This window comes from Larkinella ripae (assembly GCF_054780775.1).
Genome location: NZ_BAAGVR010000027.1, coordinates 1 through 107,459 on the forward strand (window position 1 = coordinate 1; position 107,459 = coordinate 107,459).

Sequence of the window (107,459 nt, forward strand, 5' to 3'; positions counted from 1 at the left end):
GCCATGCAATACGACACAACCATTTTGGAAAATCTGTCCAACTAATAAGGGGCTAAGACACTCGGTTTCTCCGTAGAAGTCGTTCCATCTATTCGCGCTGAGAATGGGACTAATCGAGTCGCTAATGTGCTGTTTCATCCGGGTGTATTAGTCAATCTAGGACATGATTTTACGCTGGCAAGCCGATTAGCCTTTGAGACATCAGGCCGATACGGATTTACGCCAGTGCTTAATAAAATTGTCCGCAAAGGTCCTACCAACAGCTATTTTGTTGCCGTACCACTTCCCGTTCGTTTTGGTAACGATCATGCTGTCTCCTTCACCGTAGGTTTGCAATTTGGGATCGTTTTTTGAGGTATATTGCCGAATTCCCTTTACACGATGACTAATTTGTAAGTTGTAATTTCAGGTGACATACATAGGGTCCATAAAACGAGTGATTGTTTTACTTTCAAAATAGAGATTTATTAGTACACTGCTGGTCAGGAGCTTATTATTTACTTCAAAAACTCGTTCCAGAAATCAACGTTCGGAAACTGGGCTATTTGACGAGTTTTTAAACTTACTCATTCCAAACATCACGGTGAACGGATCACTGGTATAATACTGTTTCCACCGCCTGCACTCTCACCTTGTCCGACATCTTCTCAATCTCCCGCTCGACTGAATCCGGAACATTGGCCAGCAGATCATACCCCGTCATCCGCTCAATCTCATCGACACTGACCCGGTAACGGCTCCAGGGTTGTCCACCGGCCACGTTGGTGTTGGGCATCCACACAGCAATCACCCGGGTCTGGGCATCGATCCGGTTTACATCGTTACTGCCAACCGGTAGCACCACAATCACTTTCCAGAGTGCCGCTGGCACGGTCAGCTTGCCCTCGGCCAACGTAATTACTTTGCCGTTATCACCGGTTCCGCCTTTGCCATAGGTCCCGGCAATGATATAGGTTTCGTTGCCTTCACTGATTAGCTTACGGGTGTAGGCTTCCAGTTGGTTCCAGCTTTTCCGGTTGAGCCGGGGAGCCTGGGGGATGATGTTGGTCAGGATGAACGTGGACTGATTTTCTTCGGCGGTGCTGTCGCGGTCGTCCGACGGGCATAGATGACCCCGATCAAAGCCAGTATTCAGGTAATCATTATGCCTGACCTGATACCAGCCTGAAGGCAGCGATTGATCCGGTATAAAGCTGCCAGCGTACCGTTTAGCCGATCCTTTCCAAGCTGCCGATAAATGCCAACTGGCCCAGTTTGCAGTTCCCGTGCTGCGGTTGTAGCTCAGGGCGTAAGCGGGCCGCTCGATGAGGTAGTTGTTCTCGCTGGTATTGGCGTTGCTGGGATTCCCCAGCGCCATGTTGACATCACGGGTGGGCAGATTGGAAGTTGGTTCCGGCGAAGTGGATTTTTCGCAGGCAGAGAAGCAGAGCAATAGCAAAAGATAGCTGATAAAACGATTCATCAAGGCGGATTGACAATGGTTGCCCAAATTACGCTTTAATCAATTGAAAAGAATTCTGTCCTGTTACATTTAAACCAAAGCCCGTCTTACAGGCTGGGCGTGTATTTGAAGTGAACAGCTTAGTTATCCTTGTCGGCTGGATCACTAGTAGACATTAAAAAATTAATTTGTCGAGGCGCTCTTTATTTGTCTGATAAATGGTAGGTTTGATCAATGATGTAATTTCAAAATGATCATTCTTCTCACTTAATTTTTATCCTCGCACAACGTATGAGCTATTTTTATCATTTTCGGAATAAAGCGTACATCCCTCGATTTTTTGTTAAGTGCTGTCTGCTTATAGTGGGTGTTTTGGGAAGTAATCAACTGCACGCCCAGTATGCTTATGTCACCAATGCGGCCTCCTATGACATCAGTGTCGTTAACCTGGCTACCAACGAAGTGCGTGCAACGATTGCCACCGGGTCTTCGCCAATGGATATTGTAGTAGATCCCAAAAGCAACCGGATGTACGTATCAAATGCAAGCACTAATACGATTAGTGTTTACAATCTGACTACGTATCAAATCTTAGCCATTATTCCGACTTTTGAGCGGCCCCTAGCCTTGCTGCTGAGCCCGGACGGAAGCCGCTTATACGTGGGCAATTCGCAATCTCGAAACGTGCTGGTTTTTAATACCGCAAATAACCTTCCAATCGCTATAATAAAGGTTGGCAGAGGTGGGGAACAATTTGTTACCAGTGTGATTGGTATGCTCTTCAGTCCAGATCGAAAGCGAATCTACTGCGCAATTAATGATCGACATCAAGTGGAAGTTATTAATCTGGAAACCAATCAGGTTGAAAAAGTCATTGAGGTTGGCGCCAATCCCATTTATATGGCATGGCATCCGGATGGGAGCCGATTATACGTCTCCCATGCCAGTAACAGCTATCCGAATGTTTCGGTCATCAACACCCACACCCAATTAATGGAATCAACTATCCCAATCGGTTCGCAGAATGAGGGCATTGCGGTTAGCCCCGATGGTAAACGTTTGTATGTGGGCAAATTTCCTTCCGGCGAAATTCTTGTGTTCAATACGGCCACTCAAAAGATGGAGGCATCGATCCTCACGCAACCAGGCGCCAGCCAGATAGCCCTCAATGCTGATGGCAGTTTATTATATGTTACCAATTTTACCGCTGTCTCGGTAATCAATACGGCTACGAACACGGTGAAAACCAAGATTCCAGTCGGTGCTGGAGCCGTTGGTTTGAAGCTTCTCGAAGGGACTACTCCGCCATCCACGTCTTTTGAAGGGTATCTGGATAAAGTGGAATGTGGCACTATTCGCGGCTGGGTCTGGGACAGCAAACAACCGAACACGCCTTTGACGGTTGAATTTACAGCCGACGGAAATCCGATCGGAACTGCTTTGGCCAACATCTACCGGCAGGACCTGAAAGATGCCGGTAAGGGCAATGGCGAACACGTCTATAGCTTTACTACTCCGGATGGGCTGAAAGACGGGAAACCGCATTCGATCAGTGCCAAAGTCCAGGGCAGTGCTTATACGCTCAAATGGGTGCCTAAAGCGCTTACCTGCGCACCCCAAAATAGACTGGCTGCTGAAAATCCAAAACCGGCTGCGGATTGGAGTGCTGTATTGCTGGGCAACCCCGTAGAAACGGGTACAGTCGAAGTAGAGATTAAGGGAGCCCAGGGGCAGTCGGTCAAACTCCTATTGGTGGATCCCAAGGGGCTTGTAATTGGTCAATCTCAGGTAAAGATTGCTGAAAGTAGTGAGCGGCACCGTCTATTGCTGGAGTCAAAGCCTTCAGGCGTGTTGTTACTTCAGGTAAGTACTCCTACGTATTCGAGAACGTTAAAGGTTGTAAGTGAAAAATGAGCTAGTAGGGTCGGTTCATAAACCTCCAATTAGTACAGCCAAGTCTTACGATCCTGGCTGTACTAATTCTCTTATTTGCTTACTGCGGAATGTACTTGAGCTTCCACCAATAACTTTCGGGCGAAATATTTTTTAAGATGACTTCGCCTACAAAGGCCCTTGTCTGATCCAACTTGTGTTCGTAATAGTATCCGTCTTTGTCGAGTACTGCGTATTTGAACGTAGTATGTCTAGGTAAGCGCACTACTAGGACCATCGACGCAGGGTAAGGTTTCCCATCGTTCAGTTGACCATCACCATAACTGCTGATTACTCCTTTGAAAATACCGTTGCAATAGATTTTCACCGGGAGCGCCAACTTACGGCCAAATTCTATTTCCATCCTTCGATTGTAGTTAAGGTAAACAACATGGGTGGCGGAATCTGGATATGATGCAGGCCAGGGAAGCATCCTGTATAAAGGCACGTTCGGCATTGGGATGCCGCTATTTGTCCAGGGATTGGTAGAATTGATGCCTGTAGGGGAAGAACTTGAACCCGCTGATACGGCACCGGTCCGGGCGGATGAGTGGGCTTGTGGAGCAACAGCCTGATCCTCCTTCTGGCAGGCGGCCAAAGAGCCCAGTATCAGAAAGGCAAAAAACAATTGTTTCATTCGGTAGGATGTTGTTTAAGGTGATACATGCCACAAAGATGGGTGGCAACCCGGCAGCCAAACCGGCAGCGGCAGCCTGGTAGGATAAAAAGACGGGTTCAGCTGATCAAGCGGGGCAATACTAGGCTGAATGAGCCAGCGGCAACTGAAACCTGATCGAATAACCACCGGGGCAAATGCTCACAAAACCAAACACCGCAGATGTAGTGCTGTTAGATCCCTATGTGAATGATTGAGGAGTTGGATAAAATAGCACATACGTGTACATAGCCAGGCGGGAAACGGTCTGGCTATTTTTTAGGGCAACTTATTGCCCCCGTCACCCGGCTCATGGGCCGGACTGCTAACCTGCAGCCGCTGCATACTTTCATCAACCAGCTCACTGTACAGATGCAGGTAGTTGCGCTCGAGCGTTCTCAGGTGCTGCAGGCCCAGAATCTTCTGCACCGCTTCGGTCCGGTAGCCTCGCAAGAGAAAAAGCGCCCCGGCGGTTTTGCGGCAAATCTTCGTGGAGAGCCGAAACGGCAAACCCAGCCTTTTTTCAATCACTCCCAGGTTGCGGTTGACCCGCTGGATGGTCACCGCGGGCCACTGGGAAGCCTCTTTGAGCAACACCTGGGCTTCGGCCAGCAACGGAATGTGGCACACCCCCATTCGGGCTGGGCCCGGTGGACGGCCTTAAACTTCAGCCGCTTGATGACCAGTTTGGCTCCGTGGGCCGTAGTGGTGATATAGTCCGAGGGCTGGCGGGCCACCCGCACGGCATCCTTGAAATCCAGACCCGTGTAGCAACTCAGTAGCGCCCACTTGCGAACCACATCCAGCGGTCCGGGAAGTACGATCTGCACCAGCTGCCGCAGCTGCGCGGGCGACAGGCAGGAGACGATCCGGGCGGGCTGGGCCGTGATGTGCCACTCGCTGAGCCGGTTGCTTTCCAGCAATTCCTGTTCCACCGCGTACTGCAGAACCGCTTTCAAATGGCCAATGTAGCGGGCGGCCGTATCGATCGACAGCGGGCGGGCCCGCAGCCAGTAGTAGTAGGTTTTGGCCCAGCCGATCGACACCCCACTTATAGCCGTTTGTTGCCGGTTCCCCTCCGTCAGGTAGGCGCTCAGCAGGTGGTAGCCCCGGTTCCATTTGTAGAGCGTCTGGTCGGCGGGCCGATCGGCAGCCCCCAGCTGGTGCAGCCGCGTGAGCTGCTCCTGGTAAAGCGGCAGCAGCCCGGCCGGCGGCAGGGGGCCCGATTGCCAGTGCTGGCGGACCTGTTCGGCCGTGGGCCGCTACCCGGCCCGTTTGAGCGTCAGCAGGATCGCCCAGTGATCAGCCCGAATCTCCGAAAGGTAGGTATTGACCAGCCGGGCTTCGCGGGTGGGGCCTTGGGCCTGCTGGCGCCCCGCATCCCACCGGCTGCGCAGTACATAGACGCCCGAGCCGTAAGCCGGTGCGGGCTGGCCATCGACCACCAGTTGGCAGAGCAACTCATCAAACGCCAGTGGGGAGTCGCTCGGAAAGGCGAACGTTAGTTTCAGACTCACCCGCTGGTTCAGTGGGGTGGGAAACTGGCGGGAAGGTGGGGGCATGACCAAAGAGCAGTAGGTGGTTCACAAAGATACCTTTTGCCCCGTAACACCCTGACTCTCAAGTCCGCTTTTTCATGGATGCCTTAACCATCTACCCCGCCCTGCCGCTGACTCAGCGGGTAGCCCTGTGGCTGACGTTTGATTTCGACCCCGCGGACCCCGGACCGCTGGCCCAGCTGCAGTGTCAGCTCCGGGTCGCCGATGGCCCGCTGGAAACCTACGGCTCGGGCGTGTTTACCCTGCGCAGTCTGTGGAACGGTTCCCGGCAGTGTGCCCGGGGCACTTCGGCCGAAGCCCGGGCCGTCAATCAGCTGCTATCGGACATTCGGGCGGGCCACCTGGTGGTGCTGCAGGCGCTGGTGCGGGCCGGGCTGCCGCTGAGCTCGGCCCAAGTGCGGCATTTCTGGACGACGGGGGAGCCGGTAGCGCCCCGGCTGCTGCACGTATTTGAGTCCTACCTGACGGCCCTGGAAGCCCTGCCCGTTCCGGACCGCAAGGCGAAAAGCACCCTGCAGAGCTGGCACCTGAGCCTGCGTTACGTGACGAGCTTTCTAAAGGCCCAGGACCACGCCGAGCTGATGCTGCCCTCGGTGGGCATCGGCTGGGCCAGGGCCTACTACCAGTGGCTGCGGCAGCGGTCTTTGACGGCCAACTTTGCCACCAGCCTGGTGGGGCAGGTGCGCGAAGTGCTGCAGTTTGCCGTGGAAAACGAGCTGCTGGCCACCAATCCCTTGAGCGCCCTGAAACTGGGCTGGAAGAACGGCAAGCCCATTTACTGCCTGTCGCCGGCGCAATTGCAGCAGCTGGAAACGATGGATCTGCCACGCAAGTTGAACATCGCCCGCCAGTGGGCGCTTTTCTGCTGCTACACGGGGTTAGACTACGCCGACGCGGTGGCCCTGCTGGCCGATCCGGACCCGCATATTCACCGGGGAGCCTACGGAGTAAAGATTGTCTGGCAGCGGCTGAAGGTGCAGCAGGTTTACGAGGCCTATCCCCAGTGGGCCATATGTCACATCCCGCTGCTGGCCGAAGCCCAGCGCCTGCTGGCTGTACTGCGCACGGTGCGCAAACCGGCCCTGGGGCGCATGAACATCAACCTGCGGCTGGTGGGGGATCAGCTGGCGCTGCCCTACCGGTTCACGACCAAAGTGTGTCGTAAGACCGCCGGGGCGCTGTTCATCCAGCGGGGTTATCGCATGGAAGTGGTTCAGAAGATTCTGGGCATCAAACACTTCAGTACCCTGGAGCGGCACTACCTGACGACCTGGAGTGAGGTGGTCGACAACGACATGGCGCGGCTGGAGCACTGGGAGAAGGAAATAAACAAACCATCCTGATCGGGCTTACTGAACCAGCTCATCTTTCAGGAAGTGATAAATCCGCTCGGCGAGATCAAACAAGGAAAGGGTTTGAATCTCGTATTGGGAATAATAGCCCGCCACAATCAAATTGTGGCAGTGGCAATGATGTTCTTCCCGCCCGGAGAACGCATCGCCCTGATCCCAGTTCAGATCGAAGGAAACCAGGCCGGTATGCGGATTGAAAAAAAGGGTGTAGTGGGTTGTATCGGTAACCGGGAGAAAAGTGCCCGCCTGGCTTAGGGTCCGTCCGAAGGCCTTGGGCACCGTTTGGGCGATGGCAATGGCTTCTAATTGCCGGGCGAGTATCGTAAGGTCCATGGGTTAAGTATAACGGTCATCGCTCATTTCTGTTATTGAGAGACTAGAAGGAGTGAAAAGTCACCCCGAGCTTAGGAATTATTCATAAAATTTTTTCTCTAATACGAGCAGCCAGTGGTTGTTACCGGTAAAATTATTCAGAACACCGGCGTGGTTATTGTTTAAGCAGATGCATCCTGATCTTTTTATTAATGATGCACTCCTGCTGCAACTGGCCGGTGGAGATAAGGAGAATGAAAAGTACAAACAGATTCGAGCAGTTGTGGAGAAGGGCGGCTAATTCTTGGAAACGACCTATTTTGCCGCCCTGCCTCCCGGTCGTGGTTTCACTATTATTAACAACGAGTACATGCAGGAAAAGGACGCACTGTTATTCTGTCAGCAGATCACTGGATTCCGATCGGTCGCTCAGCTGTTATCCGATAAGCAGGTTGGATCAAGTGTTTGGGGATTTGCGGATTGCAATTCCGGAAGGTGCTCCGAGTAGGCAGCTTCTCTGCTATATTTCATGCATCAACGGATTCGACGATTTGAACACTTGTTGTCTGCGTTCCATACCTATGCGTTGGACCACCGCAAATAGAATCTGAACGTTTACAAAGGCAGAGCCGGTAATCGTATGTATACAGTTGTTCCTTGATCAGAGATGGATTGAATACTAAGCACCCCCCGATGGAGGGAAACAATTTTTTCCGCCAGCGTAAGCCCTAAGCCAAAACCTTGAATAGCTCCCACATTTCCAGCGCGCATCAGTGGCAAAAAGACATCCGACAACTGGGCTTCCGGAATACCAATTCCCCGATCAATCACCTCGATACTTATTAAGGAGGATTGATAGGTCACCTGGACCTGTACCGGTTGATATTCCGAGTACTTACACGCATTATCGATAATATTAATCAAGGCCGTTCTCAAAAGGCTGTTGTTGCCTACGATGCGAAGAAAAGGGCTGCTCTCCGTAAAAGTATCCGTTAACTGCAACTCGATCCGTTGATGGGGATATTTTTCGTGGAAATAGCTAACGGTGTCCAAAACTGTATCGACCAGATTAATATCCTCCAGCAAACGTGAAGGGTTAAGCCCTTCCACCTCCGTTAACCGCAACAACGAGTTCGCCAATTCAATTGCACCGTCTAAACGATATAATGCTTTCCCAATACTTTCTTTTGTGGCGGGCAAATCTTGGTCATAGGCAAAGCTGGTTTCCAGCATGCCTTTGACGACGGTCAATGGCGTCCGGATTTCATGGGAAGCATAGCCGATAAAATGGTCATGGCTCAGTGCCAGCTGTTGTAAACGGCTAAGTAATTCATTGAATGATCGGGCCAGATAGCTTGCTTCGTCCTGCTTTAACGGATGCTGTAAGCGGAACGAGAAGTCGTTGACGGTGGCCGCATTAATTTGACTGATGAGCTGATCGAAAGGGTGCATCGCCCGACGGGCGAATAAAAAACCAGCGATGACAATCACCACCAGAGACAGGGTATTTCCCCCCACCAGAATAGCCAACAAACTCCGGCTGGTTTGTCGTCCCGTCAGGTCATAGGCGGTGACCACTGCTACATAAACCTGATTTTCGTATGTAAAAGACAACGCTACACCTTCCTTCGCAGCCGGCCATTCCGGGTTTTGGTAGGTGAAATGTACTTCGTCAAGACGTGCTTCCTGAAGCAAAGCAGGCGTTGGCTGGTAATCATCCGGACCCGTCGAGGAATAAATCCTTTTATTAGTAGCGTCAAAAAGGGTTTCGTGCTGTTCCGGTAGAGTGAGGTAGGTGGCCTGCTGAAACTCGTTTCGATTCAAAAAATACGTTTGGGCTGCTAGCGCCCGGCGCTGCAAGCGGGTTTGCATCAATGAACGCCGGTAGGATTCATAGGCTTGGTAAATAAAGACCGAAAACAACACCAGGATGGTCGCTACCAGCAATCCGAACCCAATGGTGATCTTTTGTTTGATGCTCATGGCTCAGCCCCCAGCATATACCCGACGCCAAAAACCGTATGAACCAGTTTGGGCTCGACGGTATCAATTTTCCGGCGCAGGTAATTGATGTACACATCGACAACATTGGTATTGGTATTGAAATGCACGTCCCACACATTTTCCTGAATATTCACCCGGCTAACGACCCGTCCCTGATTGGTCAGCAAATATTCCAGCAGCGCGTATTCCCGCGCCGTCAGACTGATGCGCTGACCCGCCCGCCAGACCTGGTGAGACTGGGTATCCAGTTCCAGATCAAGAAGTTGCAGCCGCTGGGGCAACAGAGGCCGGGAAGAATGCCGGCGGGCTAGGGCCTTCAGCCGAAACATGAGTTCTTTGAAGGCAAAAGGCTTAGTCAGGTAATCATCGGCCCCGGACTCAAACCCCAGTACTTTATTGTCCAGACTTCCCAACGCCGTCAACAGGATAACCGGAATAGCGGGCCAGTTTTGCTTGATATACCGGCAAAGATCGAAACCGTTGAAGCCCGGTATGTTTACATCCAGAACGATCACATCAAACCGGTGTTCGTTGACCATGCTCCGACCAATGATTCCGTCGAAGGCCAGCGAAACGGAAATCCCTTCGGATTGTAATCCCTTCTGAATGAACTGGCTTAGTTCCACATCATCTTCTACGAGTAAGACATTCATAGCGGTATCAACCCTTTTTCAGGATAAAAGTAGCAACAAAGCAACCAATTCGTTGGGGCAAACTTGGCATTCTCATCAAATTCTAATAAGTCGTTAATCAGCCTTTAATGGGTGGGGTGGTTATTTTGAATAGGCTAAGATGGATGGCATGAGACCGAATGCTACGTTGACAATTTACCTGGCGGAAGACGATGATGAGGATGCGGAGTTGTTTCGAATGGCCCTCGGCGAAAGCCATCCAACCATTCAAGCGGTACGGTTCAAGAACGGACTGGAGGTCGTCAACAGCCTGCTTAAAAATGCTCACCCCGAGCCCGTTGTGGTTTTTCTGGACCTGGTGATGCCGGTATTAAATGGACAAGACACCTTGAGTCAGATCAGACAACTACCGGATTGGAAAGATCGCCCGGTTTTCATTCTCACGGGTTCGGAAGCACCCGCCGATGTCGATCTGGCCTATCACAGCGGGTGTAATGCGTTTCTTACTAAACCGGTTTCGGTACAGGAGTTGACTCGCTTGATTGGACCCGTGATTACGTATTGGTTAAAAATTCTAAATGAATGATGGTCGTGATGCAACGTTACCTGCTTGCCTTTGCTTTTTTTATGCTCAATGCCACGGGTGCAATGGCCCAGGCATTGACGATGGAAGGAGCCATTGAAGCCACAATGACTCAATACCCGACGCTGGCGGCTCAACGCTCAGCGCTGGACGCCATCCGGGCCAATGCCCGCGTGGTGCGGGATAACCGGTTGCCCAACGTCCGCTTGCACGATCAGATTAACGTGGGAACGGCCAACGGCTTGTCCGGCTCCTATTTTTCCCTGGGGCTGATCGTTCCCACTTCGGGTGGACGACGGCCCGAAAACCGGATGGATCTGGCCTCGGGTAACATCGCCCTGGCTTCGCTGGACTGGGAGTTCTACAACTTTGGACGCTTTAAGGCGGAGGACCAGCTCGCCCGAACGGACATTGCCGTTAGTGAGTCCGCCTTGGAACGCGAACAACTCGGACTGCGGCAGCTGGTGATCACCACCTATCTGGATTTGCTCTGGCTCAATCAATCCCTGAAAATCGAGCAACGGAACCTGGCCCGGGTCGATACCGTGCGCCGGATCATTGTCAACCTGGTGCGGAACGGGGTTAAACCCGGTCTGGATTCCTCCCTGGCCTCCGTCCAATTCTCGAAGGCCAAAGTAGCCTACTGGCAAGTTCTCGAAACTTATAAACAGGCCGCAGTTCAGCTGGCCACCCTGACCGGCCGCCCGGTTGACCGCATCCAGATCGATACCACCTTCCGATTGGAACCCCTGCTGACCAACGCCCCGGAATCGGACGCAATGGTGCCGCATCCGCTCCTGAAATTCCGGGAACGGTTTGCGCTCCGGCAGTCGGCAGAAATTGAGGTTCTGCGGAAAACCGCCTTGCCGCGCCTGTCCCTGCTGACGGCGACCTGGGCCCGGGGAACCAGCCTGGATATTGAAAACAACTTCGGTCCCCTTGGATCAGGTTTTCTTTATAACCGGACGAATGTGCTGGTGGGCCTAGCCGCCACGGTTAACCTAATGGACTTCCGCCGGGCATCGCACCGCATTCAGCTCCAGCAATTCCGCGTTCAGGAAGCCAACAACCAACTCGCCGTCGAGCGGTTGCAACTCCAGAATGCCCGAAACGCGGCCGATTCCGTCCTGGCGGTTTTGCGGCTGGAACTGGGTGAATTGCCCGCATCACTGCGATCAGCCACCGATGCCTACAACCAACGGGTATCCCGCTACAACAACGGACTGGAAAATATTCTGGGCCTGACCGATGCGTTGCAACTGCTAACATCGGTAGAAAAAGACTTGGTCATTACCCAAGGCCGGGCTGCCAAGGTTCAACTGCAGAAGGCTTACGCAACCAATCATTTTGAACCCTTTTTTGCGCTCTTCCGGCGTCCATAACTGCCTTAACTCCTTGCTATGTCACTTCTTTCAACTTCATTAAAGCGTCCGCTTTCCGCCCTGGTTCTCATTGGTGGCCTGGTGGTCTTTTCCATTCTGTCGGCTTCCCGCATTCCGATCGATATCTTTCCGAGGCTGAATTCACCGGTTATTTACGTCATCGAGCCTTACGGCGGGATGTCTCCCGCCCAAATGGAAGGTTTTTTTGCCACCCGGATGCAGGATCAGTTTCTCTACATTTCCGGCGTTAAGGAAATCCAGAGCCGGAGTGTTCAGGGATTGACCATTGTCAAACTGGCTTTTTATGAAGGGGCCGATATGGCCCAGGCCGCGGCCGAAGTGGCCATTCAGGTCAACCGGGCCATGAAGTTTTTTCCGCCCGGGGCCTTGCCCCCCCAAGTGGTTCGGTACGATGCTTCTTCGGTTCCCATCGGGGATCTGGTGTTCAGCAGCAAAACGCGGGCGCTGAAGGAGATTCACGAGCTGGCGGTCACCCGCATCCGGCCTCTGTTTTCAACCGTACCGGGACTGACGGCTCCTCCGCCGATTGGCACCAACTCCCGAACGGTAGTCATCAACCTGAACCCCGATAAAATCCGCAGCCTGAACGTATCGCCCGATGAAGTGGTGGAAGCGCTGGCGGCCAACAATGTCATGACGCCCTCGGGCAATATTCGGGTTGATAACCGGACTTACATTACCACGCTCAATTCGCTGGAAGAAAAGGTGGAAGATTTCAATCAGATTTCCATCAATACCAAGGGCCACCGCACCATTTTGCTGCGCGATCTGGCGACGGTTTCCGATGGCTCGGATGTCACGGCCGGTTACGCGCTGGTGAACGGAAGCCGGTCTTCTTACATTCCCGTGGTTAAAACTGCCGATGCCTCAACCTGGGATGTGGTAACCCGCCTAAAAGCCAAATTGCCCGAAATGCGGAGCTTGCTGCCCGAGGATATCGAAGTGTCGTACGAATTCGACCAGTCGATTTTTGTGATCAATGCGGTGGAAAGCCTGATTTTTGAGGGTAGTCTTGGGGCGATTCTTACCGGCCTGATGGTGCTGCTGTTTCTGGGCGACTGGCGGAGTTCACTGATCGTGATTATTACCATTCCGGTTTCGGTCATTTCGGCGGTTCTTTTGCTGAGTTTAGCGGGTCAGACCATTAATATCATGACCCTGTCGGGGCTGTCGCTGGCGATCGGTATTCTGGTCGATCAGGCCACAGTGACCATTGAAAACATTCACCAGCACCTGGAGCTGGGAAAACCCAAAAAACAAGCGGTTTTTGAAGCCTGCCGCGAAGTCGCCCTGCCGCTGTTGCTGATTCTGCTGTGTATCCTGGCCGTTTTTGCTCCGTCTTTTCTGATGACGGGAGTTCCCAAAGCCATGTTCCTGCCGCTCTCGCTTTCCATCGGTTTTGCCATGACTATTTCCTATTTTCTGGCGCAAAGCATGGTGCCGATCCTGGCCAACTGGCTGATGAAAAGCCACGTCCATTCCGCCCACCAGCCGGTCGACAAAAAACCGACTTTTTTTGGCCGGATCCGCAGCGGTTTTATCCGTCAAACCCGGGGGTTGATGGGTCACAATAAATGGATTGTCAGTAGTTATTTTCTGGTCATTCTGGTGCTGGCGGGTGTCGGATTTGTCTTTATCGGCAAAGACATGCTTCCCCAAATCAACTCCGGTCAGATGGTCATCCGGATGAAAACCCCGGATGGGACCCGGCTGGAGCGCACCGAGGAGCGCGTCGGCGAATTGCTGCAACTGGTCGATGAGGTCTCGAATGACAATCTGGCGGTTTCGTCGGCGTATGTCGGCGTGGTTCCCACTAATTATGCCACGACCAATCTCTATGTCAGTACCAGCGGTCCGAATGATGCTATCATCAAAGTGGCAATGAATAAAGACTATCACACCAATATGCAGGACCTCAAAGAGCGCCTGCGTGTGGCCGTTCAGGCGCAAATGCCCGGTATCACCCTTTCTTTTGAACCGGCCGATCTGACCGAGAAACTTATGAGCCAGGGCGCTTATACGCCCATCGAAGTGCAGGTTGCCGGGCGGGACATGAAGCAGATCGAGGGCTATGCGGGAAAGGTGGTAGCGGGTCTGACCGAAGTGCCCTATCTGCGGGATGTGCGGATCATTCAACCCTTGAAATTCCCGGTTATCAACATCAACCTGGACCGGCAGAAGCTATCGCGGATGGGGCTTACCTTGCAACAGGTAGCCCGCTCCATTACAGCTTCCACCTCGTCGAGTCGGTTCACCGAAAAAAACCAGTGGCTCGACCAAAAATCCGCTTATACCTACCAGGTGCAGGTGCAGATTCCCGAGCATGCCATGCGGAATTTACCACAATTACAGGAAATTCCCCTTGTGGCCGGACAGGTTCGCCCCGTGCTTTCTGATGTGGCCACGTTTTCGCTGGATACCCTGCCGGGTGAGTACGCCCGAACCGGCCCCCGGCGCTTTGTAACGGTATCGGCAAATGTCCATCACAAAGATCTGGGCACGGCCACGCAAGCCGTTGAAAACGTGCTAACCAACCTGGGGGAAACGCCCAAAGGACTGGTGACGCAAATCAAGGGAATGTCATCGCTGCTGATCGAAACCCTGGATAGTTTGCAGACCGGACTGGGCATTGCGGTTTTAGTAATCTTCCTGTTGCTGGCTGCGAATTACCAATCGTTCAAATTATCGTTTGTCGTTTTGTCCACGATTCCGGCGGTGATCGTTGGCGCCATTGGGTTGCTGTTGTTGACCGGAAGTACACTCAATTTGCAGTCCTACATGGGCATCATCATGTCAGTGGGCATTTCCGTCGCTAACGCCATTTTGATTGTCACCAACGCCGAACAACTCCGGTGGGCTTACCGGGATGCCCGCCAGGCCGCCGTCGACAGCGTTGGATTACGGCTGCGTCCGGTGTTGATGACGAGTTTTGCCATGATTGCCGGGATGGTGCCAATGGCACTCGGAACGGGTGATGCCGGAGAGCAGGTGGCTCCCCTGGGCCGGGCGGTTATTGGTGGCTTGATTGCTTCTACCCTGGCTGCGTTGTACATCGTGCCCCAGGTCTATGCCTGGGTGCAGGGCAAAACCCATTTTCAGGATCCCTCGCTGCTGCCTGCGGAAGAACCCATCGCCGAGATTAGGGTAACGGAAGAAATCATCGTTAATCACCAGTTCACGAATTAAAAAGTATGAAACCATTCTTATATGGCTGTTTGACAGCTTTATTATTATCGAGTGCCTTAACTGGCTGCTCATCGCCCGAAGCGGACGATACCGCCAAAAACAAAGACACTAAAAAACAATTCGCCAAACCGGTGTACCGGATTGGTAAAGCCACGGAACAGAAAGTAGGCCAGGTGGTACAATTACCCGGCGAGTTTAAAGCGTTCCAGGAGGTGAATATTTATCCCAAAGCAGATGGCTTTGTCGAGCAGGTGCTGGTAGACCGGGGTTCGGAGGTGCGAAAAGGGCAGGTGTTGATGGTTTTGGAAGCCCCGGAAATGGAGGAGCGGTTGGTGGTCGCCCGTTCTACTACGTTGAAAGCCAATGCGATGCTAACGGCGAGTAAAGAGCATTACCGGCGGTTGAAAGCCAGTAGCAAAGTTCCGGGTTCAGTGTCGGCGCTGGATCTGGAAACCGCTCAGGCCCGGATGATGGCCGATAGTGCCGCGATGCTGGGGGAACAGGCTAACTTCCGGGCGTTGAGCAAAATTAAATCCTACCTCACGGTCCGGGCTCCTTTTGACGGGGTGATTACCGAACGCAATGTGCATCCGGGAGCGCTGGTGGGTGCCGGCGTGAAAATGGAGCGTCCGATGATGGTTTTACAACAGCAGAACCGCCTTCGTCTGGTGGTGGATATTCCGGAGAATTACAGCATGAGCCTTAAACAAGGTGATACCGTTTTGTTTACCGTCGGGGCAATGCCCGGACGGGAATTTACCGGAAAAATTAGCCGTCGATCCAGCAATATGAACGAGCAGTTTCGCAGCGAGACCGTTGAAATCGATGTGTCCAATCCAGCCCGCAAGTTCAAACCGGGCATGTTTGCTGAAATCAGTCTGTCGGCGGAGGGAACACCCGGTGCGGTGGCTGTTCCCGCTTCGGCGGTGGTAGCCTCCACCGAACGGCAGTATGTCATCCGGGTTCAGGATGGCCGGGCGCAGTACGTCGATGTCCGGAAAGGCCAGCAGGCGGGCGAGATGACCGAGGTGTTTGGAAACTTGCGGGCGAATGATCCGATTGTAATCAACGCCCGGGAAGATTTAAAAGAGGGGGCGCAGATCCAATAAACAAACAATTTCACAGGGCTTGCCAAGTATCACTGGCTCCTGGTTGTCCAATAGGCCATACAAAACTTATCTGATTGGTAAAAAAGTAACAGCGCCATCTACTACTTTTTATCAAATTCAAAATAACCATGACAACGGAAAAAGACGAAAGAGGTGAATTGATTCGGGTGTGTGGTGATTTGGTTAATTTTGTGTGGAACGATGAGAGCCAACAATGGAATATCCGTAGCGGAGCAGACTTACTTGCTCTGGTTTCCCTACCAGGTTACCATTTAAAGATCGATAAGGCGAAAGTCAACCAGGCGCAGGAGCAGGAGATCAGGTCTCTGACGGGATTCATCAGTAACCATGTACCGACTTGACCATAACTTATTCCACAATTAGGGATAAAATTAGCACGATTCTTCATACTATTAAGAAGACCAGTCCATTAGTCTTAAATATGGCTTAGGATTAAAATTAGCCGTGTAACACCAAAGGCAAAGTTTTACTTGAAAGTGGAGACGCTTTTTTCTTCCGTGAGTTAATACGTCATGAAACTACCAACTGATCAGTTAACGCTTACCGAACAACTGGCTGCAGACCGCACTCGGCTGGCCAATGAGCGGACTTTTCTCGCGTACGGACGAACCGCCTTGGGTCTTATCGTGAGTGGAACCGGCTTTAGTGAATACCTCGACTCGCCGTACTTACGAGTAATATTCCTGTTATTTATCCCTGCCGGAATTGGTGTATTATTTTTAGGAATGATTCGTTTTTGGCGCCGTAAGAAAATGCTTAACCGATTCCGATTGTCAAATATATAACCTTGCTATTTCTCTAATGTAGTTCATCTTCAACTACCAGTTGAGGTCCGAACAGAAGGTACTATGTTCACAGGAGGTCAACTGCAAACGGTCTGATCACCTGGCTCGGCCGTTTTTCAAATCGACGATTTTACGGCTTCTTAATTTCGTCGCCTTGAAACGGCATCGTTTTTGTTGCCTTCGGTTGCAGTTAATCTTGTTCAGTGATGGAATATTGCATTGTCTACCTGAGTTCTTCCAAAGGCTTACTCTCCAGCGAGGAGTTAAATCAGATCCTGCAGCTAAGCCGCCAAAACAACAGCGTTGGGCAGATTACCGGCATTTTACTATACTTCAATGGGAATATTATCCAAGTGCTGGAAGGGCCGAAGGAAAAAGTAAAAGCATTGTATGAAAAAATCTGTCAGGATCCTCGGCATGGATCTGTAACGCCCTTATTCAGCAAAGCTATCGCCAAACGCAACTTTGGCGATTGGTCGATGGGTTACAAGGCCTTGTCGGCCAAGGAGTTAGAAAATCTAAATCTTCTGAGGACAGAAAAAGCTAGGTTAAAAGGCGAGGATAGTAGAGTTCTGGGGCTCATTCGGCTCTTTTGTGAGACGAATGCTCACAACTAAGCGTTGCGGAGGGTTCTAAATGATACAGTGTCCCTGGTTAAAAGGGAAAGCCATCGAACAGGTAAAGCAGGTCTTTTATGCAGGAGGAGCCCCGGATATCTAGTTTAATTTATGGAGGGGTGATGACGAAATCTTTTTTTAACAGGCAATGAATTGTTTACTCCACTATTTATACGATCTGGGGACCTGCGTATTTCCGTTTGTATTCGTTGAGAAGAGACCCTAATTTTTAATCATTACCGGCGTCGGAACCGTCAGAGTTGCGAATAGCGCCTTAGCTTAGTCCTGGCTTTTTCAAGCTAGGCAATCTTGATATCTGATCTTATTCTTCGTGACATTAGCAGTTGGTCCTGATAAGTAGAAGTGTAAACCAACGTGTAAACCAAAGCAAAATAAACATTCACAGATCAGTATAAGTGATTGAATATCAGTGTAACCCCGGAGAGGCTTGAACTCTCGACCCACTGATTAAGAGTCAGTTGCTCTACCAACTGAGCTACGGAGTCTGGTGCTGAGATAACAAAAGCCGCCTTCCAGATTGTTCCGGTTTTTGGCGAAAATTCCTGGTATGAGGGCATTTCGCGTTCCGACACGCAAACAATCCATCCTATTTGCCGGTTCTTTCCTTACCAACAATCCACTATTCCGTGTTCGGAAGCGATTGATATAACCGTACATCCTCCTAACTTACTCGGTATGAAACGCTGGACTATTCTGTTTCTCTTCGTCTCATTGACAGCCCTGGCCCAAACCGATGGCCAGTTCAAAAAAGGAAATACCGTTTACATTGAATCGACGACCAAAAATGAAAGCAGTCAGGAAACCGTCAACGCTTTTGCCGAGAATCTGAAGGAACAAGGTTACTGGCAGGTGGCTTCGGACAAACAGGCGGCCGATTTTGTCATTAAATTATCCGTAGAAGCCAGCAAAGGAATAACGGCCACATCCTGGGGCGGCACCTCCGTGGCGTGTAGCGCCCAGGTTTGCGACAAAAGCGGATCGGTGCTTTGGGAATCCGACACGTACAAAGCCAGCCCCAACGGCACCAACGGTTTTAACGCCAAAAAAGCAGCCGCCCGAAAACTGGCGAAGGCAATTGAGAAGAAGTACCAGAGTTAACATCCAGCCGTTTTTTTGCCAGGTCATTAGCCCGGATTTCCACCGTTCTGATTGGTTTCCAGCACGGTCTGAATTGCCGGCAGTTCGGATTCGAGCACCTGAACATACTGCTCAACGGCCGATGCAATTTCACACATGGGCTTTTTATCAGCAATCAGTGTTTCCGTTGCAGAAATGAGTCGGGCGGCCTCGTTGAGCCCAAATGTCTGAATAACGGCTTTCTGGGTATGAACCAGGCGCTTGATGGCCGTTACGTCTCCTTCTTCCAGGAATTGCCGCAACTGCTGGATTTCGCCGGGTGTCTGGTGGAGAAACAACGTCATCATTTCGCCCGCAAAATCCATATCGCTGCCTACCGCATCAAGCAGGGGCTCAATTGTAAAGCTAGGTTTCGGTGGTGTATACAACTTCTGAGACTGGGGTTTGGGTGGCGCAGCCGATAAATACTTACGCATGATTCGCTGTAATTCTTCAATCTGAAAGGGTTTCGGGATGAAATCATTCATTCCAGACTGTAAACATTGCTCCCGTTCGTTGGCCAGCGCATGAGCGGTCATGGCAATGATCGGTACGGTACTCTTCAACGTCGTCCGGATGTGGCTGGTTGTCGTGTACCCGTCCATCACCGGCATCTGAATGTCCATCAAAATCAGATCCACATCCTCCTGTTGCAGGAGATCCAGCGCCTTCTGACCATTTTCGGCCACCTTGGCCGTGTACCCCAGCCGACCCAGCACCTGAAGTGCCAGCCGCTGGTTCATCACGTTGTCTTCAACCACCAGAATTCTCACCTCGCGCGCATCCGGCCCGCTGATGTCAACGGTCAGGTTCACTTCGTGATCGCCCTGCTGAGGAGCCACTTTATATGGAATCTCCAGCGTAAACACCGAACCCTCTCCCACCGTGCTTTGCACCGAAATCCAGCCGTGCTGCATTTCGGTAAGCGACTTGACAATGTTCAGCCCTAAACCGGTTCCGCCATAATACCGGGTCGTAAAATCGCTGGCCTGCCGGAACCGTTCAAAAATATGGGGCAATACGGTTTTTTCCATGCCAATCCCCGTATCCTCAACCGTAAACCGGACCCGCACCACCTCGTCCGCGTCTTCTAGTTTCTCGATGGAAACCTTCACTCCACCCTGACGGGTAAATTTAATGGCGTTGCTGAGCAGATTCAGTAAGATTTGGGTAAGCCGCGTCGGATCGCCCAGCACCACCGCCGGCAAATCAGAATCGACGGTGACCCGCAGATACAGATTCTTATCGGCCGCCGACGAGTCGAGCATCGTCCGGATGGAGTCCACCAGCGAACTGATGCTGAACGGAATGGTCTCCAGCGGCAACATGCCCGCTTCAATTTTTGAGATGTCGAGAATATCGTTGACAATCGTCAGCAGATTTTTACCCGCCGTCCGCACGTAATCCACAAATTCTTTCTGCTCGGCGCTCAGGGCGGTCGATTCCAGCAGGTTCGAAAAGCCCAGGATGGCATTGAGGGGCGTCCGGATTTCGTGGCTCATGTTCGCCAGAAACTGCTTTTCGGTATGGCGGGCGTCGTCCGCAATCTGTTTGGCCTGCGCGAGTTCGTGCTCAAGCCGTTTGCGCTCGGTGATGTCGTAATGAATGCCCATCGAACCCACCACCTTCCCGCTTTCATCCATAATTGGTGCTCCGCTCACCAGCACCCAGATTCGCTGCCCGTCTTTGCGGATCAACTGCATTTCGTAGGAACTCGCCCCGCCCTCCGCCCGAAACGCTTCCTGCGACCGGAGCTTCTCCGTAAATTCCTGCGGCACCAGCAAGGCGTCGGCCTTATGCCCGATGAGTTCCTGTTCGGTATACCCCACCATCTGGCAAAACCGGTCGTATGCCTGCCTGATGATCTGGTTCCGGTCCACTTCCAGCAAACCCAGTTCCATGCGGTTCATGATGCCCCGGTATTTTTCCTCGCTGCGCCGAATCTGCTCGTTGGACCGGTATTTTTCCGTAATGTCGGTATACTGCCACAAATGACCCCGGTAATGCCCTTCCAGAAAAATGGGAATGTAATTCCGTTTCAGAATCCGCCCGTCCACGAGCGAAAACACTTCATTGACTACGGTTTTTTTATTCTGGATGGCCTCGTCCATTTGCAGAACGAATAATTCCGGATCGGTGAATAACTGCCAGGCGGGATTGGCCCATTGCAGGTAACTTTTGCCGCACAGCGCTTCCGGGGCCATCGGAAGCCCAAACAGGTCGCAATACAACTGATTGACCAAGATCACCTTCCGGTTTTCGTCCTCCACCAACACCCCGGTTTGCAGATTGGTGATGAGGGAGGCCAGGCGCGCCTGCGTGCTCCGGAAAATATCTTCACTGAGGACGCGCTCCGTAACGTCGCGGGCCACGGCCACCAGCTCCGGCCTGGAGCCGTCGCCCTCAATCATGCGAACCGTCTGGCCAATCCAAACCGTTCTGCCGTCCTTGGCTTTTACCGGAAATTCCTTGTAGGTGCTGGCCTGGCCGGTCCGGATCATAGTCTGGTAAAACTCAGCCACCTCAGCCCGGCATTCCGGCACCACCAGATTGATGAAACTTAACCCAATTATTTCTTCTTCGAAATACCCCAGGCGCTGCTGAACCACCGGGTTTACAAACGTAAAAAAACCGTCGAGGGAGGTTTTAAAAATAATATCCTGGACCGACTCAACGACGTGCCGGTAATGTTTCTCGCTTTTCCGGAGTTCCTTGCCGGCGGTTTTGGTCAGTTGGGAGAGATTTTCCTGAAGAAGCCCCAATTGCGCCTGAGCCTGCTCAAGCTCCTGGTTTTTTGCTTCTAAAACAGCCTCAGCCTGCTGACGGGCCTCTTGCTCCAGGGCGAGTCGGCGTTCGAGGTCTTCTATTGGGGACATATATGTTCTGACAAGAATTAACTGAACCGTTCCTTTTTCGCTTTCTGGCCCCAATGGTCATCTGCCGATGCCACTCTGATCCATCTCCCAGCCCCTGAAGCAGTTCAGTTAATTAGTTATGATCGGTTACGTTGAGTTTCGAATCTTTGTCGTTTTCAGACTAACAAAACATTCACTTATTTCAAGCAACAATTATGCCGCTAAAAAACAAAAACCGGCTTAATAACCGGTTTTTTTACTTAGGTAGTGTAGGGGTCGTCAGTTCAGACTAACCAGGCGCGTTGCCTGTACCACCGGCGTTTTTGTTTCTACTTTTACGGTTTTGATTTCGGTATTGGAGCCGTCCGAAATTTCGACTTTATAAAAACCGTCTTCCAGTTGATGCAAATCGAACCGCAGGCTGGCCGACTCACTGCCTTTGCCTAACTTCTTGGTGAACAGGGTCATTCCTTCGCTGTTAATCAGTCGAATATTTACATTCCGGTCTTTGTCCTTGTTGACATTAACCCCCACTTTCATGCTGTTGATCATCGGATAGACCGCCGACTGAAACGACGACCGGGCTTTGTCTTTTTCGGTGTTGTCACCAGCAAAAGCGGACGATGCGGTAAAAGTCAAGGCAATCAGGGCGGAAGCGATTAGCGTTTTCATACGATTTGTTGTTTTAAGGATAGTTAATGAGTTGTTTCCTGTTCGATTCGGGCTTGTGAGCCGCTTTGTTGATTCAAAGATAGGAAAACAATAAGGTACCTTGCTATACATAGTACTTTGGCGGTCGAAATACCGGCTGAGTGGTAAATCGACCGGATGAATTTCTAAAACCGCCGGAACTCGAACTCCGGCCCAAACCGCCGGGCAATGCGCGTTCCCGCATTTGAACGATATTGGTGCGGGATGTAGGTGAAACCATCAGAAATCCGGAAATTTGCAGACTCATTATGCTTTTATACCGGGAAAATGGCCAGACGCACGATTGAAATCATGGACACGACCCTCCGCGACGGTGAACAAACCTCGGGAGTGTCGTTTTCATCTGCCGAAAAATTGACGATTGCGCAGTTGTTGTTACAGGAAGTACGGGTCGACCGGCTGGAAGTCGCTTCGGCCCGCGTCTCCGAAGGTGAGTTTCGGGCGGTCAAGAAAATCACCGAATGGGCCGAAGCCAACAGTTTTCTCGACCGGATTGAAGTGCTGGCTTTTGTCGACGGCGATACGTCGGTGAACTGGATGCTGGAAGCCGGGGCGCGGGTCATGAATCTGCTGACCAAAGGCTCGCTGAATCACCTCGTCCACCAGCTTCGGAAAACGCCCGCAGAACATTTCTCGGATATTGAAAAAGTGATCACGCTGGCCCGCACCTGCGGCATTCAGTGCAACGTGTACCTGGAAGACTGGAGCAACGGCATGATTCACTCGCCCGATTACGTTTTTCAGGCGCTTGATTTTCTGACGCAGCAGCCCATTCAGCGGATTCTGCTGCCCGACACACTGGGTGTGCTGATGCCCCGCCAGTCGTATGATTTTATTGATCAGACCATCCGGCGTTACCCAAACACCCATTTCGACTTTCACGCCCACAACGATTACGACCTGAGCATCGCCAATGTGCTGGAAGCCATTCGGGCCGGTGCGCACGGGGTCCACCTGACCGTCAATGGCATGGGCGAACGGGCCGGAAATGCGCCCCTTGCGTCGGCCATTGCGGTTTTTAACGACTTCATGCCCGATATTCAGACGAGTGTCGATGAGCAGGCGCTGTATGCGGTCAGCAAACTGGTCGAAACGTTTTCCGGTTTTCGGATTCCGGCCAACAAACCGGTGGTGGGCGAAAACGTTTTTACCCAAACCGCGGGTATTCACGCCGATGGCGATAACAAAAAGAATCTCTATTTCAACGACCTGATGCCCGAACGCTTCGGTCGGCAACGAAAATACGCCCTGGGCAAAACCTCCGGAAAAGCCAATATCGAGAAGAACTTAAAGGAACTGGGGCTCCAGCTTTCGTCGGATGATCTGAAAAAAGTTACGCAGCGCATCATCGAACTCGGTGATCTCAAGGAAGTGGTCACGCCCGACGACCTCCCCTACATCATCTCCGACGTGTTGGACAGCAACCTGTTCGAAGAAAACGTTGTCATTCAGAATTACGTCCTGACCCACTCGCGCGGGTTGCGCCCCTCGGCGACGCTGCAAATCAGGATTGGCGGGGAAGTTTTTGAAGAAAGCGCCCAGGGCGATGGTCAGTACGATGCGTTTATGAATGCCCTGCGGAAAATTTACGACCGCAAAAAAATTATCCTGCCCGTTCTGACGGACTACGCAGTGCGGATTCCGCCCGGTGGAAAAACCGACGCCCTATGCGAAACCATCATTACCTGGGTGATCGATGGCCGCGAAATTAAAACGCGGGGTCTGGATTCCGATCAGGCGGTTTCGGCCATCAAGGCGACCCAGAAATTGCTCAATCTGATGAGTAACGGCAAAGCGACGAGTCGGTAAAAACGGCAGGTTCCCCGCGTTTATCCGATTTTTTTGCGGTTTACCGCAATTATTTTCCAACCATCTGACCCGATCAGCAGTTAGGTTCTCAGCAATCAACCCATTCATATCCATATGATAACGAAGGAAAGCAAGACAGCGCTGATCACGGGGGCGTCCAGCGGAATTGGACAGGAACTGGCAAAACTGTTTGCCAAAGATGGCTATAATCTGGTGCTTGTTGCCCGGAGCACCGACAAACTGAACGATCTTGGCGGCCGGTTTTGGGACGAATTCGGCGTCGAAACCGTGGTCATTACGAAGGACCTCTCGGAAGAGGATGCCGCCCTGGATGTGTATAACCAGGTGAAGGAGAAAGATATTTCGGTTGATGTGTTGGTAAACGATGCCGGCGTGGGCCTCCACGGGCTCTTTGCCACCGAAACCGACTGGGTAAAGGAGAAATCCCTCATCCACCTGAACGTCCTGACCACCACGCAGATGACCAAGCTCTTTTTGAAAGATATGGTCGAGCGGAACGAAGGTAAAATTCTAAATCTGGCGTCGCTAGTTTCCATCACGCCCATGCCGCTGATGGCGGTTTATGCCGCAACGAAAGCGTACGTCTACAACTTTACGCAGTCGCTGGTGAATGAATTGAAAGACACCAACGTCACCATCACGGCATTGCTGCCCAACGCGACCGATACCGACTTTTTCAACAAAGCCGGAGCTTCGAATACGAAAGTCACCGAAAAACTTGACGATCCGGCGGTTGTTGCCAAAGATGCCTACAACGCCCTGCTGAAAGGAGCGCCAAAAGTCATACCGGGCGGTTTTGGGAATAAAGCACAGGAAATTATGGCCTATGTGGCTCCGCAGGAAGCCGTAGCCGGCATGATGCGCAAATCGATGGAGCCCAAAGAACAGCACCAGACGGACGAAAACAGCAACAAAGCGGCCTGGGCGTGGGGCATTGGCCTGGCCGCCGTTGTCATTGCCGGGGCCGCGCTGGCCCTGACGTATACCAACAGCAGCGATTTTACCAAAGCCCGGTATCGGTACAAGGCCGGTAAGCTGAAATCCGGCGCCGACGATGCGTACGATGATGTTAAGGATTCGCTGATCAGTGGTTTAAACATCATCAAAGACGCCGTTGCGACCGCCAAAGAAGTGGTTGCCAAAGCGAAGGAAACGTTTGCCGAGGCCATTGCATAGTGGTTTTGCCGTTCAACAAAAAACCGCCCGGCTTCTAAAAGCCGGGCGGTTTCCATTTTAAATCAATTCATCAATCCAGTTCCGGCACCACTTTGTCGAGGTTGTAGAAGATGATGTCTTCCTTGCCGTCTTCGGTTTCGTTCAGCATCATGCCGACAATAGCATTTTTCTGCACCCGGCCCGACAGGATTTCCTTCGAAAGGGCGTTCAGAATCCGGCGTTGCATTACCCGTTTCAGCGGACGAGCCCCGAATTGCGGATCAAAGCCTTCCTCGGCCAGCTTGTCGAGCACTTCCTGATCAGCTTCGATCGTAATGCCCTGCTCCGACAGACGATCCTGAATGTGCTTGAATTGCAGGCTGACAATCTTGCGGATTTCGCGCTTCGTCAACGGCTGAAACATCACCAGTTCATCGATCCGGTTCAGAAACTCGGGGCGCAGCGTTTGCTTTAGCAATTCAAATACCTCGCTTTTCGTGTCGTCAATCACCTGATCCCGGTTCCAGTCTTCCAGTTGAGCAAACCGCTCCCGGATGATGTGGCTGCCGATGTTCGAGGTCATAATAATGATCGTATTCTTGAAATTAGCCACCCGGCCCTTGCTGTCGGTCAGACGCCCATCGTCGAGCACCTGCAACAGGATGTTGAATACGTCGGGGTGCGCTTTTTCAATCTCATCCAGCAAAATCACGCTGTACGGTTTCCGGCGCACGGCTTCGGTCAGTTGCCCCCCCTCGTCGTAGCCGACATATCCCGGAGGAGCGCCAATCAGGCGGCTAACCGCATGGCGTTCCTGAAACTCCGACATGTCGATCCGCACAAGCGAGTTTTCGTCGTTGAACAGGTAATCGGCCAGGGCTTTCGCCAACTCGGTTTTTCCGACCCCCGTAGTACCCAGAAAAATGAACGAACCAATCGGGCGTTTGGGGTCCTGCATTCCGGCCCGGCTCCGGCGCACGGCATCGGCCACCACCTGAATGGCTTCTTCCTGACCCGCCACGCGCTTTGCCAGTTCGTCTTCCAGGTGGAGCAGCTTTTCGCGCTCCGATTCCATCATCCGGCTCACCGGAATGCCCGTCCACTTGGCAACCACTTCGGCAATATCATCCGATGTTACTTCTTCCTGCAACAACGTTTGGCCTTCGCCTTCTTTCTTCACCAGCTCATCCAGACGGCTTTGCATTTCGGGCAAACGACCGTAGCGAATCTCGGCCACTTTTCCGTAGTCACCGGAACGTTCGGCCTGCTCGGCTTCCGACTTCAGCTGGTCGAGTTGTTCCTTCAGCGTCCGGACTTCGTTCACCGATTCCTTCTCGACCTCCCAGCGCGCTTTCAGGCTGTTGCGATCTTCGTTCAGGTCGGCAATCTGTTTGTTCAGAACGCTTTCTTTATCCCGGTCGGACTCCCGGCGAATGGCTTCCCGCTCAATCTCCAGTTGCATGATCCGCCGGTTCAGCTCATCGAGCTCTTCGGGCACCGAGTCAATTTCGAGCCGCATTTTGGCAGCCGCTTCGTCCATCAGGTCAATGGCTTTATCGGGCAAAAACCGGTCGGAAATGTACCGATTGGAAAGCTCAACGGCCGCAATGACGGCGTCGTCTTTAATCCGAACCCCGTGGTGCAATTCGTACTTCTCCTTGATCCCGCGCAAAATCGAAATGGCATCTTTCACGTCGGGTTCGTCTACCATCACGGATTGAAACCGGCGCTCCAGGGCTTTATCTTTTTCGATGTACTTCTGGTATTCTTTCAGCGTGGTAGCACCAATGGCGTGCAATTCGCCCCGCGCCAGAGCCGGTTTTAAGAGGTTGGCGGCATCCATTGCTCCTTCGCCCCCGCCCGCTCCCGCGCCAATGAGCGTGTGGATTTCGTCGATGAACAGGACAATCTCACCTTCCGAATCGGTCACTTCCTTGATCACCGCTTTCAGGCGCTCTTCAAATTCACCCTTGTATTTGGCGCCAGCCACCAGCAATCCCATGTCGAGCGAAACGATGATCTTCGACTTCAGGTTTTCGGGCACATCGCCCTGCACAATCCGCTGGGCCAGCCCTTCCACAATGGCGGTTTTCCCGACGCCCGGTTCACCCAAGAGCATCGGGTTGTTTTTGGTCCGGCGGCTCAGGATTTGCAACACCCGCCGGATTTCCTCGTCCCGGCCAATGACAGGGTCGATTTTGCCCCGTTCAGCCAGTTCGTTCAGGTTCTTGCTATACCGTTCCAGTGAGCGGTATTTGGCTTCCGCATTTTGATCTTTCACAGGATTATTTTTTCCGCGTAATTCTTTAATCGCTTCTTTTAAGACTTTTTCGGTAAACCCGACGTCTTTCAGCAAGCTGGCGATGGCGTCTTTTCCGGAGGCCAGTCCGAGCAGAATGAGCTCGATGCTAACGTATTCATCACCAAACTCTTTCAAAAAACCGCTGCCCCGCTGCAAAGCCGCATTCAGGTCGTTGCCCAAATAGATATTTGAAGCTCCCTGCGCGCCGACTGACACTTTCGGGTAACCGTTGACAATGGCATCCAGGGCCAGGGTCAATCGACTGGCGTTGACCCCGGTTTTTTTTGACAGAAAACCCATCGTGTTGGGGTCTTCGTCCAGGATGGCTTTCAGCACATGCCCGGTTTCCACCGATTGCTGCTGGTTGCCCTGCGCAATCTGGGCCGCCTGCTGAATAACCTCCTGGGCCTTAATGGTGTATGCGTTTAAGTTCATGGTAGTGGGTTAAACGATACCGGTTCATTCCGGTCTTCCGTTCTGTTTGACAAGTACCCTAGTAACAAACAACAGACCAACTGAATTTTTCGGCCAAAATGACTGAAATTCTACGTTTAGCATAGAATTTCAGTCATTTTGGCATTTACTTTTTTCACGAATGTCAATTTTAAACACCAGAAGTTCGATTTCAATTCACTAGGAAACACTATGAAATAACCGTCATTATTTACATTTTTACACAGGAGAAGCCCCACTAGTTGAAGCGGTATGGTCAAAGCTATAATACTTGTTTGCGGAGCGGTTTTGCTGCTGATCGGCTGTAGTGGCGATCCGGATAAGCCGGACCCTCAGGATCAGACCTGCCGGGTGAGCGAAGTTCCTGATCTGTATTTCGATACGGGTTCAGTAACCGTAGCGTATGACGATAGTAATCGAATTTCGGCCATTAGGCAGTTTTCGTTCAGCGTGTTTTCTTTTACCTACGACGCCAGTGGACGCATCAGCAAGTTTCTAGTGGGGACTTCGCAACTGGAAAATCTCGGCACTGAAGAACATACCGTCACCTACGACGCCAGCGGGCGGATTACCACCATCAAAGCGACTGAGAACGGTAAAGTAACAACGGCCACGCTGACTTACGATGCCCAAAACAGGGTAACAAACGTGGGTGTAGGCGGGCAAACCGTATTACGCAACTATTCCAAACGCATGGAATATGATGCCGCCGGAAATGTAACCAAGGTCTTTTTATCGGAAGGCAAAGAGCCCGAAAAATTACAGGCGGAGTACAAATACGACACCAAAAAGTCGCCGTTTGCCGGACAGGCTGCTTTTCAGATTATTCCGTTGATTTCCATGCTGGTCGATAAAAGTCATTATCTGAGCGTCAATAATCCGGTTCAGTACAAAGACTTCGGCTACGGCTATACGGCAACGTACCAATACCAGAATGACCTGCCAACCGAAATGTCGCTACTATTGCAGCAAACCGGCAGCACCGCAATCGTCAATCGAAAAAAGGTGTACAGGTATACCTGCCAGTAAGCCAAAATGAAAAGAGCCGCAGGAGATCTCCTACGGCTCTTTTTTCCTATTAAAATGCTGTCAGAGAGACGTGTACGAATACGGCTCTACTTCCCGGTCGAAGTTCTCATCCTCCCAGCCAAAATCTTCCGGTGCATCTTCCGGGTGAATTTCAATTACTGGCCGCTTCAACGGCCTGAACGTTTCGCGGGGCACCCACCTGGCGGCAATGCCCGCCGTCAGCAGGGAGAAAACCGCTGCTGACAAGGCAATGGCGTTGTTTTTTCCGTACTGCTTCGTGGCAATACCGGCAAAACCGGCCACAAAGGGCAGTAAATAATACGGATCATTGAGCCGCCGGGCCACCGCGTAGGCCACCCCGGTCGTTGCGCCCAACACCCCAATAAAAACCGGCGTATCGCGTTGGGGCTGCGGTTTCCAGACATTCAGGTTCAGCAGCAAATTTGGGGTACCCACCACCGAAGCCGTCGTCAGCCAGCCGGCATAAAGGCCAAACGGAATCCGCAGGTATTTTTCCGTCCCTTGAACGTTGGTCTCGCCAATTTCCAGTTGCTGATGCACTAGTAGCGCGACCGGCAGACTCGCCTTCGTTACCAGGTCGGATCCAATTATGCTTTCCCGTCGCGGATCGGAAAAAAACCGCCCAAAAACCGCATTCAGGACATAACTCAATGCCAGCCAGGGCATAGCTTTCTGATACCGCGGATTGTGCTCCTGCGAAGGGAGAGCCTGATGAATTGCGTAGGCCGTTGTTCCGGCGTAAATAGTTGACCAGACCAGCCCAAACGTCCAGCCGGAAGGAATAAGGGCATTTTCGTCGAAAACAACCCGGTATTCGGGCAGCACCTTATCCTTCTCAATCTCATCATCGTCCTGCTTTCGTTTTCCCGCCGGTTTTGCACTCCGCGTGGATGTAGCCGTTGTCGTGTAGATGATGCTGCCGACCACCAGAACCGCCGTTCCGATGCGCCAAAACAAGGAGTTCTTCATAACCATCTGAAGATTTCGTGAAAAAAGGAAAGCCGCCCGGTGAGCGGCCCTTAAATTTACGAATGAATTTAATTCAGGGATAACGAATCGAGCAGCGATTTTCCGCCGGATCGGGCTCTGCGCCCAATCTGGTCCGCACCTTTGTGCCAGTTGCGATCCATGCCGCCAAGCGCCCACAGTAACGTCGTGGCAGCCACCACTCCGACGGCAATGGCCGTCACAATCAGGGTCGTGTCCCGATTTTCCGACTCGTGTTGCGGTTTTGACTGATCCGGGCGCTCCATTTGTTTCCGCATCGAACCGGTAATTAACTCATCCGGCAAGACGTGTGATAAGGCCACCTGGGCTTTATTCATGAAACCGGAAACCACTTTCTCTTTGCCCTGCATCAGAGCTTCGTACCCATCGCGGGCTACTTTCGCCGGGTCGGTTTCCTGGGCGCTCTGGTGCGCCCGTGTTCCTTCGGCCCCGGCTTTGGTAAAGAAGTCGGTATTGGTGGCGCCGGGCAACAAAGCCGTTACCGACACATTGGTGCCTTTCAATTCGTTTTGCAAAGCTTCGGTAAACGACAGAATAAAGGATTTAGTCGCGCCGTAAACCGCCATCATCGGATTAGGCATAATGGAAGCGACCGACGCCAGCATCAGAATTTTGCCCTCGTTCTGCTGCACCATGTCTTTCAGGTACAGCTTTGTCAGATGAACCAGCGCCGTGGCATTGATCTGAATAATGCTTAATTCTTTCTGGAGATCGCTTTCGTTGGCAAACATGCCGTATTCGCCCATGCCAGCGTTGTTGACCAGCACATCAATTTGGATGCCTTTCCGGCGGGTCTCATCATAGATGGCCTCCGGCGTTTTGGGGTCAACCAGATCCATGGCAATGGGGGTAGCCGTAATGCCAAATTGCTGTTCGTATTCTTCGGCAATTTGCTTCAGGCTGTCGCTGCTGCGGGCGACCAACACCAGATTATACCCGTCTTTGGCAAATAAATTGGCCAGTTCACGACCGATACCGCTCGTGGCACCCGTGACCAGGGCGGTTTTTCCCGTTTGTGATTCCATACTGTACTAGTTGATTAGTCAGTGAATAAACATTCATGGTTTGCTAACAACCAGAAACGGCAGATGTTGGAAAAACTTTGGCTGTGGGAAGAGAAGGGAAGCGAGGAGGATGGAAAAAGCCTGTCAGGCGTTTTAAAGAAAAAAGATTTTAGAATAATGTAAAATGCAAAATGTTGGATATTGAATGTAAAAGTGGTGGCTATCATTCACTTTTATATTCAGTATTCAACATTTTGCCTTTATAATTCTCTTTTCCTCTTATTTAATTACCACCTTCACGTCGATCTGCTTCAAGCGAGGTTTGCCAATTGCCGTTGAATCACCGGCTTTGACGCCGGTACCAAGGCCGATGGCGTCGACACGAACGTAGTTGATTCCGGAGCGGATCAATTGATTTTTGATGGCCAGCACCCGGTTAATCGACAGCGCCTTATTTCCCATCGGCGGAACGGCATCATTCGCGTAGCCCACCAGCCGGATTTGAGTAACCGGGTTGTTTTTCAATAAGGTAGCCAGTTCCTCAACCGTTGCCGAACCCGCCGGTTTGAGCTGATCGGTACCGGGAGCGAAATCCAGCGTGGGCATTCTAAAACTCCGGCCGGCCGGGAGTTGCGCGTTGGTCAGGTAGGCAGCCAGGGCAGTCGTCGACGAAACTCCGGTTGGGGTTGCTGCCGAGTCGGTCCGGGTGGAGGCTGCTGAACGGAGTTTGGCGCTATCCGGCGTGACAATCGCCGTTGAATCAACAAACTCGGTTGACAGGGCTTCTTCCTCGTTGGCCGACGAATAGGATTGCGTATTATTCCAGATGTAATAACCGGCTCCGGCCAGGGCCAGCAAAACCAGCACTCCGACGCCCCATTTCACCAGCGAGCCATTGCCCTCATCTTCCGGCTCGGGAATAAACCGCTGGCGTTCCTGCACGGGCGACCGTTCCGAAAAACTGGTACGTTTGGCGGGCGTCACACCCACCGCCAGCAGTTGCTGAATATTCAGGCCCTCGGCGATCCGGTCGAGCAGCCGTTCCGGTGTCAATTCCACCAGATGGTCGCGCTGATCGGCCAGCAAGGCGGCCAGATTGTCCGCATCCAGTTTTTTTTCAACCACCAGTTTATTCAGGGTACCCAGAACCAGCGGGGTCACCAGGCCCAGCAGGGTAATCGCGGCTGAATTTTTAATGTTGGCATACCCGGAAATCGCCAGACCAATCGAACTTTTCATGGCCGGCAGCAAGTGGCTGATGCTGTTACTGCCCACCTCGGCCAGCCGGTTGGTTTGCTCCGGATCACGCAGGAGTTCGGGAAACGAGGCCACCAGATTGCCATCAAATTTCCCTTTCTGAATCGCATTGTATAATTGATTAACGCCAATTTCGGTGGTTGTCCGCTTCATCAGACCAGCCACCACCGTATGAATAAGTCCCTCCAGAGCCGTCCGGGTTTTCTCCGGGCTTTCATCAACGTAATAAGCCGCACGGGTTACAACCGCATCGGTCAAATTTTCTTTCAGTTCGACTAATAAATTCATAAACACACTATTGCATGGGGGCTAATACATCACCACAACGACCACATCCGCAAGCTGACGAATACAATATGAGTGATAAAGTTAGACAAAAAAAAGAAGTAAGAAGCCACAACTGGCAATCGGGGGTAAATTTTAGACAAAAAAAAGAAGCGAGAGGATAGAATTAGAGAAAAGAGTTGAGAAATAGGAGAAAAGAAATAGGGAATGGTTAAAAACCGCATTGCTTTTCTCCTTTTTCCGGCAGAAGCGCTCAGGCTCCCTGAAATTGACGCAAAAACCGCACGTCGTTTTCCGTGTAAAGCCGCAGGTCGTTGACGCCGTACCGCAGTTGCGTGATGCGCTCTACGCCCATGCCAAACGCGTAACCGGTAAATTCTTCCGGATCGACACCGCAGTTGATCAGCACGTTCGGATCGACCATGCCCGAACCGGCAATTTCGACCCAGCCGCTGTATTTGCAGATGTTGCAGCCTTTTCCGTGGCAGATCTGGCAGGAGATATCAATTTCGGCGCTGGGTTCGGTGAACGGGAAATAGGACGGCCGAAAACGAATCTTCACGTCTTTGGCGAACATCTCCTTCACAAAATGATACAGCGTGTCTTTCAGGTCTTTAAAACCAACGTTTCTGTCTACGTACAGCCCCTCAACCTGGTGGAACATGCAGTGCGCGCGCGCCGAAATGGCTTCGTTGCGGTAAACTCGTCCGGGCATAATCGCCCGAATGGGCCGGAAAACCGCGTTGTATTTCTGGTGTTCCATCAACCGGATCTGCACGTTCGAGGTATGGGTCCGCAACAGAAGGTCGGCCGGGGCACCTTCGCTTTTCTTCTCGACGAAAAACGTGTCCTGCATGTCGCGGGCCGGGTGGTTGTCCGGAAAATTCAACGCGCCGAAATTGTACCAGTCCGACTCGATTTCGGGTCCATCGGCCACGCTAAAACCAATCCGGCCAAAAATATCGATGATCTGCTGCCGCACGATAGTGAGCGGATGCTGGGTGCCATACAGGCTGGGAACCACGGGCAGGCTCAGATCGGCCGGGGCTTCCACGACCTCCTGCTGACTGTTTTCCAGCGATGTACTGGATTCTTTAAACCGCTGCTGGGCCAGGTTTTTCAGGATGTTCAACTCCTGCCCCACCGCCCGGCGGTCCTCCTGCGGGACCTGCTTTAATTGTTCAAACAGGTCCGTAATGATTCCTTTCCGCCCGATATACCGGAGACGGAATTGTTCCAACTGATCTTTCGATTGAATTTCGCACTGTTCAATCTCCTGATAGATTTCTTTGACTTTATCCAGCATACAACTAATTCATTCCAGGTTGCGCAAAGATAACCAATTTCTGCCCTACGATAAACATCGTTTCCGCTCGATCATTTTTAGCCCCGGTACGGTTGTTGGGCACGGTATTGTCGACAGGGAACTGGGGAAGACTCCTGAAAAGTACGCACAATCAGAGGTAACCTGCTCACATTCACCACATATCCATTCTTATACACTCTTACTCGATCTATTATGGAATCACTCCTGAAGGAAAATCTTTTCGACCAAGTGTCCACAAAATTCCCCAAAAGTGTGGAAAAAAAGTCCACTTCCTCAATTGCCCAGAAACTGCTTATTCCTTTCTACGACCGGAAACGGACCATCTCTCTGGAAGAAATTGTTCGGTTAGAAGGATCGGGAAATTACACGAATTTTTTCCTGAAAGATGGTACCCGCATGCTGGTGTCCCGCACCTTAAAAGAATACGAAGAGCTCCTGGAGGGAGAGGCCTTTGTCCGCGTCCACAAATCCTGCATTGTGAATCTTTGCTACGTCCGCCGGTTTTACGTGAAGAAAGAAGGCGAACTGGAATTGAATGACGGCCAGCAAGTAAAAATCTCGCGTCGCCGGGCTCAGAATTTTGTGGACCGGATCCGCAATTTCCTGCCGGCTACCGTTCGTTAATTGTAACCACGTACTGTCCGTAAGTAACGCGAAGTTTACGTAAATCACTTATACGTAGAAATACGTAATCGGTCAAGGAGATATACGGAAAGTAACTTAGTATTTTGCATCGCAAAGGCTTGATTTTTAGACGTTTAACTCATCCGTTAGACCACTAAAAGTCAAGCCTTCTTTCTTAGCGAACGGTGAATTAGTGTAGTTTTGTCATGTCAGTAACAACAGCAAAAAGAAACTAAAACGCTAAAGCACACATCGCTATGGAAACGTTGGCCTACCCTTCCTCTTCGACATTACAACCGTTGTTCCCCCGGATGCATCAACGGAATGCGAATCGAATTGCACTGCCTTACCTGAACCGCAACATTATGATCTCGGTCGATGACGTGGTTAGCCTGCATGGAGAAGGTAACTACACGTTTATCACGACGCGCGATAAAAAACGGTACCTGGTTTCCAAAACACTGAAAGCATTCGAACATATGCTGGATCAGTCGATGTTCCTGCGCATTCACAAATCGACGATTATCAACCTGGCCTACGTTCAGTTCAATGTGTTTGCCACCGAGCGGATTGTTCGCCTGACCGACGGCCAGGAAGTAACCATTTCGCGTCGCCGGATGAAAGAAATCAGCCTGCGCCTGAATCACTTCATGCAATCGCTCTTTAACTGAGCGATCACAAAAAGCTTACTTATACGGTTTATTTTGGGTTAGTTGAGCAGAACAGCCGTTGTCGGCTCCCGTAGGGACGTGACAACGGCATGTTTTTTTTGTAACCAATCGGACTAAAACCGCCTAAAACGGAAGTCGGTTGTCAATTAACAGCGCAAATTCGAAGAGCAGAAAGCCCCCGATCTGCTTAACCGTGCAAGCGGCACCGTTCAAGAATGTCCTTAAAAAAGCCTTCCGGTTTTTCGCAATGTAATTTTGCGAAAACCGGAAGGCGAAGTGAATTTGTATTTTTGGACGATTAGAACAGCTTCAAAGCCAGCGTCACCTGCCAGGATTTGAGCCGCTGGCTGAAACGCTCCGAATCCGAGTCCGTTCCCAGATCCACCGCAGCTACATTGGACAAACCGCCTTCCCGCCGAACGTCGATGCCCAGACGACCCAGATCAAGACCGACCCCGATCTGATAACCGTACGTGGCTTTGGCCAGCGCGTTATTCAAACTTCCGGATGTATAGTCCTGTAAGGCATTGCGCAACCGCTGATCATCGCTGATGCGAAAGGACACGATGGGACCGGCCACGACCCGAATCGGCCCCCCTTTCAAACCCAGCAAAATGGGCACATCAAAGTTGGTGGTTTTGATGGAAACGGTTTCGGACGTGGGTTGCCCGTCGATATCCCGAACAATTTCAAACGATCCGCCTTTCGACGAAACCAGCAGCTCGGGCTGAATGTAAATGTTTTTGCCAAATCGCGTATAAACCCCGTAGGCCCAGCCCGTCCGGCTGTCGAAACTTTCCTTTATGTTGTCACGGATGGTTCGGCCGCTCACGTTTACCTGGGGTGTCCCATTGGCATTTAAACGGGTTTTAACGAAATCTCCCATGGTAAACTTCGACAGGTTTACACCGCCCTTAACCCCGATACTGAACTGGGCGAACGAAAGAGCAGGGAGTAACATCACCAGACCTAAAAACAGGATTTTTTTCATTTGTAGCGAAGTTTGAATGAATAACGAGTACGATGGCAAATGTGCTATGCAAAACCGGTTTTTTTTAGTATATTGTTACTTTACGATCGCATCGCGTTCTTTGCAAAAGCGCGTTTCCGGAAGGACACCTGACGAACGGTTTACCCCTATTTTGTCACAGCACCCTGCTTAGAAGCGCGATAGTAACCAAAGGTTTAATGGCAAAAACAAAAACAACTTTTTTCTGTCAGAATTGCGGCAATCAGGCTCCGAAATGGCTCGGGCGCTGCCCGGCATGTGGTGAGTGGAACACGTTTGTGGAAGAGGTTGTGGCGAAGGAAGAACCCACGCCCGGCAACTGGCGCCCCGCGGCCACGACCAAAACCGCAGCCAAGCCCAAAGCCATCCACGCCATCAATTACGAAGAACAGGAGCGCGTACTGACCCCCGATGCCGAATTAAACCGGGTACTGGGGGGCGGCATCGTTCCCGGATCGCTGGTGCTGATCGGCGGAGAACCGGGGATCGGCAAATCGACCCTGCTCCTGCAAATTGCCCTGGGTCTGAATGACAGGCGGGTGTTGTATGTTTCGGGCGAGGAAAGCGAACAACAGATCAAAATGCGGGCCGAACGGCTCCCGACGCCGGTCAGCGATTGTTACATCATGACCGAAACCTCGACGCAGAATATTTTCCGGACCGTCGAACATTTCGAGCCGGAAGTACTCATCATCGACTCGATTCAAACCATGCACTCGTCGCTGGTGGAGTCGGGCGCGGGCAGCGTTTCGCAGGTGCGCGAATGCACGGCGGAGTTCATGAAATACGCCAAGGAAAGTGGCGTCCCGGTTTTTATTGTCGGACACATCACCAAGGAAGGATCGCTGGCTGGCCCGAAAGTGCTGGAACACATGGTGGATACGGTTTTGACCTTCGAAGGCGACCGGCACACGACCTACCGGATTCTGCGAACGACCAAAAACCGGTTCGGCAGCACCTCCGAACTCGGCATTTACGAGATGCAGGGCACCGGCTTGCGGCAGGTCAGCAATCCGTCGGAAATCCTGATTTCACAGCGCGACGAAGCCCTGAGCGGGATTGCCATTGGCTCCATGATGGAAGGAAACCGCCCGTTACTGATTGAAATTCAGGCGCTGGTGAGTGTGGCGAACTACGGAACGCCACAACGAAGCAGCACCGGTTTTGACGCCAAACGTTTGCAAATGCTGCTGGCGGTTCTGGAAAAACGGGGCGGTTTTCGGTTAGGCCAGCAGGACGTTTTCCTGAATGTTGCCGGCGGTTTAAAAGTAGAAGATCCGGCCATCGATTTGTCGGTCTGCGCGGCCATTGTTTCCAGTTACGAAGACATCGCCATCCCGTCGTCCGTGGCGTTTGCGGCTGAGGTGGGGTTGGGTGGTGAAGTGCGGGCTGTTCACCGGGTCGAATCCCGGATTTCGGAAGCCGAGAAACTGGGATTCAAGCAGATTTTCATCTCCAAATACAACATGAAAGGGTTGGATACGAGCGGTTTCAAAATCAAAATCCGGCCCGTCAGCAAACTGGACGAAGTTTTTCAGGGTGTATTGATGTAGTGGGGATGAACGAGCGGATTCCGACCAAACGGACCATTATGCTCCACCAACTGCCGATAAATACGCGGCTATGGGGCTAACCGGTTGAATGGCATTATGGATGAATGGTGATTGGGGTTAACAGGGGTTGCATGAGTCCGATTTCCGACAATCAATTGATGGAATGCCAAAAAAACCGTTCCGCCATAAAACCATTCCACCATAAAAACCATCCAACAATTATTAGTTACTTTTGCCCCGATTTACTAAATTCTTCGCAATGAAACGCATGAAAAATCTTTTGCTGGCCGTCGGTTTACTCGCAGCCAGCACGCTTCCTTCGGTGGCCCAGCGCAATCCGGAAGACAAAGCTGGCTGGAAACTTGGCTCCCAATCGTATTCCTTCCGACTCTTCACGTTCGCCGAGGCAATCCGCAAAATTGATAGCTGCGGGCTGAAATACGTCGAGGCTTTCCCGGGGCAGACCATTGGCGGTGGCATCGACGGCAAAATGGATTACAAAATGGATGCGGCCACGCGCGAATCCGTTAAAAAGCTACTGAAAGACAAAGGATTAACGCTTGTAGCCTTCGGTGTTGTCAACGCGCCGGATGAAGCCGAGTGGAAAGCCCTGTTTGAATTTGCCAAAGCCATGGGCATCACGAACATCAACACCGAGCCCAAAGTGGAGCAGATGCCCTACATCGGCCGGCTGGCGGATGAATACAAAATCAACGTAGCCCTCCACAACCACCCCAAACCGTCGCACTACTGGCATCCGGATTCGGTGCTGGCGGTGATCGGAACGAGCAAGTACGTGGGCTCCTGCGCCGACATCGGTCACTGGGTTCGTTCGGGCCTGGATCCGGTCGATTGCCTGAAAAAACTACAGGGCCATATTCTGGGTATGCACTTTAAGGATGTGAAGAAAGACACGCCGGATGGCAAACACCACGACGTGATCTGGGGGAATGGCGACAGCAAAGTCGATGCGGTAATTGCCGAACTGAAGCGGCAGAAATTCAAAGGCCCGATTTCAGTGGAATACGAATACCATTGGGAAAACAACGGCCCCGAGATTGCCGAGAGCGTTAAATACTTCCGAAGCGCTTACAACAAGGCGAAATAAAATGGAAAAGCCCCGGTCTTGCGATCGGGGCTTTTTTCAGGTGTGGAAATGACGGATTATCAGCGCAATGAAATCGAACGCTCAGCCTGAACCGGTTTTTTGGTTTGCAGGTTGACTTCTTTTACTATTTTGGAAGAACCGTCGCTGACCACCACTTTATACGAACCATCCTGCAATTCGCTCAGGTCGAAGCGGGTCCGCGAGGTGGTTTCGCTCTTGTTCAGGTGGTGGGTCGCCAGAACCGTGCCGCTACCATCCAGCAGCAATACATCAAGTGAGGTGCCTTTTTCTTTGGCAACCGTCACGTTTACTTTAGCGGCTTCAGCCGAGGGATACATGCCAACCTGATAAGCAGCCGCAGCTTTTTCGTTGTCAGAGTTTGCAAAAGTTACTGTGGACGCGCTTACTGCCAGCGCAACGAGTACGGAAGAAATGAACGTTTTCATGGTGTGATTTTAAGTGTTCTGATTTGTTGTTGTGTTTGTCCTGATTGACGATTCAAATATAGGCGTGATCGGCAGTATCATCCGAAACATAGTACGCTAACGGTCGTGCAGGCAGCCGAACGGTTTTTAGAATTGATGAGCAATTAAACGGTAAATCGGCAAAACAAACTGATAATCAATGCATTATCAGTTATTTATACGAAAGTAAATTTCACATTTGGCGCTTCTTCCGTAGAAATTGTTGGCGGCCTTCGGCCTGAGCGCCAAATTTTATACTGTGAAATCGACCCGTACAGAATTCCATTCCACCATGATGGTTTCAGATTCCCTCTTTCGAAATCCGGCGGTTTTTGGCTCGTTTCCAGAGCTGATTGCGGCCGAAAGCAAGCGCCACGGTGGGGTAAGCCCGTTTCCCTTCGCTTCCCTTAATGTAGGCATCAATACCACCGACTCGCCCGAAAACGTCCGGGAAAACCGCCAACGGTTTTTCTCCGCCCTTGGCGTAGATCCGGAGCAGGTAACTTCTTCCTATCAGGTTCACGGCGATCAGATTCTGACCGTTACAAAACCGGGTCGATTTGAAGGGTTCGATGCCCTGATTACCAACCAGCCGAATCATTTTCTGACCGTTACGGTGGCCGACTGCACACCGATTTTACTGTATGACCGCGAAAAACGGGCCGTTGCCGCCATTCACGCCGGTTGGCGGGGCACCGTCGCCCGGATTGTGGAGAAAACCGTTCAAGCCCTGCAAGACCAATTCGGCACAAACCCCGCCGACTGTTTTGCTTTCGTCGGAACCTGCATCGACCGGTGTGACTTTGAAGTAGGGCCGGAAGTGGCCGAACAATTTGATAAAGAACACCAGCAGTTTGATCAGAGACGGCAAAAATTTACCGTCGATTTAAAGACTGCCAATCTGGCTCAGTTACAGGCAGCCGGGATTCCAGCCTACCAGATCGGGGTGTCACCGTATTCAACGATAGCCCATAACCGGGATTATTTTTCGTACCGGGCCGAGAAGGGTACTACGGGCCGAATGCTGGCCCTGATTGGAATCCGGTCAGCCTGAAACGGCACCAAAACAAACAGCCGGTTTTGGAGTTGTACTCCCAAAGTCAATCAAACTTCTGACGGCTATGGGAATCTTAATGACAATTCTGGTTGGGGCAATTGCCGGATGGCTTGCCGATATTGTATTTAAGCGTTTCTCGTTCTCCCTGTTTACGGAGATTTTGCTGGGCATTGCCGGTGCGTTCGTGGGTGGCTGGATTTTTGGCAACACCTTTGCAACGGGCGCCGGAGGGTTGCTCGATCGTATTCTGACGGCTTTTGTGGGCGCCGTGATTATTCTGGGGATTGCCGCACTCATCAAGGGATCACGCAAAACTACCTGATCCTTCTGCTTCCATCAGTCGCTGATTAACGCGCAGTAATCACAAATTCTACTTCTTTAAACGCAAAACTTCTAAGTTGGTCGCCGACCTGAATGGCTAATCGACCGGTTTCTTCAACGCCGACGATGGTTCCCCAAAACCGCTCCCCGTCGGCCAAAAACTCGCTTTCTTCCTGGTAACGGAATAAACGTTGCAGGTAATTCGTTTTCAAGACGCCACGCTGCCCGGCCCGAAGGGCCAGATACCGGCGTTCGAGCGATTCCAATAAAGCAGGCAACAAATCGGGCAGAACGAAATCATGGTCATTTGGTGTTTCATTACTAAGGGAAGTCGCCGTTGGAATCTGAAACCGGGTCTGGTTGATATTCAGTCCTATACCAATAACCGACCAGGCCAGTGTGTACCCGTACAGCGTATTTTCAATTAATATACCGCCAATTTTGCGATCCTGAATGTACAGATCGTTGGGCCACTTGATTTTTAGCCGGTCGCTCACGTACAGAGAAAGCCAGTCGCTGATTCCCAGGGAAACGGCAATGTTGAGCCAGAATTGCTCATTGGCCTGCAGGAAGGTCGGTTGTAAGATCACCGAAAAGGTCAGGTTTTGTCCGGGCTGGGCTTCCCACTGATTTCCGCGCTGCCCCCGGCCCGCCGTCTGATGTCCGGTAATCACAACGGTTCCGTCCAGGGCGGTTTCGGCAGTAATCATCCAGGCGGCCACATCGTTGGTGGACTGACAAGTTGGCAGGTAATTAATTTTTTGACCAAGAAATAGCGTTTTGGGTCGAAACTTGTACAAATTTTTAATACATTTAGTTGGATGAATGCCGAATAATGGTACAAACTTTGTTTTTAGAACGTACCCGCTGATTTCGGTCTGTGCAATTTAAACCAGTAGCATGAGAATAAATAAACCAAAGGAGTTATCATCCGAAGAATTGTGCAAGCTTGTCGTGAAAGGCATGCAGGAAAAGAAAGCCGTTGACATTGTTGTCATGGACCTTCGCGACGTTAAAAATGCCATTTCTGATTACTTTGTCATCTGCTCCGGAACGTCCGATACGCAGATCGACGCCATTGCCGATTCTGTGGAGGAAGAAGTTTTCAAAACCAGCCAGGCCAATCCCTGGCACGAAGAAGGCAAAATGAATCGGGAGTGGATTCTGCTTGATTACGTGGACGTTGTGGTCCATATTTTCAAAAAAGACCGCCGGGTTTTTTATGACCTCGAGCAACTTTGGGGGGATGCCGAAATCCACGTTGTGGAAGAAACGTTTGCCTGACACTACCGCGAAAAACCGGTCCAAACCGGCAACAGGCAATTGAACGAGTGTTTATCCGCTCCTACGACCACCTAACCCCGGTTAGTTTCCGTTTATCGAAACTCAAACCCAACAGAAACAATCCATTTAAGAATGGTGTTTCCTTTTTTGTGTATTTAGCCGTAATTCTGTTGCAAAAATGCCTGATAATAGAAATCCACTTTCATCCAGAACTCCCCGTCGGCCCAACTTCCAGGGCTGGATTGTAGCGATCCTGATTGCAGCGATCCTCGGGATAACCTTTTTCAACCGCAGCAGCGCCGTCCGGGAGACGACCATCCGCGGGTTTGAAAAAATGGTTAAAAATAAGGAAGTTGAAAAAGTCGTCATTGTGAACAATGAGGTTGTTGAAATAACCCTGACCCAACAGGCTTTACAACAGAAATACCGCAATCAGTTCCAGGACAAATCGTACTTCAATTCCGACGCCGGTCCGCATTTCAGCTTCCGGGTTTCCTCCGCCGAATCGTTTAAGAAAGACCTTGACCGAATTCAGGAAGGTATTCCCGATAATGAGAAAATAGACTATAAAATTGAGCAGCGCAGCGACTGGAGCGGTTTCCTGCAAACCTGGGGCTTCTTCATCGTAATGATTCTCGCCATGTATTTCCTGTTGGGCAGGATGTCGGGCGGAGCGGGTCCCGGTGGGCAGATCTTCAACATCGGTAAATCAAAAGCCGCCCTGTTCGATGCCGAAAACCGGGTCAAGATCACGTTTAACGACGTGGCCGGGCTGGACGAAGCCAAGGAAGAGATCAAAGAAATTGTTGATTACCTGAAAAATCCGACGAAGTTTACCAAACTCGGTGCCAAGATTCCGAAAGGCGCCCTGCTGGTTGGCCCTCCGGGTACGGGTAAAACCTTGCTGGCCAAAGCCGTTGCGGGCGAAGCGGGGGTTCCGTTCTTCTCGCTGTCGGGTTCCGACTTTGTTGAAATGTTTGTCGGTGTGGGTGCGGCCCGCGTCCGTGACCTGTTTAAGCAAGCCAAAGAAAAAGCGCCCTGTATCATCTTTATTGATGAAATTGACGCCGTCGGCCGTTCGCGCGGACGTGGATCGATGCCGGGTGCCAACGACGAACGGGAAAATACGCTGAACTCCCTGCTGGTGGAAATGGACGGTTTTGCAACCGACTCCGGAATCATCATTCTGGCAGCCACCAACCGCCCTGACGTCCTGGATTCCGCCTTGCTCCGTCCCGGTCGTTTCGACCGTCAGATCAGCATCGATAAACCGGACATTGTGGGTCGGGAAGCCATTTTCAAGGTGCACCTGAAACCCATCAAGCTGGATAAGGATGTCGATCCCAGAGAACTGGCGACCCAAACCCCGGGTTTTGCCGGCGCCGATATTGCCAACGTTTGCAACGAAGCCGCCTTGATTGCCGCCCGTCGGAATAAGGAATCGGTTGATATGCAGGATTTTCAGTACGCCATGGACCGGGTAATTGGTGGTTTGGAAAAGAAAAACAAACTGATTTCTCCGGAAGAAAAAGAAATCGTGGCCTACCACGAAGCCGGACACGCCGTAACGGGCTGGTTTCTGGAGCACGCTGATCCGCTGGTGAAAGTGACAATCGTACCGCGCGGGGTTGCCGCTTTGGGTTATGCGCAATACCTGCCGCGCGAGCAGTATCTGTACCGGACCGAGCAGTTGCTCGACGAGATGTGTATGACCCTGGGGGGCCGGGCAGCTGAAGAAAACATCTTCGGCAAAATTTCGACCGGGGCTCTGAGCGATCTCGAACGCATTACGAAACTGGCTTACAGTATGGTGACGATGTACGGGATGAACGATAAAATCGGGAATGTCTCGTTCTACGACTCCAAACAAAGCGAGTATCAGTTTAATAAACCGTATTCGGAAGCAACGGCGGAAGCCATCGACGACGAAGTTCGGAAGATTATCGATGCGGCTTATACGCGGACTAAAGACCTGCTCGAAAAAAATCGGGAAGGGCTGGAAGCGGTCGCCAAAGAATTGCTCGAAAAAGAAATTCTGTTCCAGAAAGATCTGGTTCGCATTTTGGGCAAACGTCCTTTCCTGAAAGAAACGACGTATCAGGCCTACAAAAATGCTAGCGAAGTTGTTGGCGAAGAGATCGGCCCGGAAAGCAAACCGGAACAAACCGAGCCACTGCCAACCCCCGATCTGCCAGCCTTGTCATAAAACGAATGACGCATTCACAAAAAAAGCCGACTTAAGTCGGCTTTTTTATTTCTCCCGAGGATCCAATCTTATCTAAACCGGTAGCCGGTTACATCAAAACTGTGGTTCGCTGGGCCGAAAAAGATGAGTTTTAAGGTGCTGGTAGCCGGTTTTCCGTTTACTTTTTCGGAATAATATTCTTTCTTGGACTGAACCAGTAATTCATTAGGGCCCAGTGAGGAAGTAAAATTAATGCTGTGTGCGTCCGGCAGTTTGGCTTCCAGGGCCAGTTCATTGAATAAATACAGCGGATAGGAATTGAACGGCACTTCGGCTACCCAAAGCCATTCGGTATCGTTGCGGCCCAGGCTGGCGCGGTATTCGGTCGCAGTCAGGCCATATTGGCTTCCTTCGCGCCCGGTCGCCCGGTACCGCTGCACAAACCGGTTATGGCACATATCGGCGCGGTTCGATGCGTAAAACGACTTCCCGACGTTGTACCGCATGATGATTTTACCCTCATATTTGTCGGCTACGTACACCCGGTAACTTCCGTCCGGCTGGCCGGTGACAAAGGTGTAGCCACCAATCACTCCCGGAAAACTCAGGTTCGCCAGTTTCCGATCGAAGCCGAACTGACCGGTTTTGGAATTTAACAAGACCTGATACCGCACCACCGAGCCGTTGTAATCGGTTTGCTCGTAAACCAGTACCCGATCAAAGACCAGTTTTTCGACGGCGGCCGGACGGTTTTTTGTCACCATTGCCAATTGCGACTGCGCCCTCAGGGGCTGAACCCCTTTTTCCAACAACCCAAACCATCCAACTAATCCCACAAAGGCAATAAACCGTTTTTTCATAGCATCTCAGCAAATTCTTGTTAAATGACGGTGGAGTCTTTTGGAATGCAATATGCAAGTTTCGGAGGTAAAGAAGCAATATATTACCTTTGTATTCCTGAAAAAATATTCATGCATTCGATTGAACACCTCGCACTCCCACCGAATCGGGCCATTTATTTTGCTTCTGACTTTCATTTAGGAATGCCGACGCCCACCGCCAGCCGCGAACGCGAACAACGGGTGATCCGCTGGCTCGAAACCGTACGGGTCGATGCCGAAGCGATTTTTCTGGTTGGCGACGTTTTTGATTTCTGGTTTGAATACCGGCACGTTATTCCGAAGGGATTCAGCCGGTTGCAGGGGAAACTGGCCGAATTAGCCGACAGCGGCCTAAAAATTACGCTGTTTTCCGGAAACCACGACATGTGGATGGCCAACTATTTCACGGACGAAATGGGCATTCCGGTTTATCGACTCCCGAGGTCCTACGAGATTGGCAACCAGCGGTTTTTGATCGGCCACGGCGATGGTTTGGGTCCCGGCGATTTCACCTATAAACAGCTTAAGAAACTCTTTGAAAACGGGCTGGCCCGCTGGCTGTTTCGCTGGCTTCATCCCGACATTGGCGTTTGGTTTGGCACCGGCTGGTCGCGCAACCGCAAGGCCTCGGAGCAGCACAAACCGGATGTTTTTCGGGGCGATGAGCACGAGTGGATTTTGCACTATTGCAAGGAAGTAGAAACCCGGCAACACCACGATTTTTACATCTTCGGGCACCGGCACCTGCCGCTGGATCTGACGGTAGCAGCCAATAGCCGGTACATTAATCTGGGCGAATGGATCAATTTCAACACCTACGCCCGGTATGACGGCCAGAAAACGGAGTTGCTAACGTTTGAGGGGTAACGTGCGGTTTTTTGGTATACGGTTTTCGGTATTCGGTTTTCGGTGGCTGCCGCAAGAAACCGTAAACCGAATACCGGAAACTGAATACCGTTTCCTGTTAATTATTTTTCAGAATGTCCTGACGCGAAATTCCTTCTTTCGGCGTCGCGTTCAATTCCTGCCGAAAATCTTTTTTCTTGAGATCGCCGTTTTTCACCGACTTGATGAAGCTCGCCCAGGCAAACGGATTCAGGAACGGAATGGTCGTCATCTGGGTTCGGCCCGTCATCGATTCGCGGCCATACCACTGCTGATTGAGGTAATACCGGTAATTGGCGCCGGCGCTCATTGGCGTCAGGGCCGCCAGTCGTTGCATGGATTCGGCGCTGGTATTGCGGGCCAGGTTCTCCCGTTCTTTTTCGTCCGGCAGCTTCAGATTGACGAAAGCCTGCTTAAACAATTCCTCCGTGGGGTACGGATATACTTTCACCTCCGTCAGCATCTGCACATCTTCCTGCATAGCCACCACCGCCGAATAGGATGTTTCCGGCAACCGGCGCGGAATAATGTGGTATTGCTTCTTGAAACCAACGTAGCTAAAGACGATGCTATCACCCGGCAAAACCGGGATGGCAAAATAACCGACGTTGTTGGAAAGCACCCCGCGACCCGCCCGTGGGATTGAAATGTAGGCTTCCGGCAGGGGTTCCGACGTTTTTCCGGCGGTAATGATCCCGGTAAACATAATCAGTTTTTCCTGGCCCTGCGCCTGAGCCGTTTCGCCGGCCGCCAGCATCAGCCCCGACGCAATCGCCAGAACGCTTATGATCTTTACGAGTAAATTCTTCATGTCTCAAAGTTAAAACGCCCGTCGGCGTAACGTATTGCTTTCTTTCGGCTGACCGTCTTCCCTCCATCACGACCCGGCCGCCAACCGATTTACGCAAACAGTTTCAAAAAGGTAATAATAAACGGTGCCGCCAGCAGCAGACCGTCGAAACGATCCAGAAAACCGCCATGACCCGGAATGGTCGAACCGGAATCCTTGATGGCGATGCTGCGCTTAAAAAGCGACTCGACCAGATCACCGTAGGTGCCCGTTACCACAATGATTGCGCCCACGCAGTACCACTCCCACGGCCGGAGATCGTCCACAAAAATAGTCAGAAAAAAAGCGATAAGCGCAGCCGCCAGTGCACCACCAACCGCACCTTCCCAGGATTTTTTGGGGGATACCCGCTCAAATAATTTCCTGCGCCCGAATTTGGTGCCGGCAAAATACGCCCCGATATCACTGGCCCACAGCAGCACCAGACACCCCAGCATCAAACCCGGGTGATAGGTACCGCCCCGCAGCGCCAGCACATTCAGCAAGGCAAACGGCACCGCTACATAAATCAGCCCCAGAAACGTAAACCCGATGTTGGTAAACGGTTTCAGATCCCGCTTTTTATAAAGCTTGATCAGAAAGATCATGGAAGCCGCCGGGCAGATCAGGAAATAACTGTCGTAATCAACAATCTGTTTTTCAATCAGATACGTCAATATACAGATCAGACAGCCAACGGCGGTTCCGTAATAGGTCAGTGGTTGATTGCCATCCAGGCCGAGTAATTTATAAAACTCCAGTTGCGTCAGCGCACTGATGGCGCAGAACAACAAGGCAAAGGTCCAGTCACTGTATCCAATCCCAAATAGGATGATGATAACACCAATGGCAGCCGTAATCACGCGCTGTTGCAGGTTCGTCATCCGATCTAAACGTGCTTTCATATCGGAAGGCAACTACAAATCAAAGTGGTTGATCCGGCGAAAATAACAAAATACGGAGACGTCGTTCATACCTGAGTTTCTCTTTTCGTCTATTTTAACGTAATTTACAGAGGATATAGTAATAGAGCTTTATTCATCAGCGTTCTACTCACCGCCCCCTTTTCCGTATGCTTTTAGTCCTGCTTGGCCTATTTCTCCGGTTGTCCGGAAAGGGTCAACAACCGGAATTTGATCTTCGTTCGCTCCGCTGGGACATGAGCAACAAGGAAGTTCAAGCCGCTGAGTTGTCTACGCCCTACCGAACCACCGATTCGACCCTGCAATACCGCCAGCGCTGGTTTTACAACTTCCCGGCTTCGGTAAAGTTTGCTTTTGTTAAAGACCAGCTCGCCGGGGCCCTGTACATTTTTACGGATCGGCATGTCCGCGCCCAGCAACACCTGGAAGATTATCAGGCCCTGTTCAAAATCCTGTCGGATCGCTACGGCCCACCCACGGGCGATTATTCCACCTGGAATTATCCGTTGTACAAAGAGCGCCCCGAGCGTCACGGCGATGCGGTTTTGCTGGGCCACCTGAACCGGTCAAGCATTTGGGAGACCGACCGCACGGTGATCACGCTGGAAATGTCCGGCAAACCCAAGGAAGGCATTTATACGGTTATTTCCTACTCGAAAAAAAACACGACCGAAAGCAAATGACGGATCGGCCCTGATTCGCTCTCAGTATTCCAGGTCCGCCGAAATCAGGTGAATTTTGGCCAGTGCGGCATTTTCGGCCTGCACGTAAACTTCGCAGTTTCCCAGCAGATAATTGCTGTCTTTTTTGTTAACAACGACGGCGTTAATGTCGTGTTCGGCCAACAACACTTTGGCCAGTTCGGCGCGGTGGATGGTAGGGGTCACCAGTACTTTCTCCCACTGATCAGACATACGGCTGGGACGGCGATTGATTCGACTTTCGAAAAAAAGTTAAAAAACCTATCGTTAAAACTAGCGAAATTAACGCGCCGGTCAAAGGAACCGAATCCGTATTTTCGATATCAACCGAAATCAGGTGCCGCCGGTGCAGCCACACCATCAAAACCGTAAAACCGTTGTTAACCGCGTGGGCCAGAATGGGCACCCAGATGTTTCCCGACCAAACGTACAGGTATCCAAACAAGGCGCCTAACAACGCCCGGGGCACAAAACCGTAAAACTGAATGTGAATGGCACTAAAAATCAGGGCGGCTACCCAGACGGCGATGTGGCCATTTCCCGTCCATTGCGCCAGCTTCCGCTGCAACATTCCCCGGAACAGCACCTCCTCCCCGATTCCCGGAATAATACCAATCGTAAGCAGGGCAAAAACCAGATCCAGCGGTGAAGTAAAATCGGTCAGAAACTTGGTCAGCTCGCCCATCTGATCTTCTTTTTGCCGCATCCATTCCTCCAGTCCCTTCAACGCATCCGGCAGTTCGAGGTTTTGATTCCACTCAATGATCAGGCCATTCAGGGGCATGAAGGTGATGGTCAGCAGCGCCACCACCCCAACGGCTTTGACCGCTGCCAGCGGACGGGCGTTAAAATCCGACCAGGACCGGCGTTCGATCCAGCGCAGGTAAAGCAGACAAGGCAGCAAAAACGTGCAGAGGTGGCTAACCGCCTGAATCAGCATCAGCAGGTGCCAGCTTCCGGGATACTCGGCGGGGTGACTTAGAATGTCGGCGATATCGCTCACGTCCTGCCCCCCGCTGGTGGCCCAGACTGCCAGGAACATCCCGGCCAGCAACCCGCCCAGCGACATACCCAGCAGGACAAATCCGAGCAAAACCAGCAGGCTACGAAAAGGATGCAGGGTATTCGAAGAGGGTGACGTAGAGCGGAAGTCTTCCATAATTGCCGTAAATTTACGGCCAAACGGGCAAGATTGTTAAAACCGGCCCGGTTTTTATAAAAAATACACCGGCCGGTTTTCAAATCCAGTCCGGTTTGGCGAACATCTTTGAAAACCGTATTGTTAGCGATATATGGCAAAAATTGGAACAATTGAACTGGGTGATTTTCCGCTCTTACTGGCGCCGATGGAGGATGTGAGCGATCCGCCGTTTCGGGCGGTCTGCAAAGCCAACGGGGCGGATTTGATGTATACGGAATTTATCTCGTCGGAAGGACTGATTCGGGATGCGGCCAAAAGCGTTCAGAAACTGGACATTTTTGAGTACGAACGCCCGATTGGCATTCAGCTTTTTGGTTCGGATGTCGAAACGATGCGGGCCTGTTCCGAAATTGCCACGCGGGCCAACCCGGATCTGATTGACATCAATTACGGCTGCCCGGTCAAAAACGTGGCCTGCCGGGGAGCCGGGGCGGCTTTGTTGCAGGACATCCCGAAAATGGTGAAAATGACCGAAGCGGTTGTTAAAGCAACGCACTTGCCCGTTACGGTGAAAACCCGGCTGGGCTGGGACGATAACACGCGGAATATTCTGGAAGTGGCCGAACGTTTGCAGGACATTGGCATTCAGGCGCTGACGGTACACGGCCGCACGCGCGTACAGATGTACAAAGGGGAAGCCGACTGGACCCTGATTGGCCGGATTAAAGAAAATCCGCGCACCACCATTCCCATCTTCGGCAACGGCGACATCGACAGCCCCGAAAAAGCGCTGGCCTACAAAAACCGCTACGGGGTGGATGGCATCATGATTGGCCGGGCGAGCATCGGCTACCCCTGGATTTTCGACGAAATCAAGCACTACCTCCGCACGGGCGAACACCGGGCAGCGCCAACCCTCGCCGATCGCGTGGCCGTTTGTAAACAGCACCTGGAGTTTTCAATCCGCTGGAAAGGTGAAAAAACCGGCATTTTCGAAATGCGCCGGCATTATACCAATTATTTCAAAGGGCTGGAAAATTTTAAACCGTTCCGGATGCGGCTCGTGCAGGCCGATACGCTGGCGGAAATTGCGGAGATTCTGGATGAAATCGGGGAAGCGTACGAACTGGCCGTGATCTAATCCGGGAGGGCCAAACCCATCCTACTCAAAGGCCAGCACGGGTTTGACTTTCAGCCGCTCCTCGTCATCCCGCAATTCCTGTAGTTTTGAATATTTGATCACCGGATACACCGCCGACAACAACGCCCACACAAAACCGGGGTAGCCGTCGAGCAGACCGCTTTTGAAAAAATAGATTTTCACGAACGTAAACAAAAACCGGATGCCCTGCAGCGCAATGTTTGCCTTTTTGTGCCGCAAAGCCATTTCTTCAGCGCTCAGAGTGGTGTACTGATTCATTTTCAGCACATAATCGTGTAGGGAGCCGTAGCTGTAGTGAATCAGAACCCCCGAAAGATGCCGAATCGGTCCTTCGACCTGAACGGATTCGTGCACCGGCATGGGCGTGATGTGGCCTTTCCGGCGGTCGAACAACCGCAAAACCGGTTGCCGGTTCTGGCCGCTGTGCCGCAAAATCCGTCCCAGAAAAATCAGATTCCGGGGTAACGAATACCCCGCATACGTCGGCGCTCCGGTGGTAAAAAGAGCTTCGATCTCTTCAGCCAGTTGCGCGGACACGATTTCATCTGCGTCGAGCACCAGAACCCAGTCGTGCTTGGCCTGATCGATGGCGAACTGCTTTTGCGGCCCGAATCCATCGAATTTGCGGTGAATCACTTTGCAATCGAACTGCTGAGCCAGGTGCAGGGTGGCGTCGGTACTGCCCGAATCAACTATCACCATTTCATCGACCCAGGGCGCGACCGATTCCAGCGCCTGTTTTATCGTGCGTTCGGCATTCAGCGTAATCATGACTACCGAAAGGGGTAGTTTCGGGAATGTGTTCATAGCCTCCGTAATCCGTTATAAGTGGAAAAATGAACGAATCGGTACAAATCGGATCAATTTCAGCGCGGACCGTTGTCAGGCAGTGACAACAAAAAGGCAATCCGACGGGTGCTGTCTGACAAACCGGCGGTTTTCCCGGCCTGCGCGAATCCGAAACTGATCAGGTTCAAGAATTTGTAGAGATGGCTATCATCAGGCAAGACAGGATTCCGGCCCGTCCCGTTGCATACCAGTACGCAGTTCTTGGCGTTTGCGTTGCAACTATTTTTCACAACGCATTTTTGGACTGCCACCTTCTAAATAAGACCCTAATTATCAGTTTATTATTAGGGTGAGTTTTTCGCAGTGGTCAGAACCAAACCGCCCCGGCAGATGGTTCTAGGAATATGACGAAACCTTCTACGATTTCCTCCAATTCCACGCTCGAACCGGTCTCCGCTCCGCCGTCCAAACGCCTGCTTCAAGCCTGGATGCTCCTTATTCTGGTTGCCCTGATCTGGGGCACTTCGTTTATTCTAATCAAACACAGCCTGCCGGTTTTTGCCCCGATGCAGGTGGGAACGGGGCGCATTTTTCTGGCATTTCTGTTTTTTCTGCCTTATCTGCTGATCCGCTGGAATCAGATTCCGCGAAACCGCTGGCTCCCCCTGCTGGGTTCGGGTATGCTTGGTTATTTGATTCCGGCCGTGTTGTTCGCCATTGCCGGTGCTCACCTCAACAGTTCGCTGGCCGGAACGCTCAACGCCCTGAGTCCCCTGTTCACATTTCTCATTGGCGTTATACTGTTCAAGAAACGGGCCAGATGGCGGCAAATTGGCGGGATCCTGCTCGGCTTTTTCGGGTCGGTATTTCTGGTGTTTTTCAGCGCCACCGGCTCATTTTCTTACAACGCCTACGCCTTTCTGATTGTGTTAGCCACGCTTTGCTACGGTTTTAACATCAACATCGTTTCGCGCTACCTGTCCGACTTACCGGCCTTGTTATCAACGGCTTCCACCTTTGCTATGGTGGGGCCCATCGCCCTGATTGGTCTGGCTACCACGGATTTTCCCGCGCGGGTTGTCGCGCCCGGCTCCACGCCCGCGCTCCTGATGCTGATGACGCTGGGCATGGTTGGCTCCGGTTTTGCCACCATTCTCTTCAACCGGATCATTCAACTGACCTCCGGCGTTTTTGCCTCAACGGTGACGTACCTGATTCCGGTTGTAGCCGTGCTGTGGGGCCTTCTCGACGGCGAACCGCTCCACTGGCCGCAGGTGGCCGGTATGGGAATTTGCCTGTTGGGTGTATATTTGATCAACAAAAAGTAAGCCTACACCCAAACCGCGTCTTTATGTTTCGTGCTTCCGTCAACGATCAGGACTCTTTCGAGATTGATTTCTCCGGCGATCAACCGGTTTTGAATGGCCAGCTCCTGACCTGGGACCTGGTTCGACTGAACGACCGCCAGTTTCACATCCTGCATCAAAACCGCTCCTACACGGCCGAAATCCTCCACCTGGATACCACGGAAAAAACCGCCACGCTCAAAATCAATCAGTCCATTCATCAGGTGAAACTGCGAGACCGCTTCGACCTGCTCCTCGAACAGATGGGCATGAGTGCGGCCAACCAGGCCCGGATCAATGACATCAAAGCGCCGATGCCCGGTCTGATTCTGAGTCTGAGCGTTCAGCCCGGCGACACCGTCCGCAAAGGCGATACGGTTTTGATTCTGGAAGCCATGAAAATGGAAAACGTCATTAAATCCCCCGCCGACGGCACCATCAAAACCGTCCGGATCAACCGCGGCCAGACCGTCGAAAAAAATCAAATTCTGGTGGAGTTTAGTTAAGCGTGATGAATGAAGAGTGATGAGTTGGCTGACGCATTCTCTTTGCGGAGCATTTTAACTCATCACTCATCACTCTTAACTCATCACTTTTACTATATTTGTCGCCAAACTTTCCTTCATGGCTCAACTAAAATATAAACGAATTCTGCTCAAACTTAGCGGTGAAGCTTTGAGCGGAAACCAAGGATACGGTATCGATCCCACCATTCTGGACCAATACAGTCTGGAAATCAAGCAAGTCGTTGAAAAAGGGGTGCAGGTTGCCATCGTGATTGGCGGGGGCAACATTTTCCGGGGCATCCAGGGCGAACGCCGGGGTATGGACCGGGTTCAGGGCGATTACATGGGGATGCTGGCGACGGTTATCAACGCGATGGCCATCCAGAGTTCGCTCGAGCAACACGGTTTGTATACGCGCGTTATGTCGGCCATCAAGATGGAACAGGTCTGTGAGCCCTACGTTCGTCGGCGGGCCGTTCGTCACCTCGAAAAAGGGCGCGTCGTGATCTTCGGCGCCGGCACCGGAAACCCGTATTTTACGACCGACACCACGGCCAGCCTGCGGGCCATTGAAGTCGAAGCCGATGTGGTTCTGAAGGGTACCCGCGTCGATGGGGTCTATACCGCCGATCCGTTTAAGGATAAAACCGCCACCCGGTATACCACGATTTCGTTTCAGGACGTTTACGAAAAGAAACTCAACGTCATGGACTTAACGGCCTTTACGTTGTGCAAGGAAAACAATTTGCCCATCATCGTATTCGACATGAACCAATCGGGCAACCTGATCCGGCTCGTCGATGGCGAGGACATTGGCACGCTGATCACGGGCTAATTTATAAATGATGACGTATGAACGGTGAATTATGACCCGCTTGCCGGAATAAGATGAAATCATAAAGGTAACGGATGCCACCTTCATCATTCATCGCTCCTAATTCATCACTATTTAAAAACCATGGAAGAAATTGAGCTTTATCTCGAAGACGCCCGGGATACGATGGAAAAGGCGTTGAAACATTTGAACATCGAGTTATCCAAAATTCGGGCGGGCAAAGCGTCGACCGCGATGCTCGATGGCCTTCAGGTGGACTATTACGGGATGAATTCGCCCATCAACAACGTGGCTTCGATCACTACTCCCGACGCCCGGACCATTGCCATCAAGCCGTTTGAAAAGAAAATGATCGGCGAAATCGAAAAAGCCATTCGCAACAGCAACCTCGGATTGTCGCCGACCAACGACGGCGAAAACATCCGGTTGAATATCCCTCCGCTGACCGAAGAACGCCGTCGGGATCTGGTGAAAAAAGTAAAGCAGGAAATCGAAGTCGCCAAAGTCAACGTCCGCAACATTCGCAAAGACACCAACGACGGCATCCGCAAACTGACCAAAGAAGGCGTTTCGGAAGATGAGGTAAAAAAAGGCGAAGAACGCGTCCAGAAACTGACCGACGGTTTTATCGCCAAAATTGACAGCATTTTCGTTGCCAAAGAACAGGATATTCTCACGGTCTAACAGCCGCCGGTTTTTCGACCTTTGGCGTTTCACTCTATTTTGTTCCAAAAAGCGCAGCCGGATCGAAAAACCGGCTGCGCTTTTTATTAGGCCTTACCGCAATTGGAAGTTGAGCGGTCAGAGCTCCGTTGCGCCCTGCAACTGCCCATCGGCCGTCAACAGAACGCGCCAGATTCGGGAACCGGTGGCATTCACCTGAAAAACCCGAAACGGGCTGTTGTCACTCCCGTTCGGGCCCGTCAACACGGTTTGTACCCGCCCACCCGGGTAAGTCGCGTTCAGGTAGTTCCGGGCATTTTCCGGTAAAACCGTTTGCGGCACCCGCGTGCCCTGATCGATCATCACGCCATTAGAGTGAAAGAAGGCCGCCTTTTCCATCGCATTCTGCGAAAACCGGGCCTCCCAGATTCGTTCCTGAACATTGCTCCAACTCACCGCCTGAGCATCCGGAAACGCATCCCTGAAACCGCCGTAAGCGCCAACGGCCACCCCCTGGCTGGACGCTTCGTAGATAAAGTCGGCCCCGGCCTTGTCCTGGCAACCGGTAATCCATACCCCCAGGAACAGCGTATAAACGAGGGCTTTGAAACGATGCCTGATTTGATAGTTTTTCATAATTGAACGTGTTTAGAGATTAAAAAAAAGTCATTCCACACCGGCGTCCGGACTTTTAGTCGTCCAGATCCCGAATCCGGTGAACGCGGTGCCGGTAGAAAAACCGGTAGATGATCGGGAAAATCAGCAGCGTCAGCACGGTGGCCGTTACCAGTCCGCCGATGACGACGATGGCCAGCGGTTTTTGCGTTTCGGAGCCGATTCCGGTGGAAACCGCAGCGGGCAGCAAGCCGATTGCCGCCATTAGGGCGGTCATCACGACGGGCCGGATGCGCGACTGAACGCCCTCGCGAATGGCATCGTCGAGCGCCATACGGGCCAGCAGATTTTTATTGAAAACCGAGATCAGAATGACCCCGTTCTGCACGCAGATTCCGAACAGCGCAATGAACCCGACGCCCGCCGAAATCCCGAAGTTCATGTTGGTTACGTGCAGGGCCAGAATGCCGCCAATCAGCGCAAACGGCACGTTAAGCAGTACCAGACCCGCGTCTTTGGTGTTGCCGAAGGTGATGAACAGAATGACAAAAATGGCCGCCAGACTGACGGGCACCACCTGCGCCAGCCGCTCCGTGGCCCGCACCTGGTTTTCAAACTCCCCGACCCATTCCACCGAGTAATCGTTACCGGTTTTGAGGACGGCGTTTACTTTTTGTTGGGCCTCGGCGATGGTGCTGCCCAGATCACGGCCCCGCACCGAAAACTTCACGCCGATAAACCGCTGGTTGATATCCCGGTAGATGAACGCCGGACCGGTTTGTTTCTGAACCGTAGCGATTTCCCGCAACGGAATCAGTCCGCCCTTCAGGGTTGGCACCATCAACCGCATGATGTCTTCCTCATTCTGCCGGTATTCATCCTGATACCGCACCCGAATATCGAACCGGCGCTCGCCTTCGTATAAAATGGATGCGGTTTTTCCGCCAATCGCCATCTCGATCACGGCCTGGGCATCCGCCGTCGTGACGCCGTAAAGCGCCATTTTGTGATCATGAAACAACACACTGATCTCGGGCTGGCCGACGTTGCGGATAATGCCCAGATCGCGCACCCCGTCCACGTCTTTCATCGCTTTCAGGACCTGATCGGCGTATTTTTCGAGTTGGTAAATATCCGGTCCGAAAATTTTCACGCCGTTGCTGGCTTTGTAACCGGCTACGGCTTCGGCCACGTTGTCGATGATGGGCTGCGAATAATTATAAAGAATGCCGGGGTAATTCCGCAGCTTTTTGTCCATCTCGTCGGTGAGTTCCTCAACGGAAATCTTGCGCTTCCATCCGTCTTTCGGGGCCAGATCGACCTGAAACTGACAGAAATAAAAACCGTTCGGGTCCGTGCCGTCGTTCGAGCGGCCCACCTGCGAAAGCACCTGTTTCACTTCCGGAAACGTCTGCAAATCGCGCCGGATCTGCCCGGCCATTTCCACGCTTTCGGGCAGTGACAAACTCATGGGCAGTTCGGCCGTCACCCACAGCGCCCCTTCGTTGAGTTGCGGCAGAAATTCGGTTCCCAGAAACCGGGCGGAGAAAAACGTGCCGCCCATCAGCAGCAAAGCCGCCAGGATACTGCGTTTCTGGCGGCCGTAGCACCAGCCAAAACCCGCCATCACGATGCGGTTAAAGAAGTTGACGACCGGATTGTTCTTCTCCCGGACGTTCTTTTTCAGCAATAGCGAACACAAAACCGGCACCAGCGTGAGCGTAAACAACAAGGCGCCCAGCAACGCAAACCCGAGCGTCCAGGCCAGTGGCGAGAACATTTTTCCTTCGACTTTCTGAAACGAGAAGATCGGTAACAAAGCCGTGATGATGATCAACTTGGAGAAGAAAACCGCCTTGCCCAACTCGCCCCCGGTTTTCTTGATCAAACCCAGCTTGGCCAGTTTGTTGAACCGCTCCATGCCGACTTTGTGCGCCTTGTGGTCGAGGGTAACAAAAATGCCCTCGACCATCACCACGGCCCCGTCGATGATAATTCCAAAATCGACCGCGCCCATCGACAGCAGGTTGGCCGACATTCCCCTCATTTTCAGACACATGAACGCAAATAGCAACGCCAGCGGAATGATGATGGAAACGATGAGCGTCGTGCGCCAGTCGGCCATGAACAGAAATACCATGACCGTGACCAGAACAATCCCTTCGGTCAGGTTGTGCAAAACCGTATGGGTACAAAATTCGATCAGGTTGTCGCGGTCGTAGAACGTAACCATTTGGACGTCTTTGGGCAACACCCGCGTATTCAGCTGCCCGATTTTGGCCTTTACGCGCTCCAGCACTTCGCTCGGATTTTCGGCTTTCCGCATCACCACAATGCCTTCCACCACGTCGTCGTCCTCGTTCAGGCCCACCTGCCCCACGCGCGGCAGTTGCGACTCGGCCACTTCGGCCACGTTTCTGACCAGAATCGGGTTGCCGTTCAGTTCTTCGATGATGATGTTGCCAATATCCTGAACCGAGGTCAGCAGTCCGATGCCGCGCACGACGTAGGCCTGCCCGCTTCGTTCGATGACATCGCCCCCGACGTTGATGTTACTTCGGGTGACGGCCTGGTATACTTCCAGCGGAGTCAGGTCGTATTTCGCCAGTTGGGTTGGGTTCACGCGCAGTTCGTAGATTTTCTGCCGACCGCCAAAAGCCACCACATCGGCCACGCCCGGCACACTCCGCAACTGCCGGTCAATCACCCAGTTGTGGATCGTCAGCAACTCCCGGCTGTCCCGCTTGTCACTTTTCAGCGTAAACCGGAAAATCTCGCCGGTCGGGCCATAAGGGGGTTGAATATCCGGTTCGACCCCTTCGGGCAGCGGTACATTCCGGAGCTGGTTGTTGACCTGCTGCCGGGCGAAAAAATCCTCCACATCGTCCTCAAAAATGATTTTGATGACCGACAGGCCAAACATGGTCACGGAGCGTACGTTGGTTTTTCGCTGCACCGAATTCATCGCCACTTCGATGGGCACGGTCACAAACCGCTCGATTTCTTCGGCGCTCCGTCCGTTCCATTCCGTGACGACAATAATCTGCGTATTGGTAACATCCGGGAAAGCTTCCAGGGGGGTATTCAGGTAGCTAAACACCCCGGCAACGACCAGACCAGCCGTCATGAAAAAGATAAAAAACCGGTTCTTCAGCGAAAAACCGACGATATTCCGAATGAACTGGTTCATGGGTTATTCGTTTAAAGCGTTGTACACCAGAATCTGATTTTTGGAAATCACGCGCTCGCCCGGTTTCAGGCCCGATTCGACGTAGGTTACCGTTCGCAATGTTTTATGAACCGCGATCTCCCGAACTTCCAGATCGTTCCGGTTCCGGAAAACGACCACGAAGTTCTTCGAGCGGTCGAAAATGACGGCATCGGTCGAAACGGCGGGCAATTGCTGGCCGGTTTCCAGCGTCAGGCGAATGGTCGCGTGCATTTGGGGCTTGAGTTGATAGCCCGTATTGGGCAGCCGGATGCGCACACTCATGGCCTTGGTATTCGGATCGAGCACGTTGTAGATTTTGTCCACTTTGCCCCGAAACACCTCATCCGGGTAGCTGAGCGTTTCAATCTGGGCAGCCATGCCCGTGCGGACGCGCCCGATGTCGCTTTCATTAACGTTTGCCATCACCCAGACATCGCTGATTTCGCCGATGGTGAACAGATTGTCCGCGTTGTCGGAGCGCAGCTGGAGGCCCGGGTTGATATTTTTTTCGATGATAAAACCGGACAGGGGGGCCTTGACGATGTAATTGGCGGAATTACCTAAACCGTAAATCTGGAAAACTTCCCGCAGGCGGTTTACCTCGGCCTGCGCCTGATCGACTTCGTTTTGCGCCTGCACCACGTCGCGCTGGGCATTCAGTTTGCTTTCGTTGAGGTCCTGCGCCACCCGCAGGTTTTTCTGCGCCACCCCCAATTCCGACTGCGCCTGAATCATCTGACGCTCCAGATCGGCGACTTCGCCCGAACGGATCAGCGCCAGCGGCTGGCCTTTGCGGACATAATCGCCCAGCTCGACCGATACGGTTTCGACGTTTCCGCCCACCAGCGGGAACACTTTGACCACCTTGTTTTCGTCGGCCACCACCCGGCCCACCAGCGTCAGCTCGTTGCGCACGGGCTGGGTTGCCACCGAATCCAGCCGGATGCGTTTCAGCATGGTATCCGAAAGCATAAACGCCTTCGCTTCTTCGTTGGCCGACGGTTTTTCGCAACCCAGGTTTGCTACGGCCGAAAACAACACAGCGCTGATTATGAGTAATTTATTCATGATTTATTTCGACAGATCGGTTCCAATGACGTAGTTAAATTCTTCGTATGCCGCCATGCGGGTGGCTTGCAGCCGGTTCAGATCGCGGCTGTTTTCGGTGTAGGCTTCAAAGAGATCGACAAACTCCAGCAGGGAGATATTTCGCTTCAGAAAATTCGCCACCACTCCCTGGTTCAGTTGTTCGAACTGCTCCGTGAACCGGCCCTCGACCGAGCGAATCGTCTGCTCGGCATTGCGGATTTTCTGCCAGGCTGCCGTCACTTCGTTTTCGACCTGCACGGTTTTCTGCTGTTGCAATCCTCTCTGGTAGTCGATCTGGCTCCGGGCGGCCCGGATGGCGCCCTGATTGCGGTTGAAAAATGGCAAATCCACCGACGCCGACACGCCGAAGTAATTCGGGATGTAGTTGGAATTCTGATCGTAGACGCCACCAACGCGCACATCCGGCCGGGCCAGGGCTTTTTGCAGATTATAATTAAGCTGCGCCTGCTGCGTCAATGAACCGCTGATCTGCACATCCGGCCGGTGTTGCAGCGCCAGGCTCCGCAGGGAATCCAGCGGCTGGCTGGGCAGTTGAACCCGGTTTAGCTCGGCTTGGTCCACCAACGATTTAACCGGCTGACTGGTTGAGAGCAGCGTTTGCAGATAAGCCTGTTGGTCAGTGAGTTGCGAAAGGATTTCGGCGCGCTCTTTGGAAAGCTGAAACAGCAGCGATTTTAAGCGGATCAGTTCCCGCAACGAGACGTTGTTTCGCCGGTATTGCTCCTCAAACGCATCGACGGTATTTTGCAGAATTTCGATTTGCTGGCCGTAAAGCGCCAGCGTCCGCTGCTGAAAATGGAGTTCGTAAAACCGGCTGTGCACCTCAAAACGAAGGTTCCGGAGCAGATCGCGAAACTCCAACCCGGTCATTCGGGCCGATTCCTGCGCCAGCGCCACCCGTTTGTTTCGTTTACCAGCCGTCAGCAAAACCTGTTCGACGGATACAAATTTCTGCCCCTGCCGGCCAACGTCCACGGCCCGACCACGGCCGGGATTGTAGGCATTGATTTCGACCGTAAGGATCGGATTTTCAAACAAACCGGCCTGAAGTACCTGCGCCTGAGCCGCTTCAATCTGGTAGCGGGCGGCCAGGGCGAGCAGATTTCGCCCTACAAACAGGCTATCGGCCTGCCGGAGCTGAATGGACAAAGTGTCCTGGGCCCGGGCCATCCCGCTAAGCAGCAGCACCACCAGGGTCATGTATTTGATCATATTTTGGAAATTCACATGAAGAATGGCGTATCAGCGGCCAACCAAAGCTGTGGCTTCCGATCTGACTGGAGCAGACAGATGCGGCAGACCAGCGATCGGGTTACCGGCGGATACGAAAAACCGGAAGAAACCAGCCGTCTGCCGAATGCAGGGACGGTTTTTCCTCAAAAAAGAAGGGTAAAATCAGGCCCGTCGGGGCGGAGGAGAATCGATCTCAGGCGAATGAGATGAGTAGAAAGTCGCGTAGCAAGTAGGCTTTTTCTCGGAAAGCACCGGAAAAATAACGGCGATTTTCTGTAAAGGAACCGTGACGGAAGGCGTCGCCCAGTCATAAACCGACTTGACGATTTTGACCGCAATCGGATGATCCGGATCGTCCTGTTCGGGCACGGCATTCGGGATTTCGAGGACTTTTTCCAGCAGAACCTCCCCGATACTTTCCATTTTATTGACCGACAGATCCTCGGCACCCACGTTCTGAACAAGCGGCTGGGTGAATTGGTCCGGGGAATCGATGCTGAAGTTGAGCACGTTAACGGCCATCAACAGGCAAAAAATCCGGTGCAATAAAGGAAGATGACGAAGTACCTTCATAGGTTTATGCCGACAAAGATACGGAATTTGCCGATAATAAAAGCACAGGCTGCTCACCCGGCCTGCACCCGCTTAAAACCGGTAGCCCAGGTTTAGTCCGGCCAGCGAACTGATGCTGGCGGTTTTAAACGTGGTTAGTCCCAGCCGGGCACCCAGCATAAGGCGTTCAGTCGCAGCGAATTCGTATTCCGCAACGGCACTTCCGCCAAGGTTGACTTCGTTGATCTGCCGGTTTTTAATGCTAATCCCAGCTGCGCTTCCGTCGGGATTGATCAGGTAATCAACGCTTTCCCACCGATCGTCTTCCCGGTACCAGACCGACGGGCCGATGCCCAGCCGCAGGGCGTGCTGCGAACTTTTCACGAAATCAAACGAGGCCGTAAAATCCGCCGTGATGCGCTTGCGGGCTCTTCCCTGAAACACGTAGGCGTTGGGCAACGACCGGTTATTCGCCACTTTCAGATAGCCCAGACTGGCTTCCAGAACAATTCGATCGTTGCCCAGGTGCCGGGCATACCGCCCCAGATACCGGTAACCCAGATCATCGGGCGCATCCAGGGTCAGGTAATCAACACCAACCCGAAGGGCGTTTTTATAAACCCGGTTTTGAGCCTTTGCCACCGAAATCATCGTCAGCACGAGTGCCAGGACGCCAAAAAACCGCTTCATGATTACCGATTGAATTGTGAATGAGTAATACTGAATAACGAATATCGAAGGAAAAAGGTCTGCTCCATCACCGGGCAACCAGGTCACTTCGTTATTTAACAGTCAGTGTTCAGTATTACTAGTCTATGCTTTTTCCCCTTCTACCAGCCCGGATTCTGGGTCAGATTCGGATTGAGCTGGCGTTCTTTGGCCGGAATCGGAAACAGGTAATGCTTCTTTTCGTCGAACGGGCGGGCCTTTGCAGTCAGTTCCAGGTAGGCCCGTTTCCAGCGGACCAGATCGCGCCAGCGGTGCCCCTCCATGCCCAGTTCCACCACACGCTCGTGCATGATCCAGTCCATAAAAGCGGTTTTTGACAAACCGGGTGCCAGCGGCTCCAGGCCGGCCCGTTTCCTGACGCGGTTGACGGCGGCATAGGCATCGGCGGTTGGCCCCTGCGCCGAGTTGGTCGCTTCGGCATACATCAGCAGCACATCCGCAAACCGCATCAGACGGATGTTGACGTCCGAGCCGGTGGTCCAGTCAAACTCGTTTCCGGCGTCTTTCTGGTATTTGCGAACGGCAAAATCAACCGGCAAAATGTCGGACCAGGCTTTGTAATCGAGAATTTTGTAATAATCCAGCCCGTCGAATTTGCTGCCCTGCGGCCCAAAAACCGACGCCAGCAAGCGCGTATCCCCGGCTTCAAACTGCTTGACGTACCATTCCGACGGAATGACGTTGTTGTAGGCGCGTCCCCGAACGCCCATTTCAAGCGGCCGCAAACCGCCCGTGCCGCATTCGTCGCAGAACGCACCCGGGTTGACGGTCGATGAAAACTGAACCTCAAAAAGCGACTCGTTATTGTTTTCGTTTGTGTTCGTGTGGTTATCCCGGTAATTGGGCATCAGGTCGTAGTCATTCGAATCAATGATTTCCTTAAACAGCTTCGCCGATGCGGCATAGTCGGCCTGGTTGTTGGTCAGATTCGCCCGGTACAACAGCGCCTTGGCCCGGAATCCTTTCGCGGCACCGCGCGTCACCCGGCCAATTTCGTCGCCTTCGTACAAAACCGGCAGGCGTTTTTCGGCTTCTTCAAAATCCTTCAGAATGGCGGCATAGACGTTGGCTACCGCAATGCGGGTGGGCTGTTTTTCCGCCGGATTACTCACATCCACCACCTTCAGAATGAGCGGAACATCGCCAAAATTCGTCACCAGGATAAAGTAATACAGCGCGCGCAGAAAATACGCTTCACCCATCAGGCGGTTTTTCCTGGACTCGTTCATCGGAACGCCCGGAATGCGGGTGATGGCCAGATTCGCCCGGTAAATGCCCTGGTAACAACCCGACCAGATGAAGTTATACAGCTCGTTGGTGGCATCGGATTCGGCCTCCCGCATGGCGATCAGGCTCGGGCTGGCCGAAACGGTTGCCTCGGTTTCGTCCGACATCAATTCCTGCGTCAAATGCATAATTTGCGAATACAGATCCGGGGACGCCAAGGTTGCATAGGCCGCGTTGACGGCTTTCAGGGCATCTTCTTCGGTTTTGTAATAATTATCGGTCGTCAGCTCATTGACGTTTTCCACATCCAGTGCCTGGTCGCTGCAACCCACTATCAGACCGGTTATCAGCAACAGAACAGCTATCTTTTTCATACGAAATTGGAATTCGGTTTTCAGTATACGGTTCTCGGTACTCGGTTTACGGTTTTCGCCGGAACGACGCCTGGTCGGGCCACTGGCTTCTGAATGCGTCAGCCTACCGGATACTGAAAACCGTGTTCTGAACCACTTTAAAAATTAAGTTGAATACCGCCCAGAAATAGCCGCGACTGGGGCTGCTGCCCGCGATCAATTCCTTCGGCGATGGCCTGATTACTGGCAAACTCGGGATCAAAACCCGAATAGCGTGTTTTGGTGAACAGGTTTTGCGCGCCAACGTACAACCGCAACGTGCTGACGCCAAAACCGGACGTCAGGGCTTCGGGCAGCGTGTAGCCGACCTGCAACGACTTGACCCGGAAATAACCGCCGTCTTCGATGAAACGGTCGGACGGGCGGAAGTTACGCGTTCCGGAGGCATCGGCGCGGGGTTGGGTGGTCGACGGTTTTTCGCGGGTCCAGCGGTTCAATACGTCCGTGCCGGCATTATACCGCCCCAGATAACCGTTCAGCCAGTAGGCATTGGCATTGTACACCTGTTGCCCCGACGCCCCCTGTACCAACACCGACAGATCGAAGCCCAGCCCGCTCACGGAGGCCGAAAAACCGTAATAAAACGTCGGCACCGGACTGCCGAGATAGGTTTTATCGTCGTCGGTAATTTTGCCATCCTGGTTCAAATCCGCATACCGGATATCGCCGGGTTCGGTGCCGGTCAGGCTGGGGTTTTTGATGATTTCGTCGCGGTTCTGAAAAATACCGGTCCGCCGAAAACCGTAGTAGCTTCCCACCGGCTGGCCGATGCCCGTGGCCGTCACCAGTTCGTCCTGCACCTGGCCCCCAAAAACCGGGTTGGGCCGGTCGCCCAGCGAGACGACCCGGTTTTTCTGCCAGCTGGCAAACCCGCTGATTCCGAACGTGATCCATTCGCTTTGTTGTTCGGCGCTCACGCTCAGGTCGATACCCGAATTATCCACGATGCCGGCATTGGTCAGCGGAGCCGACGCGCCCACCGAAGCCGGCAACGGCACCTCGACCAGCAAATCCGTCGTCCGTTTCCGGAAATAATCCAGCCGCAGTTTCACCCGATTCTCCCATGCGCCCAGATCCAGCCCGACGTTGCTCATCGTGGTGGTTTCCCAGCGAACGCCGGAATTTGGCAAGGTGCTGGGAAACGCCCCCACACCCAGGAAGGAATTGGTGGGGCCGAACGGGTAGTTGTAATTCTGGGCAATCAGCGATGCGTACTGAAAATCACCGACGTTATCGTTGCCGGTTTTTCCCCAGCTCGCCCGCAACTTGATCGTGTTCAGGTACGGAACCGATTCCAGAAACCGTTCTTTGTTGAGGTACCAGGCCGCGCCCACCGATGGAAACGCTCCGAAGCGGTTTCCGGGTCCGAAGCGCGACGAGCCATCGCGCCGGATGGCCGCCGTCAGCCAGTACTTTTTCCCGTAATCATACGACGCCTGCCCCCACAAGCTAACGATCCGGTAAAAACCGTAGGTTCCGCCCACCGTGCGGTTTCGGGACGACTGCCCGGCGGTCAGGGAACGAATGTTGTTGCCGGGTAGATCGTCCGTAAACGCCGAAATATCGTCAATGCGGTAAGTCTGGCGGCTGCCGGCCAGCAAAACCGCCAGCGAATGCGCCCCCTGCGAATGCGTATAGCTTAGCTGGTGGTGCAACAGGGTGTTGTAATCGGTTTGCTTGGCGCGGGCCAGCGAAGCCGTAAGATTGATGTTGTACTCGCCCATGTTGAAAGCGGGCATGGCATACATCCGATCGGAATTGCGCAGATCGAAGCCGAGACTGGCGCGGTAGGTCAGGCCATCGAAAATCGCCCACTGCCCGAATACGTCCCCCACCAGGTTCAGCGACGATCGGCGGTCGTTGGTCAACATCGACAATCCAATGGGATTCAGGGCATCGTTGCTGGCGTCCAGGTACGTGGTGCCGTTATAACCGCCAATCTGTCTGGGGTTCGTAATGCTCAGATACGGCGCACTTTTCAACGCCTGTTCGATGGGCGTCCGGCCACCGGTCCCGTCGTTGGCGTGCTGAACCGATTGACTAACCACCAGATTCTGTCCTACTTTTACGGTTTCCATCAGGTCGAACTCCGTGTTGAGTCGCAGCGATAAACGCTCAAAATCAGCACCCAGAATGACGCCATCCTGTTTGAAGTAATCGGCAGCCAGCAGGTACCGGGCCGACTCGGTTCCGCCCGAAACCGACAGGTAGGCATTGCGAACCGGGGCCGGACGAAACAGCGCGCCGAGCCAGTCGGTGCTGGTTTTGAGCAGCGTATCAAGCGACGACTGGTTGGTCAGTTTGAACGCCGGAATCAGCCCGCCATTCGAACGGCTGTCGTTGATGTAATCGATGTATTGCCGGGTGTTGAGCAGTTGCGGACGCTGCGTGATTTGCTGGACGCCCGTATAAAACCCGGCCGCAATCCGGGGACCACCCAGGGCTCCCTTTTTGGTGGTAATGTGCATCACGCCGTTTGCGCCCCGCATTCCGTAAAGGCCGGTCGCCGTCGCATCCTTCAGCACTTCGACGGTTGCGATGGATTCCGGAGTCAGCCAGTTGAGGTTGTCGGATTGTCCGATAATCATCCCATCCACGACGATCAGCGGAGTGGTATCACCAAACCGCCCCGGACCGTGAATCTGGAGGGCAACCGACCCGCCCGGTTCGCCGGAATTAGCCCGAACGAGCAGGCCCGCAACCTGCCCCTGCAAGGCCTGCAAAGGGTTTCCGGTAGCGATCTGAAGCAATCTTTTTCCGGAAACCGTGTCTGTTGAACTGGTGTGCTGGTGGGCGGTTAGGCGTCCGCTCCGGATCGAAAGCGAATCATCGGCTTGGGGAACAGAAGCAGCAAAGGATGGTATCTGAGTAGCTAAAACAACGAATAAGCAACTGGTAATGAATTTGTTTGAGATTTCCAATGACGTCGAATAACACCGAAAAAGCGGTGAGTGTATCATACCTGGAACGGGTTAGAGAAGGGATTGCCGAAAGTTAATTAACTCTTCCGTATCAAGAATAATACCAATCAAAAAATAAAAAGCCTGCATGATCGAATTGATCACGCAGGCTTTTTTTATACCCACGGCCTCCGGCCGTGAGCGGAGACGAATTGGACTCCTCTGGCCAAGTCCCCGGACCGGTTTTCATCAACTTGATCCTACGCGGCCCGGCCCGTGGGTCCGTGTCGATTATTTCTTCCCAAACTCGCGGTGGTAGGCCGCTTTGTACAGTTCCTCCTCCGGCAGGCTTTTGAAATAATCGTACGTAATGCGTAAGCCTTCCGCCCGCGAAACCTTAGGCTCCCAGCCCAAAATTTCTTTCGCCCGCGTAATGTCCGGTTTGCGTTGCTTGGGGTCGTCGGTGGGCAGCGGTTTAACAACCAGCTTCTGCTGGGTGCCCGTCAGTTTGATGATTTCTTCGCCAAATTCCCGAATCGTAATTTCGCCGGGATTGCCGATGTTCACCGGATAGGCGTAATCGCTCAGTAACAGCCGGTAAATCCCTTCAATCAGGTCATCAACGTAGCAGAACGAACGGGTCTGGCTGCCGTCGCCAAAAACCGTCAGGTCTTCACCCCGCAGCGCCTGCCCAATGAACGCGGGCAGCACCCGGCCGTCGTTGAGCCGCATCCGGGGACCGTAGGTGTTAAAAATCCGCACAATCCGCGTTTCCAGTCCGTGGTAGGTGTGGTAGGCCATCGTGATAGCTTCCTGAAACCGCTTGGCTTCGTCGTACACGCCCCGCGGCCCCACCGGGTTGACATTGCCCCAGTAATCTTCATTCTGCGGATGCACGGCCGGATCACCGTACACTTCCGAGGTGGACGCAATCAGCACCCGGGCGTTTTTAACCCGCGCCAGACCCAGGCAGTTGTGGATGCCCAGCGAACCGACTTTCAGGGTCTGAATCGGAATTTTCAGGTAGTCGATCGGGCTGGCGGGCGACGCAAAATGGAGGATGTAATCGAGTTCGCCCGCAACGTGGATAAACTTGGAGACATCGTGGTGATAAAATTCAAAATTGGGCAGGTGGAACAGGTGTTCAATGTTACGAATATCGCCCGTAATGAGGTTATCCATCGCAATGACGTGGTAGCCTTCCCTGATAAACCGGTCACAGAGGTGTGATCCCAGAAAGCCGGCCCCGCCCGTAATGAGTACGCGTTTCATAAGTGGTATTTAACGTGAATTTCAGTTTACATTAAGCATTCTGCGGCACTTCCGGCCGAACCGTTTCCCGACCGATGCTGTAATAGGTATACCCTACTTCTCTCATCTGGTCGAGTTCATAGACGTTCCGACCGTCGAAAACCAGCTTGTTTTTGAGCAACAGGTCCATTTTAACAAAATCCGGGGTGCGGAACAACGGCCACTCGGTCATGATCACCAGCGCGTCGGCATCATCCAGGGCCGCATACGAAGTGTGAGCATAGGTGAGCTGATTGCCCAGCACGTTCCGCACGTTTTCCATTGCTTCGGGGTCATAAACCGTCACTTTCGCTCCGGCTGCCAGCAACGCCCGGATGTTTTCCAGCGCCGGCGCTTCCCGAATGTCATCCGTGTAGGGCTTAAACGCCAATCCCCATACCGCAATCGTTTTGCCTTTCAAATCACCGTTGAAGTGGTTTTTGATCATCGGCAGTAACTTGCTTTTTTGCCGGGCGTTGACGTCCATGACCGATTTCAGAATCTTGAAATCGTAATCGTATTCCTGGGCGGTTTTTTCCAGCGCCTGCACATCTTTCGGGAAACAGCTGCCGCCGTAGCCGATGCCGGCAAACAAAAACCGCTTGCCAATCCGGCTGTCGGTGCCGATGCCCCGGCGAATGTCATCGACGTTGGCGCCCGCTTTTTCGCACAGGTTGGCAATCTCGTTCATGAACGAAATCTTCACGGCCAGAAACGCATTGGCGGCATACTTGGTCATTTCAGCGGAGCGTTCGTCCATGAAAATAACCGGGTTGCCCTGCCGCACCAGGGGCGCATATAGTTTATTCAAAACCGCCTTGGCTTTGTCGGAGCGGGTGCCGATCACCACGCGGTCGGGTTTCATGAAATCTTCAACGGCCACGCCTTCGCGCAGAAATTCCGGGTTCGATACCACGTCGAAGTCGATGTTGGTGCCCCGCGAGATGTGCAGCCACACTTTCTCGGCCGTTCCGACCGGCACCGTGCTTTTATCGACCACCACCGCGTAGTGTTTGAGCAGCGGCCCCAGGTCATCGGAAACTTTCAGGATGTATTTTAAATCCGCCGATCCATCTTCGCCGGGCGGGGTGGGCAGAGCCAGAAAGATCACTTCGGCACCTTCGATGCCTTCGGCCAGATTGGTCGTGAATTTCAGGCGGCCTTCCGCCGTATTCCGGTTGAACAACACATCCAGACCCGGTTCATAGATGGGGATGATGCCGTTGTTGAGTTTCTCAACCTTTCGCTCGTCAATATCGACGCAGACGACCTGATTGCCGGTTTCCGCAAAACACGTACCGGTCACAAGCCCGACGTATCCGGTTCCAATAACTGCTAATTTCATAAGTGCGAAATGGTATTTGTGTGAGGTTGATGACTGGCAGGCAACTGATTTGTACTTTTTATATACCTGGTTTGCAGGACACAAAAATATATTTTTTTATCAAATTCCGGTTACTTCTCCCGGATTTTGTGACCCGGATGGTCCCATCTTCCGGGCAGCGCGCGGACTTAACCCTCGTTCACTCTGAATTTCAACCGCAAACTAAATTGAAAAAACCGCATGGCTCCGGATTTGGTTGACCAGTTGGGCCTGTTCCGATTTAGTTGTACATTATTCTGGAAATCACCGTAAACCTGCACCATAACCTCCCTCTGTCATGACCTCAGAAATTGTAGAAAACCAAGCAGATGACCTTTCGCAACTGATCATACAAAGCGTCCGCGATTTTGCAGCCCGGCAACTGCGGCCCCACGTCCGCCAATGGGATGAATCGCAGCATTTTCCCGTTGAAACGATGCGGCAATTGGGCGAACTGGGGCTATTGGGGGTGCTGGTACCCGAAGAATACGGCGGTGCCGGTCTGGGCTACCGGACGTACGTCAACGCCATTGTCGAAGTATCCAAAGTGGACGGCGCCATCGGTTTGTCCATGGCGGCCCATAACTCCCTGTGTACCAACCATATTTTGCTGTTTGGAAATCCTGAGCAGAAGGAACGGTATTTACCCAAACTGGCCACCGGCGAGTGGATTGGCGCCTGGGGACTCACCGAGCCCAATACCGGGTCCGACGCCGGAAACATGCAGACGGTCGCCGTTCGGGAGCGGTCCGCCGATGCGGATACCGACTGGGTGCTGAATGGCTCCAAAAACTTCATTACCCACGGCATCAGCGGCCAGGTGGCCGTCGTCATTGCCCGAACGGGTGAACCTAACACCCCCCACAATGCCACGGCGTTTATTGTGGAGCGTGGCACCCCCGGTTTTTCGGGCGGCAAGAAAGAAGACAAACTGGGCATGCGGGCGTCGGAAACCGCCGAAATGATTTTTCAGGATTGCCGCATTCCCGACCGCCAGCGACTCGGCGAAGTGGGTGACGGTTTTGTTCAGGCCCTGAAAATTCTGGACGGGGGCCGTATTTCCATTGCCGCCTTGAGTCTGGGGATTGCGCTGGGTGCCTACGAACACGCCCTGGCTTATGCGAAAGAACGGCAGCAATTCGGGCAGTCGATTGGGCGGTTTCAGGCCATTGCCTTTAAACTGGCCGATCTGGCCACCACCATCGAAGCGGCCAAATTGCTCACCTACCAGGCTGCCGACCTGAAAGATGCCGGAAAACCGGTCACCAAAGAATCGGCCATGGCGAAGCTTTACGCATCGGAGGTGGCCGTCAAAACCGCCGACGAAGCCGTGCAGGTTTTTGGCGGCTACGGGTACACGAAAGATTTCCCGGTCGAAAAATTCTACCGCGACGCCAAGCTCTGCACCATCGGCGAAGGCACCAGCGAAATTCAGCGGCTGGTCATTTCCCGTTTGCTGTTGGCGTAGCGACCAAAAAGAAAAGGCGGGAATCCTCCTGCCTCTTCTCCTTCTTCACAATTAAACCTCAGCTAATTATTGTGCGTATTCCGGTTTTTGGGGTAGTCGAACCGTGCCGCCAAGGTTGGCGTTTTGCATTAAACCGGAATTAATTTCGCTTTAAAAGCGGATTAAAGATTTTTGAGGTTAGCCCGCGCCATCCGGCTAAATCCTTTCTCCATCCGGCCGTGCAACCTTTCATTTATGGTTTTTTCTGCCTATCATCACGTCGCTTGGACTTATCGGCCTGTTTATCCGAGATTTACAGCAGCGTTACCAACTTAACCGCTCGATTCTTATGGGATATGTCTTTCTTACCCTTGCCTTTCTGGCCCTGGTTGTGGTTTTTGCTACGGTCAAAGTGGTGCCCCAGCAAACCGCCTACGTGGTGGAACGGCTCGGCAAATTTTTCGCCGTGCTGCAACCGGGCGTCAATTTTATCATTCCGTTTTTCGACCGCGTGGCGTATAAACACAGCCTCAAAGAAACCGCCCTCGACATTCCGGAGCAGATCTGCATCACCCGCGACAACGTGCAGGTGCGCGTCGATGGGGTGATTTTTATCCAGATCATCGACCCCATGAAGGCTTCCTACGGTATTTCGGATTACCGGTTTGCCGTCAGCCAGTTGTCCCAGACCACCATGCGGAGTGAGATGGGGAAAATTGAACTCGACAAAACCTTCGAGGAGCGAACCACGATCAACCAGGCCGTTGTCCACGCGATCGACGAAGCCGCCATTGGCTGGGGGGTCAAGGTGTTGCGTTACGAAATCAAGAACATTACGCCCCCGCAGACCGTTCTCAATGCAATGGAGAAGCAGATGCAGGCCGAACGCGAAAAGCGGGCGGTAATTCTCGAATCGGAGGGGCAGAAGCAATCGTCGATCAACATTGCCGAAGGGCAGAAGCAGAAAGTGGTGCTGGAATCGGAAGGGATTCGGCTGCGGCAAATCAACGAAGCATCCGGTCAGGCCGAAGCCATCAAATCCATTGCCGACGCAACCGCGGAAAGTATCCGAAAAATTGCAGTAGCGATTCAGGAAGAAGGAGGCATGAACGCAGTGCAGTTGCGCGTGGCCGAGCAGGTCGTTAACCAGTTCGGGAATCTGGCCCGCACGAACAATACGCTGATTCTGCCCGCCAACTTCGGCGATTTGTCATCGGTAATTGCCACCGCCATGACGGTCGTCAAGCAGCAGGAGAAAACAACGTAAACCGGGTGTCGGTAAACGGTTTTCGGTATTCGGTTTTCGGCGGGCCGACGTTTCAGTGCGGTTCCCCGCCGGGATTGATGCCTTTATTCTCGAATAGCGAATAATGAATATTGAACGCTGAATGCGGAAAGATAGCTCTGGCGAAAACCGTATACTGAAAACTGAAAACCGTAAACCACAAACCACGATGACACTTCCACAAATCTGGGCCATTCTGGGGCTCGCGTTTCTAATCGCCGAATTAGTCAGTGTTGGCTTTGTCTTTGCGTTTCTGGGGGTTGGGGCGCTGGTCACGGCCCTGCTGACCTGGTTTGGCGTCACGCCCGAAATCAGCGGTCAACTGCTGAGCTTTTCCGCAGTGACCCTGATCACCCTGGTAGCCGGCCGAAAACCGCTCCGGCGCTGGTTCGAATCCCGGACCAAAAAGCAGGAGTACAAAGAATACGTCGGCGACCGCGCCAAAGTTACCCAGACCATCCCGGCCCACGGCGAAGGCCGGATCTTTTACCGGGGCACCGAATGGATTGCGGTTTCAGAAACCGATGAGTCGATTCTGGCGGGCATCCAGGTGGTGATCCGGCGCATGGACGGAATCCGGGCGGTAGTTTTTAAAATGAACAATGAAGAATTAACCATGAACAATGGCTAGTCCAAAGCCCTTTCAGGATTACTTCTTCATTGTTCATTCGTTATTTGATTGCCTCCGAAACCGGGTTGCCGATGTTGCCGCTGGGTTCCAGGATGTGCAGCAATGCCGAAACCGTGGAGGCAATGTCGGCAATCTGGGTCCGGCGCATGGTTTCGCCCGGTTTGATGCCCCAGCCGTAAAACAGCAGCGGAACGTGCGTATCGTAGTTGAAGAGCGTTCCGTGCGACGTACCGCCTTTCTGATAGCCTTCCAGCCAGCCGGGTTGGGTAACCAGTAGCAAATCACCGCTGCGTTTGGGGTGGTAAACGTTCCGCAAAAAATGCAGCCAGTATTCCGGTACCGAGTTTGAATTGACGTCGTGCAGGTTGATCACGTTCAAAATTCCGGGATTTTTCAACAACGCCAACCGGACCACTTCGGCCGCATCCACCACCTTCACTTTCTTTTCCCGCAGCAGATCGTGGTTCAGATAAACCTGCGAATTGGAATTTCCGATCACCCATTTACCCGGTCCAAACGCATCCGTCAGGGCTTTGTCGGTAGCAGCGCTGGTGTTTTTGCCTTCCAGAAAACCGCCCGGCAAATTCAGACTCATCGAATACGCCGGATTGTCGGCGGCACCGTGGTCGGCCGACAAAAACGTGACGTAATTGCCCTTGCCCACCTGGGCATCCAGGGCATTCAGCAGATCGGCCATCACTTTGTCCAGCCGCAAATATTCATCTTCCACTTCGACGGACGACGGGCTGAACCGGTGACCGATGGCATCGGGCGACGAAAAACTGACGCAGAGGAAATCGGTTTCCGTTCCCCGGCCCATATTTTCGCCCCGCAGGGCCGCTACGGCCATTTCTTTGGTCAACACATCGCCAAACGGGCTGGTGCGGAGGGCTTCGTATTTACTGCCGAGTGATGCGATGGCCTGGTGCGGAAAAACCGCCTTGGGTTCACCGGCCAGCGGGTTTTCAAACGGGGTGTCATCGACGGTACTTTCCACGTATTGATTGATGGGAAGCGTGGTTTCCCAGGTCTGGGTCAGGTATTTGTCCGACAGTTTGAGGGCGTTGAAATCCTTTGCCCACTGCGGCAGGTCTTTCATGTAAAAGGTGCTCGAAATCCAGCTTCCGTCTTTTGAGTCGAACCAGTAGGCGGCATTGGCGGCATGTCCGGCGGGCAGAATCGACCCCCGGTCTTTCATCGCCACACCGATCACTTTGGAGCGTCCCTGCGTGGCAATTTTCAACTGATCCGTTACGGTGGTCACCAGTAGATTACGCGGTGACATTTTGCCGGCCGAAGACGAATTTCCAACCGACGAAACCGTCGAATCGCTGACACAGTAGAGTATTTTATCCGAAGTGCGGTCGTACCAGTCGTTGCCCACAATCCCGGAAATGGCCGGTGCTGAACCCGTGTAGACGTGCGTGTGGCCGGGGGCCGTAATCGTCGCTGCGTAATGATAATGGTTGTTGCGGGCGTTAAAACCGTCGCGCATCATCCGCTTAAAACCGCCTTCGCTGTACTTGTTGTAGTACCGATACAAATAATCGTACCGCATCTGATCGACGATGATGCCGACGACCAGTTTCGGCCGACTCAGGGTAGACGACGCAGCGGCTGCTTTTTTTGCTGCCGGCTGGGCAATGGACAAAGCGGGTGCGAGAAGAAGGGCCGCAAAAGTGAGTAATTTCATGCCAATGGTAAAAATGCGGTTGAGAATCGGTCGGGTTGCTGCCCCAAAAGTAATGAACATTTCTGGTACGCGGGACGTTGGATGGTAAATGAAGATGAAATGATGGCATCAGCGATTTCTTTTAAACTTACCCAGATCGGAAACCGGGGACTTTATTTTGCCGCGGCCATTTTGCTGAGCTGGTTCGTCATGCTGGCGTTTCTGCTCACCCTTCCGATTGACTGGCGAAACCCGCTGATGTATCTTTTTGTGCTGATTCAGACGCATTTATACACCGGCGTTTTCATCACGGCCCACGATGCCATTCACGGGGTGGTCGCTCCCCGCAACAAGCGGTTGAATGACGGCATCGGTTTTTTGTGCACGACCTTGTTTGCCTTCAACAATTACCACCGGCTCAGCCGCAAACACCACCTCCACCACCGGCATTCGGCCACCGGCGACGATCCGGATTTTCACGACGGCAACCCGAATTTCTTTGCCTGGTATTACAGCTTTCTGAAGGAATACATTTCGGTGATCCAGATTGTGCTGATGGGTATTACCTACAACATCCTGAAAATCTGGTTTCCGATGGAGAATCTGATCCTGTTCTGGATGATTCCGGCGGTTTTAAGTACGTTTCAGCTTTTCTTTTTCGGCACGTATCTGCCCCACCGCGGAGAACACCACAACCCGCCCCACAACGCCCGCAGCCAGAAGCTCAACCACGTAACGGCTTTTTTCAGTTGCTACTTTTTTGGCTACCACGCCGAACACCACGCCTGGCCGTATTTGCCCTGGTGGAAACTCCCGGAAGCGAGGGCGTTAAACAATGAATGATAAACGATGAGTGATGAACGATGAATGGGCTGACGCAATAGAATTCATAGTCCATCATTCCTAATTCCTCAGTTCAAAAGCTACTTGCTCCGTTCAATCGTGTATTGCACCAGTTGCTCCAGGGATGTGCGGTATTGGGAGCTGGGCAGGGTGAAGAGCAAAGCCTTGGCTTCGTCGACGTAGCGGCTCATGACGGTGGTAGCGTAGTCGATACCGCCCGATTTTTTGACAAAACTGATCACTTCGGCCACCCGCTTCGGATTTTCACTTTCGTTTTTGACCAGGTTGATCATCCGGCGTTTTTCGGCCCAGCCCGCGTGATTCAGGGCGTAAATCAAAGGCAGCGTCATTTTCTTTTCCTTGATGTCGATGCCGAGCGGTTTGCCGACCTCCACTTCGCCGTAATCAAACAGATCGTCTTTGATCTGGAACGCAATGCCGACTTTTTCGCCGAACATGCGGGCGGTTTCAATGACTTCTTTCGACGCGTTCACCGAGCGGGCTCCCACCGCGCAGCAGGCCGAAATCAACGACGCGGTTTTCTGGCGGATGATTTCGTAATAAACCGCTTCGGTAATGTCGAGCCGGCGGGCCTTTTCGATTTGGAGCAATTCGCCTTCGCTGATTTCACGCACGGCAGTGGAAACAATTTTCAGCAGATCAAACTCTTCGTTATCAACCGAGAGCAGCAAGCCGCGCGAGAGCAGGTAATCGCCCACCAGCACGGCAATTTTGTTTTTCCAGAGGGCGTTGATGGAAAAAAAACTCCGGCGGTAGTTGGAATCGTCAACCACATCGTCATGCACCAGTGTGGCCGTGTGCAGGAGTTCAATCAGGGCCGCCCCGCGGTGCGTCGATTCGGTAATGGTGCCGCAAACCCCCGCCGTCAGGAACACGAACATGGGCCGCAATTGCTTGCCTTTCCGACGCACAATGTAGTTCATGATCTGATCCAGCAACATCACTTCACTTTTCATAAACTGCCGGAATTTTTGCTCAAACGTTTCCATTTCAGCAGCAATCGGCGCTTGTATGTCCCGGATCGATAGTGGCATCGTTGCAACCCGTTCGTCGGGTTAGACGAACCCTATTCAGGGCGCAAGTATACCACTCAAACGCGAACATCAGGACAAAACTTCAAAAAATTATGGAGGATGAATTAGGAATGATGAATTGAAAAGTTTTACATTCATCGTTTCTCATTCCTAAATCATCAATCCATTTCATGCGCACACTTGTACTCGGGGGCGGTTCGCTCAAGGGGGCTTTTCAGGCCGGTGCCATTCAGGCGATTCTGGAAGCCGGTTTTGAACCCGAAGCAATCTACGGCATTTCGGTGGGCAGTCTGAATGCGGTTTTTCTGGTGCACGAAGCCGGCAAGCAATTTGCCGAACATGGCGCCATCGACTGGAAAAAAGCCGGGCGCCAACTCATCGAGTTCTGGGTCCGGAACATCACCCGCCCCGAAGATGTGGCCGAAATCCGGTCACGGCTGATGATGGGTTACAACACACTGATGAGCCGGTTCGACGGTTTTCTGGACAATGCTCCGCTGCAAAAACTGCTCAGAAATCACATCAAACTACCCACGCTCGTCAACAGTCCGGTTAAACTCAAGGTGGGTGCGGTCGACATCATCAAGGGCGACATGGTGTACGCCAGCAACGATGACGACTGCATTATGGATTACGTGATTGCCAGCAGTTCGCTGCCGTTTCTGATGCCCGCCGTTTGCATCGGTGGCGACCGCCAGAAGATGTTTCTGGACGGCGGTTTGCGGGAAGTAGCGCCTTTGCGGGAAGCCATCGACGACGGCGCCGACGAACTGGTGTGTGTGGCCTGCCACGCCCGGCGGATTTTCACCGAAAAATTTAATTACCGCAGTCTGTTCAACCTCCTCGAGCGGGTGAAGGATATTACCGTCAACCAGATTGTCAACAACGACATTGCCTGGGCCGAACGCTGGATCGAGCGGGAGAAACTACGCGGCAACGACATGCACCTGACGCTGGTTCGGCCCCACGAACCGCTGTACCTCAACCTGATGAAATTCTCATCCGATGATATTGGGCGTTTGATCGTTCAGGGGTATGAAAATGCCACGGAGGTCCTTCGGGCGCAGGGCGTCGGCCGCAAGGTGTAAAGCCACCCAAAAACCGGGTGTCTTTTCCGCCTTTTTTGCGCGCACCGGCCGCCAAGATCTATTCCCGGAAATGGAAGGCCAATTTTTACCTGAAACCAGAGAGCACTTCTGATGGACGTGCTACGCAGCCCGGTTTTGATGGTTCGGTCCATCGGGTTGGGGCAGTTGCGTACCAATGCAACAGTTCGCTCCGCATCCGGCGCAATAAGGGTCAGCAGGGAGTTTGAAATCACCCGGTTTTACGAAAAAAAGCCCCGCCGAACGCGTTCGGCGGGGCTTTTTACTAAAGGGTAAATCCTTAGTTGAAGATGTACCGGATACCGATCTGTGCCTGATAAACCGCGTTGATATTTTGCGTGGGCACAAACGAATCCCGCAGCAGAACGGTCTGTTTATCAATCACCTGCGTAGCCAGACGATACGACGGAACGCCGGTCGTGGTGTTGATGCTCGCCAGCGCCAGCGGGTTGAACGTCGTTACCGAGTTGCCCAATCCCCAGCTGCTGTTGATCAGGTTCCCGACGTTCAGAATGTCGGCCCGCAGCTGAATCGTGTTTTTCTTGCCTTTTTCACCAACAGCTACATAAAACTCCTGGATCACCGTAAAGTCAAAGCGGGTCAACCAGGGATATTCACCCCCGTTCCGCTCGGCGTACTGCCCCCGGCGGGTGCTCAGGTAGTTGTTGTTGCTGATGTACGAATCGAAGGCGGATGCCTGCTGCTCCGGTGAATAAGTCACCGCCGTTGCGCCCGATCCTACTGTCAGCGGAGCGAACGTCAGTTCGGAAGCATTTCTCGGCACATAAATCAGGTCGTTGGTCGTTTGTCCATCGAGGTTCACGTCCTGGTTGTAGGTGTACGAAATTTTGCTGCCGCTGCTCGACAACAGCCCCAGGGTGAACAGGGTAGAACCGCCGAATTTACCGCCGTAATTAATCCGGTAATTCAGGTAACCGATGATCCGGTGCCGCAAATCCTGATCGGAATAAGCGGTTGTCAGGTAATTTTGTCCCATAGTCGTCGGTACGTTGGCCTGAACCGTACTACCCACAAAGGCCAGGTCACGGGCTTCACCATACGTATAGGCTATCATGCCACCGAAGCCCCGGGTAACCGGTTTTTCCAGTTTCGCCGTCAGGATGTACGAGCTACCCTTGTTGGTGTTTCTCAGCACAAAAGCATTCCCGATCTGCGGATTGTAGTAACGTGCCACGTTTACCAGGTTGGCGGCTCCCGTGCCGGTATTGGCAACTCCGAAAGCCGGGAAAAGCGGACGGTTATCGGGGCCGCTCAGGGTTCTGCCCGCAACGGGCGCCTTCAGGTTGGCATCGATGTACCGCAGCGCCTGAATGTTTTTGTTGTATACAAACTCCAGCGTTCCAACCAGGCCCCAGGGCAGTTTCTGATCGACGGCAATGTTTGTTTTCCAGATCTGCGGGTATTTCAGGTTCTGATCTTCGGCATTGATCTGGTAGGGAGGCAGCCGGGTCAAGTCAACCGTCGAAGGATCGGGCGGACGAACAGCCGCGGGCAGTTTGGTCGGATCCGTCACAAACGGGTAAGCCGTCGTGTTCGTTACCGTAATGGCCGCCGTATTCACCCCGTTATTACCCAACTGGTTCGAAATCAGCACCTCCGGAATCCGGGAAACGAAAATACCGCTACCGCCCCGGATCTGCGTCGTTTTATCGCCTTTTACATCCCAGTTGAAACCAACCCGGGGCGACAGCAGCAGTCGGGGTTTGGGGAAGGTCCCCGTCGTAATTTTGTAATTTTCCCCGTTTTCGTTGCGGAACGTCAAACCGGCGACAATCGGGTTGTTAAAGTTTTTCGCCGTTTCGTTGTCATACTGGAAGATGTCACCCCGCAGACCCACCGTCAGTTTGAAGTTCGGCGTCGCCTGGAATTCGTCCTGAATATAGGCGCTGTACAGGTTCCGTTTCAGCGTCTGCAAGGGTTCGCCCCCGCCCGGAATCAGCGAATAGCGCAGGTTGTAGCGCGCCAGCGTCACCGGTGAGGTCGTGCTGGTCGGATCGCTGATCGACGCTAAAGCCGCCTGTTTGAAATCGTCGATGGAGTTGTACACATACACCCCGTTCGAGGAGGGGAAGAAGACGTTGTTCGAGGTATAATGTTCGTACACCAGACCCGCCGTCAGCGTGTGTTTGCCGGCAAAATAACTGAAGTTATTCGTGATGTTCATCGTCGAATAGTTCAGCTTGTTGTTCGGCGTAAACGGATCAAAACCGATGGAGGTGTAGGTGCTGCCGTCTTTCAGAATATCGATGGTCGGAAACAGGCTGTTCCGGTACGTCCGGTCTTCAATTTGTTTGTTATAGGTAAAAATCAGGTTGTTAGCCGATTTTCCGCCAAAGTTCGAGGTCAATTCAGCCGCAATCGAGCGGGTGTTATCGGCAATGATGTAGCCGCTGCCTTCCGGCGAAAGGGCCAGACTGCTGTTGGTCCGGTTTCCGTTTCCGGCCGTGTTGCTACTGTTGCTGTTGCTGATCACCGAACCGGATTCGGAATTGTGATGCGAATACCGCACCGACAGTTTGTGCTGATCGTTGATGTTGTAATCCAGGCGAATCAGGCCTTTGCGGCTTTTCACGTCGTTGTTAAAACCGTCCAGCGCACCCAGGTTGTACCCAAAATTTGTCTGCATAAACGTCGCCAGATCCTGCATATCCGATTCCGTTACGCGCGACACGTTACTGCCGGGCTGGCCCCGGTTTAGGCTCCAGGTCAGAGCGGGCGTGCTGCTGTCGAACATCTCGCCGTTTACAAAGAAGAACAGTTTGTTCTTGATGATCGGGCCACCCAGGCGAAAACCGTAGGTTTTTTCGTTGATGTTGGGCTTCGGCGTAATGTCGATGCCATCGGCTTTTTTACCCACCAGGCTGTTGTTACGGAACAGCGTATACGCCGATCCCGAAAATTCGTTGGTTCCGGACCGCGTTACGGCGTTGATTCCGGCACCCGTGAAACCCGACTGACGAATATCAAAGGGCGCTACGTTGACCTGAATCTGGTCGATGGCGTCCAGCGAAACCGCCGTTGTGCTGGTCCGGCCACCCGCCAGCGCCGAGTTACCCAGTCCAAAGCCGTTGTTGAACACCGAACCATCAATGGTAAAATTGTTGAAACGGGGGTCCTGACCGGCAAACGACTGACCGTTTCCGTAGGGATTGTACTTGGAAATATCGGTCATCGACCGGCCAATGGTCGGAATGGTGTTGATGGCATCCCGGCCAAATGACGTGGCGGCTCCCGTCCGATCCGAGCTAAAGATGTCGCTACGGCTGCCCGAAACCACAATTTCCGAAAGTTGCGTACTTTCATCGGCCATGGCAAAGTCGACATTGGCGGCCGTTCCCAGGCTGGCGTCGATGCCTTCTTTGGCCTGCTCTTTAAACCCAACAAACGTCGCCGTTACGGTATAGGGCCCTCCGACCCGAACGTTCGGAAAGGTATACCGACCTTCGTTGTTGGTAACCGTACCGTAGCGCGTACCGGAAGGCGTGTGCACGACAATCACCGTAGCACCGGGCAGCCCGTCGCCTTTCTGGTCTTTCACAAATCCCGCAACGGACGAAGAAGTGACCTGGGCCTGCGCGCTACCACCGCTCAATACGGTCATCGCCAGTCCCCACAGTAGAGCTACGAGGTAGACAGACAGTAATTTTCTGTTCATAAAAATGATCAATTTGGTTAAATTTGGTTTGAAGTGCATCTAAAACCTGGTACAGTTCATTACAAAGAAACGACATTTTTTTTTGTGACTCAAGACCCTGTTCTTAGTAAAGTACCAAAATAACAATTTTACAATCAAGCAATCTACGAAAACTCCATAAATCTGTTTTTATCGTTCAATTTCCGGGTGTTAATTTTTTGTTAAGATTTAAACACCGGTCGGCCTCTTTTTGTAACAATCCTATATAATATTCTATTATACAGCCAATTACCTGTATTTTTCCTCCCGTTCCCCTTCCGGCCAATTCCGGTTTTCCGAACCTTTCCGTTCTACTTTCCGTCTTATAAAAAGGAAAACTATTTTGCAGTTACACCTTCATTCGACATGATTCAACAAACGGAAATATACAAACTGGCTCAATTCGGCCAAACGGCCGGTTTTATCAAAAAACGGGAACCCGGCATTTTCGGGACCCACCCGGTTTTGCCCAATTTATTGGTCGGTTCGACACCGGGCGCGGATGCCGTGGTGCTCGAAACAGGACACGGCGAAGCCCTCGTCAGCACCACCACATTCTCCACCCCCACCGTCGACGATGCCTACCAGTTCGGGCGAATTGCCGCGGCCCACGCCCTGAATACCGTTTACGCCCTGGGGGGCGAACCGCTCCTGGCGGTGGCCATTTTAGGCTGGCCATCCGATCACCTGCCCGCCGAACTAGCCGACCAGATTCTGGACGCCAGCCGCTCGCTTTGTGCCGAAGCCGGTATTGTATTGACGGACAGTCACCAGATCGAAAGTCCGGAGCTTTACCTGGGAATCACCGTAACCGGCAAAGTACGGCTGAATCACCTCAAACAAGCCACTACGGCCACGGAAGGCTGTTGTCTTTACCTGACCAAACCGCTGGGAACCGGCATTCTGACGACCGCGTTGCAAAACGACCTGCTGGCCCCCGAACCGGCCGAAGCCGTGCTGGAGCAAACCGCCCGGCTGAACTCATTCGGGAGTTTGCTGGGGAAACTTCCCTACGTCAAAGCCCTCACGTACGTGTCGGATTCCGGATTGCTGGGGCAGCTTGTCGCCCTGGCCGATGGCAGCGGTTTAAGCGCCGAAATCGACTTTCACAAACTGCCGGTTATTCCGGAAGCCACCGAATACCTGACGCAGGGCGCCATTCCGGCCGCTACGCACCAGAATTGGGAACGTTTCGGTGATGCGGTGAATGAACTGACGGACGAACAACGGTTGTTGCTGGCCGATCCACAGATCGGTGGGGGCCTGCTCATCGCCGTCGATCCGGGCAGTTCCGCTGAATTTGAGCAGGTTGCGTTTGAAAACAAACTCTATCTCAAAGCGATCGGGCAGCTCATCGAAAAGCGCGAAAAGGTTCTTTACGTCCGTTAAACCGCAACGACGGTCTTTTGCGCGTGAACAATTCCCCCACCAAAAGCTTGTTCTGCGAACTAATCTGTCGATATTTCGATGGAATCGTTGTTTAATCAAGAGGATCACGGGCGAAGGCGGCAAGGGCCTTCGCCCGTGAGTCAGGTAGCATGAAACTATACTTTCGACAAACCGGCGAAACCGGCACGCCCTTAATCATTCTGCACGGTATTTTTGGTTCGTCCGACAACTGGCTGACCATTTCGAAAACCATCGCCGACCACCACCACCGGGTGTATCTGGTCGATCAGCGCAACCACGGCCGATCCCCGCGCAGCGAGGTGTTCGATTACGACGCCATGGCCGCGGATTTACAGGAGTTCATTGCCGATCACCAGCTCGAAAAACCGATTGTGATTGGGCATTCGATGGGCGGAAAAACCGTCATGCAGTTCGCAATGGACTATCCCGGCCAGTTCAGTCAGCTGGTCATTGTTGATATAGCGCCGAAATTTTATCCGATTCACCACGGGGAATTGATCAGGGGATTGAAAGCCATTGACCTGACTGCCATCCAGAGCCGCACGGAAGCCGACGAAATTCTAAGCCGGTTCGAGCCTATTGTGGCGGTGCGGCAATTTCTGCTCAAAAATCTTTTTCGGACGGAAGCCGGGCAGTTTGACTGGCGGCTGAACCTGCCCGTAATCGAACAGGAGTTGTACGGAATTGGGGGAGAATTGCGCCACATCCGGATTGTTGAAGAACCGACCCTGTTTATTCGCGGGCGTGAATCGAATTACATCAAAGACGACGACCAGGCCGAAATCAAGCGGCTTTTCCCCAACAGCACCCTCGAAACCATCGAAGGCGCCGGCCACTGGGTGCAGGCCGAAAAACCGGCGGAATTTGTGGAAGTCCTGATGCGATTTCTGGATAAATAGGGCTTAACGGCAGACTTTCGGAAAACCGGGTGGTTCCGGTTTTTGAAATACGGTTACAGGAGATGCCGTATCAACCGAACCTTGGGAATACCCCTTTAATCGGTTACCCATCCGGTTTTCCCCTTTGATGGTCAGCACAGCCGACAGCCAATTATTCTGGCTGTCGGCTGTTGTCGACCGACCAAGAGGCTATTTTTTGTAAACCCGCTGACGATCAGCTTTCGATCCAGGTCAGTTTTTCTTCAATGGGTTTACGAACCGCCGGTTTTTCTTTGCCTTCGTGGTAGCCCATATAGAAAAGGCCGACGCATTTTTGGGTCGGACTCAGGTTCAGAAACTCACCCAGTGCGTCCAGATTACCGGGCGTGCTCCAGTAGGCTCCTACGTTGAGGGCAGTGGCCGTCAGCCACATGTTCTGCACGGCGCAGGACACAGCCGCCAATTCTTCCCATTCCGGCACTTTGTCCGAATGAATTTCCAGGTTGATCGCCATGACGCAGGAAGCCCGCAGAATCTTGGTGCGGGTGGTATCGTATTTTCCCTCCGAATACTGCGCGGGGGGCGTATTCTGGCGGTATTGATCGCCGAGAAAGTCCGCCAGTTTCGTCAGCCCTTCGCCCCGGAAAATGGTGAACCGCCAGGGCTGGGTCAGCCGGTGCGTGGGGGCAAAATTGGCATTGGCGACAATCGTTTCGATCACGTCGCGGGGAATTTCCTGATCAGTATATTCCGGCGGAAAAATGCTCCGGCGTGTGCGAATGACCTCGTTAATGATTTCAAATGAATTTTCCATGGAAGCTCACAAACCTTTTGTGTACGAAACCACAAAGCTAACCCAATCGCCGGACACTGGTTCGCCCGGTCGGTATTTTGTTCTTTATTTACCGGAAAGTCGGCTGCGGCTCGAACCTGACCCAATACCGACCACCGACGGCCGAAGCCCGGCTTTTCGGTCTTTTCAGCAGACCGGTTTTTTGTTTCTGGCAGGGCAAGGTTCTCGGGTTTGGCGATACTCCCGCGTGGGACCAAATTTCGAGCGTGACGTTGCCAACTGAGCGTATTCAGCCGCAGCCTCGGGAGTGAACACTATATCGGGCCGAAGCCCGTAATCTAGGATTACTTCCAGTTTATTTAGCAGAAATTTTAGACAGAAACCGGGAAGTGTTGCAACTTGTTTAGGTTTGCAGGCTGTCTATTCAGCGATCCTGAGAACATGCCGGTTTTGTATCTTATTCCGACGGTGCTGGCCGAACACACCGCCGATCAGGTTTTGTCTCCGCAAATTCGCGCGGTCATCGGCCAGACGCCGGTGTTTTTTGTCGAAAACGTACGCACGGCCCGGCGGTTTATCAGCAGCCTGAAAACCGGCGTGGTGATTGATGAACTGACGTTTTTCGACCTTCACAAAGACACGCCCGAAACCGACACCCGCCAGCAGCTTCAGAGCCTGAAACAGCAAAACCGGGATGCGGGCATTCTGTCGGAAGCCGGTTGCCCCGGCGTGGCCGATCCCGGGGCGGTGGCGGTGCGGCTGGCCCATCAGGCGGGCTGGCAGGTGCGGCCGCTGGTGGGGCCCTCCTCGATTCTGCTGGCGCTGATGGCATCGGGCCTGAGCGGCCAATCGTTTGCTTTCCACGGTTACCTGTCCATCGAAAAACCGGCCCGGGTCCAGGAAATCAGGCAGTTGGAGCAGGACGCCCGCAAACGTCAGCAGACCCAGATTTTCATGGAAACCCCCTACCGGAACAACCAGTTGCTGGCGGATATTCTGGCAACCTGCAGCCCCGACACCCGCCTGTGTGTGGCCTGCAACCTAACGGCCCCCGACGAGCTGGTCCGGACGCTGAGCATTCGCGACTGGAAAACACAAACCCCGGATTTGCACAAAAAACCGAGTCTGTTTTTGATTCTTTAATGTTTTAACGTTCAACTGTATGGTCCAGGTAGAAACTTTTGTCTTCAACCCGCTTGCCGAAAACACCTACATTTTATTCGATGAAACGCGCGAAGCCATCATCATCGACCCCGGTTGTTACGATCCGGACGAGAAAGCAGCCCTGACCGGTTTTATTGCGCAGCACAACCTCAAGCCGGTTAAGTTGCTGAACACCCACGCCCACATCGACCATGTGCTGGGCAACGCCTTCGTCAAACGGACTTACGCCATCGATTTGTACCTGCACAAAAGTGATCTGCCGGTCTGGAAAGCCAATCAGGTGCTGGCTCCGCACTACGGGTTTATGGCTTACGAAGAAGCTGAAATCGATCATTTCCTGGAAGCCGGACAGACCGTTGAATTTGGCAACGCGCAGCTGGAGGTCCGGTTTGTGCCGGGCCACGCGCCGGGTCATGTCGCGTTTGTCAACCAGGCCGACCGGTTTGTCATCGGGGGGGATGTGTTGTTTCGGGGCAGCGTGGGCCGTACCGACTTTCCGCTTTCGGACTTTGAAACCCTCGTCCACAGCATCCGGACGCAGCTGTACACCCTGCCCGACGACTTTACGGTTTACGCCGGCCACTCGGACCCGACAACAATAGGGTACGAAAAGAAAACCAACCCGTTTGCCCGTCTGTAAAAAACCGCGGTTTGTTGCCCGGTGCCGCACCGCACTCCTGCCTGACAATTCCCGCTTCACCTTTTCCCTTGCACCTATCTTTTAACCAATTATAGCACTATTTTAACATATATTGTAACTTATTTTTAAGGATTGGGATAATATTTTATATTTGGTATACCAGGCGTCTTCTAAAACACTAGAAAGGGTAAGCCATGACTATACTGAATAAAACCCCGGTTTTGTCCGATGAACTGGACCTTTGGCAACGGTTTACCAACGGCAATAGTCTGGCGTTTGAAACCCTGCTGGTCACCTACAGCCGGGTTCTTTTCGCCTACGGCAGCAAGTATTCCGGCGACGATGAATTCGTGAAAGATTGTATTCAGGACCTTTTTCTGGACTTGTGGCAGAAACGGGAAACGCTCAACCAGACCGTGGTGGTGAAAGCCTACCTGCTGGCGTCCCTCCGCCGACGCATTCACCGCGCCCTCGAACACCGGCGCTGGTTGTCCGGCACTCCGCTTGATACCGTGGAGCATTTTTCGGTCGAATTTTCGGTGGAGGAAAATCTGGTCGAAGACGAAACCGCCCGCAGCGTGGTCTTTCGGGTCAAACACCTGATCGAGCAATTGCCCAAACGGCAGCAGGAAGTCGTTTACCTGAAATTTTTTCAGGAGCTGGACCGCGATCACATTTCGGAAGTCATGAGCATTGCGCCCCAATCCGTCTCCAACCTGCTGCAGGCCGCCATCAAGCAGTTAAAGTCGCAGTGGAAAGCCGAATTTTTTTGTATCTCGCTGCTCAACCTGCTTGTCGAATCGCCTGCTTTTAGCACGATTTTATAAAAAACTTGGAGTAAAATGAGTATCCACCCCAGCGTCCGGTCTCTGGTAGTTCTAAATTGCCGACCTGTGATTGGATGCCGCAGCACGACTCCCAAAATATTGAGAAATTAATCTGGAACGAATCCTTTCGGAACTGGGTGATGCACCCCACGCCGGAAAGCGACGCGTTCTGGTACATCTGGCAGGTTTCCAATCCGGACCGGGTGGCGGATCTCCGGCTGGCCCGAACCGTGGTAGCCTCCCTGCAGGTGCGCGACCGGGCCTTATCCGACCCTGATCTGCACCAGTTCGTAACCCGGACGCTGAATCGGGCGGAAATTGAAAAACCGGTGGAGCTTGCTCTCCCCGTCGCGCGGCCGCTTCGGTGGCAGCCGCTGGGGTGGGCGGCCCTTATTTTACTGGTTGCTGGTCTGGGCTGGCAGGTCTGGCAACACCAGCTTTCGGCGCAAAAACCGCTGACGTACCAGGCCCTGACGCAAAACGCCCCGGTATCGCTGGTCGAACGGGTAAACGAAACCCGCCGGCTTTTGAAACTTCAGTTGCCCGACCACAGCACGGTTTGGCTACACCCCCGGGCGCGCATCAGTTTTCCCGACCCGTTCACGGTGGATAAACGGGAGGTGTATCTGACCGGTGAAGCCACGTTCGCGGTGGTCCGCAATCCGAACCGGCCGTTTTTTGTGTACGCCGACGAAATTGTGACCCAGGTGCTGGGCACCCGGTTTTCCGTTCGGTCGGTTAGCGACGAGAAAGTGGTGCAAGTGGTGGTTCAAACCGGCAAAGTATCGGTTTTCGCCCGCCAACCCGCCCATCAAAAAACCGCCCCTCCGGACCATGGTGTGCTGCTGACGCCTAACCAGCAGGTGATCTTTTCCCGGAAGGAAGAGCGGTTTCGGAAGTCCCTGGTCAAAAAACCGCAGGCCATCCAGGCCATTCCGGAAGGTCGTTACTTTCGGTATGACGAAACCCCGATTGCCGAGGTGTTTGGCCAGTTGGAACTGGTTTATGGAATCAGCATCGAATTTGACCCAGCCGTTCTCAAGCCCTGCACGGTAACGGCGACGCTGGAAGAAGGCGGACTTTTCGAAAAACTAAGTGCGGTTTGCCGGGCCATCGGCGCGTCGTATGCGGTTCTGGACGGCCAGATTCTGGTCAGCAGTGCGGGCTGCGGCTGAACCACCGGGAGAATGACCGTACTCAACGATTTTTACTTACTAAACCTTTCGCGCCTATGCCAACCTGAGTGATGCCGAACTGAAAGAAGCCGACGATGCTGCAACACCGTCGGCCGACAAATCCCGGGCTTTAAACCATCCTTTTTAGAAGATGGCGGGATTGTTTTTGCCCTTTTCTTTTTCCAGGTCAGAACAAAAACTTTCCAAATTATGAAAAAATTTACACAACTAACCATCGATCGCTGGTTGGTTCTGAGGACTTCCCTGTTTCAGATTCTGCTCAGTGTGTCGCTGATCGGCGTTTCGTATGGGTTTTCGGGCAACGCCCAGGAACTGCTCGAACGGCGGATCAGCCTGAAAGTCACCGATCGGGAAGTGAAAAGCGTCCTGAGCGATATTGAAAAAGCCGCCAATACGCACTTCGTCTACAGCGCCCAGATTGTGGATTCCCGCCGAAAAATCTCGATTAATGCCACCAACGAACGGCTCAGCGACCTGCTGGAACGGCTTCTGGCGCCCCTGAAACTCGGTTACGAACTTTCCGGCAAACAGATTATTCTGGTCAAAAAACCGGATGCCACCTCCGAAAACCTCAAAACCGACTCGGCTCCGGATCTGGCAAAACCGGAAGCCTCCGCGGCCGAAATCACCGTAGCCGGACGGGTGACGGACGACAAAGGCGACGGCTTGCCCGGCGTTAACGTGGTCATCAAAAACACCACGCGGGGCGTCACCACCAATGCGCAGGGCGAATTCCAGATCAGCGTGCCCGACCCGAGTGCCGTGCTGGTGTTCAGTTTTGTGGGTTTTCAGACGCAGGAAGTGACCGTTGGAACCGCTGCGAAGCTGACGATCAAGCTTCTGGCCGACACCCAGGCGCTGGGCGAAGTGGTGGTGATCGGGTACGGTACCCAGTCGCGCGGCAACATCAGCGGGGCCATTAGCTCCATCGGGGCGCAGGATCTGATTCGCACCCCGGCGGTGACAACTTCCGGGGCCTTAGTGGGTAAAATTCAGGGCATTACGGCCCGGCAGGCCGACGCCCGGCCCGGCGCTTCAACCACCATTCAGGTTCGGAACATGGGAACGCCCCTGTTTGTCATCGATGGGATTCCGGCCGATGCGGGGCAGTTCAACAACCTGGGGCAAAGCGACATCGAGAACATTTCGATTCTGAAAGATGCGGCTGCGTCCATTTACGGCCTGCGGGCGGCCAACGGCGTGGTGCTGGTCACCACCAAAAAAGGGCGCGTCGGCAAACCGGCCATCAACCTCTCGGGCTATTACGGCATTCAGAAGTTCACGCGCTACCCCAAACCAGCCAATGCCTACCAGCACGTGCGGGCGCTGGCCGAATCGGACCAAAACCGGGGTATCAAAACCACCATTACGCCCGAAGAGCTGGAAAAATGGCGCGTCGGCACAGAGAAAGGTTTCCAGAGTTTCGATTATTACAGCATGGTGATGAGCCCGAACGTGCCGCAGTACTCGTTCAACGCCAGCGCATCGGGCGGCTCGGAAAACGTTAATTACTTCATCTCGGCCACCCACCTCGATCAGGCGGCTTTGATCGAAGATTACAAGTTCAGCCGGACCAACTTCCAGGCCAACGTCGATGCCGGTCTGACGAAAGGCTTACGGGTCGGAACCCAGCTCAGCGGCCGGATCGAGTTCCGGCACCAGACCGGCGTTCCGGGCCTTGACGATTACTTCAACCCGTTTCTGAGCATTTTCACAATGTGGCCCACCGAGCGGCCCTACGCCAACGACAACCCGAAATACATCAACCAGACCCACAACGTTAACGTCAATCCGGCCACGTATAAAGAGGAAATTACCGGGTACATCGACGAATACTGGCGGGCAATCAAGGGCAATTTTTACGCCCAGTATGATTTCGATTTCGGCCTGCAGGCCAAGGCAACGTACTCCTACAATTTCACAAATTTCGATTTCAACGGGTTTGAGTATACCTACGACGCCTACACCTACGACGCCAAAACCGACGCCTACAACGTGGTGCCGGGCGGGGGCAACCAGAATCCCTGGCGCGAGCGCCGGAAGCGCAACATCGTCGACCGGTTTTTGCAGTTTCAGTTGAGTTATAACCAGAAATTCGGGGATCACGGCCTGTCGGCGGTGGCGGCTTACGAGCGGTCGGACACGGACAACAAGTACCTGGTGGTGCATACGGTGCCGCCCAACAACTACATTCCGATCCAGTATTTTGCCAACCAGGATTTGCTGATCGACACCTGGGACGTGATTGCGCGGGCCGGCTACATCGGGCGGGTCAACTACAATTACAAACAGAAGTACCTGCTCGAAGCCGTGGGCCGCTACGACGGTTCATTCCTGTTCGCGCCCGGCAAGCGCTACGGTTTTTTTCCGGGGGTTTCGGCGGGCTGGCGGGTGCTGGAAGAACCGTTTTTCAAAGACAAACTGGGCAACGTTTTCGATGATCTGAAACTGCGGGTGTCGTGGGGAAAAACCGGGGCCGATCTGCTCAACGATGCCTTCATTGTCGCGCCGTTCAGCTACCTGCCGGGCTACACCTGGGCCCCGACTACCGGTCCGAATGCGGTTTTCAACGGCAACCTCACTACGGCAATCCAGCCGCGTGGTCTGCCCATTACCTCGCTGTCGTGGGTTAACAACATTACCAAAAACATCGGGATCGATTTTTCAATGTTCAACGGCAAGCTGACCGGCGAATTCGACGTGTTTGAACGGCGCCGGAACGGGTTGCCGGCGGCCCGCTACGACGTGCTGCTGCCCAGCGAAGTGGGCTACACCCTCCCGCAGGAAAACCTGAATTCGGACGCAACGCGCGGCATTGAAGGGATTCTGGCCCACCAGGGAACCGTCAAAGGCGTTCAGTATTCGATTGGCGTGAATGCGACGCTGGCGCGGGTTCGTGACCTGAGCCAGTACAAACCCCGCTTCGGCAACGCCTGGGACGAATACCGCAACTCGCGGGTCGACCGCTGGGCGAACGTCAACTGGGGCTATGAGGTGGTCGGGCAGTTCCAGTCGCAGCAGGAAATTGATGATTACAAGGTCGATAACGACGGCCAGGGCAACCGGACGCAGCTTCCCGGCGACTTTATTTACAAGGATGTCAACGGCGATGGTATCATCAACGGCCTCGACGAACGACCCATTGGCTACGCCGAGGGCGCCAACCCGTACCTGAGTTTCGGGATCAACGGCAGTCTGGCCTACAAAGGTTTCAACCTGCTGGTCGATTTTTCGGGCGGGAGTTTCCAGAGTTTCCGGCGCGAGGTGGAGATGAAAATTCCGTTTCAGAACAACGGAACGTCTCCCCATTACATGTTTGAAGACCGCTGGCACCACGCCGACCCGTTCAATGTGGACAGTCCGTGGGTTCCGGGCACGTTTCCGGCCGTTCGGAAAGACAGTCCGAGCCACAACAATTACAACAAACGCAACGATTTCTGGACCACCAACGTCAGCTATGTCCGGCTGCGGAACGTGGAACTGGGTTACACGCTGCCCCAGGTGTTCACCAAAAAATTCGGTGTTTCCAATCTGCGCGTTTACCTGAACGGCACCAACCTCTTCTCGATCGACAACCTTCAGAAATTCGAAATCGATCCGGAAGTTTCCTCAAACGGCGCGCTGGTTTATCCGCAGCAACGGCTTTACAATTCCGGTATCCAGGTCACCTTTTAATTCCGGCAATCTCATGAAACGCATTTATAAATACCTGATTTTCACGGCATCCCTGTTCCCGTTATCGTCCTGCGAAAAGGAAGACTGGCTGGAGCGACAGGCCCCCAACGTCATTCTGGAGGAGCAGGTCTGGAACGACTCCCGACTCATTACCAGCCTGTTAGCCAATTATTACGACCGGCTGGCCTGGCACGTCGACCTGAGTCACGGAGCCTCCACCGCGGCCACCGTTCCGGTGCGGGAGGGCTGGCAGGATTTTGCCGCCTACGACGAGGCCATGTGGTCGGGCAACGACGACGCCCGCAACAACATCATTTCGTACGGTTTTGACCGCTGGCGGCTGTGGGATTACGGCCTGATCCGCGACATCAATCTGGCGCTCGAAAACATCGAAAAATTCAGCACCACCCTGCCCGCGGCCCAGAAAACCCAGTTTACGGCCGAGTTACGGTTTTTGCGCGCATACGAATACTTTGAGATGGTAAAGCGCATGGGCGGGGTGCCGCTGGTAGCGAAGCAACTGATCTATGATTTCAGCGGAGATCCCTCGTATTTGCAGCAGCCCCGCAACAAGGAAGCCGAGGTGTACGATTTCATTGCGACGGAACTCGATGCCATCAAAGACCAACTGGGCAACGGGGGCAGCAACACCCGCGCCAACAAGTTTACGGCCCTGGCGCTGAAAAGCCGGGCGATGCTGTACGCCGGTTCCATCGCCAAATACAACAACCTGATGGGCGCGCCGATCAGCACGCCGGGGGGTGAAGTCGGCATTCCGGCGGCCCGGGCCACCGACTATTTCACCAAGTCGCTCGAAGCATCGAAGGAGATCATTACCAGCGGACCGTATTCGCTCTACAAAGCCAATCCGAACCTGGGCGAGAATTTCTACGAAGCCGTGACCAAAAAGGCGAACAATCCGGAAGTGATTCTGGCCCAGGATTTTCTGGTTTCGAAAGACAAACGGCACGGGTTCAGTTACGACAACATTGCCCGCAACATCCGCGAAGACAACCTGTCGTCGTCCAACATCACGCCCACGCTGAATCTGGTTGAGGATTTTGAATACCTGGATGGTACGTCGGGCGAACTGAAAACCCGCACCGCCAACGACGCCGACTACATCTACTACAACACCCTTGCCGATGTGTTTGCCAACAAAGATGCCCGGTTGTACGGCACCGTTGTTTACCCCGGCACCACGTTCAAAGGGCTGGATGTTCAGATTCAGGCCGGAGTGATGGTCTGGAACGGCACCGGTTACCAAACCCTTGAATCGAGCACGCTGGGGTCGCTGCACACGGACGGCAAACTGCTGACGGGTTCGTCGGGGCCGCAGCGGTCGCAGACGGAAGTGTCCAATACCGGTTTTTACCTCCGCAAATACATCGACTCCGCGCCGATGTCGAGCACGCGCGGCATTCGGAGCGACATGTGGTGGGTGCGGTTTCGGCTGGGCGAAATCCTGCTGAATGCGGGTGAAGCCGCCTTTGAACTCGGCCAGACCGCCGACGCCCTGACCCACATCAACCGGGTGCGGGAGCGGGCCGGTTTTGGCGCCAACAGCCTCAAAACGCTGACCCTCGCCCGTATTCAGAACGAGCGCCGGGTCGAACTGGCGTTTGAAGACCACCGCGTCTGGGACCTCAAGCGCTGGCGGATTGCCCACGAGGTCTGGAACGGCAGCACCAGCAATCCGGACGCTATGATGTATGCGCTGTACCCCTACCGCATCGTCCGGCCCGGCAACCCGCGCGACGGCAAGTACGTGTTCGTCAAGCTGGTTGCGCCCCGCTTCCGGACACCCCGGCTTTTCCAGATGGGTAATTATTATTCGTCCATCGACCAGGTGGTGATCAACAACAATCCGAAAATTGTCCGCAACCCCTTTCACTGATCGTAGGCTATGAAACTGAGCAACGTAATCATCGCGGTTTTTACCGCCGGTTTTCTGCTGGCGGGCTGCAAGGAAGATAATTTTGCCCCCCCCAAATCGACGCTGAGCGGGCGGGTGGTGTACCAGAACGCACCCGTTGGCGTTCGTTCCAACGGCGTCCAACTGGAACTCTGGCAACGCGGTTTTCAGCTTTTCTCGAAAATTCCGCTGCACATCGCGCAGGATGGCACGTTTTCGGCCTCGCTGTTCGACGGCGATTACAAGCTGGTGCGGCTGCGGGGCAACGGGCCGTGGGTCGACAATACCGACACCATCGAGGTACAGGTACGCGGTTCGGCGACGATTGACGTACCGGTGCAGCCGTATTTCACCATCAAAAACGAGAAGTTTCAGAAAAGCGGCACGGCCCTGACGGTTTCCTGCAAAGTCGACCCGGTGCTGACCACCCGCGCCATCGAACGAGTCACGGTGTATGTCGGCACTACGCAGTACGTGGACGTGAACAACAACGTGGGCAGCATCAACATTCCCACGGCGGCTCTGGCTGATCTGACCAAAGAACTCAGCATCAACTACCCCCTGCCCGCAGCCGTTAGCACCCGCGCCTATTTTTACGCCCGGGTGGGCGTCAAGGCTACGGGCGTTGCCGAACTGCTGTATACACCGGTTCAGAAAATTCAGTGAAGAATGCATCAATCCCCAACCAGAGACGGCTAACCCCGTTGGGATTGACTCTGGATTCGTCATGATACGCCTATGAAAACCGTCCTGGTTCTAGCCTTTTTATTTCTTATTGGTACGGAAAACCGGGCGCAACCGGCCCCCGCCCCGATTCCGGTTCACGATCCGGTGATGATCCGGCAGGACAGCACCTACTATGCGTTTGCCACGGGTCGGGGCATTGCGATCTGGTCCTCGAACGATCGCGTTAACTGGAAGCGGGAAAAGCCGGTTTTTGAGCAGGCTCCCGACTGGGCCGTCAAAGCCGTACCGACGTTTAAGAACCACATCTGGGCGCCCGACATCTCGTTTCACAACGGCCGGTATTACCTGTTCTATTCCGTCTCGGCGTTTGGCAAAAACACCTCCTGCATTGGGCTGGCCACCAACAAAACCCTGCACCCCAACGACCCGAATTACCGCTGGACCGACCACGGCCTGATCGTGCAATCGGTGCCGGGCCGCGACAACTGGAACGCCATCGACCCCAATTTACTGGTCGATGAGACCGGCAAACCCTGGCTGGCGTTCGGGTCGTTCTGGGACGGCATTAAACTCGTCCGGCTGCGCGACGACCTGAGCGCCCTTGCCGACGCCCCGCCCGAATGGCACACCCTCGCCAGCCGCCAGCGCAGCGCAGGGGCCAACGGACCGGCCAACGACGGTGCCATCGAAGCGCCGTTTCTGTTTCGGAAAGGCGGTTTTTACTACCTCTTCGTTTCGTTCGATCTCTGTTGCAAAGGCCCGAAAAGCACGTACAAAGTCATGGTGGGTCGCTCGGAAAAAATAACCGGCCCGTACCTGGATCAGGACGGAAAGAAGATGGTATTCGGGGGCGGAACGCTGGTGGTGGAGGGCAACGCGAGCTGGCACGGCGTTGGGCATAATGCAGTTGGCACTTTCGACGGCACGGATTACCTGATTTTTCACGGCTACGATGCCGCCGACAACGGCAAATCCAAACTCCTCATCCGCCCGCTGGAATGGGATGCCAGCGGCTGGCCGAAAGCGAAGCTTTAATGTTGCAGGACAGACGCCCGGAAATAAATGTAAAATGTAGAATGGTGAATGTAAAAGGGAGTTACATCCGGCACTTTTACATTCAACATTCACCATTCTACATTTAATATTCTTTAAATTCAGTCTTCCGGATTCAGCGCCAGCTTGCCATCGGCACCGAGGTAAATCCGGTAGCGCGCTCCCCGGCGAACGGTGTAGCGGTTGCTACGAGCCGGATCGGTTTTCAGCCGCACAAACAACTGGGCACTGTTGGTCGGGTAGATGCTCACATTGCTGGCGTTGATCGTAAACGGCGTCCACTGCTTCAGATCCTTGCTGATTTCGAGCGTTGCCGGTTTGGCGTAATCGTTTACCAGAATGACGCTTTTCTGGCTGTAACTGATCGTCACCTTGCGGCTCGAATCCGGCACGGACGGGTCCAGAAAAAAAACTTTGATGTAGCTTACTTCCAGCGTGTCCCCTTTCGTCCGGGTGGAATCCGCCCAAACCGGGGCGGCCACCGCCCGGAGTCCGCACCCCAGAAAACCGATGAACAGGAGCCACCTCATTTCTCCCGCAGGGCCAGGCCCGGTTTTCGTTTAAACAAAAAATCGCCCGCGCCCGGTGTAGCCCCTTTGATGTGGCCGTAAGTCGGTTTTTGCCGAATCTGCGTTTTGTTGTGGACCGGGTATTTGAGGCTTTCAAAGAGTTCCTCCGACGACAGATAGTCCTCCTCGTTGGCCGCCAGCCGCTTGATGAAATAATCCAGAAACACGCTGTTGTCGGGCACCTCCTCCAGCGAACTGCAACTCATCGCTTTCCGGCTTTTCTGGGTGTATTTTTCGTCCCAGGTTTGCAGCTTCTGGTTGGTCATCACCTGGTACGAAACCACCGTAGCGCCGTAGCAGGCATCGACCACCAGCAAGAGGTGCTGCGTGCGCATCTCGTTCAGAATCGACACCAGCGAAGCATTGGACAGGTAGCTGTCGAGGTCTTCCTGGCGGGTGTCCTGCAAGGCCCAGAAACCGTTGTTTTCGTCGGTGCTGACGCTGTGCCCGGCGAAGAAAATCAGCAGATTGTCGTCGCTCAGCAGCCGGTACGAAAGCGCCGTCAGCGTATCTTTCACCATTTTCTTGGTCGCGTTGGGCAACCGGATGATCGACGTAAAATCGTATTGCTGCCGGAGCACGCTGTCCAGCCGGCCGATGTCGCTGCGGGGGCGGTTGAGTTTGATGCGCGTGTCGCTGTAATCGTTAATGCCGATCAGCACGGCATGATACCGGGCGGTGGCCCTTGTGGGGCGCTTGATTTTGGCAGGCAGCGGGTAGTCGTTGTTGCGGGCCGCGCGCCGAATCAGCGACAGTTGCAAGTCGTACTCGGCCAGCGCCATGTTCGGGTTTGAAAGGTACACGAAGATGACTTTCAGCCCGGCATTGTCCAGCGTCAGTTTCCGGCCGGTATTGTCGCTGTAGGTCACGGTGGGCGTTATCGGCACTTTCAGCGTTAAGTCCTTCAGGGTATCGATGTTGGCGGTCAAAACCGAATAGGCATCCGTTTTTGATCCACTGGACGCTTTTTCGTCGATGGTGCAGTTGCCGTAACAGTTTCGGACGGAAATGATCAGGTTGCGGTTCGATTTGATGGGTGTCACCTTCACCTGCAGCGTGTCGCCGATGCGGACTTTGAGCGCTTCCACATCGACCGGATAAAACCGGTTGAAATGCCGCCCGGAACCCGTCACACTGAACGCCATCGCCGGAATCGAATCGTTCCTGAACTGAACAACCGGTTCCACCAGCGATTGGGCGTGCGTTGGCAGGCGCGCGAACCACAGGAAAATCAACACCAGGCCAACGGTAACTTTCATAGCATAAACACGTTTTCTGTCAATTAAGGTACGTAATCGGCTTTTCGGATACAAAGAGTTTTTGAGCAACAGGCGGATTTCCCGGTTTAATTCCGAAACGATTGCCAGATGGCCTGCCAAAAAGAGGTTTGCAACTGGTGTTCTTCCCGCACATCGGCCAGAACCTGCTTCCGTTTATCCGCCGGAATGTGCTGATCGATCCAGGAAATTATGGCGCTGGGCCCCGGCCACGCCAGCACCCGGCTCTTCTGGGCCGTGTAATACGCCGACCCATCCCGCGAAAACCGGTACTGATTTACAATGCCCCCCCACGCCAGCAACTGCTGCCCGCTGGTGCTCCACCAGATGGATTGGCCTTCGGTTTGCAGCGTGGTAATGAGCGAACCATCCGGTGAAAACTGGGCCACGGCAATCACTTTGTTGTGGTTGAGATACCGGAGCGCCCCGGTTTTCTGACTCCAGACAAACGCCTGATTTTCGCCGGATTGCAACACCAGCAGGTATTCCCCGGAAGGCGACAGCCGAAAGGCCGAAAGCCGGTTTCCGCCGGACAACCGCCCGGTTTTTAACGGATACGCTGCGGTTTTCTCTCCTTGCGGATTCCAGAACGACAGCAGATCGGTGACGCCCACCGTCAGGCCCACAATCGACTGCCCGTCGGAGCTAATGGTTTCGGCGGCCTGTTTGCCCGGCAGCTCGATCAGCTTCCGCACCTTCCGGTCCCAGAACGACAGCCTGCCTTCCCGCGAGCGGAGGACAACCGCCTGTCCGTTGTTCGACAAGTAGGGCCTTTGTTCCTGGATGGAAACCGGCAGACTATCAATCCGCCGGCCGTTCGAATCCCAGAAAAGGCCTTTACCGTCTTTGGTGCGCGTCAACAGCGTCTGGTGATCGTCGGAAAAGTCGCTGATTTCACCTTCCAGCGGAACCAGGCGTTTTTCGGCCCGTTTCCAGCAAACGACATCATTTCCGGTGTTGATGACAAAAATCGAACGCGCGTGGTCGGCCACCAGAACCTGATCCATGATTGAATCAGTCGCCAGTGAATCGACCCGTTTTCCGGTCCGGTCCCAGAGGTACAGCCAGTTGGCATCCGTCAACGTGGCAATAAATTCGCCGTTCGCCGACACGTCAAAATCACGGACGGCTTCGGGGTGCGGCAATTCTACCAGCCGCTCATCCCGCAGGTTCCAGATATACCCCTTTCCGTCCTCCGTTCGGCTGAGAATGCTGCGGCCATCGGGCGAAAAAACCGCCGACGAAACGGCCGCCGTGTGCGACAGCTTGCCCTTGAACTGTTTGCTGGCATCCCATAATTCGACGTCCGTATCGACACTCACCAGGGTGGTCAGGCCGTCCGGCGACAGCTCCACGGTTCGGATGCGCCGTTCGTAGGCCAGCGTGTCCAGCACTTTCCCCGCGGCATCCCACCAGTACACCACCTGGCCCACCCCGGCGGCCATCCGCTGGCCATCGGCGGAAAGCTTCACCTCCGGAAAAAGAAAATTCTTGTTCAGCAGTTGCAGCGGTCGCAACGCCCGGGTCGTCCGATCCCAGCGATACACCCGGCCATTCATCGTGCTGATAATCACAATGGTACCGTCGGCGTTCATTTCGGCGGACAAAACCGCATCGGGCATTTCCAGCGCATCCAGCATCTTTTGGCCAAACCGGTCCCAGATCTGCACGTTTTTGTTGGGATTGGAGCCGTCGGCGTTGATGCCGCCCCCCAGCGTCGGCACGGTCAGCAGCATTTGTCCGTCGGGCGAAAAACCAGCCAGTTCAACCGGCGAAACCGCCTTCAGATCGTCGGCTTTGCTTCCGTCGGTGCTCCAGATGGTGACCAAACCGTCTTCGTTCGTCGTCAGTACGGACTGCCCATCCGGCGAAATCGAGGCCGTCTGGATGGTGCTGTCCCGGCCAATTTGCCGGACTTTCCGGGTTTCCAGATCGCCGAAAAACAGCTTGCCCGGCTCAACCAGCGCCATCACCTGCCGACCGTCGTCCGAGAGTTCCACCCACAGATACCGGCCCGGAATGAACAGTCCCTCGCCGTGTTTTCCCGCGCCGGTCGGGGCCCAGCGAAACACCCGGTTGTCTTCGGCCACCAGCAGAATGTGCCGCCCATCTTTCGAAAAATCCATATCCCGGATTGCGGTGCCATCCAGTTCGATTCTGGACGCATACAGCCGGTGGTTGTAGAAGCGGTTGTACAGCGATTTCCGGTTGAGTTCGTTGGGGTCCTGTTCGTAAGCCACGGCCACGGTCAGCAGGGCCTGAACGGGATCCATGCGGTCGGCCTGCAACACGATGCGGGTTCGGTTGGTTTTGTTCCACTGGTTCACCGCAAACCAGACCGACGCCAGCGCAATGGCTAGCAAAACCGACACAAACGCCACCGTGCGCTTCAAACGGGCATTTTTCCGCTGCTGTTCTTCCAGCTCCCGCCGTTGCTCCCGCTCGTGGAATTCCCGGCTGTCCTGGATGTACCGCCACTTCGCTTCGCTTTCCGTTTGGTCCAGACTGCGGTCCAGTTCTTCGTGAATGGCTTTTTCGTACAACTGAATTTCGGCCAGACGGCGCGGTGACAGCAGCAGATCGTCGGCTTTCTTTTTTTCCGAATACTCCCGGTAGGCATCTTTCAGCCGCCGGATGATGTCGTTGATCTGCCGCTGCTCCGCCGACCGGCCTTTGTCGATAACTTTGGCCAGGCTGTCGTGGGCCAGTTCGTAGGTTTCTTCTTCGCGCCGGATCAGCCGGGTTCGCTCCAGGTCGGCCAGCAGCCGCACCAGCAACGGAACGGGCAGGCGCGTGGTTTCTTCCAGCGACGCCAGCCGGTGTTCGCTCCGGGTGCCTTCGTAGGTGACAAAACTTTCCAGCACCAGACTCACCGCCGGTTTTTCGTCCGGACTCAGCCGGGCGGTGATGTTTTTTTTCTGTTCGGCCAGAAACACCTCTAGCACATCGTCGATCCGGCCCACTTCGTTCACCAGCGCCGGGCTGATCCACACGGGAGGCTCGGGCTCTTTCTGGTTTTCGAGTCGCCAGAGCCGGTCGAGGTAAACCTGCAAATACGGCAACTGAAAGGTGTTACCCGCGCTCCGGTTATTCTCCAGAATCAGCTCGACGGTTTGGGGTTCGTCCACCAGCTTGACGTGCTCAATCTGGCTAAACGTCCCGACAATCACTTCCTTCAGCTTCTGCTCGCTCATGGTTTCGACCCGCATCCGGAAGTCGAGCAAACCGGGCAGTTGATCCTCATACCCATAGAGATACGCCAGAAAATCCTCCCGAATGACCAGCACCAGTTTGCAGGCCAGCGACGACTGCTCGACGGCTTTCAGAAAACCGGCAAACCAGTTCTGCTCGTCGGCCGAACCGCTGATAAAGAGTTCTTCCAGCTGATCAAAAATAAGGTAAATCGGACGCAGGGCGTAGCGAATGCACTCGGCCACCAGGGCAACCGGATCGGTCTGGGCGGTTTCTTCCAGGATGCCGGTCAGGGTGGTCACCAGCGTTTGCCGCAGATTCCCGCGTCGACGGATCGACACCGCAAAGTAATCGGAAGCCGGAATGGCTTTGGCCAGTCCGCACTGCACCAGGCTGGTTTTGCCGGTGCCCGACGGGCCGTAGACCAGCACCAGCCGGGACCGGAAGAGCAGTTCGACCAGCCGGTTTTGTTCCGTATTTCGCCCAAAAAACCGGTTTTGGTCGGCGGCCGTGTAGGCGTCGAGAAATTTAAACGGGCTGCTGACGGGCGGTTGAGCAATCATGGGTTAGTCGGACAAAGAAAGCAGGTCGATGTTGGTATCCGTCGGCTCGGCAACGGCCTGATTTTCAGCCGTTGCCAGCGGATCGGGCAAATCCAGCAGCGCCATCACCGTGCTGAATTGCTCGCGCAGGGCCGTAAAATCCTGTTTTTGCAGTATTTCGGTTTCGTTCGGCCTGAACGGCACAGTCATCAGGGCATCTTCGGGCCGGGCAATGTGCCGGAATTGCAGCAAGCCGGTGTTCACGGAATGAAAACTGTAGGGGTCGAAGACGTTGCTTTTGATGTAGACATTCCGATCAATCAGCAGGGGCGAAAGGTTCAGGAAATCAGCGCGTTCGGCGTCGGCAGGTTCCCGGTTTACCTTCACCAGCAGCACCGACTGCGACGCCCAGGGGTGCTGCATGTTGATTTCCTGAAAAGACTTGTCTTCGTACGGATTCTGCGTGGTTCGCAAAACCGCCTTTTCGTGTTTGTATTCTTCGGGGCGGTAAAAAAACCGCACCACCCGGATGTTTTTATACGATTCGAGCTGGTAGTTGACCCAGAATCCCAATTGTTTACACAGCTCCACCAGTTGATCTTCGCCCACCTGACAAAGCGACGGAATGCTATCCAGGCCCGCGCGGTCGTTCAGCCGTCGCCGTAGGTCATCGAAAAACAGCATGCATTCGTAGAACGTCTCCTGCTCATCGAACTGCCGGGCGAGTTCGTACATTTCCGGAATAAACAGCACCATCTGGCTGTCGGTCAGAAACCGGTTCAGGCCTTTCAGGGTCTGCGCCACCTGCGTGGGGGCCCGGTTCGCCCAGCCTTCGGTCAGCAGCCGTTGAATGACCTGCTTGGTTTCGGCCGTGATTGGCGGCTCAGCGCCTTCGTTCCGGTACCGGATCAGGCGGTCGAGCACCTGCGCCAGCATCGTAATGACCAGCAGATCAACCGTCGATTCAAACAGCGCCGTGTAGTTCAGCAAACGCTCGCGGGTGCTCGGGATCGGCAGTTTTTTGCCTTCGGGCGTAAACGGGGGCGTAAACAACCGGCGGATCGGCTCGGCAATCGGATACGGCAGCCGGCTCAGAATAGCGTCGTTGACCCAGAGAATCTGCGATTCAGAGGCTTGTTTGCCCACCTGCAAAAACTTCTCCCGCAGGCTGGGTTCGTACTTGTTCAGGGCGTTGAACAGGGCGTTTCGCAACCCCGTATTGGGCTTGTAGTCGGCCGCAGCCGGTTCGGCCACCGTGGGCAACTCCCAGCGGGCGACCTCGTCAGACGGGCGGTGAAAATACCAGAGGTTCCGGTTCACTTCCTCACCCGAAAAGTCCACCGCGGCCCGGTCAACCACCTGAATCGTCGTGGCTTCGCTCACCTGGAGGCTCAGCCGGGCCCTGTCGAGCGCTTCTTCCACCGAATGCTGATTGGCCAGCGCCCGGTAAAAATTCAGGGCAAACCGGGAGGCTGCCTGGTCTTCGATGGGGGTGCTGGTGGCAATTATGGCCGCCCGCACGTTCTGGGCCAGCAGCAGGCGGATGTGCTGGAGCGTCGAACAGCCGTTGAGAAAAACCAGCTTCAGATTCGGACAACGACCGAGCAATTGGGCCAGGCCCGCGCCCCGCGCCGGGGAGTCTTCCAGTTGCAAAACCGTACTTCCGGCGTGGCCGCTAAAATGAAACAGACTCAGGGTCTGCTGGTAGGTCAGTAATTTGCCGGCAACGGCCTCGGTAGTGGCAAACGATTCCCGAACTTTTTGAAAATGGCCTTTGCTACTGCGCAAATCCAGCAAGCGGTCAATGCCGTCGTCTTCATCCCGCAACGCAGGCAGGGGGTGATTCCGATCGTTGGCAAAACAGAAAAGCAGGGTATCCATGGGGTGGTTACAGCGACGAACGGCGCGCTCCGTCTGGAAGGCAAGTCACTTGGTTTGAAGGGATTACCCCGAATTCTAAAACCGCTTCCAGCGATTGGAAGGTAAGTAATTACGTCATGGATTCAAAATAGTCCGCCAAACCGACTCCCAATCCCGCGTTAATTCGTCTGATAAACAAACTAGAAAAGCGTTTCCGAGCGCATTTGAGTGCTAAGGATTCCGGTAATTTTGTATATTTATTTTCCGACATAAAATAGAATTTTTTAAACCGTATAAGAGATTAGCAGATCCGTTTTCGGCAAAAACGCCCTCCTTTTAGTCCGGCGGAGTAGTTTGGAATAACTATTGTTGTAACTTATCAGTGAAAAAAAGTTACGGCATCATCTGTCTGATTATTATTCAACTAATCTTCCATTCCGTCACCCGGCTCTGGCCATATACTCCGACCGGCGGCCAAACCGATTGCATCGAACGACCTCAACGTATCACCTTATGAATTGGATTCTTTACGGATTAGTCTTTTGCCTTTCCTTTCCGGCCCTCGCCCAGCGAACCCTTTCGATTACCGACCTCCATACGGAAAATCTGACCAATCCGGAAGGAATTACCAAATCTTCCCCTCGCCTAAGCTGGATTCTGACCAGCAACCAGCGCAGTCTGAAACAGGCAAAATACCAGATTTTAGTGGCGTCATCGCTCGATAAACTCAACCAGAATCAGGGTGATTTGTGGAGTTCGGGCGAGGTCACCAGCGACCAGTCCCAGTGGGTTTCCTACGCCGGCCAGTCCCTGAACAGCCGCCAGGTTTGCTACTGGAAAGTAAAAGTACGCAGCAAAGACGGGGTGGAGTCGGCCTGGAGCCAACCCGCGCGCTGGACGATGGGCCTGTTGCAATCAGACGACTGGACGGCCCAGTGGATCGGGCTGGAGCAGGCTTTTGAGTGGGATGCGCCAAAGGCAATCAACACCCGTCTGTCGGCCCGGTATTTCCGGAAACAGGCGACCCTGGCCAAATCCATCAAACAGGCAACCGCCTACGTCAGTGGGGTCGGTTTATACGAATTTTCGCTCAATGGCCGGAAAGTCGGCGATGCCGTGCTGGCACCGGGACCAACGGAATACGATAAACGGGTTTTGTACAACACCTATGATGTTACCGAATACTTGCAAACCGGCGACAATGCGTTTGGCATGACGCTGGGCAACGGGCGGTATTTTGCCGTTCGCGTCGGGCTGCCCAAAATTCCGGCCACCACCCACTACGGCTACCCCAAAATGCGCTTGCAGGTCGAGGTGACCTACACCGACGGCACGACCGAAAAAATTGTCAGCGACAACACCTGGAAGGTCACCGCCGACGGTCCCATCCGGGCCAACAACGAATTTGACGGTGAAGAATATGACGCAACCCGCGAGCTAACCAACTGGGACAAACCGGGGTATAACACCAGCGGCTGGCTGGCGGCTCCGGTGGTCAGCGCCCCGGCCAGTCGGCTCGAATCGCAGACCAACCCACCCATCCGGGTGACGCAAACCCTGACGCCGGTTTCGGTGCGGCAACTCGAACCGGGCCGATACCTCTTCGACATGGGTCAGAACATGGTGGGCTGGGTACGGCTGAACGTGCAGGGTCCGCGCGGCACTCAGGTGACGATGCGGTTTTCGGAAATCCTCAAAAGCGACGGCAGCCTCTTTACCGACAACCTGCGGTCGGCCGAAGCGAAAGACGTGTACACGCTGAAAGGCGAAGGCGCGGAAGTCTGGGAACCGCGCTTTACCTACCACGGTTTTCGGTACATCGAACTGAGCGGTTTTCCGGGCACTCCCACCACCCAAACGCTGGAAGGCCGGGTGGTGCACGATGATTTGCCGCAAACCGGCACCCTGACTACTTCCAACGACCTGCTGAACCGGATTTACCACAATGCGTTCTGGTCGGTTCGGGGCAATTACCGGGGGATGCCCACCGACTGTCCACAGCGCGACGAGCGGCAGGGCTGGCTCGGTGACCGGGCGATGGTTTCCACCGGCGAAAGTTTCATGTTTGGCAACCAGAGCCTGTATGCCAAGTGGCTGGACGACATCGAGAGCGCCCAGAAACCCGACGGAGCCATTCCCGACATTGTGCCGACGTACTGGAAATACAACACGCCGAGCGTCACCTGGCCATCGGCGTATGTTTTCATTGCCAACATGTTGTATGAACAGTTCGGCGACGACGAACCGATTCGGAAGCACTATGCGTCGATGAAAAAATGGGTGACGTACCTGGAAAAATTCAGCACGAATTACATCCAGCAGCCCGATGAATACGGCGACTGGGCCCTGCCGCCGGAAACCATGAACATCATCAAAACGGAAGATCCGGCCCGCAGAACCGACGGTTCGCTGATGAATACGACCTATTATTACCACATGCTGAAGCTGCTGGAACGCTTTGCCACCCTGACTGGCAATGAAGCCGACCGGAGCGCGTTCAGCAGCCGGGCCGCGCTGGTCCGGACGGCTTTTAACCAGAAATTCCTGAACCTCAGCACCAACCAGTACAGCAACAACACGGTAACGGCCAACGTAGTTGCGCTGGCCTGCGGACTGGTGCCCGACGACCGGCGGGATGCGGTTTTCAGCCAGATCACCGCCGTCATTGAAGGCAAATACAACGGGCACATCAGCACGGGCGTGGTGGGGACGCAGTGGCTGATGCGGACGCTAACGGCCAACGGCCGGGCCGATCTGGCCTACCGGCTGGCCACCAACACCGCCTACCCCAGCTGGGGTTACATGGTGCAAAACGGCGCAACGACCACCTGGGAATTGTGGAACGGCAACAAGGCCCCATCGTCGATGAATTCGTTCAACCACGTGATGTTGCTGGGCGACCTGCCCATCTGGCTCTACGAGAATCTGGCGGGAATCAAAGCCGGGGAAGCCGGTTTTAAATCCATTGTGATGCGCCCGGTTCCGATCGGCAACCTGAACCGGGTCAATTCGACCTATGCGTCGGCCTACGGTTCCATCGCCAGCGAATGGACGGTCAGCAATCAGCAGTTCCGCTGGAAAATCACAGTTCCCGGCAACACCACGGCGCTGGTGTCGATTCCGGCGGATAACCTGGCGTCGGTGCGGGAAGGAAATCAGGCGGCCGAGGATGCGCCGGGGGTTACGTTTCTGCGCATGGAAGACGGACGGGCGGTTTTTCAGGTCGGTTCCGGTTCGTATGATTTTTTATCGGCCCCGTCGGATTACGAAAACCGCCCCCCGGTGGCCCCCGGTTTTAGCCCACCGGCCGGTTTGGTGAGCAAAGCCTACACCTATACCGTTCCGGCCTTCACCGATCCTGAAGGAGGCACGGTGACGCACGCCATCAACGGCGGGGTTCCGGGCCTGACTTTCAACGCGTCCACCCGCGTACTGAGCGGCACACCCACCGAACCGGGCACTTATCCGCTGCTGGTAAAAGCCACCGACACTGAAGGCGCTTCGACGACCGCCGTGATGACGGTGGTGGTAGCGCACGATGTCAGCAATTACGATGGGTACCTGGATAAAGTGCGTTGTGACAGCATTACGGGCTGGGCCTGGCTCCGCACCAAACCCAACCTGGCCGTAACCATCGAGTTTCTGGACGGTCCCACGCTGGAAACCGCCACCCTCATCGGTTCGACGCCGGCCGATCAATTCCGGCAGGACTTGAAAAATGCCGGGAAGGGCAACGGCGCGCATGGGTATAGCTTTAAGGTGCCCGACGATCTCAAAGACAACCGGAAGCACACGATCTGGGGCCGCGCCGATGGCGTTTATGTCCTGAAATGGGCGCCCAAAACCCTGACCTGCGAAGCGACCACGGCCCCGCCCGAAAACCGCCCGCCCCTGGCTCCAACGGTTGCTTCGGCACCGGCGACCGCCAGTCAGCCGTATACCACCACCCTGCCGGTTTTTACCGATCCGGATAACGACCCCTTGACTTATAGCCTGACGGGCAGCGTACCCGGTTTGAGTTTCAACGCGGCCAACCGCGTGCTGAATGGCAATCCGACGACCAGCGGCACGTTTAGCCTGACGTATGCGGCCACCGACGGCACCGCAACGGCAACGGCGGTTTTCAGCCTCACGGTCAATCCGGCTCCGGTGACGAATGCGCCCCCGACCACTCCGACGGTCGCATCCCTGACCGCAACGATGGGCCAGGCGTTTACGACGACGTTGCCGGTTTTTACCGATTCGGATAATGAGCCGCTGACGTATTCGCTGGCGGGTTCGGTGCCCGGTTTAGGCTTTAATTCTGGAAACCGGGTGCTGAGCGGAACGCCCACCCAGGCTGGTTCCTACACGCTGACCTATTCGGCCAGTGACGGCAAAGCTTCTACATCAACGACGGTCAGTGTGCAGGTAGTCAATCCGCCCGCGGTCAATCAGCCGCCCGTGGCCCCCAACCCGGTTTCCCTCTCGGCTCCCGTCGGCCTGGCGTTTACCACTACCCTG

Annotated in this window: 86 protein-coding genes and 1 tRNA gene; 44 read left to right on the forward strand and 43 right to left on the reverse strand. The window is 53.6% G+C overall.

Annotated elements, in window-relative coordinates; genetic code table 11:
- Positions 1-592: 592 nt before the first annotated feature.
- Positions 593-1,462 (reverse strand): DNA/RNA non-specific endonuclease, encoded by an 870-nt coding sequence (locus tag ACYVHX_RS21360; protein WP_460673724.1) that lies wholly within the window; start codon positions 1,460-1,462, stop codon positions 593-595.
- Positions 1,463-1,732: 270 nt separating this feature from the next.
- Between ACYVHX_RS21360 and ACYVHX_RS21365 the strand changes: the two genes are divergently transcribed.
- Positions 1,733-3,355, forward strand: coding sequence for a beta-propeller fold lactonase family protein (locus ACYVHX_RS21365; protein WP_460673725.1), 1,623 nt, complete (start codon positions 1,733-1,735; stop codon positions 3,353-3,355).
- Positions 3,356-3,434: 79 nt separating this feature from the next.
- On the opposite strand, the gene ACYVHX_RS21370 is transcribed toward ACYVHX_RS21365, so the two are convergent.
- The 4 genes from ACYVHX_RS21370 to ACYVHX_RS21385 all read right to left on the reverse strand — a co-directional run bounded on the left by ACYVHX_RS21370 (position 3,435) and on the right by ACYVHX_RS21385 (position 5,590).
- The gene (locus ACYVHX_RS21370; RefSeq protein WP_460673726.1) at positions 3,435-4,010 is read right to left on the reverse strand and encodes a hypothetical protein; all 576 of its coding nucleotides are present in this window, start codon (positions 4,008-4,010) and stop codon (positions 3,435-3,437) included.
- A gap of 297 nt (positions 4,011-4,307) precedes the next feature.
- Positions 4,308-4,643 (reverse strand): site-specific integrase, encoded by a 336-nt coding sequence (locus ACYVHX_RS21375; protein WP_460673727.1) that lies wholly within the window; start codon positions 4,641-4,643, stop codon positions 4,308-4,310.
- Positions 4,589-5,245 carry a phage integrase SAM-like domain-containing protein gene (locus ACYVHX_RS21380; RefSeq protein ID WP_460673809.1) on the reverse strand — a complete coding sequence of 219 codons (657 nt, stop codon included), beginning with the start codon at positions 5,243-5,245 and terminating at the stop codon, positions 4,589-4,591. The genes ACYVHX_RS21375 and ACYVHX_RS21380 overlap by 55 nt, the downstream gene beginning before the upstream one ends.
- A gap of 45 nt (positions 5,246-5,290) precedes the next feature.
- Complete coding sequence (locus tag ACYVHX_RS21385; protein ID WP_460673728.1) at positions 5,291-5,590, reverse strand: hypothetical protein; 300 nt, start codon at positions 5,588-5,590, stop codon at positions 5,291-5,293.
- Positions 5,591-5,664: 74 nt separating this feature from the next.
- Between ACYVHX_RS21385 and ACYVHX_RS21390 the strand changes: the two genes are divergently transcribed.
- On the forward strand, positions 5,665-6,930 hold the full coding sequence (locus tag ACYVHX_RS21390; protein WP_460673729.1) for a phage integrase SAM-like domain-containing protein: 1,266 nt from the start codon (positions 5,665-5,667) through the stop codon (positions 6,928-6,930).
- Positions 6,931-6,936: 6 nt separating this feature from the next.
- On the opposite strand, the gene ACYVHX_RS21395 is transcribed toward ACYVHX_RS21390, so the two are convergent.
- From ACYVHX_RS21395 to ACYVHX_RS21405, 3 genes are all read right to left on the reverse strand, one after another.
- Positions 6,937-7,272 carry a hypothetical protein gene (locus ACYVHX_RS21395; protein WP_460673730.1) on the reverse strand — a complete coding sequence of 112 codons (336 nt, stop codon included), beginning with the start codon at positions 7,270-7,272 and terminating at the stop codon, positions 6,937-6,939.
- Between the two features lie 594 nt (positions 7,273-7,866).
- The gene (locus tag ACYVHX_RS21400; RefSeq protein ID WP_460673731.1) at positions 7,867-9,234 is read right to left on the reverse strand and encodes a sensor histidine kinase; all 1,368 of its coding nucleotides are present in this window, start codon (positions 9,232-9,234) and stop codon (positions 7,867-7,869) included.
- The gene (locus ACYVHX_RS21405; protein WP_460673732.1) at positions 9,231-9,908 is read right to left on the reverse strand and encodes a response regulator transcription factor; all 678 of its coding nucleotides are present in this window, start codon (positions 9,906-9,908) and stop codon (positions 9,231-9,233) included. Before ACYVHX_RS21405 ends, ACYVHX_RS21400 begins: the two co-directional genes overlap by 4 nt.
- Positions 9,909-10,056: 148 nt before the next feature.
- On the opposite strand from ACYVHX_RS21405, the gene ACYVHX_RS21410 reads away from it, so the two are divergent.
- From ACYVHX_RS21410 to ACYVHX_RS21440, 7 genes are all read left to right on the forward strand, one after another.
- On the forward strand, positions 10,057-10,473 hold the full coding sequence (locus tag ACYVHX_RS21410) for a response regulator (RefSeq protein WP_460673733.1): 417 nt from the start codon (positions 10,057-10,059) through the stop codon (positions 10,471-10,473).
- Positions 10,474-10,481: 8 nt separating this feature from the next.
- The gene (locus ACYVHX_RS21415) at positions 10,482-11,852 is read left to right on the forward strand and encodes a TolC family protein (RefSeq protein ID WP_460673734.1); all 1,371 of its coding nucleotides are present in this window, start codon (positions 10,482-10,484) and stop codon (positions 11,850-11,852) included.
- An 18-nt stretch (positions 11,853-11,870) separates the two neighbouring features.
- Positions 11,871-15,059 carry an efflux RND transporter permease subunit gene (locus ACYVHX_RS21420; RefSeq protein ID WP_460673735.1) on the forward strand — a complete coding sequence of 1,063 codons (3,189 nt, stop codon included), beginning with the start codon at positions 11,871-11,873 and terminating at the stop codon, positions 15,057-15,059.
- Between the two features lie 5 nt (positions 15,060-15,064).
- The gene (locus tag ACYVHX_RS21425) at positions 15,065-16,168 is read left to right on the forward strand and encodes an efflux RND transporter periplasmic adaptor subunit (RefSeq protein WP_460673736.1); all 1,104 of its coding nucleotides are present in this window, start codon (positions 15,065-15,067) and stop codon (positions 16,166-16,168) included.
- 128 nt (positions 16,169-16,296) lie between these two features.
- Positions 16,297-16,530, forward strand: coding sequence for a hypothetical protein (locus tag ACYVHX_RS21430; protein WP_460673737.1), 234 nt, complete (start codon positions 16,297-16,299; stop codon positions 16,528-16,530).
- A 171-nt stretch (positions 16,531-16,701) separates the two neighbouring features.
- A complete protein-coding gene (locus ACYVHX_RS21435) occupies positions 16,702-16,974 on the forward strand; it encodes a DUF202 domain-containing protein (RefSeq protein ID WP_460673738.1) in 273 nt (90 codons plus the stop codon).
- Positions 16,975-17,180: 206 nt separating this feature from the next.
- Positions 17,181-17,591, forward strand: coding sequence for a BLUF domain-containing protein (locus tag ACYVHX_RS21440; RefSeq protein ID WP_460673739.1), 411 nt, complete (start codon positions 17,181-17,183; stop codon positions 17,589-17,591).
- 433 nt (positions 17,592-18,024) lie between these two features.
- Here the strand turns inward: ACYVHX_RS21440 and ACYVHX_RS21445 are convergent.
- Positions 18,025-18,097, reverse strand: a tRNA-Lys gene (locus tag ACYVHX_RS21445).
- Positions 18,098-18,287: 190 nt separating this feature from the next.
- On the opposite strand from ACYVHX_RS21445, the gene ACYVHX_RS21450 reads away from it, so the two are divergent.
- Positions 18,288-18,710: a hypothetical protein gene (locus ACYVHX_RS21450; protein WP_460673740.1), complete on the forward strand. Its 423-nt coding sequence runs from the start codon at positions 18,288-18,290 to the stop codon at positions 18,708-18,710.
- Positions 18,711-18,736: 26 nt separating this feature from the next.
- Here the strand turns inward: ACYVHX_RS21450 and ACYVHX_RS21455 are convergent, their stop codons facing one another.
- Both ACYVHX_RS21455 and ACYVHX_RS21460 read right to left on the reverse strand, forming a co-directional pair.
- Positions 18,737-21,604 (reverse strand): PAS domain S-box protein, encoded by a 2,868-nt coding sequence (locus ACYVHX_RS21455; protein WP_460673741.1) that lies wholly within the window; start codon positions 21,602-21,604, stop codon positions 18,737-18,739.
- Positions 21,605-21,862: 258 nt separating this feature from the next.
- Positions 21,863-22,255: a hypothetical protein gene (locus ACYVHX_RS21460; protein WP_460673742.1), complete on the reverse strand. Its 393-nt coding sequence runs from the start codon at positions 22,253-22,255 to the stop codon at positions 21,863-21,865.
- 306 nt (positions 22,256-22,561) lie between these two features.
- Here ACYVHX_RS21460 and ACYVHX_RS21465 point away from each other — a divergent pair, with 306 nt between their 5' ends.
- The gene (locus tag ACYVHX_RS21465; RefSeq protein ID WP_460673743.1) at positions 22,562-24,103 is read left to right on the forward strand and encodes an alpha-isopropylmalate synthase regulatory domain-containing protein; all 1,542 of its coding nucleotides are present in this window, start codon (positions 22,562-22,564) and stop codon (positions 24,101-24,103) included.
- 114 nt (positions 24,104-24,217) lie between these two features.
- Positions 24,218-25,300 (forward strand): SDR family NAD(P)-dependent oxidoreductase, encoded by a 1,083-nt coding sequence (locus ACYVHX_RS21470; RefSeq protein ID WP_460673744.1) that lies wholly within the window; start codon positions 24,218-24,220, stop codon positions 25,298-25,300.
- 70 nt (positions 25,301-25,370) lie between these two features.
- Here the strand turns inward: ACYVHX_RS21470 and clpB are convergent, their stop codons facing one another.
- Positions 25,371-28,016, reverse strand: coding sequence for an ATP-dependent chaperone ClpB (gene clpB, locus ACYVHX_RS21475; RefSeq protein ID WP_460673745.1), 2,646 nt, complete (start codon positions 28,014-28,016; stop codon positions 25,371-25,373).
- Positions 28,017-28,286: 270 nt separating this feature from the next.
- On the opposite strand from clpB, the gene ACYVHX_RS21480 reads away from it, so the two are divergent.
- Positions 28,287-29,063 carry an RHS repeat domain-containing protein gene (locus ACYVHX_RS21480; protein ID WP_460673746.1) on the forward strand — a complete coding sequence of 259 codons (777 nt, stop codon included), beginning with the start codon at positions 28,287-28,289 and terminating at the stop codon, positions 29,061-29,063.
- 60 nt (positions 29,064-29,123) lie between these two features.
- On the opposite strand, the gene ACYVHX_RS21485 is transcribed toward ACYVHX_RS21480, so the two are convergent.
- The 4 genes from ACYVHX_RS21485 to pheS all read right to left on the reverse strand — a co-directional run bounded on the left by ACYVHX_RS21485 (position 29,124) and on the right by pheS (position 33,944).
- Positions 29,124-30,053: a tryptophan-rich sensory protein gene (locus ACYVHX_RS21485; protein ID WP_460673747.1), complete on the reverse strand. Its 930-nt coding sequence runs from the start codon at positions 30,051-30,053 to the stop codon at positions 29,124-29,126.
- A 68-nt stretch (positions 30,054-30,121) separates the two neighbouring features.
- On the reverse strand, positions 30,122-31,117 hold the full coding sequence (locus ACYVHX_RS21490; RefSeq protein ID WP_460673748.1) for an SDR family NAD(P)-dependent oxidoreductase: 996 nt from the start codon (positions 31,115-31,117) through the stop codon (positions 30,122-30,124).
- Between the two features lie 258 nt (positions 31,118-31,375).
- Entirely contained in the window at positions 31,376-32,641 is a 1,266-nt protein-coding gene (locus tag ACYVHX_RS21495; RefSeq protein ID WP_460673749.1) for a DUF937 domain-containing protein, read from the reverse strand.
- 250 nt (positions 32,642-32,891) lie between these two features.
- A complete protein-coding gene (pheS, locus tag ACYVHX_RS21500; RefSeq protein WP_460673750.1) occupies positions 32,892-33,944 on the reverse strand; it encodes a phenylalanine--tRNA ligase subunit alpha in 1,053 nt (350 codons plus the stop codon).
- Between the two features lie 213 nt (positions 33,945-34,157).
- Here pheS and ACYVHX_RS21505 point away from each other — a divergent pair, with 213 nt between their 5' ends.
- The gene (locus ACYVHX_RS21505) at positions 34,158-34,589 is read left to right on the forward strand and encodes a LytR/AlgR family response regulator transcription factor (RefSeq protein ID WP_460673751.1); all 432 of its coding nucleotides are present in this window, start codon (positions 34,158-34,160) and stop codon (positions 34,587-34,589) included.
- Positions 34,590-34,846: 257 nt separating this feature from the next.
- Positions 34,847-35,260, forward strand: coding sequence for a LytR/AlgR family response regulator transcription factor (locus tag ACYVHX_RS21510; RefSeq protein ID WP_460673752.1), 414 nt, complete (start codon positions 34,847-34,849; stop codon positions 35,258-35,260).
- 298 nt (positions 35,261-35,558) lie between these two features.
- Here ACYVHX_RS21510 and ACYVHX_RS21515 read toward each other — a convergent pair whose 3' ends face one another.
- Entirely contained in the window at positions 35,559-36,251 is a 693-nt protein-coding gene (locus ACYVHX_RS21515) for a porin family protein (RefSeq protein ID WP_460673753.1), read from the reverse strand.
- 197 nt (positions 36,252-36,448) lie between these two features.
- Here ACYVHX_RS21515 and radA point away from each other — a divergent pair, with 197 nt between their 5' ends.
- Positions 36,449-37,822, forward strand: a complete 1,374-nt coding sequence (gene radA, locus ACYVHX_RS21520; protein ID WP_460673754.1) for a DNA repair protein RadA — start codon at positions 36,449-36,451, stop codon at positions 37,820-37,822.
- A gap of 268 nt (positions 37,823-38,090) precedes the next feature.
- The gene (locus ACYVHX_RS21525; RefSeq protein WP_460673755.1) at positions 38,091-38,930 is read left to right on the forward strand and encodes a sugar phosphate isomerase/epimerase family protein; all 840 of its coding nucleotides are present in this window, start codon (positions 38,091-38,093) and stop codon (positions 38,928-38,930) included.
- A 59-nt stretch (positions 38,931-38,989) separates the two neighbouring features.
- Here ACYVHX_RS21525 and ACYVHX_RS21530 read toward each other — a convergent pair whose 3' ends face one another.
- Positions 38,990-39,376 (reverse strand): hypothetical protein, encoded by a 387-nt coding sequence (locus ACYVHX_RS21530; protein WP_460673756.1) that lies wholly within the window; start codon positions 39,374-39,376, stop codon positions 38,990-38,992.
- Between the two features lie 310 nt (positions 39,377-39,686).
- Here ACYVHX_RS21530 and pgeF point away from each other — a divergent pair, with 310 nt between their 5' ends.
- Together pgeF and ACYVHX_RS21540 are read left to right on the forward strand one after the other, a co-directional pair.
- Positions 39,687-40,448 carry a peptidoglycan editing factor PgeF gene (gene pgeF, locus ACYVHX_RS21535; protein WP_460673757.1) on the forward strand — a complete coding sequence of 254 codons (762 nt, stop codon included), beginning with the start codon at positions 39,687-39,689 and terminating at the stop codon, positions 40,446-40,448.
- Between the two features lie 67 nt (positions 40,449-40,515).
- Complete coding sequence (locus ACYVHX_RS21540; protein WP_460673758.1) at positions 40,516-40,773, forward strand: GlsB/YeaQ/YmgE family stress response membrane protein; 258 nt, start codon at positions 40,516-40,518, stop codon at positions 40,771-40,773.
- Positions 40,774-40,798: 25 nt separating this feature from the next.
- Here ACYVHX_RS21540 and ACYVHX_RS21545 read toward each other — a convergent pair whose 3' ends face one another.
- Positions 40,799-41,572 carry a biotin--[acetyl-CoA-carboxylase] ligase gene (locus ACYVHX_RS21545; RefSeq protein WP_460673759.1) on the reverse strand — a complete coding sequence of 258 codons (774 nt, stop codon included), beginning with the start codon at positions 41,570-41,572 and terminating at the stop codon, positions 40,799-40,801.
- A gap of 100 nt (positions 41,573-41,672) precedes the next feature.
- Here ACYVHX_RS21545 and rsfS point away from each other — a divergent pair, with 100 nt between their 5' ends.
- Both rsfS and ftsH read left to right on the forward strand, forming a co-directional pair.
- Positions 41,673-42,056, forward strand: a complete 384-nt coding sequence (gene rsfS, locus ACYVHX_RS21550; protein WP_460673760.1) for a ribosome silencing factor — start codon at positions 41,673-41,675, stop codon at positions 42,054-42,056.
- 178 nt (positions 42,057-42,234) lie between these two features.
- Positions 42,235-44,262, forward strand: coding sequence for an ATP-dependent zinc metalloprotease FtsH (gene ftsH, locus ACYVHX_RS21555; RefSeq protein ID WP_460673761.1), 2,028 nt, complete (start codon positions 42,235-42,237; stop codon positions 44,260-44,262).
- 68 nt (positions 44,263-44,330) lie between these two features.
- Here ftsH and ACYVHX_RS21560 read toward each other — a convergent pair whose 3' ends face one another.
- Complete coding sequence (locus ACYVHX_RS21560; protein WP_460673762.1) at positions 44,331-45,101, reverse strand: hypothetical protein; 771 nt, start codon at positions 45,099-45,101, stop codon at positions 44,331-44,333.
- 111 nt (positions 45,102-45,212) lie between these two features.
- Between ACYVHX_RS21560 and ACYVHX_RS21565 the strand changes: the two genes are divergently transcribed.
- Complete coding sequence (locus ACYVHX_RS21565) at positions 45,213-45,989, forward strand: UDP-2,3-diacylglucosamine diphosphatase (RefSeq protein WP_460673763.1); 777 nt, start codon at positions 45,213-45,215, stop codon at positions 45,987-45,989.
- Positions 45,990-46,086: 97 nt separating this feature from the next.
- On the opposite strand, the gene ACYVHX_RS21570 is transcribed toward ACYVHX_RS21565, so the two are convergent.
- Complete coding sequence (locus ACYVHX_RS21570; protein ID WP_460673764.1) at positions 46,087-46,818, reverse strand: carboxypeptidase-like regulatory domain-containing protein; 732 nt, start codon at positions 46,816-46,818, stop codon at positions 46,087-46,089.
- An 89-nt stretch (positions 46,819-46,907) separates the two neighbouring features.
- Positions 46,908-47,741: a phosphatidate cytidylyltransferase gene (locus ACYVHX_RS21575; protein WP_460673765.1), complete on the reverse strand. Its 834-nt coding sequence runs from the start codon at positions 47,739-47,741 to the stop codon at positions 46,908-46,910.
- Positions 47,742-47,908: 167 nt separating this feature from the next.
- Between ACYVHX_RS21575 and ACYVHX_RS21580 the strand changes: the two genes are divergently transcribed.
- Positions 47,909-48,442, forward strand: coding sequence for a hypothetical protein (locus ACYVHX_RS21580; protein ID WP_460673766.1), 534 nt, complete (start codon positions 47,909-47,911; stop codon positions 48,440-48,442).
- A gap of 21 nt (positions 48,443-48,463) precedes the next feature.
- On the opposite strand, the gene ACYVHX_RS21585 is transcribed toward ACYVHX_RS21580, so the two are convergent.
- Entirely contained in the window at positions 48,464-48,673 is a 210-nt protein-coding gene (locus tag ACYVHX_RS21585; RefSeq protein ID WP_460673767.1) for a DUF2007 domain-containing protein, read from the reverse strand.
- Positions 48,666-49,619 (reverse strand): lysostaphin resistance A-like protein, encoded by a 954-nt coding sequence (locus ACYVHX_RS21590; RefSeq protein WP_460673768.1) that lies wholly within the window; start codon positions 49,617-49,619, stop codon positions 48,666-48,668. The genes ACYVHX_RS21585 and ACYVHX_RS21590 overlap by 8 nt, the downstream gene beginning before the upstream one ends.
- A 133-nt stretch (positions 49,620-49,752) precedes the next feature.
- On the opposite strand from ACYVHX_RS21590, the gene dusB reads away from it, so the two are divergent.
- Positions 49,753-50,742, forward strand: coding sequence for a tRNA dihydrouridine synthase DusB (dusB, locus tag ACYVHX_RS21595; protein ID WP_460673769.1), 990 nt, complete (start codon positions 49,753-49,755; stop codon positions 50,740-50,742).
- A gap of 21 nt (positions 50,743-50,763) precedes the next feature.
- Here dusB and ACYVHX_RS21600 read toward each other — a convergent pair whose 3' ends face one another.
- Entirely contained in the window at positions 50,764-51,570 is an 807-nt protein-coding gene (locus ACYVHX_RS21600; protein ID WP_460673770.1) for a glycosyltransferase family 2 protein, read from the reverse strand.
- 386 nt (positions 51,571-51,956) lie between these two features.
- Between ACYVHX_RS21600 and ACYVHX_RS21605 the strand changes: the two genes are divergently transcribed.
- The 4 genes from ACYVHX_RS21605 (at position 51,957) to frr (ending at position 54,923) form a co-directional block, all read left to right on the forward strand.
- Positions 51,957-52,880, forward strand: a complete 924-nt coding sequence (locus tag ACYVHX_RS21605) for a DMT family transporter (protein ID WP_460673771.1) — start codon at positions 51,957-51,959, stop codon at positions 52,878-52,880.
- Positions 52,881-52,903: 23 nt separating this feature from the next.
- On the forward strand, positions 52,904-53,404 hold the full coding sequence (locus ACYVHX_RS21610) for an acyl-CoA carboxylase biotin carboxyl carrier protein subunit (protein ID WP_460673772.1): 501 nt from the start codon (positions 52,904-52,906) through the stop codon (positions 53,402-53,404).
- 118 nt (positions 53,405-53,522) lie between these two features.
- The gene (pyrH, locus tag ACYVHX_RS21615) at positions 53,523-54,239 is read left to right on the forward strand and encodes a UMP kinase (RefSeq protein WP_460673773.1); all 717 of its coding nucleotides are present in this window, start codon (positions 53,523-53,525) and stop codon (positions 54,237-54,239) included.
- 123 nt (positions 54,240-54,362) lie between these two features.
- Positions 54,363-54,923, forward strand: coding sequence for a ribosome recycling factor (gene frr, locus ACYVHX_RS21620; RefSeq protein ID WP_460673774.1), 561 nt, complete (start codon positions 54,363-54,365; stop codon positions 54,921-54,923).
- A 117-nt stretch (positions 54,924-55,040) separates the two neighbouring features.
- Here the strand turns inward: frr and ACYVHX_RS21625 are convergent, their stop codons facing one another.
- The 10 genes from ACYVHX_RS21625 to ACYVHX_RS21670 form a co-directional block, all read right to left on the reverse strand.
- Positions 55,041-55,538: a hypothetical protein gene (locus tag ACYVHX_RS21625; RefSeq protein ID WP_460673775.1), complete on the reverse strand. Its 498-nt coding sequence runs from the start codon at positions 55,536-55,538 to the stop codon at positions 55,041-55,043.
- A gap of 55 nt (positions 55,539-55,593) precedes the next feature.
- Positions 55,594-58,707: an efflux RND transporter permease subunit gene (locus ACYVHX_RS21630; protein ID WP_460673776.1), complete on the reverse strand. Its 3,114-nt coding sequence runs from the start codon at positions 58,705-58,707 to the stop codon at positions 55,594-55,596.
- Positions 58,708-58,710: 3 nt separating this feature from the next.
- Entirely contained in the window at positions 58,711-59,796 is a 1,086-nt protein-coding gene (locus ACYVHX_RS21635; RefSeq protein ID WP_460673777.1) for an efflux RND transporter periplasmic adaptor subunit, read from the reverse strand.
- Between the two features lie 3 nt (positions 59,797-59,799).
- Positions 59,800-61,050 carry a TolC family protein gene (locus tag ACYVHX_RS21640; protein WP_460673778.1) on the reverse strand — a complete coding sequence of 417 codons (1,251 nt, stop codon included), beginning with the start codon at positions 61,048-61,050 and terminating at the stop codon, positions 59,800-59,802.
- A gap of 183 nt (positions 61,051-61,233) precedes the next feature.
- Entirely contained in the window at positions 61,234-61,644 is a 411-nt protein-coding gene (locus tag ACYVHX_RS21645) for a hypothetical protein (RefSeq protein ID WP_460673779.1), read from the reverse strand.
- Positions 61,645-61,716: 72 nt separating this feature from the next.
- A complete protein-coding gene (locus ACYVHX_RS21650) occupies positions 61,717-62,313 on the reverse strand; it encodes a hypothetical protein (RefSeq protein WP_460673780.1) in 597 nt (198 codons plus the stop codon).
- Between the two features lie 140 nt (positions 62,314-62,453).
- Positions 62,454-63,953 (reverse strand): RagB/SusD family nutrient uptake outer membrane protein, encoded by a 1,500-nt coding sequence (locus ACYVHX_RS21655; RefSeq protein WP_460673781.1) that lies wholly within the window; start codon positions 63,951-63,953, stop codon positions 62,454-62,456.
- Positions 63,954-64,090: 137 nt separating this feature from the next.
- Positions 64,091-66,952: a SusC/RagA family TonB-linked outer membrane protein gene (locus tag ACYVHX_RS21660; RefSeq protein WP_460673782.1), complete on the reverse strand. Its 2,862-nt coding sequence runs from the start codon at positions 66,950-66,952 to the stop codon at positions 64,091-64,093.
- Between the two features lie 231 nt (positions 66,953-67,183).
- Positions 67,184-68,164 carry a UDP-glucuronic acid decarboxylase family protein gene (locus tag ACYVHX_RS21665; protein WP_460673783.1) on the reverse strand — a complete coding sequence of 327 codons (981 nt, stop codon included), beginning with the start codon at positions 68,162-68,164 and terminating at the stop codon, positions 67,184-67,186.
- 31 nt (positions 68,165-68,195) lie between these two features.
- Positions 68,196-69,527 carry a UDP-glucose dehydrogenase family protein gene (locus ACYVHX_RS21670; protein ID WP_460673784.1) on the reverse strand — a complete coding sequence of 444 codons (1,332 nt, stop codon included), beginning with the start codon at positions 69,525-69,527 and terminating at the stop codon, positions 68,196-68,198.
- Between the two features lie 316 nt (positions 69,528-69,843).
- On the opposite strand from ACYVHX_RS21670, the gene ACYVHX_RS21675 reads away from it, so the two are divergent.
- From ACYVHX_RS21675 to ACYVHX_RS21685, 3 genes are all read left to right on the forward strand, one after another.
- Positions 69,844-71,013: an acyl-CoA dehydrogenase family protein gene (locus ACYVHX_RS21675; RefSeq protein ID WP_460673785.1), complete on the forward strand. Its 1,170-nt coding sequence runs from the start codon at positions 69,844-69,846 to the stop codon at positions 71,011-71,013.
- Between the two features lie 328 nt (positions 71,014-71,341).
- Positions 71,342-72,259: an SPFH domain-containing protein gene (locus ACYVHX_RS21680; RefSeq protein ID WP_460673786.1), complete on the forward strand. Its 918-nt coding sequence runs from the start codon at positions 71,342-71,344 to the stop codon at positions 72,257-72,259.
- Between the two features lie 187 nt (positions 72,260-72,446).
- Positions 72,447-72,908, forward strand: coding sequence for an NfeD family protein (locus ACYVHX_RS21685; protein ID WP_460673787.1), 462 nt, complete (start codon positions 72,447-72,449; stop codon positions 72,906-72,908).
- 40 nt (positions 72,909-72,948) lie between these two features.
- Here the strand turns inward: ACYVHX_RS21685 and pafA are convergent, their stop codons facing one another.
- Positions 72,949-74,601 carry an alkaline phosphatase PafA gene (gene pafA / locus ACYVHX_RS21690; protein WP_460673788.1) on the reverse strand — a complete coding sequence of 551 codons (1,653 nt, stop codon included), beginning with the start codon at positions 74,599-74,601 and terminating at the stop codon, positions 72,949-72,951.
- Between the two features lie 102 nt (positions 74,602-74,703).
- Between pafA and ACYVHX_RS21695 the strand changes: the two genes are divergently transcribed.
- A complete protein-coding gene (locus tag ACYVHX_RS21695; RefSeq protein ID WP_460673789.1) occupies positions 74,704-75,423 on the forward strand; it encodes a fatty acid desaturase in 720 nt (239 codons plus the stop codon).
- Between the two features lie 80 nt (positions 75,424-75,503).
- On the opposite strand, the gene ACYVHX_RS21700 is transcribed toward ACYVHX_RS21695, so the two are convergent.
- The gene (locus ACYVHX_RS21700) at positions 75,504-76,478 is read right to left on the reverse strand and encodes a polyprenyl synthetase family protein (protein ID WP_460673790.1); all 975 of its coding nucleotides are present in this window, start codon (positions 76,476-76,478) and stop codon (positions 75,504-75,506) included.
- A gap of 170 nt (positions 76,479-76,648) precedes the next feature.
- Here ACYVHX_RS21700 and ACYVHX_RS21705 point away from each other — a divergent pair, with 170 nt between their 5' ends.
- Entirely contained in the window at positions 76,649-77,566 is a 918-nt protein-coding gene (locus ACYVHX_RS21705) for a patatin-like phospholipase family protein (RefSeq protein WP_460673791.1), read from the forward strand.
- A 298-nt stretch (positions 77,567-77,864) separates the two neighbouring features.
- Here ACYVHX_RS21705 and ACYVHX_RS21710 read toward each other — a convergent pair whose 3' ends face one another.
- Positions 77,865-81,260, reverse strand: coding sequence for a TonB-dependent receptor (locus tag ACYVHX_RS21710; protein WP_460673792.1), 3,396 nt, complete (start codon positions 81,258-81,260; stop codon positions 77,865-77,867).
- 384 nt (positions 81,261-81,644) lie between these two features.
- Here ACYVHX_RS21710 and selD point away from each other — a divergent pair, with 384 nt between their 5' ends.
- Together selD and ACYVHX_RS21720 are read left to right on the forward strand one after the other, a co-directional pair.
- Positions 81,645-82,667, forward strand: a complete 1,023-nt coding sequence (gene selD / locus ACYVHX_RS21715) for a selenide, water dikinase SelD (protein WP_460673793.1) — start codon at positions 81,645-81,647, stop codon at positions 82,665-82,667.
- Between the two features lie 149 nt (positions 82,668-82,816).
- A complete protein-coding gene (locus ACYVHX_RS21720) occupies positions 82,817-83,587 on the forward strand; it encodes an alpha/beta fold hydrolase (RefSeq protein WP_460673794.1) in 771 nt (256 codons plus the stop codon).
- Positions 83,588-83,801: 214 nt separating this feature from the next.
- On the opposite strand, the gene ACYVHX_RS21725 is transcribed toward ACYVHX_RS21720, so the two are convergent.
- Entirely contained in the window at positions 83,802-84,380 is a 579-nt protein-coding gene (locus tag ACYVHX_RS21725) for a nitroreductase family protein (protein WP_460673795.1), read from the reverse strand.
- Positions 84,381-84,800: 420 nt separating this feature from the next.
- Here ACYVHX_RS21725 and ACYVHX_RS21730 point away from each other — a divergent pair, with 420 nt between their 5' ends.
- The 8 genes from ACYVHX_RS21730 (at position 84,801) to ACYVHX_RS21765 (ending at position 95,498) form a co-directional block, all read left to right on the forward strand.
- Entirely contained in the window at positions 84,801-85,502 is a 702-nt protein-coding gene (locus ACYVHX_RS21730; RefSeq protein WP_460673796.1) for an SAM-dependent methyltransferase, read from the forward strand.
- A gap of 19 nt (positions 85,503-85,521) precedes the next feature.
- A complete protein-coding gene (locus ACYVHX_RS21735) occupies positions 85,522-86,163 on the forward strand; it encodes an MBL fold metallo-hydrolase (protein WP_460673797.1) in 642 nt (213 codons plus the stop codon).
- Positions 86,164-86,357: 194 nt separating this feature from the next.
- Positions 86,358-86,990 carry an RNA polymerase sigma factor gene (locus tag ACYVHX_RS21740; protein WP_460673798.1) on the forward strand — a complete coding sequence of 211 codons (633 nt, stop codon included), beginning with the start codon at positions 86,358-86,360 and terminating at the stop codon, positions 86,988-86,990.
- Between the two features lie 74 nt (positions 86,991-87,064).
- Entirely contained in the window at positions 87,065-88,165 is a 1,101-nt protein-coding gene (locus tag ACYVHX_RS21745) for a FecR family protein (protein ID WP_460673799.1), read from the forward strand.
- A gap of 210 nt (positions 88,166-88,375) precedes the next feature.
- A complete protein-coding gene (locus tag ACYVHX_RS21750) occupies positions 88,376-91,861 on the forward strand; it encodes a TonB-dependent receptor (RefSeq protein WP_460673800.1) in 3,486 nt (1,161 codons plus the stop codon).
- A gap of 13 nt (positions 91,862-91,874) precedes the next feature.
- On the forward strand, positions 91,875-93,758 hold the full coding sequence (locus tag ACYVHX_RS21755) for a RagB/SusD family nutrient uptake outer membrane protein (protein ID WP_460673801.1): 1,884 nt from the start codon (positions 91,875-91,877) through the stop codon (positions 93,756-93,758).
- A gap of 9 nt (positions 93,759-93,767) precedes the next feature.
- On the forward strand, positions 93,768-94,442 hold the full coding sequence (locus tag ACYVHX_RS21760) for a DUF3823 domain-containing protein (protein WP_460673802.1): 675 nt from the start codon (positions 93,768-93,770) through the stop codon (positions 94,440-94,442).
- A gap of 72 nt (positions 94,443-94,514) precedes the next feature.
- Positions 94,515-95,498 (forward strand): family 43 glycosylhydrolase, encoded by a 984-nt coding sequence (locus tag ACYVHX_RS21765; RefSeq protein ID WP_460673803.1) that lies wholly within the window; start codon positions 94,515-94,517, stop codon positions 95,496-95,498.
- 119 nt (positions 95,499-95,617) lie between these two features.
- Here the strand turns inward: ACYVHX_RS21765 and ACYVHX_RS21770 are convergent, their stop codons facing one another.
- The 4 genes from ACYVHX_RS21770 to ACYVHX_RS21785 form a co-directional block, all read right to left on the reverse strand.
- Positions 95,618-96,046 (reverse strand): hypothetical protein, encoded by a 429-nt coding sequence (locus tag ACYVHX_RS21770; protein ID WP_460673804.1) that lies wholly within the window; start codon positions 96,044-96,046, stop codon positions 95,618-95,620.
- Entirely contained in the window at positions 96,043-97,344 is a 1,302-nt protein-coding gene (locus ACYVHX_RS21775) for a caspase family protein (protein ID WP_460673805.1), read from the reverse strand. The genes ACYVHX_RS21770 and ACYVHX_RS21775 overlap by 4 nt, the downstream gene beginning before the upstream one ends.
- Positions 97,345-97,430: 86 nt before the next feature.
- Positions 97,431-101,117 (reverse strand): NACHT and WD repeat domain-containing protein, encoded by a 3,687-nt coding sequence (locus ACYVHX_RS21780; protein WP_460673806.1) that lies wholly within the window; start codon positions 101,115-101,117, stop codon positions 97,431-97,433.
- 3 nt (positions 101,118-101,120) lie between these two features.
- Positions 101,121-102,977: a CHAT domain-containing protein gene (locus ACYVHX_RS21785; RefSeq protein ID WP_460673807.1), complete on the reverse strand. Its 1,857-nt coding sequence runs from the start codon at positions 102,975-102,977 to the stop codon at positions 101,121-101,123.
- 492 nt (positions 102,978-103,469) lie between these two features.
- On the opposite strand from ACYVHX_RS21785, the gene ACYVHX_RS21790 reads away from it, so the two are divergent.
- Positions 103,470-107,459: family 78 glycoside hydrolase catalytic domain (locus ACYVHX_RS21790; RefSeq protein ID WP_460673808.1), on the forward strand; the 3,990-nt coding region annotated here is incomplete at its 3' end.

Excerpts from the sequence above, each read along its gene's own strand:
- ACYVHX_RS21425 (WP_460673736.1), top strand. The coding sequence starts at position 15,065 with ATGAAACCATTCTTATATGGCTGTTTGACAGCTTTATTATTATCGAGT.
- ACYVHX_RS21385 (WP_460673728.1), bottom strand. The coding sequence starts at position 5,590 with ATGCCCCCACCTTCCCGCCAGTTTCCCACCCCACTGAACCAGCGGGTG.
- ACYVHX_RS21785 (WP_460673807.1), bottom strand. The coding sequence starts at position 102,977 with ATGGATACCCTGCTTTTCTGTTTTGCCAACGATCGGAATCACCCCCTG.
- ACYVHX_RS21775 (WP_460673805.1), bottom strand. The coding sequence starts at position 97,344 with ATGAAAGTTACCGTTGGCCTGGTGTTGATTTTCCTGTGGTTCGCGCGC.
- dusB (WP_460673769.1), top strand. The coding sequence starts at position 49,753 with ATGGCAAAAATTGGAACAATTGAACTGGGTGATTTTCCGCTCTTACTG.
- ACYVHX_RS21675 (WP_460673785.1), top strand. The coding sequence starts at position 69,844 with ATGACCTCAGAAATTGTAGAAAACCAAGCAGATGACCTTTCGCAACTG.
- ACYVHX_RS21660 (WP_460673782.1), bottom strand. The coding sequence starts at position 66,952 with ATGATACACTCACCGCTTTTTCGGTGTTATTCGACGTCATTGGAAATC.
- ACYVHX_RS21400 (WP_460673731.1), bottom strand. The coding sequence starts at position 9,234 with ATGAGCATCAAACAAAAGATCACCATTGGGTTCGGATTGCTGGTAGCG.
- ACYVHX_RS21650 (WP_460673780.1), bottom strand. The coding sequence starts at position 62,313 with ATGAAGCGGTTTTTTGGCGTCCTGGCACTCGTGCTGACGATGATTTCG.
- ACYVHX_RS21665 (WP_460673783.1), bottom strand. The coding sequence starts at position 68,164 with ATGAAACGCGTACTCATTACGGGCGGGGCCGGCTTTCTGGGATCACAC.
- ACYVHX_RS21460 (WP_460673742.1), bottom strand. The coding sequence starts at position 22,255 with ATGAAAACGCTAATCGCTTCCGCCCTGATTGCCTTGACTTTTACCGCA.
- ACYVHX_RS21455 (WP_460673741.1), bottom strand. The coding sequence starts at position 21,604 with ATGTCCCCAATAGAAGACCTCGAACGCCGACTCGCCCTGGAGCAAGAG.
- ACYVHX_RS21495 (WP_460673749.1), bottom strand. The coding sequence starts at position 32,641 with ATGAATTTATTAGTCGAACTGAAAGAAAATTTGACCGATGCGGTTGTA.
- ACYVHX_RS21565 (WP_460673763.1), top strand. The coding sequence starts at position 45,213 with ATGCATTCGATTGAACACCTCGCACTCCCACCGAATCGGGCCATTTAT.
- ACYVHX_RS21640 (WP_460673778.1), bottom strand. The coding sequence starts at position 61,050 with ATGATCAAATACATGACCCTGGTGGTGCTGCTGCTTAGCGGGATGGCC.
- ACYVHX_RS21710 (WP_460673792.1), bottom strand. The coding sequence starts at position 81,260 with ATGAACAGAAAATTACTGTCTGTCTACCTCGTAGCTCTACTGTGGGGA.
- ACYVHX_RS21695 (WP_460673789.1), top strand. The coding sequence starts at position 74,704 with ATGGCATCAGCGATTTCTTTTAAACTTACCCAGATCGGAAACCGGGGA.
- ACYVHX_RS21465 (WP_460673743.1), top strand. The coding sequence starts at position 22,562 with ATGGCCAGACGCACGATTGAAATCATGGACACGACCCTCCGCGACGGT.
- ACYVHX_RS21405 (WP_460673732.1), bottom strand. The coding sequence starts at position 9,908 with ATGAATGTCTTACTCGTAGAAGATGATGTGGAACTAAGCCAGTTCATT.
- ACYVHX_RS21530 (WP_460673756.1), bottom strand. The coding sequence starts at position 39,376 with ATGAAAACGTTCATTTCTTCCGTACTCGTTGCGCTGGCAGTAAGCGCG.
- ACYVHX_RS21755 (WP_460673801.1), top strand. The coding sequence starts at position 91,875 with ATGAAACGCATTTATAAATACCTGATTTTCACGGCATCCCTGTTCCCG.
- ACYVHX_RS21680 (WP_460673786.1), top strand. The coding sequence starts at position 71,342 with ATGGGATATGTCTTTCTTACCCTTGCCTTTCTGGCCCTGGTTGTGGTT.
- ACYVHX_RS21740 (WP_460673798.1), top strand. The coding sequence starts at position 86,358 with ATGACTATACTGAATAAAACCCCGGTTTTGTCCGATGAACTGGACCTT.
- ACYVHX_RS21720 (WP_460673794.1), top strand. The coding sequence starts at position 82,817 with ATGAAACTATACTTTCGACAAACCGGCGAAACCGGCACGCCCTTAATC.
- ACYVHX_RS21770 (WP_460673804.1), bottom strand. The coding sequence starts at position 96,046 with ATGAGGTGGCTCCTGTTCATCGGTTTTCTGGGGTGCGGACTCCGGGCG.
- ACYVHX_RS21395 (WP_460673730.1), bottom strand. The coding sequence starts at position 7,272 with ATGGACCTTACGATACTCGCCCGGCAATTAGAAGCCATTGCCATCGCC.
- ftsH (WP_460673761.1), top strand. The coding sequence starts at position 42,235 with ATGCCTGATAATAGAAATCCACTTTCATCCAGAACTCCCCGTCGGCCC.
- ACYVHX_RS21745 (WP_460673799.1), top strand. The coding sequence starts at position 87,065 with ATGCCGCAGCACGACTCCCAAAATATTGAGAAATTAATCTGGAACGAA.
- ACYVHX_RS21645 (WP_460673779.1), bottom strand. The coding sequence starts at position 61,644 with ATGAAGGTACTTCGTCATCTTCCTTTATTGCACCGGATTTTTTGCCTG.
- ACYVHX_RS21490 (WP_460673748.1), bottom strand. The coding sequence starts at position 31,117 with ATGGAATCACAAACGGGAAAAACCGCCCTGGTCACGGGTGCCACGAGC.
- ACYVHX_RS21440 (WP_460673739.1), top strand. The coding sequence starts at position 17,181 with ATGGAATATTGCATTGTCTACCTGAGTTCTTCCAAAGGCTTACTCTCC.
- pafA (WP_460673788.1), bottom strand. The coding sequence starts at position 74,601 with ATGAAATTACTCACTTTTGCGGCCCTTCTTCTCGCACCCGCTTTGTCC.
- ACYVHX_RS21525 (WP_460673755.1), top strand. The coding sequence starts at position 38,091 with ATGAAAAATCTTTTGCTGGCCGTCGGTTTACTCGCAGCCAGCACGCTT.
- ACYVHX_RS21470 (WP_460673744.1), top strand. The coding sequence starts at position 24,218 with ATGATAACGAAGGAAAGCAAGACAGCGCTGATCACGGGGGCGTCCAGC.
- ACYVHX_RS21485 (WP_460673747.1), bottom strand. The coding sequence starts at position 30,053 with ATGAAGAACTCCTTGTTTTGGCGCATCGGAACGGCGGTTCTGGTGGTC.
- pgeF (WP_460673757.1), top strand. The coding sequence starts at position 39,687 with ATGATGGTTTCAGATTCCCTCTTTCGAAATCCGGCGGTTTTTGGCTCG.
- ACYVHX_RS21580 (WP_460673766.1), top strand. The coding sequence starts at position 47,909 with ATGCTTTTAGTCCTGCTTGGCCTATTTCTCCGGTTGTCCGGAAAGGGT.
- ACYVHX_RS21510 (WP_460673752.1), top strand. The coding sequence starts at position 34,847 with ATGGAAACGTTGGCCTACCCTTCCTCTTCGACATTACAACCGTTGTTC.
- ACYVHX_RS21480 (WP_460673746.1), top strand. The coding sequence starts at position 28,287 with ATGGTCAAAGCTATAATACTTGTTTGCGGAGCGGTTTTGCTGCTGATC.
- ACYVHX_RS21515 (WP_460673753.1), bottom strand. The coding sequence starts at position 36,251 with ATGAAAAAAATCCTGTTTTTAGGTCTGGTGATGTTACTCCCTGCTCTT.
- ACYVHX_RS21360 (WP_460673724.1), bottom strand. The coding sequence starts at position 1,462 with ATGAATCGTTTTATCAGCTATCTTTTGCTATTGCTCTGCTTCTCTGCC.
- ACYVHX_RS21635 (WP_460673777.1), bottom strand. The coding sequence starts at position 59,796 with ATGAATAAATTACTCATAATCAGCGCTGTGTTGTTTTCGGCCGTAGCA.
- ACYVHX_RS21725 (WP_460673795.1), bottom strand. The coding sequence starts at position 84,380 with ATGGAAAATTCATTTGAAATCATTAACGAGGTCATTCGCACACGCCGG.
- ACYVHX_RS21420 (WP_460673735.1), top strand. The coding sequence starts at position 11,871 with ATGTCACTTCTTTCAACTTCATTAAAGCGTCCGCTTTCCGCCCTGGTT.
- ACYVHX_RS21735 (WP_460673797.1), top strand. The coding sequence starts at position 85,522 with ATGGTCCAGGTAGAAACTTTTGTCTTCAACCCGCTTGCCGAAAACACC.
- radA (WP_460673754.1), top strand. The coding sequence starts at position 36,449 with ATGGCAAAAACAAAAACAACTTTTTTCTGTCAGAATTGCGGCAATCAG.
- ACYVHX_RS21435 (WP_460673738.1), top strand. The coding sequence starts at position 16,702 with ATGAAACTACCAACTGATCAGTTAACGCTTACCGAACAACTGGCTGCA.
- ACYVHX_RS21575 (WP_460673765.1), bottom strand. The coding sequence starts at position 47,741 with ATGAAAGCACGTTTAGATCGGATGACGAACCTGCAACAGCGCGTGATT.
- ACYVHX_RS21600 (WP_460673770.1), bottom strand. The coding sequence starts at position 51,570 with ATGAACACATTCCCGAAACTACCCCTTTCGGTAGTCATGATTACGCTG.
- ACYVHX_RS21450 (WP_460673740.1), top strand. The coding sequence starts at position 18,288 with ATGAAACGCTGGACTATTCTGTTTCTCTTCGTCTCATTGACAGCCCTG.
- ACYVHX_RS21390 (WP_460673729.1), top strand. The coding sequence starts at position 5,665 with ATGGATGCCTTAACCATCTACCCCGCCCTGCCGCTGACTCAGCGGGTA.
- ACYVHX_RS21540 (WP_460673758.1), top strand. The coding sequence starts at position 40,516 with ATGGGAATCTTAATGACAATTCTGGTTGGGGCAATTGCCGGATGGCTT.
- ACYVHX_RS21505 (WP_460673751.1), top strand. The coding sequence starts at position 34,158 with ATGGAATCACTCCTGAAGGAAAATCTTTTCGACCAAGTGTCCACAAAA.
- ACYVHX_RS21610 (WP_460673772.1), top strand. The coding sequence starts at position 52,904 with ATGTTTCGTGCTTCCGTCAACGATCAGGACTCTTTCGAGATTGATTTC.
- pheS (WP_460673750.1), bottom strand. The coding sequence starts at position 33,944 with ATGCTGGATAAAGTCAAAGAAATCTATCAGGAGATTGAACAGTGCGAA.
- ACYVHX_RS21705 (WP_460673791.1), top strand. The coding sequence starts at position 76,649 with ATGCGCACACTTGTACTCGGGGGCGGTTCGCTCAAGGGGGCTTTTCAG.
- ACYVHX_RS21700 (WP_460673790.1), bottom strand. The coding sequence starts at position 76,478 with ATGCCACTATCGATCCGGGACATACAAGCGCCGATTGCTGCTGAAATG.
- ACYVHX_RS21685 (WP_460673787.1), top strand. The coding sequence starts at position 72,447 with ATGACACTTCCACAAATCTGGGCCATTCTGGGGCTCGCGTTTCTAATC.
- pyrH (WP_460673773.1), top strand. The coding sequence starts at position 53,523 with ATGGCTCAACTAAAATATAAACGAATTCTGCTCAAACTTAGCGGTGAA.
- ACYVHX_RS21670 (WP_460673784.1), bottom strand. The coding sequence starts at position 69,527 with ATGAAATTAGCAGTTATTGGAACCGGATACGTCGGGCTTGTGACCGGT.
- clpB (WP_460673745.1), bottom strand. The coding sequence starts at position 28,016 with ATGAACTTAAACGCATACACCATTAAGGCCCAGGAGGTTATTCAGCAG.
- ACYVHX_RS21630 (WP_460673776.1), bottom strand. The coding sequence starts at position 58,707 with ATGAACCAGTTCATTCGGAATATCGTCGGTTTTTCGCTGAAGAACCGG.
- selD (WP_460673793.1), top strand. The coding sequence starts at position 81,645 with ATGATTCAACAAACGGAAATATACAAACTGGCTCAATTCGGCCAAACG.
- ACYVHX_RS21760 (WP_460673802.1), top strand. The coding sequence starts at position 93,768 with ATGAAACTGAGCAACGTAATCATCGCGGTTTTTACCGCCGGTTTTCTG.
- ACYVHX_RS21585 (WP_460673767.1), bottom strand. The coding sequence starts at position 48,673 with ATGTCTGATCAGTGGGAGAAAGTACTGGTGACCCCTACCATCCACCGC.
- ACYVHX_RS21750 (WP_460673800.1), top strand. The coding sequence starts at position 88,376 with ATGAAAAAATTTACACAACTAACCATCGATCGCTGGTTGGTTCTGAGG.
- ACYVHX_RS21560 (WP_460673762.1), bottom strand. The coding sequence starts at position 45,101 with ATGAAAAAACGGTTTATTGCCTTTGTGGGATTAGTTGGATGGTTTGGG.
- ACYVHX_RS21415 (WP_460673734.1), top strand. The coding sequence starts at position 10,482 with ATGCAACGTTACCTGCTTGCCTTTGCTTTTTTTATGCTCAATGCCACG.
- ACYVHX_RS21370 (WP_460673726.1), bottom strand. The coding sequence starts at position 4,010 with ATGAAACAATTGTTTTTTGCCTTTCTGATACTGGGCTCTTTGGCCGCC.
- ACYVHX_RS21730 (WP_460673796.1), top strand. The coding sequence starts at position 84,801 with ATGCCGGTTTTGTATCTTATTCCGACGGTGCTGGCCGAACACACCGCC.
- rsfS (WP_460673760.1), top strand. The coding sequence starts at position 41,673 with ATGAGAATAAATAAACCAAAGGAGTTATCATCCGAAGAATTGTGCAAG.
- frr (WP_460673774.1), top strand. The coding sequence starts at position 54,363 with ATGGAAGAAATTGAGCTTTATCTCGAAGACGCCCGGGATACGATGGAA.
- ACYVHX_RS21655 (WP_460673781.1), bottom strand. The coding sequence starts at position 63,953 with ATGAAAAAGATAGCTGTTCTGTTGCTGATAACCGGTCTGATAGTGGGT.
- ACYVHX_RS21570 (WP_460673764.1), bottom strand. The coding sequence starts at position 46,818 with ATGAAGAATTTACTCGTAAAGATCATAAGCGTTCTGGCGATTGCGTCG.
- ACYVHX_RS21410 (WP_460673733.1), top strand. The coding sequence starts at position 10,057 with ATGAGACCGAATGCTACGTTGACAATTTACCTGGCGGAAGACGATGAT.
- ACYVHX_RS21365 (WP_460673725.1), top strand. The coding sequence starts at position 1,733 with ATGAGCTATTTTTATCATTTTCGGAATAAAGCGTACATCCCTCGATTT.
- ACYVHX_RS21430 (WP_460673737.1), top strand. The coding sequence starts at position 16,297 with ATGACAACGGAAAAAGACGAAAGAGGTGAATTGATTCGGGTGTGTGGT.
- ACYVHX_RS21605 (WP_460673771.1), top strand. The coding sequence starts at position 51,957 with ATGACGAAACCTTCTACGATTTCCTCCAATTCCACGCTCGAACCGGTC.
- ACYVHX_RS21765 (WP_460673803.1), top strand. The coding sequence starts at position 94,515 with ATGAAAACCGTCCTGGTTCTAGCCTTTTTATTTCTTATTGGTACGGAA.
- ACYVHX_RS21590 (WP_460673768.1), bottom strand. The coding sequence starts at position 49,619 with ATGGAAGACTTCCGCTCTACGTCACCCTCTTCGAATACCCTGCATCCT.
- ACYVHX_RS21625 (WP_460673775.1), bottom strand. The coding sequence starts at position 55,538 with ATGAAAAACTATCAAATCAGGCATCGTTTCAAAGCCCTCGTTTATACG.
- ACYVHX_RS21780 (WP_460673806.1), bottom strand. The coding sequence starts at position 101,117 with ATGATTGCTCAACCGCCCGTCAGCAGCCCGTTTAAATTTCTCGACGCC.